Source organism: Arthrobacter sp. Y3221159 (genome assembly GCF_059089885.1).
The window spans coordinates 1-115343 of the sequence record NZ_JBNHFC010000008.1 but is presented as its reverse complement, the minus strand read 5'-3'; the positions used below and the strand labels follow the sequence as shown (position 1 = coordinate 115343).

Sequence of the window (115343 nt, the reverse complement as noted above, 5' to 3'; positions counted from 1 at the left end):
GGTGCCCGGCGCCTCCTGCTCACCCACATCCCGGTGTGGACCTCCCAGACCACCGTGATGGCGGAGGCGCGTCCGGTGTTCGCCGGGGACGTGGCCGTGGCCGTCGCCGGAGTGCACTACACCATCTAGCGCCCGCCTGCCTTGCCGGAACTGCCGGTACCGGCAGCAGTGGATAAGCTAAAGGCATGACTTCTGAAGCAACTGCAGTGCCCATCGTGCGCGCCGACGGCCGCGCCCCGGACCAGCTCCGGCCCATCAGCATCACCCGCGGATGGTCCAACCAGGCTGAGGGTTCGGCGCTGATCGAATTCGGCAACACCAGGGTCCTGTGCACCGCCTCCCTGACCGCCGGTGTTCCCCGCTGGCTGAAGGGTGAGGGCCGGGGCTGGGTCACGGCCGAGTACGCCATGCTGCCGCGGGCAACGAACACCCGCTCCGACCGGGAGTCCGTCAAGGGCAAGATCGGCGGCCGCACGCACGAAATCTCGCGGCTCATCGGCCGGTCCCTGCGGTCCATCATCGACACCAAGGCCCTGGGCGAGAACACCATCGTGCTGGACTGCGACGTCCTGCAGGCCGACGGCGGAACCCGCACGGCCGCCATCACCGGCGCCTACGTGGCACTTGCCGATTCCATCCGTTTCGCCCGTGACAACAAGCTCATTGCCAAGACCGCGCAGCCGCTGATCGACACCATCGCCGCCGTCTCGGTCGGCATCATCGACGGCGTGCCCATGCTGGACCTGCCGTACGTCGAGGACGTCCGTGCGGAAACCGACATGAACGTGGTGGTGACTGGCGCCGGCAAGTTTGTTGAGGTGCAGGGCACTGCCGAGGGTGCGCCGTTCGACCGCGAGGAGCTGGACAAGCTCCTGGACCTGGCCCTGCTGGGCACCACCCAGCTCGCGGCCATCCAGCGTGAGACCCTGGCAGACACCCTGTGAGCGCGGCCGGCGCCGCCCCCCGATTGGTCCTCGCCACGCACAATAAGGGCAAACTCCGGGAGGTGCGTGAGCTGCTGCGCGGCCAGGTCCCGGGGCTCGACGTCGACACGCAGGTGGTGGACGCGGCGGCGGCAGGTGCGCCCGACGTCGTCGAAACCGGCGTGACGTTCGCCGAGAATTCGCTGCTGAAGGCGCGGGCCGTTGCCGATGCCACCGGCCTGGTGGCCATCGCCGACGATTCCGGGCTCGCGGTCGACGTCATGGGCGGGGCCCCCGGCATTTTTTCCGCGCGCTGGTCCGGCAGCCACGGCGACGACGCCGCCAACCTCGCACTCCTGCTGAACCAGCTTTCGGACGTCCCGGACCGGCACCGCGGTGCGGCGTTCGTGTGTGCGGCCGCCCTGGCCGTGCCCGCAACGGACGGCGGCCCGGGGCGGGAGGTGGTGGAGTACGGGCAGCTGGAGGGCGTCCTGCTCCGCCAGCCGCGCGGCGAGGGCGGGTTCGGCTACGATCCCGTGCTCCAGCCGGTGGGGGAGCAGCGCAGTTGCGCGGAGCTCTCCGCAGAGGAGAAGAACGCCATCAGCCACCGCGGCAAGGCCTTCCGTGCCCTGCTGCCGTCCATCGTGGAGGCGCTGCGGGCCGCGGATTCCTGACCCGGGCCTGCTTCAGCCGCAGGCCTTAAACGCAGAGGGTGCGCTGCCCCGGCCGGGAAAGCGCACCCTCTGCGTTTGACTGGTTGCCTAGGGAAGGCGCCGCGTCTTCTGCTCGTCCTCGGGAGCGTGCTCCTCGATGAATTCGTCCACCGGGTCGGTGCCGTAGGCTGCTGCCTGGCGCCTGGCGGACAGGCCGCGGAGAACCTCGATGCCGATCGGCAGGACCGAAACCAGCACGATGGCGATGAAGATGATGTCCAGGTTGTCCCGGATCCACGGGATGCGGTCACCCAGGAGGTAGCCCAGCAGGGTGACGCCGCCGCCCCAGAGCACGGCCCCGATGACGTTGTACAGGAAGAACTTCTTACGGCTCATCTGGGCCACACCCACGATGACCGGGACGAACGTGCGGATGATGGGAACGAACCGGGCGAGGATCAGCGCCTTCCCGCCGTGCTTTTCGAAGAACGCGTGAGCGTTTTCAACGTTCTCGCGCTTGAAGAGCCTGGAGTTGGGCTTGTTGAAGATGGCCGGCCCCGCTTTGGAACCGATGAGGTACCCCGTCTGGTTGCCGATGATGGCGGAAATCACAATCAGCAGCGCGAACAGCCAGACGTTGAACTTGATGGTGTCCGTGGCCACCAGCAGGCCGGCGGTGAACAGCATGGAGTCACCGGGCAGGAAGAACCCCACCAGCAAGCCGGTTTCCGCGAAGACGATGCCGCAGACCAGCAGGACCACCCAAGGGGCAAGGGCTGGATCGGCCAGGAAGACTTGGGGGTTCAGCCAGTCGGGCAGGAAGGAGGCCAGCTGCGGCTGGACCGGTCCTGCCCCGCCCAGCATGGACACGGCGAGGTCGTTCATCACAGGAAAGTTCACCCTCCAAGGGTACTTGACGGGTCTGTGCCTGCAGGGCCCGGCGGGCCCGCGGCGGTAAGGTGGGGGCCGTGGGTTTGGACTTTACTGCGATCGACTTCGAGACGGCGAACGGCTTCAGGGGCTCTCCCTGCGCAGTGGGGCTCACCAAAGTGCGGGGCGGCCGGATAGTGGACGAGGCCGCGTGGCTGATGCGGCCGCCGCGGAACCATGACCATTTCGATTTCCACAACGTCCGGATCCATGGCATCAGTGCCGCAGACGTCGCGGAACGGCCGCGGTTCGGGGACCTGTTCGCCGAAATCGGGGCATTCATCGGCGACGACGTGCTGGCAGCCCACAATGCGGCATTCGACCTCGGCGTTATCCGCTCCGCCCTGGAGGTGTCCGGCCTTCCGGGGCCAGCCTACGATTACGTCTGCACAGTGATGCTGTCACGGCGGTGCTATTCGCTGGTGTCCAACTCTCTGCCGTTCGCCGCCGAGGAAGCCGGCGTGCCGTTGGTCAAGCACCACGACGCCGCGGAGGATGCCCGGGCCTGCGCGGGAATCCTCATCGACATCGCCCGCCGCAACAGTGCCAACAGCATCGCCGAACTTTACCTTTCCCTGGGGCTCGCGGTGCCGCGGCAGCAGGCCTTCGACCCGGCGGTGGATCCGCTGTCCAAACCCAGCCTTGCCGCCGTCGCCGGCATGTCGCTGCCGGGACCATCCGGCAACGGTGCGGCGCTGGCCCGGCCCTTCCGCTCCGGCTGGCCGGAGGAAGGCATCAACCCCGAACCCAACCCCGACGCCGGGCCCGGGCATCCGTTGTTCGGCCAGACCGTCGTCTTCACGGGCCAGCTGTCCATCGGGCGCCCCGAGGCGAAAGTGAGGAGCGCCGAGGTGGGGGCACGGACCGAAAGCCGGGTGACCGGGCGTACCACTGTCCTGGTGGTGGGTGACGGCTTCGTGGCCTCGGACCTTCGTTCGGGCAGGCTGACAGGCAAGGCGCGCCGCGTCCTGGAGCTCCATGAGCGGGGCCAGGCGATTGAGGTGCTGTCCGAGGGCGAGTTCCTTCAGATGGTGCCCGCGGCGGAACCGGCCACCGTCTAGGCGGGCCCGGGTGCTCCGGCGCCTGCTGGCATCAGCCTTCGCCGGTAGTGACGCGGACCAGGAGGTCCGCCATGCCGCGGATAACGTCGGGCGCCTCCAGGGCTTCAAGCCAGTCGCCGGGCAGGCAGTCCTCGCCGTAGTGGGCGCCGAGGATGTTCCCGGCCACGGAGGCGGTGGAGTCGCTGTCGCCGCCATGGTTGACGGCCAGGGTGATGGCGTCCCGGAAGTGCCGGACGGCCGGTGAGTCCTGCCCGGCAGCGTCACCCGGGACGGTGGCCAACACAGCGTAGAGTGCGACGGCGAGCGCCTCCTCAGCCACCCAGCCTCCGCCCAGTGCCTGCGTCAGTTCCTCCGGCTCAACGATGCCCTTGTGTGCCAGGTGGAGGGCAGCCTGCAGCCGTTCCGGCAGCTCGGGGGCCACGCCGGTGATGGTTGCGGCATGGGCCGTTACGCCGGCTGCCGCCTCCGCCAGCCCCTCGCCCGAGACCAGCCTGTGGATCAGGAGGCTGAAGATCCCGGCACTTTGCCGGGCGGACGGATGGCCGTGCGTGAGGGAGGCGGCATCGAAACTCAGTTTGTACACTGCGTCGGGCGTGATGTGCGGGACCAGCCCGAACGGTGCCGACCGCATCACCGTGCCGCAGCCCTTCGACTCCGGATTGACCGGGCGCGCCGCGGTGCCCATCTCGCCGGTCGCCAGCCCTGAGATGCAGGCCTTGCCGGGGTTCCTGCGCTGGTGCAGCACGGTGTGTCCATCGATCCAGCGCGGCTGTGGAACGGGGGCAGAAGCCGGGGCGGTCTCGCCTTGGGTGGCGAGCCACCGCAGGTAGGCGAGCCAGAGGCAGGCGTTGACGTCCGCCCCCACACCCGAGTTGGCCCACTCCAGCGCCTCCACCAGCCCGTCCACGGTGTAGAGCGTCAGCTGAGTATCGTCCGAGAAGTGGCTGCCGCCGGACAATGCTTCAAAGCTGGTGAGCCCGTCCGCGCCGAAGCGGCGCCGGATCTCGTTCATGCCGTCGGACTCCACCGCGTAACCCAGCGAATCGCCCAGCGCGCCGCCCAGCAGGGAACCGTGGATGCGTGACTTCAAAGTGGGTGCGGGTGCGCCGGCGTGGATGCTCATGCAGTAAATTTACCGTGGCACCCGGACCCGTTCCCGCCGGCGTCTTGCTCGCTCCGGGCCGCTCAGCAAACCTCCAGCCTGGGCTGGAATAATGTTCAGGCTGCCTGGCGGCAGCACCCGCATGAACACCGACTTGAAGGTTCCACGATGAGCACCCCCATTCCAGCCCGACCCGACGCCCTGAACGCCAGCCCGGACGCCGTCCGGCCCGGCCTGATGCCCAGGCTGGCTGCCGAGGGGTTCGGCAGCCTGTTCCTGGCCGTCGCCGGCCTGGGGGTGCCGCTGTTCAGCATCCCGCAGTCCAGCCCGATGCCTGCAGCGCTCGCCACCGGCCTGGCCGTGACCGCTGCGATGCTCGCGTTCGGCCACGTTTCGGGCGGCCACTTCAACCCGGCCATCACCCTGGGCCACCTCCTGGCGGGACGCATCCGTGCCGGGGCTGCCACTGCCTACGTGGCGGCCCAGCTTGCCGGGGCGTCACTGGGTGCACTGGCGCTTTACGCGGTCCTGCGGACCCTTCCCGGGATTGCGGACAGCCGCACGGCGTTCGACACAGTCACCGCCGGCTTTGGCGAGCACTCCATCGTCCAGGCGCCACTGGCCGCCGTGCTGCTCCTGGAGGTCCTCGGCGCCGCCATCATCGTCTCCGTGTTCCTCGGCGCAGCAGCCCGCGGCCGGGCAAGCAGCGCCGCTGCGCCGGTTGCCGTTGGCTTGACGTTCGCGGCCCTGCTGCAGCTGGGACAGGCGGTGGGCAACCTGCCGTTCAACCCGGCGCGTGCCACCGCATCCGCATTCTTCAGCTCAGGCTGGGCGATGGAACAGCTGTGGGTTTTCCTTGCCGCGCCGCTGGCCGGCGCAGCCATCGCCGGCCTGGTGTTCCGCACCTTCCGGGGTGTTGATCCGGCAGGTGAAGGCGCCGTTGCAGAACCGCAGGCAGGCGCCGAACCTGGCGAGCCCGGCGGTTTGGACGTGTCCGACGACGAAGGCCGCGCAGCGTCCCTGGCCGCCCCGGCGGGGGAAACGTCACTCCCCGGAAGGGACAGGGACGGCGGCCCCAGCGAGGCACAGGAATTCTTCGAGGGCAAGAAGGGCTGAAAGCAGGCAGCTGCGGCGGTGGCGCAAACTGTCAGTGGCTCCCGCTAGCTTGGGAATATGCGGTTACTACACACATCGGACTGGCACCTGGGCCGCTCCTTCCACGGCGTGGGCATGCTGGAGTCCCAGCGCGCCTTCATCAACCAGCTCGTCGAGGCGGTCGCCGGGCACCAGGTGGATGTTGTCCTGATCGCCGGTGATGTCTACGACCGCGCCCTGCCGGGCGTGGACGTGGTCCACCTGCTGGACGAGGCGCTGGTCCGGCTCACGTCGGCTGGCGCCAAGGTGGTGCTGACCAGCGGAAACCACGACTCCGCCATCCGCCTCGGCTTTGCCGCGCGGCTGTTGGAACGCGGGGGCGTGCACCTCCGGACCCGTGTGGAGAACCTGGACGAGCCATTGCTGTTGCCACTCGGCGCGGACCGGGCCGGGAAGGAAGCCGTACTGGCCATCTACGGCATCCCCTGGCTTGAGCCCCGGCTTGTCGCGGGGCAGCTGGGCGTGCAGACGGCCAGCCACTTCGAGGTCACCCAGGCTGCCACAAAGCTCATCCGGGAAGACATTGAGCGCCGTGCGGCCACCTCCACTGTCCACCCGGTGGTCTTGGCCCACACCTTCGCCAGCGGCGGCATCAGCTCGGACAGCGAACGCGATCTCAGCATCGGGGGAGTGGGTGCCGTCCCCCTGGACCTCTTCGAGGGTTTCAGCTACACCGCCCTCGGCCACCTGCACGGCCGCCAGGCATTGTCCCCGGAGGTGCGGTATTCCGGATCCCCGCTGGCCTATTCCTTTTCAGAGGCGCGGCACCGGAAAGGGGCCTGGCTGGTGGACATTGGAGCGGATGGGGTCAAGGGCGTGGACGAAGTGCTGTTCGAAGCACCCCGCACCCTGGCTGTCCTGCGGGGTCCATTGCAGGACCTCCTGGAGTCGCCGGAGCACGGATGGGCGGAAACCGCCTACTGCCAGATCACCCTCACGGACGCGCAACGGCCCGCCCGGGCAATGGACCGGCTCCGGGCGCGGTTTCCTGACACCCTGGTCCTGGGCTTCGACCCCCAGGGCGGGACAGCCGCCAGTACCGCCACCTACAGCAGCAGGCTCGCCGAGGCACCGGACGACCTCGCTGTGTGCTGCGGGTTCCTGGAGCACGTGCGCGGCCGCGTCCCGGACGCGGCTGAGCAAGCAGCCCTTGCCGCCGCCCTTGAGAACGTCCGTTACCTGGAGGGTTCCCGATGAGGATCCACCACCTGCGCATCTCCGGCTTCGGCCCCTTTGCCGGCACCGAAGACATCGATTTTGACCGGTTGAGCGGCCACGGACTGTTCCTCCTCAACGGACCCACCGGCGCCGGAAAGACCAGCGTCCTGGATGCCATTTGCTTTGCCCTGTACGGGTCCGTTCCCGGGGCCCGCCAGGACGGCAAGCGGCTGCGCAGCGACCATGCTGAACCCGGACAGGAGCCAGCGGTCAGCTGTGAATTCTCGGCACAGGGGCGGCGGTTTGAAGTGACGCGCTCGCCGGCCTGGGACAAGCCCAGTACGCGGGGCAAGAACGGGTTCACCACGCAGCAGGCCAAGACGCTCCTTCGGGAGCTCGTGGACGGCGCGTGGGTGGAGAAATCGGCACGGAATGACGAGGCCGGAGTTGAGATCCTGGCCCTGCTAGGCATGGATCGGGAACAGTTCACCCGCGTGGTGATGCTTCCGCAGGGCGACTTTGCCGCATTCCTGCGGTCAAAGGCTGCCGACCGGCTGGAGCTGCTGCAAAAACTCTTCGGCACCCAGCGTTTTGAGGCCCTGGAACAGGAACTCTCGCGCCAGGCAGGTGAGGCAAGGGAGAAAGTCTCTGCCCTGGCCGGCCAACTCGAAGTCCTCGCGGCACGGGCAGAGTCCGAAGCAGCTGCCGTGGAGCTGGATGCGGCAGACGCCCCGCCCGCCGAGAATATGGCCGCACGGCTGGAATGGCTGCGCGATGCAGTCGGGCAACGCTTGGACCACCTGACGGACCTGGCAAAGGCGGCCGACATGGAGAGCGGCACGCAAGCGCGCGCCGTTGATGAAGAAGGCGCCAGGATAGAACGGTGCCGCAGGCTTGAGACCGCAGGATCCCGCCGGGCAGCTGTCCAGGAGGCCGCGCCGCGGCTGGAAAGCCTGGCCCTTCGCCTGGCGCGCCACCGGCAGGCAGCGGTCCTCGACGGGCACCTGAAGGGCGTGGACGCGGCCGAGGCCAGGGTAAGGAATGCCGCCGGCGCCGCCGAGTCCGCAATCACCCTGCTTCGCCTCGCCGCGGAAGACAGCAGTGAGCTTGCGCGGCTGGATCCAGGCTGGGCCGAAGAGCCTGACCAGGATAATGCTGGTTTGCAGGGTGCAGGGCTGGCCGGTGCCGGCGCTGCGGCTGCCGCTGGGGAGCTGGGGCGCCTGCGCTCGCTCCTGGCGGTCGTCGAGGCAAGGTTGCCCGACGAGGACAGGCTGCAGGCCCTCCGCAAGCAGCAGAACCGGCTGGCCGGGAAGCAACAGGAACTGGAAGGAGGGATCTCCGGACTGGACCACCGCCTGGCATCGCTCCAGGAAGAACGCGACCGGCTAGCTGGCGGCCTGGAACGGTTGGTCCAGCACGCCGGGACCGCCGCGCTGCGGACCAAGGAAGCTGCAGCGGCCACTGAATTGCTGGACGTTGTCCGCCGGCACGCTGCGGCTGCCGCAGCCCGTGACTCCGTGAAGCTGCGGTACGACGCCTCCCGCGACAACCAGTTGGAAGCCAAACGCCGGTGGCTGGATCTTCGGGAAGAGCGGCTGGCAAACGCAGCTGCCGAGCTGGCCGCGCAGCTGGTCGAGGGTGAGCCGTGCGCGGTTTGCGGCAGCAGCGACCATCCCGCCCCCGCCGCTGCCGGGTCCGGAGGCCCGGGCCTGGCCCAGGAGGAGGACGCCGCCCACGCCGCCTATGAAGCTGCAGAAGCCGCCTTCGCCCTGGTTAGTGCAGAACTGACTGAAGCGAACCAGCAGGTGGCCGTCCTCGCAGGCCAGGGCGGGGACACACCCGAAACTGAAGCCCTGGGCGGCGCGGAAGCGGCCCGTGCCGCGGCCGCCGAAGCCGACGCTGCAGTCAAGGAACTTGCGGCAGTCAGGACCCGCCTGGATGCCCTGGATGCAGACCTCGCCGCCGGCCAGGCGTCAAAGGCCGGAATGGAAGCGGAACTGCATCAGGCAAACGGCTCCTTGGCAGATTTGTCCGGGCAGTCTGCCTCGCTGGACCAGGCGCTGTCGGAGCTGCGCGGCGGCCACCGCACCTTGTCCCATCGACTGCGGTCCTTGGAGGACGCGGTTGCTGTGCTGGACAAGGCCGTGGAGGCCGCGGCACAACTGGAGCGTGCGCGGACGCAGGCCGCGGACGCCCGGATACAGCTGGAGCTGGCACTGCCCGAGGCGGGCTTCGCCACTGCCGAAGAAGCCAGGCAGCAGCTGCTTCCCTCCGCCCAGGCAGCCATCCTGGAGGATGAGGTCCGTGCCGCCCGGGATGAGGCAGCCAGAGTGGACGAACTCTTTGCGTCGGAGGACATCGTGCTGGCGCTTGAAGAACAGGCCGCCGGATTCACCGTTGACGAGCAACGGTTTGCCGCCTTGCGTGACGCCGCCGCTGCTGCCCGTCAGGAAGCGCGCGATGCCCAGCTCGCGGCCGGCATGGCGGGCCGCTGCCTGGAATCTCTGGCCGCCATCAGCGCAGAGTATGAGACATTGAGCGAGTCTGTCCGGGGGCCAGCCGACCATGCACAGATGCTCGCCGGCTTGGCCGATGCCGCGGCCGGCCGGGGGGAGAACACGTACAGGATGAGCCTGAACAGCTACGTCCTGGCGGCGCGGCTTGAGCAGGTGGCCCTCGCTGCGTCCGAGCGCCTGGTGGCGATGAGTGATGGCCGCTACCTGCTGCAGCACACCGATGCCAAGGCCGCCAGGGGTGCCAAGTCCGGGCTGGGTTTGGAGGTGGTGGACCAATGGACCGGGTATCGCCGCGATACTTCCACCCTGTCCGGCGGTGAATCGTTCATGGCATCCCTGTCCCTGGCGCTTGGCCTTGCGGACGTCGTGCAGCAGGAAGCAGGCGGCGTCGAGATCGAGACACTATTTGTCGACGAGGGATTCGGGAGCCTTGACGAGCAGTCGCTAGAGCAGGTCATGGACGCGCTGGAAGGACTGCGCGACGGGGGGCGCGTGGTGGGGCTCGTTAGCCACGTCGGCGAAATGAAGCAGCGCATCGGCACCCAGTTGCAGGTGCTGAAGGGCCGGAACGGGTCCACGCTGCGGATATCCGAGGCTGCGGATCTTGGGGCCTGACTGGCCAGTCCCGCCCCGGATACCCCGCGAGGCATCCGGGGGCGCGCTATGACTTCCGCGCTATAATTGTCCGGTTACCGGGTTGCGCGCATCGGGAGGAGGGACGATGCGCATGAACTGAACGAGCCCGGAATGACATCACCAGCCTCCCCGTCCACACACACCGCCAGCCCCAGCAGCCAGGTTTCCCCCTCAGGCACTCCACCGCGGGGGCGGTTCGCACGGCTTTCCCACCTTGCCGGCCGCGGCTTCATCGCCATTGGGCTCTTCGCCCGCCTGCCATTGGCCATGCTCACCGTCGGCACGCTAACCATGATCACCTCCGTCAGCGGATCCTACGCCGCGGGCGGGACGGCGGCCGGGGCGGTCGGCATCGGCTCGGCCCTGGGTGCCCCCGTGCTTGGTGCCCTTGCCGACAGGCGGGGGCAGCGTCCAGTCCTGATGGCTTCCGCGCTCATCAACACCGCAGCAGTGGTGGCATTGATCCTCACAGGCACGGGCCTGGGCAGCTCCGGCGGCTTCCACCCGGCAATCCTGGCTGCCGCCTTCGCCGCCGGCGCCAGCTGCCCGCAGGTAGGCCCGCTGGCACGGGTCCGCTGGATGGCCCTGACACTGCATGGGCCTGCGAAGGCCGGCAAGCGGGACCTGGATACCGCCTTGTCCTACGAAAGCACTGCGGATGAGGTGACCTTTGTCCTGGGTCCGGCACTGGTAGGCATCCTCGCCAGCCTCCTGGCTCCCTGGCTTCCGCTGGCGCTTGCTGCAGCGATGACCATCATCCTGGTGCCCGCCTTCGCCGCCCATCCCACCCACCGGGCGGTGCGGCCGGGCCCGAAACGCGCCAAGGGCGACAATGGCACCAAGGACGGCCAGGGCACCATGGTCGCCGGCAGGATCCCCGCGGCGGTGGCCCTGCCCGTGGCGGCCATGGTCTGCATGGGAACTTTCTTCGGCTCCACACAGGCTGCCTTGAGTTCCTTCTCGGCCGGCCAGGCAGGATCTGAACTCGCCGGACTGCTGTACGCCGTCATGGGCCTGAGCTCCGCCGCTGCCGCCCTCTCGGTCGCCTACTGGCCCCAGCGGTTCGGGCTCTCCCGGCGGTGGATCCTGTCTGCAGCGCTGATGGCATTGCTGGCGCTGCTGCTGCTCGTTCCGTCCTCGCTCGCCGCCATGGTGGCAGTCCTGCTCATCCTCGGGCTCCCCGTGGGCCCGGTCATGGTCACCGTTTTCGCGGCCGGCGGCCTGCTGGCACCTGCCGGCCGGCTGGGCACGGTCATGACTGCCTTGGCCAGCGGGATCGTGGCGGGAACAGCGCTCGGCTCTTCCATCGGCGGCTACCTGGCAGAGGCCGGCGGCCACCACGCGGCATTCGCGGTTCCCGTCGGCGCCGCCGTCGTACTGGCTCTGCTCGGAGCCGCGGCCGCCAGGGTCCTGAGCACCCGGCAGGCGGGCAACTGACCGTGGCCTCCCGGGTCCTGAGCACCCGGCAGGCGGGCAACTGACCGTGCCGCTAGGCCAGCTGGCGCTCGATCCGGGCGGCGCTTTCGGCAAGGGCAGCCCCCACTGTCTCCGGATCATGGGCGGAACGGATATAGACGACGGCGAGCGCGGCCGGGCGTCCGCCAGGCACCCGAACCGGGGCTGCCAGCGAGGATACGCCCGCAATGACTTCGTCGTGGCTGGCCGAGTATCCCTTCCGGCGTGCCTCGCCCGCCTCCGGGCGGTAGGGGATTCCTGTGTTCAGCCGGTCCCATTCGGCTTCCGTGAGTGCCGACTGGATGGCAATGCCGGGCGCACCGGCATTGATCGGGTGCCGGGTGCCGGGATGCTGCGCCACCGTTGCCCCTGAATGCCTCGGCTCAACCGTGACCAGGGTGATGCAGTCGTGGTGGTCCCACACCGCCACGAACGCCGTCATGTCGAGGGTATTGGCGAGGTGCGTCAGCTCGGGAAGCGCCGCGGCCTGGAGGTTCCGCGAAACCCCGCGCGCCAGGACAGCCAGCCCGGGCCCCGGCTGGACCTTGCCGGCGTCGTCCCGCACCAGGAGCGAATGGTCTTCAAGGGTCCGCAGGATCCGGTAGGCCACCGACCGGTGCACCCCCATGGCGTCAGCAAGTTCCGCGATGGTCATCGGGCCGGAGGCGGCGGCGAGGATTTCCAGGGCACGGATGCCCCTGGACAGCGTCTGGGACGCGGAAGCCTGCGCCGGCGCGGCGCCTGAAGGGGCTGCGGCGGTGGGGGTCATGGTTTCCATCCTAGGTGGCCGGCCGATTGCGTTCCGTACTTCCTATTGTGGCCCAGTTCGCAAACTTTTTCGGAATGTGAACCGCGGATTCCCATATGGAACTCAGCATCCAAGGCGTCAGCGGGAGTGAAAATTCTTGCAGGGCGTGTTTTGGCTCACAAATTCGTAGTACCCTTCTAACTAACTGACCGTTCTGTCGGTAATCCTGAAGGCGTCCCGGCGGCAAAGCTGCCACTGAACAATGGAGTTTCAATGACCACACCGTCCAAGGTGGACACCCTTGCCGGCCCCAGCACCCGCCGGGAGGAACGTAAGGTCCTCGCCGGCACCCTGGTGGGCACCACCATCGAGTGGTACGACTTCTTCATCTTTGCCCAGTTGACCGCAACGCTGCTGTCACCGCTGTTCCTGGCACCGCTGAACGAATCGAACCCCGGCCTGGCCCAGATCCTCTCCTTCGCCCTGATCGGCATCAGCTTCCTGTTCCGGCCGCTCGGCGCCGTCGTCGCAGGCCACTTGGGCGACCGGCTGGGTCGCAAGGCGGTGCTTGTGATGACGCTCGTGATGATGGGCGCTGCCACCGCCTTGATCGGCATGCTGCCCACCTATGCCCAGATCGGCGCGTGGGCGCCTATCCTCCTGATCCTGCTCCGCATCCTCCAGGGATTCTCTGCTGGAGGTGAATGGGGAGGGGCGGCGCTGATGGCGGTTGAACATGCGCCACTGAACAAACGCGGCCTGTTCGGTGCCTACCCGCAGATCGGTGTGCCGATCGGCATGATCCTGGCCACAGGCCTGCTGTTCCTGCTCAACACCAGCATGCCACGGGAAGATTTCACCACATGGGGCTGGCGCGTGCCGTTCCTGCTCTCGATCGTCCTCATCGTTGTTGGCTACCTGATCCGCCGCGCCGTGGCCGAAAGCCCGGTGTTCCAGGAAATGGCCGCACGGAAGCAGGAAAGCAAAGCCCCGCTGGGTGAGCTGGTCCGGAACCACAAAAAGCCGGTCCTGTACTCCACCATGATTTTCATCGCGAACAATGCTGCCGGCTATCTGCTGATCGCCTTCTTCATCGCCTACGCCACCCGGACCCTGCAGATGCCTACACCCCAGGTTCTCCTGGCCACCACCCTTGCGTCGTTCGGCTGGCTGATCTTTACCTTGGCGGGAGGCTGGCTCTCGGACCGGATCGGCCGGGTCAAGACGTTCCTCTCGGGTTACGCCATCATCTTCGTCTGGATGATTCCCATGTTCGCCCTGATAGACACGAAGAACATCTGGCTCTACGGTGTGGCTCTGTTCGTCCTAACCATCGGACTGGGCCTCTCGTATGGCCCCATGTCCGCGATGTACGCCGAAATGTTCCCTGCCAATGTCCGCTACTCGGGCATTTCCATCGGCTACGCCTTCGGCGCGATCCTGGGCGGCGCGTTTGCGGCCACCATCGCCGAGACCCTGCTGCAGACCACCAGGTGGACGGGCTCCATCGGCATCTACATCATGGTGCTCTGCGTCATCTCCGCCATCGGCGTGGTGCTGGCCAAGGAAACCAAGGGCCGGCCGCTGGGAGTCAGCCACCACTAGTCCCCACCGTCGCCCTAACCTCGCTTCGCTCGGCCAGGGGACCCTGATGGCGTGGGCCCAGCCCTGTCTATCCGGCAGATGGTCCGACCGGGAAGCCCCTGAAGACAGGCCGACGGCGGGCCCGGACCATGTGGTCCGGGCCCGCCGCCGTGTGGCTGGAAGTGCTACTGCCCCAGGAAGCTGATGGCGGCGTCGTCGGTCAGTTGTTCGAAATGCCGGTAGAAGCTGCCCACCGCACGGAACTTGCCCGGCACGTGCAGGCAGAGCACGGCGTCGCAGACGCGCTCCACGGAGGCCTCGGCATCGATGGACGCCACCGGGGCGGCGGCCACCACGGTGGCGGCCCCACCTTCGCGGACTGCCTCGACGGCGGCCCGCATGGTGGCGCCGGTAGCCAGGCCGTCGTCCACCAGCACCACAGTCTTCCCGCGCAGGTCATGGCCGGTGCCGGGGTAGAGGTCCACGCGGCGAAGAAGTTCGGCGCGCTCGCGCTGCTCCACCTCATCAAGCCACTCGCGGCGCACCCCGTGCTCCAGGACGCGGTCAAGCAGGGGTTTGTTGAGGAGCCGGACGGTGCGGCCGCGTGCCCACGCCAGTGCTCCATAGGCGGTCTCCTCATGGCCGGGGATGCCCAGTTTCCGCACCAGCACCGTTCCCAGGGGAAGGTAGAGGGCCTTGGCCGCCGCAGCGGCCACGGGGATCCCGCCACGTGCCAGGCCCAGGACCAGGGTGTCCGGCCGCTCCCGGAACTGCGGAAGCACCGCGGCCAGGCGCTCGCCGGCCTCCATGCGGTCTTCGAAACGCGTAACCATCTGCTCCTCCAGGCTTGCCTGCACCTGGTTTCAGCCTACCGCCAGCCCCGGTGGCCGGCGCCCTTGCCATGCGGCAGGGACGCGGGACCTAGATGGCCAGGAACGCGATGGCGGCCTGCTTGAAGGCCCGGCTGGTAACGGCGTTGGTGTGGTTGCGTCCCGGCAGGACAAGCTGTTCGGCCATGGAACCGGCGCTTGCCGCCAGCTCAGCGAGTTTCGGAAGGCTGCCCACCCGTTCGTCCTGGTCGCCGGAGACCAGGAGCATCGGAACGTGCGGGACGGCCTCGGCGGGGTCGTAGGGTTCGGCCTTGATGGCCTCCACCAGGGACAGGAGGGCAAAGATGTTGTTGCTGGGCAGCAGCAGGGCCATCTTCAGGAGGCGTGCGGTGGACTCGTCAGCTATCGGGGTGCCGTCGGCCAGGTAGTCCTGCGCGGCCACCAGGTCGAACTCGGCCAGCGGATCGGCGGTGTTCGCTCCGCCAAGAACCAGGCGGTGGACGATTTCCGGCTGGGTGGCGCCGAACTCCCAGGCGAGCCGGGAACCCAGCGAATAGCCCACAACGTCGAGTCCGCTGGAAGGGTCATCCTCCTGCAGCGGCCGGACACCGGCGTCGAACGCGGCCTGGAGCAGGTCCGCCCGGATCCTGCTGGGGGAGTAGGAGTCGCGGTCCTCCGGCGCGCCGCTGCGGCCGTGCCCCGGCAGGTCCACGGTGATCACCCGGCGTCCGGCCTGCAGCAGGGCCTGCACCCAGCCGGTGTCCTCCCAGTTCAGCTTGGAGGAGGAGGAAAAGCCGTGCAGCAGCAGCACCGGCCGGAGCCCGGCGTCCTCCGCCGGTTCGTGAACCCCCACGTACAGCTGGGGGTCCGTACCCTCGACGGTATGCGTTTGCTGTTGGCCGGTGTGCCTGCCGCTCATGCTGTCAGTCCTCATCAACTCATGCGTCCGGGCAGACCCGGCGCGACGGTGCCTGGCATCACTCTACCTGCCGTGCTGGTGCCCCGCGGTGCCGGAGGTCCGGCTTGCGAAGCGGGCTCCCAGTGCGCAGGCGAGGGCGATGCCGGCGATCAGGGCAAAGGTGCTGAAAAGCTGCACGCGGCTGGTGGCGGCGCTGAAGCCGACCGCAAAGATCAGTCCCAGCAGGACCAGGCCAACGATGGTGAGGCCCGGGAAGCCCTTCATCCGCAGGGGGAGTGGAATGCCCTCCCGGTCCGCGCGCCGGCGCAGCACCAGCTGGGATACCAGTGCGCTGCCCCACACCACCAGGCAAGTGGATCCCACCAGCTGGAAGAGGGCCGGAAGGATGCGCTCCGGAAACAGCAGTTCCAGGACGGTGGCAATGAAGCCGAATGCAACGGAGACCGCAACCGCCAGCATGGGGACGCTCTGCCCGGCCAGCCGGGACAGGAAAGCCGGCGCCTCCCCCCGCTCAGCCAGCGAATAGACCATCCGCGACGCGCCGTACAGGTTGGCATTCAGCGCAGAGAGGAGTGCTACGACGGCCACCAGGGTTATGGCGGTGGCGGCACCCGGGATGCCGGCGACACCGAGGACGCCGGCGAAAGGCGACGCCAGCCCGCCGGACGTGGCGGGAAGGACGGCCGCGATGACGAATACCGAGCCGATGTAGAACACCAGGATCCGCCACACCACGGTGCGGATGGCTTTTCCCACGCTGTGCTCGGGATCCTCCGTCTCCGCTGCCGCCACGGAAACGATCTCCGTTCCGCCGAAGGCGAAGATCACCACGAAGAGTGCCGAGGCGATGCCTCCCAGTCCTTGGGGGGCGAAGTCCGTGGTGAGGTTTGCCAGGCCCGGGGAGGCAACGTCCGGCAGGAGTCCCAGCAGAAGGGCTGCGCCCACTATCAGGAACAGGACGATCGCGGCCACCTTGAGGATGGCGAACCAGAATTCGAACTCCCCGAAGTTCCGGACCCCGGCCAGGTTGATGCCGGTGAACACCACCATGAACACGAGCGCGAGAGCCCAAACCGGGATGACGGGCCATACCGAAAACAGCAGCCCCGCGGCACCGAGTGCTTCGGCGGCGATGACCACCACCAGCTGCAGCCACCACAGCCACCCGATGGTGGCCCCCGCGGTCTTGCCCAGGGCCCTTTCGGCGTAGACGGAGAAGGCCCCGCTGTTCGGGTTTGCCGCCGCCATCTCACCCAGTGCCCACATCACCAGGATGATGAGTGTCCCCGCCACAAGGTAGGAGACCAGCACCGCGGGGCCCGCCGCCTGGATGCCGGCGCCGGAACCGAGGAACAAGCCGGCGCCGATGGCGGATCCAAGCCCCATCATGGTGAGCTGTCGGGGCTTCATGCTGTGGCCGAGGTGGTGCTGTGGGCGGGCGGGGGCGGACTTCGTCGTCATGGAAGTGAACCTTCTTGGGGTCTTGGGTTTTCATCCTCTTGGGACCACTCGAATTTACCGCCTGGCGGGCGCCCTGCCGAACCGCCCCGGCTGCGCCCCCGGGCGCATCCGGCCCGGGCCGCGTTTCCGCTGTGAGACACATTTCTGGTTTATAGCCTGCTGCCCTTAGAATCAGTTATGGTCATGTTGACTATAACTACTGTGGCCACGCAGCCGGACCGTTATGAGTGAGGAGGTGGATGCATGTACTACAGCTCAGCGAACGTTTCCGAGCGCCGTGCCGCGCCCCCTTCGCTTGCCATCTCCACGGTGATCTTCGCGTTGCGTCCCAGTGAAACGTCGGGCCGGCCCACCCTGTGGCTGCCGCTGGTGCGCCGCATCCGCGAACCCTTCAAGGGGCTGTGGGCCCTGCCGGGCGGACCGCTCAGCCATGAGGAGTCCCTCCAGGACGCCGCATCACGGAACCTTCGGGAAACGACCGGCCTGGCCCCCAACTACCTCGAGCAGCTGTACGCCTTTGGCGGCCTGCACCGGTCACCCACCCAGCGGGTGGTCTCCATCGTCTACTGGGCCCTGGTCCAGCCGACGGAGGCAGCGCTGGCTGACGTTTCAGAGAACGTGCGGTGGTTCCGGGCGGACCGGTTGGGCGACCTGGCGTTCGACCACAACGCGATCGTGGACTACGCACTCTGGCGCCTGCGGAACAAGCTGGCCTACGGCTCGGTGGCGTACCACCTCCTGGGCGAGTACTTCACCCTGGCCCAGGTCCGCGAGGTCTACGAAGCGGTCCTGGACCGCCAGCTGGATCCCGCCAACTTCCGGCGCCAGCTCAGGTCCACCCCGGAAATCGAAGAAACAGACCACTTCCTCCAGGGCGGCAAACACCGCCCGCCCCGCCTCTACCGCTTCACCGGCCGGCCCGGCCTTGATCCAGACAACAGGAGCACACTATGAGCAGCGTCAACACCGCAATCCAGCTGATCACGCGTGAACAGGCCGAAAAGGGCGCAGCCGCCAAAGGCAGCACCTGCAGCCCCGCCCTCGCCAAGGGCCCATGGGACTACGATCTGGCAGAGGCGCTCGCCGGCATCCCGGCCTACGGTCCCGGAGCCTCCAGCGCCGACGTGGCCCCGGCGGCCACACCACGGCAGGGACAGCTGCCCGAGGAATACAAGCTGGCCAGCGACGCCGAGCTTGCCGAACGCATCACCGCCGCCAAAGCGGCACTGGGGGACCGGGCCGTCATCCTGGGGCACTTCTACCAGCGGGACGAGGTTGTCCAGTACGCGGACTTCGTGGGCGATTCCTTCCAGCTTGCCAACGCCGCCCTGACCCGGCCCGACGCAGAGGCGATCATCTTCTGCGGAGTCCACTTCATGGCCGAAACTGCGGACATCCTCTCCAAGCCCGACCAGGCCGTCATCCTGCCCAACCTCGCCGCCGGCTGCTCCATGGCGGACATGGCCGACGCCGATTCGGTGGCCGAGTGCTGGGAACAGCTGGAGGAAATCTTCGGCACCGAGCCCGACGCCGACGGCCGGGTTCCGGTCATTCCCGTCACGTACATGAATTCCTCGGCAGCCCTCAAGGCGTTTTGCGGCGAGCACGGGGGCATCGTGTGCACCTCGTCCAACGCAAAGACAGTCCTTGAATGGGCCTTCCAGCGGGCACAGCGCGTGCTGTTCTTCCCGGACCAGCACCTGGGCCGCAACACGGCCAAGGCGCTGGGCGTGCCGCTGGAGCAGATGCCCATGTGGAACCCGCGCAAGGAGCTCGGCGGCAACGTGGAGCAGGCGCTCCTGGATTCCCGGGTGATCCTGTGGCACGGGTTCTGCTCGGTACACAAGCGCTTCACTACCGCCCAGATCGACAAGGCACGGGCCGATTTCCCCGGCGTCCAGGTGATCGTCCACCCGGAATGCCCCATGGAAGTGGTGGACGCCGCGGATTCCGCCGGTTCGACGGACTTCATCAAGAAAGCCATCGCCGGCGCCACGGAGCCCACAACCTTCGCGATCGGCACCGAGATCAACATGGTGAACCGGCTGGCTGCAGAATATCCGCAGCACACCATCTTCTGCCTGGACCCCGTCATCTGTCCCTGCTCCACCATGTACCGGATCCACCCCGGCTACCTCGCCTGGGTGCTGGAGGAACTTGTTGCCGGCCGCGTGGTCAACAGGATCACCGTGGACGACGCCGTGCAGGCCAATGCCCGGACCGCCCTCGAGCGCATGCTCGCGGCCAGGCCATAGCGAAAGCCTCCCACCATGTTCGAACGAGGGACGGTCCCGCCCGGGGCCAGCTCAGGAGCTCCCGCCCGGCGGCGGCTCCTCGTCGTCGGAAGCGGCATCGCCGGCCTGTACGCCGCCCTGCTGGCGGCCGACGCCGGTGCCGATACCGTCCTGCTGACCAAGGGCCGGCTGGACGAGAGCAACACCTGGTACGCGCAGGGCGGGATTTCGGCCGTGCTCCAGGACCCCGCGGCCGGCGATACCGTGGCCGCGCACATCGCGGACACGCTGCGGGCCGGGGCGGGGCATTGTGATGAAGGGGCCGTCCGGCTCATGTGCACCGAAGCGCGGCTGGACATCGAGGGCCTCCGGCGCTTCGGCGTGCGCTTTGACATGGGGAACGACGGCGGCCCGGCCCTTGGCCTCGAAGCCGCCCACAGCGCGCCACGCATCCTCCATGCCGGCGGCGATGCCACCGGTGCCAGGGTCGCCGAAGCCCTGATCCGTTCCGTGCTTACAGCACAGGCGGAAGGAAGACTCAAGGTTCTGAGCCGGGCCTACGCAACCGCCCTCCTGCAGGACGGCGGCCGGGTCACCGGACTGGAGTACCTGCAGGACGGCGGTACCGCCAGCATCGAAGCGGATGCCGTTCTGCTGGCCACCGGAGGTGCCGGACAGCTGTTCGCCCAGACCACCAACCCCGGCGTTGCCACCGCCGACGGCCTGGCGCTCGCCGTCCGTGCCGGCGCAGCCACCGCAGACCTCGAATTCTTCCAGTTCCACCCGACCTGCATGGTGGACACGGCTGGCGAACCTGCCGCCGCAGCCGGGCCACTGCTGATCTCCGAAGCGGTCCGCGGGGAAGGTGCCATCCTGGTGGACTCCGGCGGGCGCCGCTTCATGCGTGCCTACCACCCCGACGCCGAACTCGCCCCGCGAGACGTCGTGTCGCGGAGCATCGCCCTCCACCTGGCCAAACTCGGCGACCCCAACGGCCACGTCTACCTCGACGCACGGGTCATAGAGCAGGCACGCGGCGCAGGGTTCCTCGAGCGCCGGTTCCCCACCCTCACCCGGAAGACCCGCGAGGCCGGCATCGACTGGACCCGTGAACTTGTCCCCGTGGCACCGGCGGCCCACTACTGGATGGGCGGCGTCGCCACCGATTACTCCGCACGCACCAGCATCCCCGGGCTCTACGCCGCCGGTGAAGTCGCCCGCACCGGTGTCCACGGGGGAAACCGTTTGGCCAGCAACTCGCTCCTCGAAGGACTCGTCTTCGGCCGCCGCGCTGTTGAGTCTTTCCTCTCCTCGCCCGACGGCGTTGGCTGGGTGGCGCCTGACGGCGCCCCTCCGCATGCTAGCTCGGCCGCGGGCGGCCTCCCTTTGACGCATGCTTCCGGGGCGCCGTCAGGCACCGGGTCGGAGCGTGCCTTGGGTGCCGCTCGAGTACAACAGGCTGGCGGGGCCGGTTACTCGCGGATTGGGGGCCTGGATGCTCCGTTTTCGCGGGAGGCTCTTCGGCGGGTGATGACTTCACATGCTGGGGTTTTGCGGTCAGGGGAGCTGCTCGGGGAGGTTGCAGGCACCCTGGAGCGGTGGGCCGGCGTCGTTCCATCCCCAGCTCCTGTTCCTGCGCATGCTCCTGCTCCTGGCGAGCTTGATGTTGTGGCTGCGTATGAGGACCGGAATCTGCTGTTGGCTGCCCGGTTGCTCGTTGCTGCCGCGCTGGAACGCTCCGAATCCCTTGGTGCCCATTACCGCAGCGACGAACCCGTCGAAACCATTTCACTTCGTCCGAAAGCGAGCCTTGTCCATGACTGAGCACTCCGTAATCGACCAGGCTGTCCGTCCCCGGCCGGTCCCCGGCCTGACCCTTCCGGCAGGACCCGTCCGGGAAATCCTGGAACGTGCCCTCGCCGAGGACGCGCCCGCAGGGGACATCACTTCCCAGCTGCTGATCCCGGCTGCCGCCCGCGCCACGGCCGTGCTGAACGCCCGCGTGCCCGGCGTCCTGAGCGGGGCCACGGTGTTCCGTGATGCCATGCAGCTGGTGGATCCGGACATCAGCGTTGAATTGCTGGTGGCGGACGGGGAGGCGTTCGACGCCGGCACCCACCTCGCCCGCGTCAGCGGCCCCGCCAGGTCCGTGCTGCTCGCCGAGCGGGTTGCACTCAACCTGGTCCAGCGGATGTCCGCCATCGCCACCTGGACCGCCGAGTTCGTGCAGCTGACAGAAGGCACGCGGGCACGGATCACCGACACCCGCAAAACCACCCCCGGCCTGCGCATCCTGGAGCGCTTCGCCGTCCGCTGCGGGGGCGGGGCCAACCACCGGTACAGCCTTTCCGACGCCGTGCTGGCCAAGGACAACCACCTGGCAGTAATGACCGGCGGGGATCCCGCCAGGCTCACGGAACTGCTGCTCGAGGCCAGGGCGCACCTGGGGCACACCACCCACTTCGAAGTGGAAGTGGACCGGATGGACCAGATCGAACCGGTCCTGGCGGCAGGCGTGGACACCATCATGCTGGATAACTTCAGCATCGAAGAGCTGGCCGCAGGAGTTGCCCTGGTGGCAGGACGGGCCCGGGTGGAAGCGAGCGGGAACGTCAACATCCACACGGTCGCAGCGATCGCCGCCACCGGCGTGGACGTGATCTCCGTCGGTGCCCTGACCCACACAGTGGCAGCCCTTGACCTCGGCCTGGACGTGGAACTGACCGTCGGGTGAGCGCACTGTGATTTTCCTGGACGCCGCCGCCACGACCCCGGTCCGCCGTGAGGTTCTCGAGGCCATGTGGCCCTACCTCACCGGAGAATTCGGGAACCCGTCCAGCCACCACACGCTGGGGGAGTCCGCCGCGCGGGCACTCGCCGATGCCCGCGCCTCCGTGGCCGCCGCACTGGGCTGCCGGCCGGGCGAAGTGACGTTTACATCGGGAGGAACCGAAGCGGACAACCTGGCCGTAAAGGGCATCGCCCTGGCCCGGCAGGCCGCTGACCCTGCCTTGAACCGGGTGGTGATCAGCGCCGTCGAACACCCGGCCGTGGAGGAGTCCGCCCGCTACCTGGAACGCTTCCACGGCTTCAGCGTGGACGTGGTCCCGGTGGACAGCTCCGGGCAGGTGACTCCCGCGGCGCTCAAGGATGTCCTCCGGCCGGAAACGGCGCTGGTCAGCGTGATGTACGCCAACAATGAGGTGGGCACCGTCCAGCCGGTCGCGGAGCTGGCCGCCCTGGCCCGGGAGCGCGGAGTCCCCTTCCACACCGACGCAGTGCAGGCGGCGGGCTGGCTGCCCCTGGACAGCAAGGCCCTCGGCGTGGACGCAATGAGCATTTCCGGCCACAAACTGGGGGCGCCCAAAGGCTGTGGCGTGCTGTACGTCCGGGGCCGGACAAGGGTAGAGCCCCTTATCCACGGGGGCGGGCAGGAACGGGGCCGGCGGTCCGGCACGGAGAACGTTGCCGGGGCCGTCGGCCTGGCCACGGCCCTGGCGCTCTCCCAGGCACGCCAGCAGGACCAGCAGGCAAGGGTCGCTGCGCTTCGGGACAACTTCATCAGTGCAGTGTTGTCCGCCGTCCCCGGTGCGGTCCTCACCGGCCATCCCGCGGCCCGTCTCCCGTCCGTGGCGTCATTCTGCTTCCCGGGCACCAGCGGCGAGTCCGTGCTGCTGGAACTGGAACGCCAAGGGGTGGTGTGCTCCAGCGGCTCGGCATGTGCCGCCGGCTCGGATGCACCGTCGCCGGTGCTGACGGCATTGGGGATTCCCGCCGAGGTTGCCCAGACGGCGGTCCGGTTCAGCTTCGATGCGTCCGTCACCGCGGAGGACCTGGACGCCGCGGCCGCCGCTGTTGGTTCCGCCGTCACGAGCGTCAGGGCCCTGGGCGCGGGCTGACGCCGCTGCCCAACGGTTACCCAGCGGTGCTGCGCAACGGCGCTACCCAGCGGTGCGACGACGGCTCGGGTGGGCGTCAGTACAGCTCGCCCACGGGGATATCCACCGCCAGCCGGTTGGCCGGGCCCGGCAGGGGGCACGCCCACGCCTCGTTGTAGGCGCAGGACGGGTTGTAGGCAAAGTTGAAGTCCAGGACGAATGTGGCATCCGGGCCGGTGCCCTGGACGCCGTGGAAGGCGCCCTTGATGGTGTCCAGGAGGTACCGTCCGCCGCCGTAGCTGCCGCCCGGCTGGCCGGCGGTCGCATCCCTGAACGGCACGAAGATGCCGCCGCCGTATCCATGCAGCTTCCATACAGCCAGCTGCCCCATTTCCGGCAGGTCAAACGTGCCCAGCCGGATGAAGTGGACCACGCCGTCAGTACCGGTGTCCACTGCCATTTCCCGGCCTGCGCCCTCCTTGGTCAGCGGCACATGGAACCGGTAGATGGGGTCGTAGTCGGCCGTTTTGAGGCCGGAGAACAGCGCCTTGCCTCCGGCAGTGAGGGCCGAGGCCGGGTGGGTGGCAAACATGAGGTCCCGCTGGTGCCGCCAGTAGGAGTGGGCTTCCGCCGGGTTTTCGGCGGAGATCTTCCGGACGTTTTCGTAAAGCGCAAAGGTCCGGAGCCGCCAGTCGGCGATGTCGACGGCGGAAATGTCCGCGGGGTTTTCTTCGGCCGTGCCGTGCTGTTCCGCCATAGTCCCCAGCCTAGTCCCCGTGACACGTATGCCGGTCCCGTCGCGACACGCCCGCCGGGTGCGCCCGGTCCTGCCGGTGGCGTCCCGGACAGTCGGGGCGTAGGGGAAACACGCCCGCCGGCCGCCGTGCCGGGCAGGAAAGCGCCGCTAGGCTGGCTTCATGAGAGGCAAGGCACCGGTTCCAGTCCTGTCCGCGGTTTTCCTGCTGGCCGCCGCCCTGACCGTGCCTGGATGCTCAGGGCAGCAGGAAAGCGGTCCTGGTTGGACCGCGCGGCCTGACGCGACGCCACAGTCAACTGCCGGCCCAAGTGCCGGTTCCGGAGCGTCAACGGCACCTGCCACGGAAGGTGCTTCCGCCACGGCCACCGCGGGACCATCACCTGCCCCCACGGCCGCTGCCTGGAAGACGTTCTCCGATCCCGCAAGGACAGTAAGTTTCGAGCTGCCCCAGGACTGGATCGCCCAGTCCGTGACGCCCGACGAGGGGACGCTCCCTGGCGCGCTGAAGATCGAGGTCAAGAAGCCCGACGGCACGTTCATGGCTGCCTTGCGGACTGGACTGCCGCCGTCGGCCGCTGACTGCCCCGAAAGCGCCCGCAAGCCGTACACCGTGATTAGCAGCCTGCCGGTGGACGTGGCGGCCGGGGGCGGCGAGGGGACCATTCCGCCACGAATGGTGTTCCGGGTGATCCAGGGGTACAGGTTCTTCGGGTCCTACGGCATCACAAACGTGGTGGGCGGCGCCGGCAACCAGGCCTGCGAACTCCGGAACGTGGTCCGCGGACCAGCCGGCAAGGGGGACTGGTCCTTCGGCGACCTGGTGTCCCTGAAGGCGTTCGCGCCGGACCAGAAGGTGGCGCCCGCGAAGGCGTTCGACACACTTGGGCAGGCGGCGGAGTATGTGGAGGGAAGCACGGACTTTGCCAACGTGCAGCGGATGCTAATGTCTCTGGAGATCAAAAACTAGTCCCGCTGCCGGCTCCCACAGGTGCCGGAAGGGCGGCGGCTTTCCTTCCGACGCCGACACCCCGGAGATTCATGGAACGCTCTGTTTCCGCACGCCTGGCCTTCCGCACCGCAGCCAACACCAAGGTGGCCATGGCCATCGCAGTGGCGCGGAACAGCGGCTATTCCTCGTTCGAGGAGTCCTTGTCCGTTAGGGCGGACGGCGAGGAGGTGGCGCTGACCGAGATCGGCGACCACCACGGCGGCAGGTTCCACTACATGGAGTTCAGCGAACCCTCCGACGTGATAGTGGAGTACGCGGCCACGGTAGCCGGCCGGGGGGAGCCGGAGGCCACCGCTCTCGCCGACCGCATCCGCTACGTCCGTCCCAGCCGGTACGCGGAGTCGGACCGGCTGCTGCCCACCGCCTATGCCGAATTCGACAGCGTCTCCGGCGCCGGCCTGCTGCAGGCGGTGCGCAACTGGGTCCACGGCGAACTCCGCTACCTGAGCGGCTCATCCCGCGGCACGGACGGGGCCGTGGAAACGCTCCTCAGCAGGCGCGGCGTGTGCCGGGACTTCGCGCACCTGGCCATCGCCCTGCTGCGGTCCAAGGACATTCCGGCCCGCCTGGCGGCGGTCTACGCCCCCGGCCTCAACCCCATGGACTTCCACGCCGTGGCCGAGGCCTACGTGGACGGCGCCTGGCACGTCATCGACCCCACGGGCCTGGCCCCGCGCGAGTCGATGCTGCGCATCACCGCCGGCCGGGACTCCTCCGATACCGCCTTCCTCTCGACGGTGGGCGGCAGCCTGGTCCTCAACCAGCTGAAGGTCACCGCCGTCGTTAACGGCGACCTGCCGGTTGAGGACGCCGGCCGGCTGGTGCAGCTGGGCTAGCGTTTTCCCAGGGAATCCCGGAGTTTGTCCGTCAGCCGCCGGAGCTCCTTCTGCTCCGCCGGAGTCAGGGCCGGGCCCACCAGCGCTGAAATGTCGCGCACGTGCTCGCGGCCAATCTCCTTCTGGAGTTCCCGGCCTTCGTCGGTGAGCTGGATCAGGATGCCGCGGCCGTCCTCCGGTGCGGGCATCCGTGCCACCAGCCCGCGCTTCTCCAGCCGCTCCACCAGCCGGCTCAGGCTGGACTGGCTTAACAGGACGTTGTCGTTGAGCTCGTTGAGCCGCAGCCAGCCGGAGGGGCAGCGGGACAGCGTGAACAGGACGTCGTACTCGTTCACCGCGAGCTTCCGGAAGGCCGGGCCGGACTGCAGCTTGCGCATCACAGCCACCTGGGCCCGGAACAGCGACTCCCAGGTCTCCGCCGCGAGACGGACGGGCGATTCCGGTCCTCCGGCAGCCATTACGCCTCCGCCGGGGTCTTTGCGGCGTCCTGGGCAGCCAGCAGCGTGGCGACCCGGCCTGCGTGGGTGGGCGGCTCCGGAACGTGGGCGGGTTTGCGCGCGGCGTACTCCTTGCGCAGCACGGGAAGGACTTCCTCGCCGAACAGGTCCAGCTGCTCCAGGACCGTCTTCAGCGGAAGGCCGGCGTGGTCAATCAGGAACAGCTGCCGCTGGTAGTCGCCGAAGTGCTCGCGGAAGGTCAGGGTCTTTTCAATGACTTCCTGTGGGCTGCCCACCGTGAGGGGCGTCTGCGCGGTGAAATCCTCCAGCGACGGCCCGTGCCCGTAAACGGGGGCGTTGTCGAAGTAGGGCCGGAATTCCTTGACCGCGTCCTGTGAGTTCTTCCGCATGAAGAACTGGCCGCCCAGGCCGACGATCGCCTGGTCCGCCTTGCCGTGCCCGTAGTGCTCGTAGCGCTCGCGGTAAAGGCCGATCAGCTGCTGGTAGTGCTCCTTGGGCCAGAAGATGTTGTTGGCGAAGAAGCCGTCACCGTAGTAAGCAGCCACTTCGGCGATCTGCGGCGTCCGGATGGACCCGTGCCAGACGAAGGGGGCGACGCCGTCGAGCGGGCGGGGCGTTGAGGTGAAGTTCTGCAGCGGGGTGCGGAACTTTCCGGACCAGTTTACGGTGTCCTCGTCCCAGAGCCGGCGCAGCAGGCTGTAGTTCTCGATGGCCAGCTCCACGCCGTCCTGGATGTTCTTGCCGAACCAGGGGTACACCGGGGCAGTGTTGCCGCGGCCCAGGACCAGGTCCACGCGCCCGTCGGCAAGATGCTGGAGCATCGCGAAGTCCTCGGCGATCTTCACGGGATCGTTCGTGGTGATCAGCGTGGTGGCCGTTGACAGGATGATCCGCTCGGTCTGCGCCGCGATGTAGGCGAGCGTTGTGGTGGGGGAGGAAGAGAAGAACGGACGGTTGTGGTGCTCGCCCAGGGCGTACACGTCCATTCCGATCTCTTCGACCTTTTTGGCGATGGCAACCGAGGCCTTGATCCGCTCGTTCTCGGTGGGAGTGCGGCCCGTGGTGGGGTCCGTGGTGATATCGCTGACGCTGAAGACGCCGATCTGCATGATGTGCCCTTTCCTGGAGTTGCGAGCTTGGTTCAAGTGTAAACCAATTTAGATGCATTTGCATCTATCGCCGGATACAACGCGGCCGGGCGGCGAATATTCCCTGTTCTACTCCGGGCTTCCCTGTGCGGCTCGGCGGCCGCTGACCTTCGGCACCATTCCCGTGGTCCAGTCGTCGAATTCATCATCCACGTCGGCCGCCTGGGCAAACTCGGGGCGCTCCTGGAGCTCCCGGAGCAGCGCCTTCTTCTCGCGCCGGCCCTCCACCAGCCGGTACAGCACAGGGACCAGGACCAGCGTCAGGGCAGTGGACGAGACAAGTCCGCCGATCACCACCACGGCCAGCGGCTGCGAAATGAAGCCCCCGCCGCCCGTCAGGCCCATCGCCATGGGGGTGAGGGCGAAGACCGTTGCCAGCGCCGTCATGAGGATGGGCCGAAGCCGCTGGCGGGCACCGTGCGTGATGGCGTCCGCAACGTTCATGCCCGGCCGTCCGTCACGCGGCCGCCTGTACTGGTTGATGAGGTCGATCAGCACGATGGCGTTGGTGACCACAATGCCCACCAGCATGAGCATGCCGATCAGGGACGGCAGGCCAAGCGGGACGCCTGTCACCAGCAGCAGGGCCACGGCCCCGGTGGCCGCGAACGGCACGGAGACCAGCAGGATCAGCGGCTGGACCAGGGACTTGAAGGTGGCCACCATGATCACGTACACGATGGCGATGGCCGCCAGCAGGGCCAGGCCGAGCTGCCGGAACGATTCCGCCTGCTGCGTGGTTGCGCCGCCGATTTCGGCGGTCACCCCGGGCGGGAGCTGCACATCGGCCAGGCGCTTCTGGACTTCGGCGCTGACCGCGCCAAGGTTGGAGCCCGACGGCGTGACGGACACCCGTGCGGTCCGCTGTCCGTTGCTGGCCGTGATGGAGACCGGGACGTCCACCTGATCCACTGACGCGATGCTGCCCAGGGTCGCCGGGCCGGCGGCTGCGGGCAGCGGGATGTTCCGGACGGCGTCGATGCTGGTGAACCGGGTTCCCTTGCCGATCTGCACGGGGAAGTCGTCGGTCTCGATCCGGACTTCGCCTGCCGGGATGGGGCTGATAGTGGACGCAAGGACCCCGGCAACCTGTTCTTCGTTGAGGCCCGCTGCCACCGCCTTGGCCCTGTCCACCTTCACCTGCACCACGGGCTGGGTGGCTGCAAGGTTGGTTTCCACCTCGCTGCTGCCGGGGACACCGGCCATGGCCGCAACCATCGTGTCGCTGGCTTCCTGCAGGTCGGCCGTGCTGGCTGCCTTGAGGGTGATGTCCACCGTGGAGGACGTGCCGAAGCCGCCCTGCTGCGTCCCCACGGATACCTTGCCCGAATCCGGCACCTTGGCCAGTTCGGAGCGCACGGTGTCCTGCAGCTCCACCTGGTCCGCCTTTTCGTCGGTGACCACAGTGAATGTCGAATTCGAGGAGCCGGTGGAGACGAGGGCGGCGAACCCGGCCTTCGCGTTGCCGGACGTCACCTGGACGTCTTTGATGCCGTCGATGCCGCGCAGTACCGCCTCCAGCCGGACGGCCGCCGCACTGGTGTCCGCCAGGCTGGTTCCGGCGGGGAGCACCTGGCGCACGGTCATGCTGTTCTGGCCGGAGTTGCCGAGGAGGTTGGTGGCCAGCAGGGGAGCCATGGCAGCGGTTGCGCCCAGCACCAGCGCCGCGGCCACCAGGGTGATGACGGGGTGCTTCTGGGTGGAGGTGAGGATGGGCAGGTAGCCCCGCTGCAGCCGGCTGCGCTGCTCGGCTTCCTGCGCCTTCGCCCGCGCTTCGGCGGCGAAAGCACGGGCCGCGGCAGAATCGGCTTGCAGGCCGGGCGCTGCGCCCTTGTTCCGGAGGAACCAGTAGGCCAGGACCGGAACGATGGTCAGTGAGACCAGCAGGGAGGCCAGCAGTGCCATGGTGACAGTCAGGGCGAAGGGCCGGAACAGCTCGCCGGCCAGTTCGCCCACGAAGGCAATGGGGAGGAACACGGCCACCGTGGTCAGGGTGGAGGCTGTGATGGCACCGGCAACCTCCCGGATGGCGGTGAGGATGGCGGTGACCTTCTCCTCCCCGTACGTGAGATGCCGCTTGATGTTTTCGATGACAACGATCGAGTCGTCCACCACCCGGCCGATGGCGATGGTGAGCGCGCCGAGTGTCAGGATGTTCAGCGAGTATTTGGTGGCGGACAACCCGATAAAGGTGATCAGCAGGGACAGGGGGATGGAAACCGCGGTCACCAGGGTGGAACGGGCGGACATCAGGAAGACCAGGATGACGGCCACGGCGAAGCCCAGTCCCAGCAGGCCTTCGGTGGTCAGGTCCTTGATGGACTTTTCGATGAAGGGTGCCTGGTCGAAGACCGGCGTGAACTTCGCGCCGGATCCCAGCTCGGTCTCCAGGTCGCCCAGTATGTCCCGCACGGCGTGGGAGATGGCCACGGTGTCACCCTCGGGCTTCTTGGTGACGGACACCGCAAGGGTTTCCTCCCCGTTGGTACGGGTGATGGACGTGCGTTCGTCGTCCTGCAGCGACACATCTGCCACGCTGCCAACGGTTGCGGAGTTCCTGGTCCCGGAAAGCGGCAGGGCCTTGATGGCATCGAGCGAGTCCACGGGGCTGCCGATCTGCAGCGACAGCGTCTTGCCTTGTTCCTCCAGGGTTCCGGCCGGCACCAGTGCGCCATTGTTTGCCAGCGCGTCCCGGATGGAGGTGATGCTGGCCCCCGCGGCGGCCATGGCCTCCGGGCGGGGAAGGATCTCGATGTGCTGGGTGGCGCCGCCCGTGACGTCGGCTCCCCGGACGCCGTCGATCTTCTGCAGCCTCGGCACGCTCAGCCGCTGAAGGTCGGCGTTGAGCTCGCTGAGCGGTTTGTCCGAGGACACGGCCAGGAAAACGATGGGGAAGTCACTGATGCTGCCGGCGATGGCCTGCGGCTGGACATCCTCCGGCAGCGTCCTCTTGGCGTTGGAGATTGCGCGGTCGATCTGGGCGCGGGCGCGGTCCAGGTTGGAGCCGTAGGTGAACACCAGGGTGATCTGCGAAACCCCGTTCCGGGAAGTGGAGGAGGTGGACTCCAGCCCCTCCACCCCGTTGAGCGCCGTCTCCAGCGGCCCGCTCACCTGTTTGTCCACAACCTCCGGAGAGGCTCCGGGCATGGCCGTGAGTACCGTGATCTGCGGGAACTCAATGGAAGGAATGAGCTCCTGCTTCAGCGACGTCATGGTGATCACGCCGAAGACGGACGCGAAGACGGTGATCAGTGCGATCAGCGCCCGGTTCGCCAGGGAGAGGTGGGCCAGACGGAACATCGCATGAACTCCTGGAGGGTAGGGGAACTGGGACGTCCCCGCTGGTGCCGGCCGGTGGCCGAAGCCGGGTCAGCGGCCGGCAGTAACGCTCTCCAGCTGCAGTGACTTGGCGGTCGCCTGCTCCAGCTCCACGGCTAGGTCCGGATTCTCATCCAGCTTCACCCCGTAGCCGGGCATCATGTCCTTGAGCTTCGACTGCCAGCCCTTGAAGTTCTTCGGGAACGTCTTCTGCAGCAGTTCGATCATGATGGGAACAGCGGTCGAAGCTCCGGGGGACGCGCCCAGGAGCGCGCCGATGGAGCCGTCACGGCCGGCGATCACTTCAGTACCGAATTGCAGGACACCGCCCTTGTTCGGGTCTTTCTTGATGATCTGTACACGCTGGCCGGCGGTAATCAGTTCCCAGTCGCCATCCTTGGCCTCGGGGTAGTACTCGCGCAGCGCCTCGACCTTGTCCCCGTGCCGCTTGGCCACTTCCTTGATCAGGTAGGCGGTGAGGTCCATGTTGTCCTTGGCCACGGCAAGCATGGGAATGATGTTGGACGGGCGGATGGACAGCGGCAGGTCCAGGTAGGAGCCGTTCTTGAGGAAGTTGGTGGAGAATCCGGCGTAGGGGCCGAACAGCAGCGAACGCTTGCCGTCCACGTACCGGGTGTCAAGGTGCGGGACGGACATGGGCGGGGCACCCACCGACGCCTGGCCGTACACCTTGGCGCTGTGCTGGGCCGCGATGGTTTCGTCCGTGCAGCGGAAGAACTGGCCGGACACGGGGAAGCCGCCGTAGCCCTTGCTCTCCGGGATGCCGGAAGCCTGGAGCAGGTGGAGGGCGCCGCCGCCGGCGCCGACAAAGACGAACTTGGCATGGATCTTGCCGTGCTCTCCGGACTTCGGGTACTTCAGCGAGAGGTCCCAGCCGCCGCCGGACGCGCGGGAAATGCCCGTGACGTCATGGCCGTAGTTGATTTCGACGCCGTTGTTCCCCAGGTACGTGGTCAGTTCGCGGGTCAGTGCCCCGAAGTCCACGTCGGTACCTTCGGCGGCACGCGTGGCGGCAACGCGCTGCTTCGGGTCGCGTCCCTTGACGATCAGCGGAGCCCACTTGGCGATCTGGGCCTGGTCCTCCGAGTACTCCATGCTCCGGAACAGGGCGTGCGGCTTCAATGCCTCATACCGGGTCTTCAGGAAGCGGGTGTGGTCCTCGCCGATCACGAAGCTCATGTGCGGCACGGTGTTGATGAAGCCCTTGGGCGAACCGATGAGGTTCCTATCCACCAGGTGGGACCAGAACTGCCGGGAGAGCTGGAACTGTTCGTTGATGAGCAGTGCCTTGGCGGGGTTTACTGAGCCGTCCTTGGCCGCAGGGGAGTAGTTGAGCTCGCAGAGGGCGGCGTGGCCGGTTCCTGCGTTGTTCCACGGGCCTGAGCTTTCCAGCCCGGGCTGGTCCAGCCGCTCGAACAGGGAGATGGTCCAGGTCGGCTCCAGCTGCTTGAGAAATGCCCCCAGCGTGGCGCTCATGATGCCGCCGCCAATCAGGACGACGTCGGCATGCGGGGTCTTGGAAATGAAGGTCACGATCAGTCTCCGATTGCAGCGGCTCTGGCTGTCACAGAATATCCCCGGGCAGCCGACATACTGAAATTGGATGCGCTCGTCAAGGCTTTAGTTGCACCTTCGTGAAAACTTCATTTAAGACCGGCGAAGCCGGGTAGCCCACCACCCGGTCGGAGAGGGCAAGTGCCGAGATCGGGAAGGCAATTGGAACTGCCGGTACGGTGGCAGCAATCTGGGCGTTGATGGTGTGATATTGCTCATCCCGCTCCTGGCCTTCCGGCAGGCCCCGGGCGCGGTTGATCTTGGAGAAGACCTGCGGATCCTGGTAACCGAACTCACCGTTCTTTTCCCCGAACAAGGGACCCACGAAGTTGTCGGCATCGGAATAGGAGCCGTTCCAGCCGAGGAGGTGGAGGGCGTGGTCGCCGGGGGACTGGACCTTCTGGAGGTAGCCTTCGGACCATTCCACCGGGACGGGGCGGATGTTGAAGCCCGCCGCGGTGAGCTGCCGGCTGAGCTCTGCATACACTTTTTCGGGCGTGGCCAGGTACGGCCGTGTCACGTTCAGCGGGTAGTAGAACTTCAGTTCCTCGCCCGCGTAGCCGGCTTCCTTGAGGTACTCCTTGGCTTTTGCAAGGTTGTGGCCCAGTTCCGGGGCATCGTTGTTGAAGCCGCTGATCTTCGGCGGGACAAACTGTGTTGCCCTTGCGGTGTTGTCGATGAAGAACTTCCGGATCAGGGTTTCCTTGTCGATGGCCATCTCGATGGCCTGGCGGACCAACAGACTCTGCAGGACCGGAACCTCCTGGTTGATGCCCACATACATCACCGAGAACGGGTCCCGCTGGACGATCTGCTTTCCACGCTTGACCAGTTGGTCGAAATTGCCGACGGTCACGGCATCGTAGCCGTCGATCTTGCCGTCAAGCAGGGCCTGGAGCCGGAGCTGCGGATGGTTGTAGGCCAGGAAGTTGATGGTGGCAATCTGGCCCCTCTCGCCCCAGTAGGCCTTGTTGGTGACCAGGGTGACGCTTTGTGCTTCCCAGGCGGCGAACCTGAAGGGGCCTGTGCCCACGGGATTTGTGGCGAACGCGGACAGCGGGGGACCACCGCGGTCCTGGTCCAGGACGTCTGCCCTGCCGGCGGCGAGGGCGGCAGGCGATGCCATGGCAAACGCGGGGAGGGTGAGGGCCTGGAGGAAGGCAGTGAACCGCTGGGTGAGGTCAATGCGTACCCTGTGCTCGGACAAGGCGGTGCAGCTCTTGAAAATAGACAGGTCGGGCTCATCCGAATGCGCCTTGAAGACCCCCTTGAACGAGCTGCCCGGGGCCTGCCGGCGGAGGTCCGGGGAGAAGGCGAACCATCGGTTGAAGTTAATGCAGACGGCTTCCGCATTAAAGGGTGTGCCGTCATGGAAGACCACTCCCTTGCGCAGCGTGAACGTGTAGGAGCGGCCTTGGTTGGACTCGCTCCATTCCGTAGCCAGCAAGGGCGTGGGCTTGCCCGTGGTCTGGTCCACGCCCACCAGGCCCTCGAGGATCTGCCGGGTGATCCGCTGCGACTCGACGTCGCTGGACAGTGCCGGGTCCAGTCCCAGGGGCTGGGCTGCGGTGCCGAAGCTAAAGGTGGCAGTGGGTTCGGCCGGGGTGGTGGCGCTGGGTGAACCGGAGGACGGCGACGGGGCCGGAGCGGCGGTGCACGAGGCCGCGCCCAGTGCCAGGAGGGCGGCGCCGGCCGTCAGGACGGTCCGCCGCGATGGACTGCTGGGCACTCGTGGATCACCTCTGGATATCGCCGGTCCGCTACCTGCGGGCCGGAAAGCCCAGTCTAATTGACGGTTCTGCCGGTCCCGGTAAGGCTGTTGCTCCTGTGATGCCGCTGCCGCTTAAGCACCGGCGCCGGGCTCCGCGGGTGGCGGGGCCCGGCGTCCGGATGGCATACCGTGCGGTTGGCTTGCTGCCTACTTGGGCATCAGCACCGAGTCGATCAGGTAGACGGTGGCGTTCTTGGTCTGGACGCCGCCGCAGATCACGCTGGCGTCGTCAACCTTGAGCGCGTCGCCGCTGCCGCTCACGGTGACCGAGCCGCCCTGGACAGTTGCGTGGGTGCCGGCAATCATGTCGGGACTGATCTGCCCGGGGACAACGTGGTAGGTGAGGATCTTGCTCAGGAGTGCGTCGTCGGTCTTCAGGGTTTCGATGGTGGCCGGGTCGATCTTGGCAAAGGCCTCATCTACCGGAGCGAAAACCGTGAATTCGCCACCGTTGAGCGTGTCCACCAGGTCAACCTTGGGGTTCAGCTTTCCGGAAACGGCAGAGGTCAGGGTGGTCAGGATGGGGTTGTTCGAGGCGGCAACGGCAACGGGATCAAGGGCCATGCCCTCAACCGAGCCGGCGCCGGTGGGTACCTGCTCCGCGTAGGCAGCGCAACCCGGGCCCACCAGGTTTGCTGCGGGATCCATGGCAGCGGCGGACGGGCTCGCCGAGGGGGAGGCGGCCATGCTGGAGGGGGCCGCGGACGGGCTCTCAGCCGCGGCGGAGGACCCCGAGGCGCTGCCGGTGCCGCCACAGGCCGTCAGGCCCAGCAATGCTGCAGCTGCAACGCCTGCGACGCTGAAGGTTGTGCGCGTGATTGTCTGCATTTCAGTTCTCCTTGGATCATGGCTTCTGCCCGCCACAAACGGGGTGTCCGCGGCGTCTATCAGTTCTGGCTTTGTAAGCACCTGCCCGGGCTGGTGTCTCATTGGCTATTCGGCCGGAGGGCAGGACCGGATGGGTGGATCCAGGAAGTTTTTCGGCGGCGGACGAAATCCGGCGGCAGCGACAAGAGCAGGTGAAGGAGCAGATCGGCGGGTTAACGCAGAAAATCCCCCGGTGCCGGATGGCTCACGGACCGGGGGATCTTCTGATGTGATGTGCGCAAGGGGGGACTTGAACCCCCACGCCCGAAGGCACAGGAACCTAAATCCTGCGTGTCTGCCAATTTCACCACTCGCGCGCGGCCTCATGCCGAAGGACGGAAAACCAGTACCTCAAACAGTACGGAAACCATGTACGACGGCGGATGCCAGTCTTTATTGTAGCCTCGCCCGCGCCGCGGCCGGGCCAGGCAGCGGTACGGTCAGGCGTCCAGCTTCAGGTCGCGGCGCAGCTTGGCCACGTGGCCGGTTGCGCGGACGTTGTACTGGGCCAGCAGAACCTTGCCGTCGGGGTCCACCACGATGGTGGACCGGATCAGGCCCTCGTAGGTCTTTCCGTAGTTCTTCTTTTCACCCCAGGCACCGTAGGCCTCTGCCACCGCGTGGTCCTCATCAGCGAGCAGGGGAAAAGTCAGTTCCTCCTTGGCGGCGAACTTGGCCAGCTTTTCCACCGGGTCCGGCGAGATCCCCAGTACGTCGTACCCGGCGGCCTGCAGGGACGACAGGCTGTCCCGGAAGTCGCAGGCCTCCTTGGTGCAGCCCGGGGTGGACGCGGCCGGGTAGAAGTAGACGATGGTGTGCCGGCAGCTGCCCGGGGACAGGCTGACGTCCTTGCCGCCCGAGTCTTTCAGGGTAAATGCGGGGGCTTTGTCACCGGTCACGAGTCTGTCAGCCATTGTTTTTCTCCTAGTTGCAGGCGGGACACAACAGCCTAGTAAGGGGGAGGGGCCGGTGCTAATCGGCACTTGGCTATACTTGCTGCTATGCCTGATATGGAGCACTGGCCCACGGGACGCCTCTTGTCCACTGCTGCGCGCCTCGTAGAACACTCATGGAACGAAAAACTTGGTGCCATCGGTCTCACGCACGCCGGAGTCATAGCCATTGAGGTTTTGGCTGCCCAGGGACCCATGACCCAGGCACAGCTTGCCCAATTTGTGCGTGTGCAGGCACAGACCATGGGCAAAACCCTCAGCCGGCTTGAGTCGCACGGGCACATCATCCGGGTGCGCAGCACGTCGGACCGCAGGAGCCACGTGGTGTCACTCACCGAACGGGGTAAGGAGGCTGTTGCGGCCGCCGTTGAGATGGAGCGTTCCGTCCTTGCCTCGGCGTCCATCGACCCTGAAGTACTCCGGCAGGAACTCAAGGCCGTGGTCCGGGAACTCGCCAGCCAGTTCGGCACAGTGCCCAGCAACGCCGCGGCGCTTGTGGAGAATTCACCCTAGGCAGGTCCTGGCGCCGTCTGTTCCGGACCAGCGGGGCGTGGCTGCAGTTTCACTACGAAACTGCAGCCACGCCTTTTTTGTTGGCGTCGACCGTTCCGGTGACGATGGATGCGGCGTTGGTACTGCGCATCGTAGCGGAAAAACAAAACAGCCCCCGGCCCGCGTTTCCGCAAGCCAGAGGCTGTTTTCCCAGTGGTGCACCCCCCGGGACTTGAACCCGGAACCCATTGATTAAGAGTCAATTGCTCTGCCAATTGAGCTAGAGGTGCATCTTGTTTGTTTCAGTCATCCGGGCTTTTTCTTTCCCGTTGACCTCCGCAACGACATGAAACTCTACACGAACTTTTGATGCATGTGAAATCGGGCCCCGCTTCGAGGGGCGGGTCACACCTGGGGCAGGCAAACCCCCGGAAAATCAAGGTTTTCCGGGGGTTTGCCTGCCCCAATGCCTGTCCGGAAAGACGTCCTGATCCGCCTTGCCCGGCTGACGCCCTGCTGTGAGTTGGAGCACAGGCTGCATCGGCGGCTGCTAAAGGCGCTTCCGCCGGGGTGCCCGGAAGCCCGCAGCCTCCGCATGTGCCGCCGACTCGAACCAGACGTCAGCCCTGGTTTCCCCGAAGTCCGGGTGCCCTTCCTCGTAGTAGACCATCGCGCCGGCGTCGCCCTTGACCTCGAACCCGGCAGGTCCGCTGCCGTCCGGGCCCGCTGCGGCCGAGCCTGCACCATAGGGTTCGGCTGCGGCGAGGTGCCCTGCGGCTTCCGGCTGGTATCCCGTCCCGGTTTCTTCCCCGGGACGGCGGTCCTGCACGTCGTGGTCCGCCCCGGTTTCAACCAGGGCCGAGGACTGTGTCCTGTCCAGCGTCTCGGCTTCGGCGGCACCAGGCGGAACGGCCGGGCCGGTGGCCCTGGCGGTTGCACCTGGCCCCGCCGCCATCCCCTGGGTGGCAGGGGAGGTGGTTCCGGTGGCGCCTGTCCGGGCCGTTGCCGGCGTGCCGGCGTCGTCCGCTTCTTCCACCGCAGCGGTTTCGGCGCCCGGGAGGGTGGGCGCATGCGGTTCCGTGTACTCGGGGTGGTGGACGGGGCGGGCTGCATCCGTGGCGGACTGTTCCGCGGCGCCTTCAGGTACTGGCGGGGTTGCTGTTTCGGGGGAGGCGTGCGATGCCCGAGCGGAGCTGGCAGTGGCGGAGGAGGACCCGCCCGCTTCAGACCACTGGGTTTCCCATTCGGCCTGGTCCTGGTGACGCCGCTCAGCGCCGGACGTCTTACTCGCGGTGTCATGGGCCGCATCCGCTGTGGCGGCCGGCGTTGCCGCGCTGGAACCTGCTGCTGACCGTTCCTGCCGCGGCGCTTCACCTGCCGGTTCCGCAGCCGGTTCATCGGCGGTGGTGGGTGCTGCGGGCTCGGCAGGACGGCCGAACCCGGCGGCAGTGGCGATCCCTGTGGTGCCTGCCGCCTCCGCGGAAGGAGCGGCCCCGCCTGAGGACAGTGCGCCGTCGCTGCGCGGAGCATTCGTCACTGTCGGCTCCTGCCGCGACTTCGTCGTGTTGCTGCGGTTCAGCAACCACCACACAACGCCGACGGCCACCACAATCAGAATGACCCAGAAAAATGTATCCATGGCTAACCCTTCAGTCAGGAGGCAAGGTGTCCTGCCCCCGACGCTACGTCGGGCGCCTAACGCTGTCTAGGTTTTCGCAGGTGGGAAGCGGGGCGCGGCACAGGCGGGCGTGAGGCGGACCACACCGCATGAGCACGGGCTGGACTCCCCGTCTCAGAATGCGAGATGCAAGTCCAGTATCTGGCAGAAATAATTGCTCTTTTGGGCTTTGACCGCCCCGTAGGGTCCTTTCGGCCTCCATCAGAGCCATAGACTTTCCCCTATGAGTGACACCACCATCGCATCCGATAACAAGCCCGACATCAAACCCCGGAGCCGGGTCGTAACCGACGGAATCCACGCTGCACCGGCACGTGGCATGTTCCGGGCGGTCGGCATGGGGGACGACGACTTCGCGAAGCCCCAGGTTGGTGTCGCGAGCTCGTGGAACGAAATCACTCCTTGCAACCTCTCCCTTAACCGCCTTGCCCAGGGCGCCAAGGAAGGCGTTCACGCCGGCGGCGGCTTCCCCATGCAGTTCGGCACCATCTCCGTCTCGGACGGCATCTCGATGGGCCATGAGGGCATGCACTTCTCCCTGGTGTCCCGCGAAGTCATCGCAGATTCCGTGGAAACCGTCATGCAGGCCGAGCGCATCGACGGATCCGTGCTGCTCGCAGGCTGCGACAAGTCGCTTCCCGGCATGCTCATGGCAGCTGCCCGCCTGGACCTGTCCAGCGTGTTCCTCTACGCCGGCTCCATCATGCCCGGCTGGGTCAAGCTCGAGGACGGCTCCGAAAAGGAAGTCACCCTCATCGATGCCTTCGAGGCTGTCGGCGCCTGCGCCGCCGGCAAGATGAGCATGGAGGACCTGACCCGGATCGAAAAGGCCATCTGCCCCGGCGAAGGTGCCTGCGGCGGCATGTACACCGCCAACACCATGGCCTGCATCGGCGAAGCCCTGGGCATGTCCCTGCCCGGCTCCGCAGCCCCGCCCTCGGCAGACCGCCGTCGCGACGAATTCGCCCGCAAGTCCGGCGAAGCCGTGGTCAACCTGCTGCGCCAGGGCATCACGGCCCGCGACATCATGACCAAGAAGGCGTTCGAGAACGCCATCGCCGTGACCATGGCGTTCGGCGGCTCCACCAACGCCGTCCTGCACCTGCTGGCGATCGCCCGCGAGGCGGAGGTCGAGCTGACCCTGGACGACTTCAACCGCATCGGCGACAAGATCCCGCACCTTGGCGACCTCAAGCCCTTCGGCCGCTACGTGATGACGGACGTCGACAAGATCGGCGGCGTGCCGGTCATCATGAAGGCACTGCTGGACGCCGGCCTGCTGCACGGGGACTGCCTCACCGTGACCGGCAAGACCGTCGCGGAGAACCTCGAAGCCATCAACCCGCCGGATGTTGACGGCAAGATCCTGCGGGCGCTGGACAACCCCATCCACAAGACCGGCGGCATCACCATCCTGCACGGCTCGCTGGCCCCGGAAGGAGCCGTCGTCAAAAGCGCCGGCTTCGACGCCGATGTCTTCGAAGGCACCGCCCGTGTGTTCGAGCGTGAGCAGGGTGCCCTGGATGCGCTGGACAACGGCCAGATCCAGAAGGGCGACGTGGTGGTCATCCGCTACGAAGGCCCCAAGGGCGGCCCGGGAATGCGCGAGATGCTCGCCATCACCGGTGCCATCAAGGGTGCGGGCCTGGGCAAGGACGTCCTGCTCCTGACCGACGGCCGGTTCTCCGGCGGCACCACCGGCCTGTGCATCGGCCACGTTGCCCCCGAAGCGGTCGACGGCGGCCCCATCGCCTTCGTCAAGGACGGTGACCGGATCCGCGTGGACATCGCCGCCCGCAGCTTCGACCTGCTGGTTGACGAAGCCGAGCTCGAAGCCCGCAAGGCGGGCTGGGAGCCACTGCCGGCCCGTTACACCAAGGGTGTCCTGGCCAAGTACGCAAAGCTGGTGCACAGCGCATCAACGGGTGCATACTGCGGGTGACGCCTTCCCCGTGCATGCGGCGCTGAGCGCCGTACGCACGGGGCCCCTCGGCGCCACCCTTATTAAGCCGTTCCCGGCTTGGGTGGGCCGCTGAAAGTTTCGGTCCTTTCACTGATCGGATCGTTTCGTGGACAATGCTGTCCACATGGTGAGATAGGGTGGCGCCTCGTTGACACCCATCCCACCAGAGGGAAAACTGAACGCATGACTTTCGTTACCGCCGGCACCGTCGTCGTCCTTACCAAGCGCGTGGCACTATAGCCTCCTCTGGTAACGAACCGTCACGCGCAAACCCCTCGAAGAGCCGCCAGGCTGAGGGGTTTTTTTATTTCCTGCAGTTTCCATGAACCACAGATGATCCACAAGGAAGAGTCCGATGAGCAAAGGATCGCCGATCAGCCCCTCGCTGTTGGCTACCAAGTCCACTGGAGCCACCAAGGCTCCGGAACGCGCCGACCGGACGGCTGACAATGCCGCCGTCGCCGCCGACCTTGCTGCCGCCTCTCCTGTCCTTGGGCCGAACAACGTTGTACCCCCAACGGTGATGACCGGCTCGCAAGCTATTGTCCGCTCGCTCGAAGAACTCGGCGTCGACGATATTTTCGGTTTGCCTGGTGGCGCGATCCTGCCCACCTACGACCCCTTGATGGCCTCCACCATGAATCACGTGCTGGTCCGTCACGAACAGGGAGCCGGCCACGCCGCGCAAGGCTACGCCATGGTTACCGGGCGGGTTGGCGTCTGCATCGCCACCTCGGGCCCGGGTGCCACCAACCTCGTTACCGCCATCATGGATGCCCACATGGACTCCGTGCCGCTGGTGGCCATCACCGGCCAGGTGTCCAGTGGTGTGATCGGCACCGATGCTTTCCAGGAAGCGGACATCGTGGGCATCACCATGCCCATCACCAAGCACTCCTTCCTGGTCACCGACCCCAATGACATCCCGCACGTCATGGCGGAGGCGTTCCACCTCGCCTCCACCGGCCGTCCCGGCCCCGTGCTGGTGGACGTTGCCAAGGACGCCCAGGTGGGCCAGATGACCTTCTCCTGGCCGCCCAAGATCGACCTGCCCGGGTACCGCCCCGTCACCCGGGGCCACAACAAGCAGGTGCGCGAAGCGGCAAAACTCATCGCGGCTTCCACCAAGCCCGTCCTGTACGTGGGTGGCGGTGTGGTCAAGGCACACGCCAGCGCCGAACTGCTGGCCCTCGCCGAGGCCACGGGAGCCCCGGTGGTGACCACGCTGATGGCCAAGGGCGTGTTCCCCGACTCGCACCCCCAGCATGTTGGCATGCCCGGCATGCACGGCAGTGTTTCCGCGGTCACGGCGCTGCAGCAGGCCGACCTCCTGATCACCCTGGGCGCCCGCTTTGACGACCGCGTCACCGGCGTCCTCAAGACGTTCGCGCCGATGGCCAAGGTCATCCATGCCGACATCGACCCCGCGGAAATCTCCAAGAACCGCACCGCCGATGTCCCCATCGTTGGTTCGGTCAAGGAAATCATTCCTGAACTGACGGACGCCGTGCGTGCGCATTTCGGCACCACCGGAACTCCGGACCTCACCACCTGGTGGGCTTTCCTGAACAACCTCAAGGAAACCTACCCGCTGGGCTGGACCGAACCGGAAGACGGCCTCACCGCTCCGCAGAAGGTCATCGAACGCATCGGCGCCCTCACCGGCCCCGAGGGCGTGTACGTGGCAGGCGTGGGCCAGCACCAGATGTGGGCGGCGCAGTTCATCAAGTACGAGCGCCCGCACGCCTGGCTGAACTCGGGTGGTGCCGGAACCATGGGCTACGCCGTACCGGCTGCCATGGGCGCCAAGGTGGGGGAGCCGGACCGGGTGGTCTGGGCCATCGACGGCGACGGTTGCTTCCAGATGACCAACCAGGAATTGGCCACCTGCGCCATCAACAACATTCCCATCAAGGTTGCCGTCATCAACAACTCTTCGCTGGGCATGGTGCGCCAGTGGCAGACCCTCTTCTACGAAGGCCGCTACTCCAACACCGACCTCAACACCGGCCACGACACCGTCCGCATCCCGGACTTCGTCAAGCTGGGCGAGGCCTACGGCTGCGCGTCCTTCCGCTGCGAACGCGACGAGGACATCGACGCCACCATCCAGAAGGCCCTCGAGATCAATGACCGGCCAGTGGTCGTCGACTTCGTGGTCAGCCCCAACTCGATGGTGTGGCCGATGGTGCCAGCCGGCGTGAGTAACGACCAGATCCAGGTTGCCCGCAACATGACCCCGGAATGGGAAGAAGAGGACTGAGCATGAGCCGCCACACCCTGTCCGTCCTTGTCGAAGACAAGCCGGGCGTCCTGACCCGCGTCGCGAGCCTCTTCGCCCGCCGCGCCTTCAACATCAACTCCCTGGCCGTCGGCCCCACCGAAGTACCGGGCATCTCCCGCATGACGGTGGTTGTCGACGCCGACGGCGACCTGATCGAACAGGTCACCAAGCAGCTCAACAAGCTGATCAACGTCATCAAGATCGTTGAGCTGACCTCCGAATCTTCCGTACAGCGCGACCACATCCTGGTCAAGGTACGTGCGGATGCCGCAACACGCCTGCAGGTAACCCAGGCTGCAGACCTGTTCCGTGCCTCCGTCGTCGACGTGTCCACAGACTCGTTGGTGATCGAGGCAACCGGTACCCCGGAGAAGCTTGCAGCGCTGCTTTCAGTGCTGGAGCCCTTCGGCATCCGCGAAATCGTGCAGTCCGGCACCCTGGCCGTTGGACGGGGATCCCGCTCCATGAGTGACCGGGCGCTGCGTTCCGCCTAGGCCTGCCCAGGCGGAACTCCGCCCGGAACCGCAAGCACCACACCACCTATCTACCAAAACACTCAAGAGGAGTTACGCAAGTGACTGAAATGTTCTACGACGACGACGCCGACCTGTCGATCATCCAGGGCCGCAAGGTTGCCATCGTTGGTTACGGCTCACAGGGCCACGCCCACGCGCTCAACCTGCGCGATTCCGGCGTCGACGTCGCCATCGCCCTTCAGGAAGGCTCCAGGTCCAAGGCCAAGGCCGAGGACGCAGGCTTCACGGTCAAGAACGTCGCCGACGCCGCCGAATGGGCCGACGTCATCATGATCCTGGCGCCGGACCAGCACCAGCGCTCGATCTACAACGAGTCCATCAAGGACAAGCTGGCCCCCGGCAAGGCCCTGGCCTTCGCCCACGGCTTTAACATCCGCTTCGGCTACATCCAGGCTCCGGAAGGCGTTGACGTCATCCTGGTCGCCCCGAAGGCACCCGGCCACACCGTGCGCCGCGAATTCGAAGCCGGCCGCGGCATCCCGGACATCATCGCCGTCGAGCAGGACGCCTCCGGTTCCGCCTGGGACCTGGCCAAGTCCTACGCCAAGGCCATCGGCGGCACCCGCGCAGGCGTCATCAAGACCACCTTCACCGAAGAGACCGAAACGGACCTCTTCGGCGAGCAGGCCGTCCTGTGCGGCGGCGTCTCCCAGCTGATCCAGTACGGCTTCGAGACCCTGACCGAAGCCGGCTACCAGCCGCAGATCGCCTACTTCGAGGTGCTCCACGAGCTCAAGCTCATCGTTGACCTCATGTGGGAAGGCGGCATCGCCAAGCAGCGCTGGAGCGTCTCCGACACCGCCGAGTACGGCGACTACGTCTCCGGCCCGCGCGTCATCACCCCCGAGGTGAAGGAAAACATGAAGGCCGTCCTGGCCGACATCCAGTCCGGTGCCTTCGCCAAGCGCTTCATCGAGGACCAGGACAACGGCGGCATCGAGTTCAAGGAACTGCGCGCCAAGGCAGAGCAGCACCCCATCGAGGCCGTTGGCCGCGAGCTGCGCTCCCTGTTCTCCTGGCAGCAGCAGGACGTGGACTACGTGGAAGGCTCCGCAGCCCGCTAAGGCTGTCGGAAACTTACCCTTCACCAGGGGCCACGGTGAGGCCGGGTTCACACTTAACAATGTGAGCCCGGCCTTTCCGTCGGCCTAGACTTGTTCCATCCCCAGGACTGCAACGCAGAGGATCAGCCGTGTCAAAACCCGTAGTACTGCTCGCCGAAGAACTTTCCCCCGCCACCGTCGAGGCCCTCGGCCCGGACTTCGAAATCCGCCAGACCGACGGCGCCGACCGTTCCCAGCTGCTCTCGGCCATCAGCGACGTTGACGCCATCCTGGTCCGCTCCGCGACCCAGGTGGATGCGGAAGCCATTGCCGCGGCAACGAACCTGAAGGTCATCGCCCGCGCCGGCGTGGGACTGGACAACGTTGACATCAAGGCCGCCACCCAGGCCGGCGTCATGGTGGTCAACGCCCCCACGTCCAACATCGTCTCCGCGGCGGAACTCACTGTGGGCCACATCCTCAGCCTGGCCCGGCACATCCCGCAGGCCAGCGCAGCCCTCAAGGACGGCGAGTGGAAGCGTTCCAAGTACACGGGCATCGAACTGTTCGAGAAGAAGATTGGCATCATCGGCCTGGGTCGGATTGGCGCGCTCGTGGCCGCCCGGCTCAAAGGCTTCGATACCAAGATCCTTGCGTACGACCCCTACATCACTTCCGCCCGTGCAGCGCAGCTCGGCGTCCAGCTGGTCACCCTTGACGAGCTCCTTGCCCAGTCCGACTTCATCACCATCCACATGCCCAAGACCCCTGAAACCGTGGGCATGCTGGGCGCGGCCGCCTTCAAGAAGATGAAGAACACGGCCTACGTGGTCAACGTGGCCCGCGGCGGCCTGGTGGACGAGGAAGCACTCTTCACCGCACTGCAGGACGGCGAAATCGCCGGCGCCGGCGTCGACGTGTTCGCCAAGGAGCCCAGCACGGACCTGCCGTTCTTCAAGCTGGACAATGTGGTGGTCACCCCGCACCTGGGCGCGTCCACTGACGAAGCCCAGGAAAAGGCCGGCGTCTCCGTGGCAAAGTCCGTCCGTCTCGCCCTCGCCGGTGAGCTGGTCCCGGATGCCGTCAACGTCGCCGGCGGCGTCATCGCCCCCGATGTCCGCCCCGGCATCCCGCTGATCGAAAAGCTCGGCCGGATCTTCACCGCCCTGACCCACGATTCCCTGACCCAGTTCGACGTCGAGGTTGCCGGCGAAATCTCCTCGCTCGACGTCAAGGTCCTGGAACTGGCGGCCCTGAAGGGCATTTTCGCGGACGTCGTGACCGAGCAGGTCTCCTACGTTAACGCCCCGGTCATCGCGGAACAGCGCGGCATCAACGTCCGCCTGATCACCACTCCGGAAACGGAGTCCTACCGCAACGTCCTGACCCTGCGCGGCGCGCTGAGCGACGGCAGCCAGATCTCCGTGGCTGGAACCTTGACCGGACCCAAGCAGATCCAGAAGCTCGTGGGCATCAACGGCTTCGAGGTGGAAATCCCCATCAGCGAGCACGTGGTGGTGGTGGGCTACACCGACCGCCCCGGCGTCATCGGCACCATCGGCCACATCCTGGGCATGAACAACATCAACATCGCCGGCATGCAGGTGGCCCGCCACGACCAGGGCGGCCAGGTCCTTGCGCTGCTCACCGTGGACAGCTCCGTGCCGCAGCAGGTGCTGGACGCCATCAAGGCCGGCATCGGCGCGGACATGGTCCGGGAAGTGGACCTGGAAGACTAAATACCCCGGGAGTGACCGGGAAACGCCGTACCAACGGCCGCCGCCGGGCGTGTCCCGGCGGGGCCACATATGATTGGCCGGTCTGCTTACAATGGCTTGGTCCTGGTTCAGGACCAAGCCGGCAGGCCGGCCATCACCTTTTGCACATCCGTCCGTAGTCGTCCATGTCCGCCGGGGGGCACGGTGTGCGCACGCAATCCAGGTTTCAGGGAGTTCCATGAACGCCGTCCAGAGGTTCATCAGAAGCAAAGTGCTGCTGTTGACCGCTGCCATCTTGATCGCAGCCATGTGCTTGTCGGTCCTCGTCCAAAGCCAGTCCCAGGCCGCACTCAACCGGACCGTGGATGAAAATTCCCGCGGCCTCTACGACGTCCTCGTCCACGCCAAAGCGCCCGCCGGTGCCCTGCTGCAGCCGGAAATCGCCAACGGTACCGGCGGCATCAGCTTCGAACAGCTGGAGTCCATCAAGAAGCTGTCCGGCACGTCCGTGGCCGCACCCATCAGCCTGGTCTCCCGCGTGACCCAGAACCTCGAAGCGCCGCGCCTGGATGCCATGGATTACCTCGGCTACAACGCCGGGCTCGCCGGCACCGCGACGGCGGACCAGGCCGCCGGTGCCACGGCGCCGGACAAGTGGCCCGCCGCGGAGTCCGTCCTGAGTGACGAGACCAAAAAGTACCGGCTCACCGCCAGCGCGGTAAGTTCCGACGGCGTCTCCGAGCAGACCCTTTTCAAGTCCACGGCCGAGGGCACGCTGGGCAAGGCCAAACTCGTCGAGGAAAAGGCCGCCGGCGGCAGCAGCATCCGCATCGCGGCCCCCGAGGGCGAAACCGGCATCAAGTTCCCCGCCCCCGCCGGTGGATCCGAGCACAACCTGTTCAACCTGTCCGTGTCCCTGCCACTGGCGCCCGAAGTCACGGAATCCGTGGTGGCAGTCGACCCCGCGGCCGAGCGCGCCCTGCTGGGCCCGGCCGGGGACTTCCTGGCCCCGCTCGAAAAAGCCCCGCCCGCCGACGCCCGCAACGCCGGAGCCATCGGCCGCTATTTCGAAGGCCTGTTCACCAACGGAATCGGCCTGGACCAGCTGGAAGAAGGCCCCGACTTCCTGGGCGTCAAGCTCAAGTACTGGGCGCCGCTGATGACCCAGTACCAGCAGGCAAAGCGCAACGGCCAGCTCACCGCCGATTCCCAGGCGATCCCGCTGATCGTGCGCTCCGGCACTTCGCTGGACCTTAAGTACAACGTCAAGATCGAAGAGATCGACGACGCCGGCAAGGTGGTCAAGGACGTCGGAACCGTCTCCCGGTCGCTGGACAAGGACTACCTGCCGTTCGTCTCCAAGGACCCGTTCGTCCTGTCCTGGCCGGGCTCCACCGACCACTCGTCCCTGCTGGGCGCCACCGGCAACTTCAATCAGGGCCTCTACACACCAGCCACCTGGAGCACGGACTTTGCCGCCGCGCCGAAGTACACCGACGGCGAAGAGGCCGCCAACGGCGCCGTGGACAAGACCGCCGTCCCCGGCGAATGGGTGACCATCAACCGCCTGCCGGAAAAGAGCGCCAACGGCACGCCAGTGGACCAGACCCAGCGTGAACCGGTGGACGAGCGGTCCTACCGCGAGAACCTGGCAACGGGTGAGAAGACGGCAGCCCCGCTGGCCATGGTCTACGGCACCTTCGACCCCGCCGCCGTGGCCGAGGCCGCCGGCGACGTCAATAAGCTTCCCCTGGGCGGCTACGACCCCACCCCCTTCACCCTGGTCAAGGATGCCGAGGGCAAGGACGTTCCTGCCACGGAGCTTGGGCCCTCGCTGAGCGCCACTGGACTCGCCAGCCAGTCGGCAGGCGCGATCACCGACTACTACGGGCTCGCCGCTGCCCGCGGCTACACGGACAACGCCGACGTGATCGACGCTGTCCGCGTCCGTGCCAAGGCACCGGGGAGCTGGAAGGAAGCTCAGCCGGAGGTGGAGAAGCTCGCCGCCGAAATCCGGGACATGGGCCTGGAAGCCACTATCGTGGCCGGCTCCGCCCGTGAGGACGCCAGCATCTTCGTGCCCGGCTATTCCAAGGACGACGCCGGCAAGGAGTCAGCGCTGGGCACTGTCCAGCAGTCCTGGGTGCGGCAGAACGCGGCCGAAGCCGTGACGGGATCGCTCTCCGGAACCAACGTGACCCTGCTCTTCCTGACCTTGTGCGGCGCGGCCCTGCTGACCGGGGCGTCAACCGTCAGCTATATCCGCAAGCGGCGCAGCGAAGCCGGAACCCTCCGGGCCATGGGCTGGACCCAGCGGCGGATCCGCAGCTGGGTGCTGGAAGAGTTCGGCGTGGGTGCAGTGCTGCTGGCCGTGGCCGGCCTTGTCCTGAGCCTGGCCAGCTGGAGCCTTGCCACTGCGCTGGTGTGCGTTGCCGTCCTGCTGCTGTACATCGGTGCCGCGTTCTTTGCCGCGCAGCAGCTGCGCCACCGCGACGTCATCGACCAGGAGCCGCAGCACGACGAGCGGCTTATTCCGGTGGATTCGCCGCTGACGTTCGCCAACCGCCAACTGGGCACCAACAAGTTCAACACACTGGCCCTGGCCGTGGCCGTCGGTGTTTTCGGTGCTGCCGTAGGCGGCCTGATCGCCCTGCTGATCGACATCCCCCGGGCGGCCGGAGCGAGCGCCCTGAGCGGGTTGGCTGCCGCCAGCGTGGCCCTGCCAAGCATCCTCCTGGCGCTGGCCGGCGTGGTGGTCGGCCTGGTGCTGACCCTGGTGACCGGAAGGTTCGAGCTGAACGCCAAGCGGCAGTACCTGGGCATCCTTGAGGCCATGGGCTGGAACCCGGACATGCTCCGCCAGGTCCGCCTGTTCGAAAACGCGCTGGTGGGAACCGTGGCCCTGCCCCTGGGCGTGCTGGGCGCCCTGGGCATCGGCCTCCTGCTGGCACCCTATGCCGCACTGTGGGCAGGCGTCGCCGGCCTCGTGGCTGTACTTTGCTGGATACCGATTGCAACGAAAGTGGTCCAATGACAAACCCGACCAATGTCCAGCGGAGCCGCAGGAGCGGCTCCGGCGAGGTTCCCCTGCAGACCCGCGCCAACACCATCGTCAAGGCGCCGGACCACGCCACCCCGCTGGAACTGAGCGACATCACCATCCGCTACGGCGGCGGCAAGGGCGGTGCCGAGCCCGTCAGCGTGGTGGAGGGCTTCGACCTGACCCTGCACGCCGGTGAAATGCACTGCGTCGCCGGCCGAAGCGGCTCCGGCAAGACAAGCATTCTGACCGTCGGCGCGGGACTCACGCTGCCGACGTCGGGCCGCGTCTTTTGGGAAGGCGATTCCCTGGAGAGCATGGGCGACGACGAAATCGCCGACCGCCGTCGTGCCCTCATCGGCTACGTCGACCAGGGCGGCGCCCTGATCGACGGCATGAGCGCCCTGGAGAATGTCCTCCTGCCCGCCGTTCCCGACGGTGAAGTGGACCAGCGGCGGGACATGGCCAAGGACCTCCTGGACCTGGTGGGCCTTGGCCGGCGCATGCGCCACCGTCCGGCGCAGCTGTCCGGCGGTGAGCGCCAGCGCGTCGCGATCGCCCGTGCACTGATCCTGGGTACCCGGGTCCTGGTGGTGGACGAACCCACCGCCAGCCTGGACCGCGCCTCCGCCAACCGCATCATCAGCATCCTGAAGGACACCACTAACGACGGCATTGCCGTGCTGGTTGCGTCACACGACCACGAACTGGTCCGGCTCAGCGATACCCTGACTGAACTGATCTAGCCTGTCCCTCCGCACCGAAGGTAACCGTCCGCACGTGACTGCTTCAGAGAAGACGCCGTTCTACATCACCACGGCCATCACCTACCCCAACGGCGTGCCGCACATCGGCCATGCCTACGAGTACATCGCCACCGACGCCATGGCCCGGTTCAAGCGGCTGGACGGCTATGACGTGATGTTCCTGACCGGCACGGACGAGCACGGCATGAAGATCGCCCAGACCGCCGAAAAGGAAGGCATCACGCCCAAGGAACTGGTGGACCGGAACGCCGAGGTGTACAAGGCGGCACACGCCGCCCTCGGCATCACCTACGACCGCTTCATCCGGACCACGGATGCCGACCACTACGCAGCCTCGCAGGCCATCTGGAAAAAGATGGAAGCCAAGGGCGACATCTACCTGTCCAAGTACGAGGGCTGGTACTCGGTGCGGGACGAGGCCTTCTACGGCGAAGATGACACCGTGGTCAAGGACGACGGCGTGCGCTACTCGAAGGAAACGGACACCGAGGTGACCTGGACGGCGGAGGAGAGCTACTTCTTCCGGCTGTCCGCTTACCAGGACAAACTGCTGGCACTTTACGAGTCCCACCCGGAGTTCGGTGCGCCGCAGTACCGGTTCAACGAGGTCATCAGCTTCGTCAGGCGCGGGCTGGAGGACCTGTCGATCAGCCGCACCACCTTCGACTGGGGCGTGCCGGTCCCGGGCAACGACAAGCACGTCATGTACGTCTGGGTGGATGCGCTGACGAACTACCTGACGGGCGTGGGCTACCCCGACGTCGAATCGGAGAAGTTCCGCAAGTTCTGGCCTGCGGACGTCCATATCATCGGCAAGGACATCTCCCGTTTCCACGCCATCTACTGGCCTGCATTCCTGATGAGCGCCGGCCTGGAGCTGCCCAAGCGGGTGATGATCCACGGCTTCCTGCACAACAACGGCGTGAAGATGTCCAAATCGCTGGGCAACGTAGTGGCCCCGGCCGACTTCGTGGCACAGTACGGCCTGGACCAGGTGCGGTTCTTCTTCCTCCGCGAGGTCCCCTTCGGCGCGGACGGAAGCTACAACCACGAAGCCATCGTGGGCAGGATGAACTCGGACCTCGCCAACAACTTCGGCAACCTGGCGCAGCGGTCGCTGTCCATGGTGGCCAAGAACTGCGGCGGCGCCGTTCCCGTGCCTGGGGAGTTCACTGCGGCGGACACCGCCATCCTCGAGCAGGCCGGGGGGCTTCTGGAGACTGCCCGGTCCGCGTTCGAAAAGCAGGAATTCAGCCGGGCCCTGGAAGCCATCTGGGCAGTCCTGGGTGACACCAACGCGTACTTCGCCGACCAGGCGCCGTGGGTCCTGCGGAAGACCGACGTCGAACGCATGAACACCGTGCTCTATGTGACCCTCGAGGTGCTCCGGATCGTGGCCGTCCTGGCCCAGCCGGTGATGCCCGCCGCCACGGGGAAGCTGCTGGAAAGCCTGGGCCAGCCTGACGGCGAAGCCCGGCAGTTCTCCGCCATCGCCACTCCGATCGCCGCCGGGACTGCCCTCCCGGCACCGTCCCCGGTATTTCCGAAATACGAGGAACCTGCCGGGGCCTGACAACTGCCCGGGCCGGCCTGGCCGGCCCGGGGCAGCCCGCCACCAAGCAAGTAACCTACGAAAAATCCAGCCGGACGATCTGTGGGGGACGAACGTGGTGGTCGTTGCTTCGCCCGCATAATGAGACGGCTTGACCACCATATGGATGGCTTGGCTACCCTGAAACTATGAGCGCATCCTCCATTGACCTGGCAGTTATCCCCGGCGACGGCATTGGCCCCGAGGTCATTGCCGAGGCAGTCAAAGTCCTGGAAAAAGCTGTTGCTGTAGAAGGGGTGGAGCTCAAGCAGACGCACTACAAGCTCGGCGCTGAACACTGGCTGGCAACGGGGGAGACCCTCCCGGACGAGGTCCTCGCCGACCTGCGGACCAGGGACGCCATCCTCTTCGGCGCAGTGGGTGCGGCCCCCGGCGATACCCGCATCCCTTCAGGCATCATCGAGCGCGAGATGCTGCTGAAGCTCCGCTTCAGCCTGGACCACTACGTCAACCTGAGGCCGTCGCGGCTGTACGGAACCGTGGGCAGCCCGCTGGCCAACCCGGGCCCCATCGACTTCATTGTTGTCCGTGAAGGAACCGAGGGCCCCTATGTGGGCAACGGCGGCAGCCTCCGGGCCGGCACCCCGCACGAGGTTGCCACCGAAGTGTCCCTGAACACCGCCCACGGCGTGGAGCGCGTGGTGCGGGACGCCTTCCGCCGCGCCAGTACACGGGAGCGCAAGCACGTCACCCTGGTCCACAAGCACAATGTCCTGGTCTACGCAGGCCACCTCTGGAAGCGGACCGTGGAGACAGTCGCGGCGGAGTTCCCGGAGGTCACGCACGACTACCTGCACGTGGATGCAGCCACCATTTTCATGGTCACGGACCCGTCCCGCTTTGACGTGATCGTCACGGACAACCTCTTCGGCGACATCCTGACCGACCTTGCTGCCGCCGTCACCGGGGGCATCGGGCTGGCGGCATCCGGCAACATCAACATGGACCGTACCGCCCCGTCCATGTTCGAACCGGTCCACGGCTCCGCTCCGGACATCGCCGGCCAGGGCAAAGCAGACCCCACCGCCGCCATCCTGTCCGCCGCCCTTCTCCTGGACCACCTCGGCTACACCACGGCGGCCCGCAGGATCGAAGCGGCAGTGGTTGCCGACGTCGAAAAGCGCGACGGCGGCGCCCGCAGCACCAGTGCGATCGGTGACGCGATCGCGGCCGGGCTCTGACCCCGCGCCGAGGCCTCCGGCATCGGGCGTAAGCTTGTCTCGAATCACCAAATGCCGCCCTTCCGTTCAGCGCTGAACCCGGGCGGCCGATCGTGGAGGAACCATGACCCAGACTGCCCACGGCGTCGAATTCAGCCAGCAGCTTTCGGCCAACCCGAAGTCTGCTGAAGAGCGTGCAGCCATCCTGGCGAACCCGGGATTCGGCAACCACTTCACCGACCACACCGCCATCGTTGACTACAGCGTCGATGAGAACGGTAAAGGCGGCTGGCACAACCCCCGGGTGGAGGCCTACGGGCCGATTTCCCTGGACCCGTCCGCCGCCGTGCTGCATTACGGGCAGGAGATTTTCGAGGGGCTCAAGGCCTACCGCCACGCGGACGGCTCAGTGTGGACTTTCCGTCCGGAAGCCAACGCCGCCCGCCTCAACAAGTCGGCCCGGCGGCTGGCACTGCCCGAACTGCCTGCCGAATACTTCCTCGGCGCCATCCGCGAACTGGTGGCCGTGGACAAGGAATGGGTTCCTGACGGCGACGGGGAGTCCCTGTACCTGCGGCCGTTCATGATCGCAACCGAGGCATTCCTTGGCGTCCGGGCCGCGCGCGAAGTCTCCTTCCGCGTCATCGCCTCACCGGCAGGCAACTACTTCGGCGGCGAGCTCAAGCCGGTGTCCATCTGGATTTCCCGGGAGTACGCGCGGGCCGGCCGCGGCGGCACCGGCGCGGCCAAGTGCGGCGGCAACTACGCTGCCTCGCTCATCGCACAGCAGGAAGCCGAAGCCAATGGCTGCAAGCAGGTCCTGTTCCTCGACCAGTTCAATGACAACGCGGTGGAAGAGCTGGGCGGCATGAACGTGTTCTTCGTCATGAAGGACGGCTCGCTGGCCACCCCGGCACTCACCGGCACCATCCTGGAAGGCGTCACCCGGATGTCCGTCATCCAGGTGGCCAAGGACATGGGCCGGGAAGTCGCCGAGCGCAAGATCACCCTGGATGAGTGGCGCGACGGCGTTGCCTCCGGTGACATCACAGAGGTCTTTGCCTGCGGTACTGCCGCGGTCATCACCCCCATCGGAGTCCTCAAGGACGCCACGGAATTCATCGGATCCGAGGACGCCAAGGCGGGGGAGACCACCATGGCCATCCGTGAGCGGCTGCTAGGCATCCAGACCGGGACGTCCCCGGACACCCACGGCTGGCTGACCCGCCTGGCCTGAGCCGGGCCAAGTCCCGCCATTTCAAGGATCCCGAGAACCACGACGGCGCCGTGGGCTTCTGCCCGGCAGGCGCCGTTCGTCGCAGGACCCCTCAGCGGCGGGCGGCTTTCCTGGCAGCGTTCTTCAAGGCCTTGCGGGAGATCTGTCCTTCTCTGTTGCGGCATGGTCGTGGTCAACCCGGACACCCCGCTGTTCTATTCCGGGTGCAAGGCGGCGATGGTCCGGCGGCGATGCAAAGATGGGACGGTGACGTCCGCTTCCCGGCCCATCCTGCAGCGCAGCTCCGCCCTGACCCAATACATCCTGGCCCCCAATCCCGGGCCCATGAGCCTCGAGGGGACCAACTCCTACGTGGTGCGCGCCACCGGCCATTCCCGTGCAGTCGTGGTGGACCCGGGCCCGCTCGACGAGGGCCACCTGCGCGCGCTGGCTGCGGGCCCGGTGGAACTCATCCTCGTTACCCACCGCCATGCGGACCATACGGCAGGATCTGCCCGCCTGCATGACCTGACGGGTGCCCCCATCCGTGCCGCTGATCCGGTGCATTGCCACGGCGGCGGAGAACCCCTGCACGGAGGGGTGATCCACGCTGGCGGGCTGGAGATTCAGGTGCTGCCCACGCCCGGCCATACGTCCGATTCTCTGTGTTTCCATCTTCCGGAGGACGGCCCCCATGGTTCCGTGCTGACCGGCGACACCATCCTGGGCAGGGGTACCACCATGCTGGACTTCCCGGACGGCACGCTGGGGGACTACCTCAGCACTTTGGACAGGCTTGAGGCGTTGGGCCCGGCCACGGTTCTCCCGGCACACGGGCCCATACTGCCTTCCGTGGAGTCGATTGCCCGGGATTACCGCCTGCACCGGCAGGAGCGGCTCGGCCAGATCCGTGCGGCGCTGGAACAACTCGGCCGGGATGCTACGGCAGGAGAAGTGGCTGACGTGGTTTATGCCGACGTCGTCCCCTCCGTCCGGAAGGCTGCCGAAATGTCAGTCGCCGCCCAGTTGCACTACCTGCGCGGTGAAGGAAGCGGCCAGGCCCGAACGGTAGGGTAGGACCCATGCGTATTGCCAGGTTTGTTGTCGATTCTGATCCCCTTTACGGTGTTGTTGAAGGTGAACCGGGCAGTGAGGAAATCACTGTCATCCATGGTGACCCCTTCTTCAACGGTGTTGAGCGCACCTCCGTCCGCCACAAGCTGGAGGACGTCCGGCTGCTGGCCCCAATCATCCCCCGCAGCAAGGTCATCGGCGTGGGGCGCAACTACGTGGAGCACGCGCGCGAACTTGGCAATGAAGTGCCTGCGCAGCCGCTCCTTTTCCTCAAGCCCAACACCGCCGTTGTCGGCCCCAACGATCCCGTCGTGCTGCCGGAATTCTCGGAGGAAGTGTCCTTCGAGGCGGAACTCTGCGTGGTGGTCGGCCGGATCTGCAAGGACGTCCCGGAGGACCGCGTGGACGACGTCATCTTCGGCTACACCTGCGGGAACGACCTCACCGCCCGCGACGTCCAGAAGACCGACCTGCAATGGACCCGGGCCAAGGGTTTTGACACCTCGGCGCCGCTGGGCCCGTGGATCGAGACTGACCTCGACACCGAGGACCTGCAGATCCAGGGGCGGCTGAACGGCGAGGTGCGCCAGGACGGCAGCACCAGCCAGATGATCCGGGGCGTGCGGGAACTGGTCTCCGTGGTCTCACAGGCCTTCACCCTCCTGCCAGGAGACGTCATCATGACCGGAACACCTGCCGGTGTGGGCCTGGTGAATCCTGGCGACCGCTTTGAGGTGGAGATTGAGGGAATCGGACGCCTGTCCAATCCGATCGTCCGCCGCTGACACCAGCGGACAGCCGCCGCCGGCATCTGCCGCCGCCCGCGCCGGGCGGCGGCAGCAGACGGTAAAGTTGGAGCCACTATGACTACTCCTTCTGCGTCCCCTGCTGCCTCCCTGCCATCCGTTTCAGCCGATACACCCGTGCGCGTCCGGTTTTGCCCCTCGCCCACCGGTACCCCCCACGTCGGCCTGATCCGGACTGCGCTCTTCAACTGGGCCCATGCCAAGCACACCAAGGGAACGTTCGTCTTCCGCATCGAGGACACCGATGCCGCACGCGACTCGGAGGAAAGCTACCAGCAACTGCTGGAAGCGCTGAAGTGGCTGGGCATCACCTGGGAAGAAGGGGTGGAAGTCGGCGGCCCGCACGAACCGTACCGGCAGTCGCAGCGCCTTGACCTCTACAAGGACGTCGTAGCCAAGCTGATCGCGGGCGGCTACGCCTACGAGTGCTACTCGTCCCCCGAGGAAGTGGAGGCACGCCACCGCGCCGCGGGACGCGATCCCAAGCTCGGCTACGACAACTTTGACCGCGAGCTCACCGAGGAGCAGGTGGCAGCGTTCAAGGCGGAAGGCCGCCAGCCCGTGCTGCGGGTGCGGATGCCCGACGAGGACGTCACCTTCACCGACCTGGTGCGCGGCGAAATCACGTTCAAAGCCGGCAGCATCCCGGACTACGTCATCGTCCGCGCCGACGGTTCGCCCCTGTACACCCTGGTGAATCCGGTCGACGATGCACTCATGGGCATCACCCACGTGCTGCGCGGGGAGGACCTGCTCTCGTCCACGCCCCGGCAGGTAGTCCTCATCCGGGCCCTGATGGACATCGGCGTGGCCAGCTATATGCCGGAGTTCGGCCACCTGCCATACGTCATGGGTGAAGGCAACAAGAAGCTGTCCAAGCGGGACCCGCAGTCAAACCTTTTCCTCCTGCGCGACCGGGGCTTCATTCCCGAAGGCCTCCTCAACTACCTCTCGCTGCTGGGCTGGAGCCTGTCCGCAGACGAGGACATTTTCACGGTGGACCAGCTCATCGAGCACTTCGACGTGCACGACGTCCTTGCCAACCCGGCACGCTTCGACATCAAGAAGGCCGAAGCCATCAACGGCACCCACATCCGGATGCTGGCCCCTGAAGACTTCCGGGACCGGCTGGTGCCCTACCTGCGGAACGCAGGATACCTGGGGGAGCAGCTCACGGAGCGGCAGGAGGAGATCCTCACCGAAGCGGCGCCCCTGATCCAGGAACGCATTGCCCTGCTGGGCGAGGCGCCGGACATGCTCGGGTTCCTGTTCAAGGATGATGAGGCCATCGACATTGCCGATGACGCCCGCAAGGGACTGCCGCAGAACCTCGGGGAAGTCCTGGACGCAGCCATTGCCGCGCTCGAGCCGGTGGAAGACTGGACGCCGGACAATATCCAGGCCGCGCTCAAGCAGGCGCTCGTGGAGGACCTCGGCATCAAGCCGCGCCTGGCCTTCGGCCCGGTCCGCACGGCCGTGTCCGGCCGCAGGATCTCGCCCCCATTGTTCGAATCCATGGTGATCCTGGGCAAGGAATCATCCCTGCGCCGGCTCCGGAACTTCCGCGGCTGATGACTGCTCCCGGCAAGGCGCGCAGCGGCGTCCTGAAGACACCCTTCGGGGCGGTCCGCGGTGTTCTCTTCGACATCGACGACACCCTGGTGGACCTTGAATACTCGATGACCACTGCCTTGCGGGAGGTCAGCGAACATCTCCTGCCCGGCCTGGACCAGGCCGGGTGGGAGCGGTTCGGGCGCATCTTCACGCACGAGACCACGCACTACTACGACCAGTACCTCGCCGGGGAAGTGACGTTCAACGAACAGCGCCTGCTCCGTGGCCGCGCGGCCCTGGGGCACTTCGGGGTTGAACTGGCTGACGGCGAGGAATCGCACCGGTGGCTCAACGCCTACATGGAGCGCCAGCCTGCCTACGTCAAGCCTTTCCCGGACGTCCTGCCGCTGCTGGATGTCCTGGACGGCGCAGGCATCCCTTACGGCGCCGTCAGCAACAACGTCCACGACTACCAGCGGGCCAAGCTGGACAGCGCGGGACTGGAACGTGTTTCACACCTGGTGGGCACGGACACGCTCGGCGTCGCCAAACCCAATCCGGCGATCTACCTCGAGGGCGTACGGCTGCTGGGCACTGCCGCCTCCGAAACGCTTTACGTGGGTGACAACCGGCTGCTGGATGCGGAAGGCTCGACGGCCGCCGGGCTGCTGGGCGTATGGCTGAACCGGACAGGCGAGCCGGTGACAGGGTTCGACGGCCACATGGTTGCCTCCCTGGACGGACTGGTAAGGCACGTCACACCCGGCCGATTTGTGCGAGCTGAAAGTCTCGGGTAGAGTATTTTCTCGTGCTGAGGCGCACGGAGCGGGGCAAAAGCCCTGAAGACCGGCCCGAAAGTGCCATTGGGATATGGTGTAATTGGCAACACTACGGTTTCTGGTACCGTCATTCTAGGTTCGAGTCCTGGTATCCCAGCTCTGGTTTGAGCGCCGGTTTTACGGCCTCGGGACAGAAGAGTTTCAAACGGTCCGCCGATTTGGAACGCGAGCGAAGTGTGTGAAACAATCACTGAGCTTGACCAGCGGAAACGCTGGCAGGAAGTACACGGCCCCATCGTATAGCGGCCTAGTACGCCGCCCTCTCACGGCGGTAACGCGGGTTCGAATCCCGCTGGGGTCACCATCGAAATGGTCCCGGGCAGAAGCCCGGGACCATTTTTCTTTGTCCGGCTTAATCCCCGCCGGCCGGACAATTCCCCGGGCGATGCCAGGTGGACCTGACCATCCATAGGGGAGTCCCGCCGTCGGGTCGCCGCCTATTGAACCGCGTGAGTGGCATGATGTTGCTGTGACCTCCCGGAACGAGCACGATGATGCAGGCCAGGCGGCGCAGACCGCCGAGGCGGTGGCGCTGCTGGAAAATGTGCGGAGCGCGCTTGCGGAGGTCAGCCTGCCGCTGGCGCTTCCGGGTGCTGATCTGGCCCGGCGCGAGGCGGCCGGTGCCGCCAGCCAGCTGGATGACTACATCCTTCCCCGGTACCGCAGCCTGGATGCTCCGCTGCTGGCCGTCGTCGGCGGCTCCACGGGCGCCGGGAAGTCGACGCTGGTGAATGCGCTCGTGGGCCATCCGGTAACCCGTGCAGGCGCCATCCGGCCCACTACCCGCCAGCCCATCCTGCTGCACAACCCGGCGGAGGCGGACTGGTTCGAAGGTCAGCGTGTCCTTCCTGGCCTCAGCCGGATCCGCGGCGCCCTCGTCGGGCAGGTTCCCGCCGGCCAGGCAACGCAAAGCCCTGGGACCGCGCCGTCGTCGTCGCTCGTCCTGCTGGCGGATCCCGCCGTTCCTGCCGGGATCGCACTGCTGGACGCCCCGGACGTCGATTCCATCGCGGATGAGAACAGGAGGCTGGCAGGGCAGCTGCTGGCGGCGGCAGACCTCTGGATCTTCGTCACCACCGCCAACCGCTACGCCGACGCCGTTCCCTGGAAGCTGCTGCTGGACGCGGCCGCCAGGGACATCATGGTGGCCGTGGTGCTGGACAGGGTTCCGCCAGGGGCGGAGGCTGAAGTCAGCGGGGACCTCCGGTTGCTCCTGGACAGGGAGGGCCTGGGTGGTGCGCAGCTGTTCATCATTCCGGAGACCACACTGGATTCAAGCGGCATGCTGCCGGCAGCAGCTGTCCGTCCGTTAGCCACATGGCTGCAGAACCTCGCAGCGGACGCCGCCGGCCGCTCGGACGTCGCCCGGAGGACCCTCAACGGGGCCGTCCGGGCACTGGCCGGCAAGGTTTCCGCAATTGCCCTGGCGGCGGCAGAGCAGCGGCGCGCAGCCGGCAGCCTGGAGTCGGACGCCGTGTCGGCCTACCGGGACGCAGCGGAGCGAATTATGGACGCCACCCGGGACGGCGCGCTCCTGCGCGGTGAAGTCCTCGCCCGGTGGCAGGACTTCGTTGGTACGGGCGAGTTCTTCCGGGCCCTGGAGCAGAACGTCGGACGCTTCCGGGACCGGCTCGGTGCCTTCTTCCGGGGCGAACCGCCCCCCGCCGTCCGGGTGGAGGCCGCCATCGAGACAGGCCTGCAGGCCGTCATCCTGGACGAGGCAGCCAACGCCGCCGAGGAGACCGACCAGCGCTGGCGGTCCGATCCGGCCGGGCGTCAACTGCTGGGGACGGACGATCTGTCCGGTACTGCTCCGGTCTTCGCCGACCGGGCCGCTGCCGAAATCCGTGCGTGGCAGGAGGCGCTCATGGAGCTCATCCGGACAGAGGGCCAGGGCAAGCGGACCCAGGCCCGCTGGTTGTCCTTCGGCATCAACGGCCTCGGCGCCGCGCTGATGATCGTGGTTTTCTCGATGACCGCTGGACTTACAGGCCTGGAAGTCGGTGTTGCCGGCGGTACTGCCGTGGTGGGCCAGCGGCTGCTGGAAGCGGTGTTCGGCGAGGATGCAGTCCGCCGGATGGCCGAAAAGGCGCGGGAGGACCTCGCCGTCCGGTGCCGGCAGCTGCTCGATGAAGAGCAGCAGAAATTCCTTGACCGGCTGCCGGAAGGCGTTGAAGGCACTGAAGGCGTCCTTGCGGCACAGTCCAATGCCCTGGTCCGGCTGGCAGGCAGCGCGTGAGCCGCCACAGTGCGGCCAGGGAGGCTTCCCGGCTGGACGGCCGGCTCCAGGCGCTCGACGACGCCCGCGGCCTCGGCGAAGGCGTCCTTCCCGATCAGGCGCTGGAGGAAGTCGTGGCTGTCCTGGACAGGGCCAGTTCCCGCCGGTCACTGTCCGCAGACCACACCGTGGTGGGCTTCTTTGGTGCCACGGGCAGCGGCAAATCCTCCTTGTTCAACGCGGTCAGCGGCGCAGAAATTGCGACGGCGGCGGCCCGCCGACCCACGACATCGGAACCTTTGGCCGGGGTCTGGGGAGCGGACGGCAGCGGGCCGCTCCTTGACTGGCTCGAAGTCCGCAACCGGCACCACGCGGCCGCCGTGGACGGCTTCGCGGATGAGGAGACAGGGCTGATCCTTCTGGATCTGCCCGATTTCGACTCCACCCGCGAAGCCAACCGTGAGGTGGTACAGCGGATGGTAGGCCTGGTTGACGTCCTGGTGTGGGTCCTGGACCCGCAAAAGTATGCCGACGCGGCAGTCCATCACGGCTTCCTCGCGCCGCTCGCCTCCCACGGGGCGGTGACCCTCGTGGTGCTTAACCAGGTTGACCGGCTGCCAGTGCCGGACGTGGAACCGGTGCTCCAATCCCTCCGCGCCATCCTGGCGGGCGACGGCCTCGGCCAGGTGAAGGTGCTGTCCACGTCCGCGGTGACGGGTGCCGGCATCGATACCTTGCGGGCGGCCATCCGGTCCGTTGCCGTCCAGCGCAGGGCCCAGTCGCAGCGGTTGGCTGCAGATGTGTCCAAGGCAGGCCGGGAACTGAGGGCAACCTCAGGGGACGGGGAAGCCGCCGGGGTTGCCCCTGGGGCAAAAGCCAGGCTTGCCGATGAACTGGCAATCGCGGCGAATGTGCCTGTTGTAGTAAGCGCCGTTTCCCGGTCCTACCGGCTGGAAGCGGCGCGGCGGACCGGCTGGCCCGTCACCCGGTGGCTTTCCAGGTTCCGTCCGGACCCCCTGCGCCGGCTCAATCTCCGCAGCAGCACGCCGGCCGAGCTGAACCGGACGTCACTGCCGTCCGCCGGTTCCCCGGAGCGTGCCCGGACGGACGCCGCCGTGCGGGCGTTCGCCGACGCCGCCAGTGCCGGCGCGCCCGGACCGTGGCGCGCCGCCATCAGGAGCGCAGCCCGGGAAGGCCGTGAAAGGCTGCCGGATGCCCTGGACCAGGCGATCGCCGGGACTGACATCGGCGCCAACCGCAAAGCATGGTGGTGGGGCCTCTTCAATGTGATGCAGTGGCTGGCGCTTCTGACGGTGCTGGGCGGACTTGGCTGGCTCGGCGTGCTCGCCGGCCTGGGCTACTTCCAGATGCCCGTGCCGGAAGTGCCGCGCGTGGAAGGCTGGCCCATACCCACCCTGATGGCCACGTCCGGCGTGGTGCTGGGGGTCTTCCTTGCCGTCACCGGCCGGATCGTTGCCGCCGGTGCCGCAAGCTCCCGGGCCAAAAGGGCGCGGAAGCGGCTGAACAAAGCCGTAGCAGCCGTGGCCCAAAAGCTGATCGTGGAGCCGGTGGAGGTGGAGGTGACCAGGCTCGCCGCCTTCAACGCCGCCTTGAGGCGTGCCGGGGAAAGCTAGGAACGAGCCCGCGGACCGGCTCCTACCGCTGCCCGCCGGCCCCCTCCAGCGCGGCCGCGGCGTCACGGACCTTGATGAGCGTCCGCAGGTTGCGCGTTGTGGTGGCTGACTTGAACTTTGCCTTTGCCGAGAGCTTGCTGAAGGGGCTGTCCAGCGTTTCGCCGGCCGGTGCCAGCCAGGCCAGGGCTTCCGGGCCGAGCCGCTGTTGATGGTTGCCCTCGAGGGCGGCACCGGCGGCGTCAAGGTCGTCCAGCACCCTGGGGTCCGACGACAGCGTGATGTAGGTATGGGTGGACTTGTCGTCCGCCGGCCAGGGGCAGGCTTCCACCAGCGCAGCCACCCGGGCTGCGTCCAGGACCACCACCCAGGCCTCGTAGCCGAAGGCGGGGCGGAGGCACTCTTCGCATTCGCGCTTGACGGCACCGGCATCACGGCTGCTGGTGAGCACCACGTTTCCGCTGGCCAGCAGGGTCTTTGCGTCGGCAAAGCCGCAGCCGTTCAGGGCCTCGCGCAGATCCGCCATCCTGATGATCCCGCCCACATTGATGCCGCGAAGGAACACCGCATAGCTGCCCATGGGCACAGCCTAGCGCCCGGGGCCTGGCGCCGCGCGGGACCCGTCAGTCGTTGTTCTTGCGCAGGGCCTCGGTGAGGATGCGCCCGGCGTTGCACACCACTTCCGCGTGCAGCCGGCCGGGCTGGCGGGTGAGCCGCTCGATGGGACCGGAGATGGACACGGCGGCGATCACGCGGCCGGACGGGCCGCGTACCGGTGCAGAGACGGAGGCGACCCCCGGCTCACGTTCGCCGAGGCTCTGGCCCCAGCCCCGGCGTCGTACGCCCGCCAGCACGGTGGGCGTGAAACGGGCGGACTGCAGGCCCTCCAGCAGGCGGTCGTGGTCCTCCCACGCAAGAAGCACCTGCGCAGCTGATCCTGCCTTCATGGACAGCTGGGTGCCGACCGGAATGGTGTCGCGCAGGCCGATGGGGCGTTCCGCCGAGGCCACGCATACGCGCCAGTCGCCCTGGCGGCGGAAGATCTGCGCGCTCTCGCCGGTGGCGTCCCGGAGCTGCATCAGGACAGGTCCAGCGGAGGCGATCAGGCGGTCCTCGCCCGCGGCGGACGCCAGCTCAACGAGCCTGCTGCCCAGGACGAAGCGTCCCTGGATGTCCCGGCTGACCAGCCGGTGGTGGACCAGCGCGAGGGCAAGGCGGTGGACAGTGGGCCGCGCCAGGCCCGTGGCAGCCACCAGCTGTGCGAGCGTGGTGGGGCCGGCCTCGAGTGCATCAAGCACCTGGGCAGCTTTATCAATGACACCGACTCCACTAGAATTGTCCATGTAATGATATTGCCGTCTCAATATCTGAGATGCAAATCTTTCGGCTGGCGCACGGTGAAGCCGTCCTGATTCAGTTGGAACAATCAATCACAACAGCAGTGAAGGGAGCTGGCCATGGCAAAGACATTGGCCGAGAAAGTCTGGGACGCGCACGTGGTGCGCAAAGGTGACGGCGACGGAGCCAACGCCCAGCCCGACCTTCTCTTCATCGACCTTCACCTGGTCCACGAGGTCACGTCGCCGCAGGCCTTCGAAGGCCTGCGCCTGGCCGGACGCAAGCTGCGACGTCCGGACCTGACCATTGCCACGGAGGACCACAACACTCCGACGCTGGACATCGACAAGCCTATCGCCGACCTCACCAGCCGCACCCAGATCCAGACCCTGCGTAACAACTGTGCCGAGTTCGGCGTCCGGCTGCACAGCCTGGGCGACGCCGAACAGGGCATCGTGCATGTGGTGGGCCCGCAGCTGGGGCTGACCCAGCCCGGCATGACCGTGGTTTGCGGCGACTCCCACACCTCCACCCATGGTGCCTTCGGTGCGCTGGCGATGGGCATCGGGACGTCCGAGGTGGAGCATGTGATGGCCACCCAGACGCTCTCCCTGAAGCCGTTCAAGACCATGGCCATCAACGTTGAGGGCACCCTCCGTCCCGGGGTTACCGCCAAGGACATCATCCTCGCCGTTATCGCCAAGATCGGCACCGGCGGTGGCCAGGGCTACGTTCTGGAATACCGCGGATCAGCCATCCGCGCCCTGTCCATGGAAGCCCGGATGACCATCTGCAACATGTCCATCGAGGCGGGCGCCCGCGCCGGCATGGTGGCGCCGGATGAAACCACCTACGAATACATGAAGGGCCGCCCGCACGCGCCGGAGGGCGCCGACTGGGACGCCGCCGTCGAATACTGGAACACGCTGAAGACCGACGACGACGCCGTTTTCGACGCGCAGGTGGACCTGGACGCCAACGCCCTGGAGCCCTTCGTTACCTGGGGCACCAACCCGGGCCAGGGCGTATCGCTGTCCGAATCCGTGCCGTCGCCGGAGGACTTCGGCGACGAGAACGCCAAGGCGGCAGCGGAGCGCGCCCTGCAGTACATGGGGCTTGAGGCCGGCACGCGCATGAAGGACATCCGCGTCGACACCGTCTTCCTGGGTTCCTGCACCAACTCCCGGATCGAGGACCTCCGTGCAGCGGCTGACATCATCCGGGGCCGGGAAAAGGACCCGCAGGTCCGCATGCTGGTGGTTCCCGGGTCCGCGCGGGTCCGCCTGGAGGCCGAGGCCGAGGGCCTGGACCGCGTGTTCAAGGACTTCGGTGCCGAATGGCGCTTCGCCGGCTGTTCCATGTGCCTGGGCATGAACCCGGACCAGCTGGAGCCGGGGGAGCGCTGTGCCTCCACCTCCAACCGCAACTTCGAAGGACGCCAGGGCAAGGGCGGCCGCACCCACCTGGTGTCCCCGGTGGTTGCCGCGGCAACAGCCATCCGCGGCACGCTCAGCTCGCCGTCGGACCTCGGCCCGGCCCCTGAACCGGCGGCGAAGCCTGCCGGAACCGCCATCCGCACCGACGCAGCCTAGGGGCCAGCCATGGAAAAGTTCACCAAGCACACCGGCGTCGGCGTCCCGCTGCGCCAGAGCAACGTCGACACCGACCAGATCATCCCCGCGGTCTACCTCAAGAGGATCACCCGCACCGGCTTCGAGGACGCCCTGTTCTCCGCCTGGCGCAAGGATCCTTCGTTCATCCTGAACCAGGAGCCGTTCAAGGCCGGTTCTGTCCTGGTGGCCGGCCCGGACTTCGGCACCGGGTCCTCGCGTGAGCATGCGGTGTGGGCCCTGAAGGACTACGGCTTCAAAGCGGTCCTTTCATCCCGGTTCGCGGACATCTTCCGCGGCAATTCGGGCAAGCAGGGACTGCTCGCCGCGCAGGTGGCCCAGGATGATATCGAGCTGATCTGGAAAGAGCTGGAGAATGCTCCGGGCACCGAAGTTACAGTGGACCTGGAATCCAAGACAGTGGTGTGCGGCAACATCGTGGCGCCGTTCGAGATCGACGACTACACCCGCTGGCGCCTGCTGGAAGGCCTGGACGATATTGGGCTGACCCTGCAGCACGAGGCGGACATCACTGCGTACGAGGCCACCCGCCCCGCCTTCAAGCCGAAAACCCTGCCGGCCAGGCTTTCCTGACCGCTCCAGAGCTTCCGTCCGCAGTACCCGGGCCCCGCCACACCACGTCGGCGGGGCCCGCGTATTTCGGTTCGGTAACACGACCTCCTATGCTTGGTTGGAGCCTTTGCAAGGATTTGGGGGCGAGTAATCGTGAGGAAACCGGTATATGAGTAGTGTTCTGACAATCCGCGGCGGAGTCCCGCTTACAGGCCGCGTCAGCGTCCGGGGGGCAAAGAATCTGGTTCCCAAAGCCATGGTGGCCGCGCTGCTGGGCAATGAACCGTCGGTGTTGCGGAACGTCCCGGAAATCAAGGACGTGGAGGTCGTCACCTCCCTGCTGCAACTGCACGGCGTCACGGTGGTCAAAGACCCTGTCAACGGAGATCTCACCCTTGATCCCAAGGACGCGAAGACGGCGCCGAGCACTGCGATCGACGCGCACGCCGGCGATTCCAGGATTCCCATCCTGCTCTGCGGACCCTTGATCCATGCGATCGGCGAAGCTTTCATCCCGGACCTGGGTGGCTGCAAAATCGGCGACCGCCCCATCGACTACCACCTGGATGTCCTCCGCCAGTTCGGAGCCGTGGTGGAGAAGCGTCCCGGCGGTATCCACATCTCCGCCCCCAAGGGACTTCACGGCGCCAAGATTTCCCTGCCGTACCCGTCGGTGGGCGCCACGGAGCAGGTGCTCTTGAGCGCCACCCGCGCCGAAGGCATCACGGAGTTGTCCGGTGCAGCAACCGAGCCCGAGATCATTGACCTCATCGCCGTGCTGCAAAAGATGGGCGCCATCATCAGCGTCCAGACCGACCGGACCATCCGCATCGAGGGTGTCCGCGACCTGGGCGGCTACAACCACCGTGCCCTGTCCGACCGCAACGAGTCCGCATCCTGGGCCTCCGCCGCCCTGGTCACCCGCGGCGACATCTTCGTTGAGGGTGCATCGCAGCGCGACATGATGACTTTCCTGAACACCTACCGCAAGGTGGGCGGCGGAATGGACATCGGCGAGGACGGGATCCGTTTCTACCACCCGGGTGGAAAGCTGAACCCGCTGGTCCTGGAAACCGACGTCCACCCCGGCTTCATGACCGACTGGCAGCAGCCGCTGGTGGTGGCCCTCACGCAGGCTGAGGGCGTGTCCATCGTCCACGAGACGGTCTACGAGAACCGGTTCGGCTTTACAGACGCCCTCATCAGGATGGGAGCCAGCATCCAAGTCCACCGCGAATGCCTGGGGAGCGTCCCCTGCCGGTTCGGGCAGCGGAACTTCCTGCACTCGGCAGTGATTTCCGGCCCCACCCAGCTCAAGGGAACAGACATTGACGTGCCGGACCTCCGCGGCGGCTTCAGCCACCTGATCGCCGCGCTGGCAGCTACCGGAACCTCACGGGTCACCGGCATCGACATCATCAACCGTGGCTACGAGCGCTTCACCGAAAAGCTCGCCGGACTCGGTGCCGATTTCGACATCACCACCAAGAAGTAGCGGGGGACGGTGAAGGAATCGGCCAAGAGCCGCGCGACCTTCGTGGCGGTCGCGGCGATAGTACGTCCCCTGTTCAACCTCATGATGGACAAGAAGTGGGAGGGCACCGAAAAGCTGCCCGCGGGAGGCTTCATTGCCGCGCCAAACCACTGCACCGAGATCGACCCCCTGATCATCGGCCACCTCCTCTACAACCACAAGCGCGCGCCGCACTTCCTTGCGAAGTCCGCACTCTTCAAGGTTCCGGTCCTGGGCTGGGTACTGCGGGCCACCAAGCAGATCCCGGTGGAACGTTCGACGGCGGGGGCGAACCGATCCCTGCAGGTCGCCCAGGAAGTGGTCGCCGAGGGCGGGGCCATCATCATCTACCCCGAGGGAACCCTCACCCGCGATCCCGACCTGTGGCCGATGAAGGGCCACACCGGCGCGGCACGTCTGGCCCTTGAGGGCGGCATCCCCGTGGTGCCGATTGCCCACTGGGGCGCGCACGAGGTCTTTCCGCGCTATGGCAAACGGTTCCATCTCTTCCCGCGGAAAAAGTCGCGGGTTGTTGTTGGCGAGCCGGTGGACCTCAGCGCGTTCTCCGGAAAGCCCCTGGACAAAGCCACCCTCACGGCGGCCACCGACGTCATCATGGACGCCATCACCGGCCTCCTGGCTGACCTGCGGGGTGAGCAGCCGCCGGCCGAGCGCTGGGATCCGGCGCGGAAGCAGCAGGCAAAGCACGGGAGGTTCGTTGAACGCGGACAGCAGCAGTCCGCCAACGGGACGGATGCCCAGTGACGCTTAACGCGGACCTGACCGGTTCTGCGCAGTCCGTGGCCGTGCTCGGCGCCGGATCATGGGGGACCACATTTGCGAAGATCCTGGCCGATGCCGCCATTGCCGCGGACTCGCCGCGGGCCATCAGGGTCTGGGGCCGGCGCGCCGAAGTGGTTGAACAGATCAACGGCAGCCATCGCAATGAGCAGTACTTGAAGGACATCGCCCTTCCCGCCAGCATCACAGCCTCCACCGACGTCCGTAAGGTGCTCCACGGGGCCGACCTCGTGGTCCTGGCGGTCCCGGCCCAGTCACTGCGGCCGCAACTGCGCGAATGGAAGGCCCTGATCTCGCCGGGGGCCATCGTTGTTTCCCTCATGAAAGGCCTTGAGCTCGGCACCGACGCACGCATGAGCCAGGTCATCCAGGAGGAGCTGGACCTGCCCAACGACCGGATCGCCGTCGTCTCCGGCCCCAACCTGGCCATGGAGATTGCCCGCGAGGAACCCACCGCCTCCGTGGTGGCCTGCGCGGAACCGGCAGTCGCCGGCTGGCTGGCAAGAAGCTGCACCGCGCCGTACTTCCGGCCCTACACCACCTCGGACGTGGTGGGTGTCGAGATCGGCGGCATCGTCAAGAACGTCATCGCTCTGGCCGTGGGCATCTGCGAGGGCAAGCAGATGGGGGACAACACCAAGGCTTCGGTCATCACCCGCGGACTTGCGGAAACCTCACGGCTGGCCCTGGCTTTGGGCGGTGATGCGAAAACCATGGCCGGGCTCGCCGGCCTGGGCGACCTGGTGGCCACCTGTTCGTCGCCGCTGTCCCGGAACCATACCGCCGGGCGGCTTCTCGGCCAGGGCCTCACCCTCGAGGAAGTGGGCCAGAAGATGACCCAAACAGCCGAGGGCATAAAGTCGGGCCAGGCCGTGCACGAACTGGCGGGCAAGCTTGGCGTGGACATGCCCATCACGGCCGCCGTCGTGGCAGTGCTTGCCGGCAAGCTGTCCGTTAACCAACTGGGGACTGTCCTGCTGTCCCGGGAACTGAAACCTGAAGGCGATTACTGACCATGTCCCATGACAACCTGACCGCAGGCAAACCGGCCAAACCCCGGGTCGCGGTACTTTTCGGCGGCCGCTCCAGCGAGCATGCCGTCAGCTGCGTCACCGCTGCCGGAGTTCTCGGCGCCATTAACAAGGACAAGTACGAGGTGATTCCGATCGGAATCGCCAAGTCCGGGCAGTGGGTGCTGGCCTCCGCCGACACCGCCCAATGGTCCCTTTCCTCATCGGCGCTGCCGGAGGTTGCGCCGTCGGCGGAAACTGTCACGCTCGCCGAGATCGGCGGCGAGCACCAGCTGATCGTGGCGGCACCCAACGAAGTCCCGAAGGAGCTGGGGACCGTTGACGTGGTCTTCCCGTTGCTGCACGGCCCGTTCGGCGAGGACGGCACCATCCAGGGACTGCTGGAGCTTTCAGACACCCGCTACGTCGGCGCCGGGGTCCTGGCCTCCGCGGTGGGCATGGACAAGCACTTCATGAAGGTGGTCTTCGAGGCTGCCGGGCTGCAGGTGGGCCCATACATTGCTGTCACGGACCGGCAGTGGCGCAAGGATCCGGAAGCCGTCCGCAAGCAGGTGGATCGGCTCGGTTTCCCCGTTTTCGTCAAGCCGGCCCGCGCCGGTTCGTCCATGGGGATCTCCAAGGTGGACTCCCTGGAGCACCTGGACGCCGCCATCGAGGCGGCACGCCGGCATGATCTCAAGCTTGTCATTGAGGCAGGAATTACGGGCCGCGAGATTGAGTGCGCCGTGCTGGAAGGCAGGGGCACCGACGCCCCGCGGACCTCGATGCCCGGCGAGATTTCCGTGGCCGGCGGCGGCCACCAGTTCTATGACTTCGAGGCAAAGTATGTGGAGGACAATGCAGCGGCACTGAGCTGTCCCGCCGACATCCCCGAGGAAGCCATCGCCCGGGTCCGTGAACTTGCCGCGGCAGCGTTCGACGCCGTCGGCGCCGAGGGGCTGAGCCGGGTGGATTTCTTCTACACGCCCGAAGGCGAACTGGTGATCAACGAGATCAACACTATGCCGGGCTTCACGCCCAAGAGCATGTACCCGCAGATGTGGGCCGCGTCGGGGCTGAGCTATCCCGACCTGATCGACGAGCTCATCCACCTGGCGCTGAACCGGAAGACGGGCCTGCGCTGACGTGCCCCCGGAGGGCCCTTCCGGAGTATTCCGGAGGGGCCTTCCTATTGGCTCTGCGGCAGGTCCTGCAGCTCTTCCTGGCCAACGCAGTTCCGGGTGGCAGGGATTTTTCCGGCCGATGTGGCAAGGTCAGCGAGGACCGTGGCCGAACTGATCTTGTCAGGATCCATGAGGATCTCGGTGGCCGGTTCACGGCCATAGGTTGTCAGTGTCCACACCGGGTCGCCCTCCTTGATGACCCAGTCAATGCCGTTCACGGTCACGCACCGGTCTGTCGTCGGCCCTGGCACATTGACACCGCAGCGCAGGATGACCAGGGACGGGTCGCCCCATGCCGCGGTTCCCTGGCTGTTGGTCTTCCGCAACTGCGCTTCTCCAATCGCATCCGGCAGTGACACCATCATGGGGGCGCAGGCCGGATTGGCAGCATCCTTGGCGGCTGTGACGTCCACGGCAGGGGAACACCCGGCCAGGGAGAAAGCGGCAAGTGCTCCAACCAGTGCAATCCTGGCGGCACGGACGGGCAGGGAAGGCGTGGGGCGGTGCATTTTTCCATCATCCCGGCTTGCGCGTGGCAAGACCAATCGCCCGGCTGTTCCCTCTTGACAGCGCCCGGCTGCCGAAGTGCCCTGTTGCTTACGCGCCCTTATAAGCTGGCTTCATCATGAAAAATACCGCTGTTGCTGTGCCATCCCACAGGCTGGATCCAGAAGCAAAGACATCCCGGCCCATCCGCGCACGCAGCATCAGGGCAGCGGGTGTGCTTGCCGCCGTCGCGGGCCTGGGCTTCCTCGCATGGTTCCGGCTTCCGGAAGTGACCCGTGGCACGCTCTGGGCCGAGGACGCGGCAGTCTTCCTGGCCGACACGATGTCCATCGGTGCCTGGCAAAGCATCACCGACCCCTACGCGGGCTACCTGCACACCATCCCGCGGATTGTTTCCGGCATTGCCTATACGGCCGCTCCAATCGACGCCTATGCCACCCTTGTCTCCTTCCTGAGCTGCGTGGTGGTGGCCGCAGTTTCCGTGGCCACCTACTTCTTGTCCGCGCAGATTTTCCCCCACCGGAGCTACCGCCTGATGCTGGCCCTGATCCCGGTCCTGGTCCCCCTGGGCCCCCTTGAAGTCCTGGGGAACGTTGCCAACCTGCACTGGTACCTGCTCTGGCTCTGCCCATGGCTGCTGGTTTACGAGCCGCGTGGATGGGTGGGGCGTGCCGGGCTTTTTGTTGCCACCCTGGCCGCCGCCACCACCGAGATCATCGTGGGTATCTTCCTGCCCCTGGCCCTGTGGTCACTGGTGAAAAGGCGGAACTATGCGGCCCCGCTGGCCTTGGTTGCCGGCATCGGGCTCCAGTTGCTGGCGACGGTCGCGGATCCCCGCTACGCGGAAACGCCCCGCCTGGACTCCATGCAGCCATTGTCCGTCATCTACGGATTTATCCTGCAGGCGGTCGGCTCGATCTGGGAACAGGACGCCGGCAGGATGGCGCTGAACGTCGTGACTTTCGGTGGCTTTGCCGTCGTTGTCCCCTCCATCATCATTCTCGGGCTGCTCACCTACATCGCCGTCTACGGGCGCGCCCGCTGGAAAGTTGCAGCCCTGTATGCGGCGGGCGCTGCCGCGGCCTGCTGGGCGGCCGCCACGGTGCTCAATCCCTCACCGGAATTCGATTTCGCGAACTTCTCGAAGGACGACTGGCTGTCCGGCTTCACGTTCTTCCGCTATGCGGTTACGCCTTCCATGTTCCTGCTTGCCCTGGTGCCCATGGCCTGCGCCGTGGCTGAGGACAGGGGGGTCATCGGGCGCAACCGGGCCAGGTACCTGGCTCCTGTCCTGATGGCGGTTTTCCTGTCCACCAGCTATTTCGAGGCAACGCCTGCCAGGCAGACCGGGCCCGAGTGGACAACCGGGGTCCAGGCTGCCGCCGCACAGTGTACGGCTGACCCCTCGCTGGCCGAGGCTGTCATCGCGGTGACGCCCGCCACCTGGCAGGTGGCCGTTCCGTGCCGGGTGCTGTCCGGCCGGTAGGTGGGCGGCCCGAAGGCACCCATTGTCAGGGCCGCGCTGTAGCGTAGTGCCGTGCCTGAAAAGCCCCTGAGCAACAGTGAATCCATTCCCGCCGGCGGGAGCAGCGCCGGTCCTGTACCTCCGGACTCCTTTATCCTGGAGCCCGGCAGCCCGGAACGGCAGCCGGTCGTGGCCGGACTGTCCGAGGCCGAACTGCTGGCCAGGATCTTTCCCAGGCTTGCCATGGACAACCGGCACACCGAGGCCACACTCCTTGGCCCGGGGGATGACGCGGCGGTGCTTGCCGTACCCGACGGACGAACCGTCATCAGCATCGATACCCAGGTCGAGGACCAGGATTTCCGCCTTGCCTGGGCCAACGGCTACCGCACCACCGGCTACGACGTGGGGTGGAAGGCAGCAGCGCAGAACCTCAGCGACATCAACGCCATGGGGGCAACCGCAACATCCATGGTGGTAAGCCTTACGCTGCCGCCGGACACCCCGGTCAGCTGGGTTGAGGACCTGGCGGACGGGCTCACCGCGGGGATCCGGGAACTCGGTGCAGGCCGCTGCTCGGTTGCCGGAGGCGACCTGGGCCGGGGGCGGGAAATCTCCGTTACGGTGGCCGTCCTGGGAACGCTCGACGGCGGCGCCGCGGTCCTGCGTTCCGGTGCGCGGCCCGGCGATGTCCTGGCGCTGGCAGGCACGGCAGGCCACGCTGCTGCGGGCCTCGCGCTGCTCGAATCGGAGGTACCCGTGGACCGTATCAGCCCGGAACAGCGGGTGTTCCTCGATTTGCAATGCCGGCCGCGGCCTCCACTGTCGGCCGGTCCTGCTGCCAGGACTGCCGGGGCCAGCGCCATGCTGGACGTTTCGGACGGACTGGTCCGCGATGGCAGCCGGCTGGCGGTTGCCAGCCAGGTGGCTGTTGACCTCGACCCAAAGCAACTGGTGCGGCTGGCATCCGTCCTGCAGCCGGCCGCAGAGCTGCTCGGAGTCGATGCCAAGGAATGGATCCTCAGCGGCGGGGAGGACCACGGGCTGCTTGCCACATTCCCGTCCGGCATTCAGCTGCCTCCCGGATTCACTGCGATAGGCTCGGTACAAGCACTGGGAATCAACGAGGTTCCGGGCGTCAGGATTGCGGGCCGGTCCGCGGACACCGGGGGATGGGATCACTTTGCACACTAAGGTTGCCGCCAACGCGCAAGCGATGAAGAGGTGGCTGGGTAAGGCTGAAACTGCCCTGGGCAACCACAGCGACCGCCTGAACGCCATCAATATTTTCCCCGTGGCAGACGGGGACACCGGCACCAACCTGTACCTGACCGTCCGGGCAGCAGCGCACTCCCTCGCCGCCGGCGCGGACCAGCCGGCGCAGATGGACGTTGGTGCCGTCCTGTCCACCGCAGGGCAGGCTGCCCTTGAAGAGGCAAGGGGCAATTCCGGGACGCTGTTCTCCGTATTCCTTTGCGCCGCGGCAGAGCCGCTGGAGGGCCACACCCGGCTGACCTCCACCCTTCTGGCTGCGGCCCTGAACCGGGCCCAGATCCGCGCCTGGTCCGCCTTGAGCGACCCCGTGCCGGGCACCATGCTCTCCGTCATGGAAGCCGCGGCGCGCGCAGCGGCTGCAGTCGACGCCGGGCAGAACGGAGATGACAGCAACCATGCCCTGGGCCTGGCCCTGGATGCCGCCGTTGAGGGGGCGCTCGCAGCGGTTATCCAGACGGAGGACCAGCTCGATGCCCTGACCACCGCGCACGTTGTGGATGCCGGCGGCGTCGGCATGCTCCTGATCCTTGACTGCCTCCGCTCCGCGGTCATGGGAGTGGAGCTGCAGAGCGAACTTCTGGACGGCCTTCACGGCTACGACGTCGCGGACCCCCACATCCATGCCGACATGCCGGACGACGACGGCGTGGAGGTCATGTGCACCATCAGCCTGTCCCCGCTGAACGCCGCCACCCTCCGGCAGCGACTGGACGAAATCGGGGAATCCGTCATCATGAGCCAGGTGGGCAGCGGCGCCGACGCGGGCGGGAACTACCGCTGGCGGGTCCACGTCCACGTGCCGAATCCGGATCCTGCCGTCGCCATCATCCGGTCCCTCGGCGAACCCTCGCAGATCAGCATCAGTGAACTCGCGCTGCCGAGGGACCCCGACGCCGACGCAGTCAACACCGCCGGGCATGAACGCTGAGCTGGACCTGGCCCTGGAACGGCGCATCGGCAAACGTTCCGCCGCCGTCATCGAAAAGCACCTGGGCATCACCACGGTCGAGGAGCTGCTGAACTACTTTCCACGCCGCTACCTGACCCGCGGCGAACTGACGCCCATCAGCGACATTCCGCTCGATGAGGACGTCACCCTGATCGCACGGGTGCTCTCCAGCAGTACCCGGACCATGCGCGCCCGGAAGGGAACCATCACCGACGTCGTCATTTCCGACGACGACGGCCAGTCCGGGCTGCGCGTTGTGGGCGGCACCGACTACCGGGGGAAAGTCCCGGGTACGCTCAAGATCAGCTTTTTCAACGGTTACCGGGCCAAGGCTGAACTGCTGCCGGGCAGGAGGGCCCTGTTCTCGGGCAAGGTCACCAGCTTCAAGGGATCCCTGGGCCTGACTAACCCCGACTACCACGTCCTGGACGAGGAGCCGTTTTCCACCGGCGGGCAGGACGCCGGCAAGCTGGCCGCCATGCCCATCCCCGTCTATCCCGCAACGGCAAAGCTTCCGAGCTGGAAGATCCAGAAGGTGGTCGCCGCCTTGCTGGAGACAGCGGACCTCGCCTCACTGCCGGACCCCGTTCCACCGGCCGTGGCTGAAAGGGAGGGCTTCCTGCCCCTCCACCAGGCGTACCGGCTGATCCATGCACCCGAATCGGCCGCGGACTGGAAGCAGGCGCGGGAGCGGCTCCGGTACCAGGAAGCGCTGGTCCTGCAGGCGGCGCTGGCCCGGCGCAGGGCCCAGCTGGCGTCGGAGGAGGCCACCGCGCGGCGGCCCCGTCCTGACGGGGTACGCGCAGCGTTCGACCGCAGCCTCCCCTTCACCCTGACCGACGGCCAGGCCGCTGTGGGCAAGACGCTGGCTGGCGAGCTGGCCAGCGATGTCCCCATGAACCGGTTGCTTCAGGGTGAGGTGGGATCCGGCAAGACGGTGGTGGCGCTGCGTGCCATGCTGCAGGTGGTCGACGCCGGGGGACAGGCGGCCCTCCTGGCCCCCACCGAAGTGCTTGCCGCGCAGCATTATGATTCCATCCGCCGCACCCTTGGCCCGCTGTCCAGGGATGGCCTGCTGGGCGGCCTGGGCGGCGGGGACGACGCATCCGTACAGGTCACCCTGCTCACGGGGTCCATGCCGACGGCCGCCCGCAGGCAGGCAATGCTGGACGCCGCGTCCGGAACGGCCGGGATCGTCATCGGCACCCACGCCCTGCTCAGCGATAATGTGTCCTTCTACGACCTCGGCCTGATCGTGGTGGACGAGCAGCACCGGTTCGGCGTCGAGCAGCGCGACGCACTCCGCGCCAAAGCCCGGAAACCGCCGCACCTGCTGGTCATGACTGCCACTCCGATTCCCCGAACGGTGGCCATGACCGTCTTCGGGGACCTGGAAACGTCCACCCTTGACGAACTGCCCAAGGGCCGGGCGCCCATCACCACGCACCTGGTGGGCCTCGCGGAAAACCCTGCGTGGGCCGGCCGGATCTGGGCCCGCGCGCGCGAGGAGGTCGACGCCGGCCACCAGGTCTACGTCGTCTGTCCCAAGATCGGCACCGACGACGACGGCGACTTCAGCCCCGGAGAGGCGGAACCACCTGGCCTCGACACGGAGGAAAGCCAGCGGGAACTCGCCTCGGTGACAGGCGTCGTCGAACACCTGCAGGGTGAACCCTCCCTGTCAGGGGTGCCGTTGGCTCCGCTGCACGGCCGCCAGGACCCCGAGCTGAAATCGGCAACGATGGCCGGGTTCGTGGACAACACCGTCAAACTGCTGGTCTCAACCACCGTGATCGAGGTGGGCGTGGACGTCCACAATGCAACGCTGATGGTCATCCTCGATGCCGACCGGTTCGGCATCTCCCAGCTGCACCAGCTCCGCGGCCGGGTGGGCCGCGGAGGCCTGCCCGGCACCTGCCTGCTGGTCACGGCACTCGAGCCCGGCCATCCCAGCCGGCGGAGGCTGGAAGCGGTGGCCGCGACAACCGACGGCTTCGTCCTGTCACAGGAGGACCTGAAGCTCCGCCGTGAAGGTGACATCCTGGGAGCTTCCCAGTCCGGCGGGCGTTCCACCCTGAAGCTGCTGCGTGTCCTGGAGCACGAGGACGTCATCGCACGCGCCCGGGAGGACGCGCAGGACATTGTGGCCGCGGACCCCTTCCTGTCCCGCCACCCTGAACTGGCGGATGCCATCGAGAAGTACCTCAACCCGGAGAAGGAGGCGTTCCTTGAACGCGGATAACAGGGGAGCCGGATACGCCGGTGGAGCAAGGAGGCCAGAATGAGCCGGATCATAGCCGGTGCCGCCGGCGGCACCCCGCTGTCAGCGGTTCCCGGCTCCTTGACCCGCCCCACCACGGACCGCGTCAAGGAAGCACTGTTTTCCCGCCTTGACGCTTTCGACGTCATATCCGGCTCCCGGGTGCTGGACCTTTACGCAGGCTCCGGTTCGCTGGGAATCGAAAGCGGCAGCCGGGGCGCCCAGGCCGTGGACCTGGTGGAATCCGAGGCCAAGGCAAGCGCCGTCTGCCAGCGGAACGCGGACCTCCTCAACGGGGTCCTGGGGCGCAAAGCGGTAACGGTGCACCGGTCCAAGGTTGAGCCGTTCCTGGACCGTGCCGCGCCGTCCGCAAGCTGGGACCTGGTTTTCCTGGACCCGCCGTATCCCCTTGAGGAGGTGGCGTTGTCCGCTGTGCTGGAGAAACTGGCCCCGCATCTCGCGCCGGCGGCGGTGGTGGTGGTGGAACGCTCATCCCGTTCCCCGGAGCCTGGATGGCCCGGCAGTTTGGCGCGGTTCGCGGAAAAGAAATACGGCGAAACCAGGCTGTGGTTTGCCGAGCCGTATGTGCCGGACGCGATTGCCGGCGAGGACATTCCCGAGGCGGCAGAGTCGGAGGGGCAAACCCAATAGGCGTTAGCCCGCCAGGGGGTCGAGGTCCACTCCGGCCAACACCCTGGCGGGGTGGGGGCCACGGGCCACAAGTTCCAAGGACCATTCCCTTGGCCATGGCATCTGCGTGCCTGCCAGGATGATGTTGCCCGGGTACCGGCCCTCGAACATGCCCGCTTCGGCGACGGCAGCGACGTCGGCCATCGCCTGCCGCATTGCGGTTACCTGGCTGCGCACCAGCGTCAGTCCCGGCTCGTCACCGACGTTGACCACCAGCACACCCTCCGGGCCCAGCTTCTCCCGCGCTTCACGGTAAAAGCCCGCGCAGGCAAGATGGGTGGGGGCTTCGGGCCCGGAAAAAATGTCGAGGATGATGACGTCGAAGGTAAGCCCAGGGTCCAGTTCCCCCAGGGCGTCCCTGGCATCCCCGGTGATGGTGTGAAGGTCCGTTCCGTCCGGAAGCGGAAGCTGACGCAGGACAAAATCGAGCAGTTCCCGCTCCAGTTCCACCGCATATTGCACTGACCCGGGCCGGGTGGCCTGGATGTAGCGGGCCAGCGTCAGCGCTCCGGCGCCCAGGTGCAACGCCCGGATCGGCTCTCCCGGAGGGGCTGAAAGGTCCACCAGGTGCCCGATCCTGCGGAGGTACTCGTAGAAAATCTCTTCCGGGTGGCCAAGGTTGACGTGGGACTGCTCGGCGCCGCCAATGCTCAACACATAGCTGCCCGTTGTGAAACTGTCCGGATGAATGGCGGCGTGCTGGCCCGTGCTGCGCAGGAACCTGGTGGCATGGCCGGTGTTCTCGGCGGACATCAGAGCTTTTCGCCCAGGGTGGCCAGCCTTCCGGCTGCTTCCTCAAGCACGGCGGTCTTCTTGCAGAAGGCAAACCGGAGCAGGCCGCGCGTCCGTTCCGCTCCTTCCGGGTGGCAGAACACCGGGACCGGTATGGCCGCCACGCCCACCAGGGCAGGCAGCCGCCTGGCAAGGTCCACCGAGTCCGTGATGCCCAGGGGGGCTGTGTCCACGTTGACGAAGTAGGTGCCCTGCGGGGAGAAGACCTCAAAGCCGGCGGCGCGCAGCCCGGCACTAAGAATGTCCCGCTTGTGCTCCAGCTCAGCGGCGATGCCCGTGTAAAAGGCATCCGGCAGGGCCAGGCCGGCGGCAATGGCCGCCTGGAAGGGCGTCCCGGAACTGTACGTAAGGAATTGCTTCACGGTCCGCGCTGCCGCCACCAGGTCTGCCGGCCCGGAAAGCCAGCCCACTTTCCAGCCGGTGAGCGAAAAGGTCTTTCCGGCCGAGGAGATGGTGATGGTCCGCTCTGCTGCCCCCGGAAGGCCGGCGACCGGGATGTGGCTGACGCCGAACGTCAGGTGCTCATAAACCTCGTCCGTGATGATGATGCTGTCGTACTTCCGGGCCAGCTCCACAATCCGCTGCAGGACGCTCCGTGGGAAGACGGCCCCGGTGGGATTGTGGGGATTGTTGAGCAGCACAACCCGGGTCCGTTCACTGAACGCTGCTTCGAGGGCGGCCATGTCCGGGAGGAAGTCCGGCGCCACGAGCGGTGCGGTCACATGGGTGGCACCCGCGAGGCCAATCACCGCACCGTAAGAATCGTAAAAGGGTTCGAGGGTGAGCACTTCGTCACCGGGGCCGGCAAAGGCCAGGAGGGACGCCGCGATGCCTTCGGTGGCTCCGGTGGTGACAAGCACCTCTGTTTCGGGGTCCGGCGCCAGGCCGTAGAAGCGCTCCTGGTGGGCTGCCACAGCTTCCCGCAACAGCGGGATTCCCTTGCCCGGGGCGTACTGGTTTGCTCCTGAACTGATGGCAGCGCGTGCCGCCTCGCGGATTTCCAGCGGCCCGTCCTCGTCCGGAAAGCCCTGGCCCAGGTTGATTGCGCCCGTCCGGACCGCCAAGCCGGTCATTTCCTCGAAGATCGTTACGCCCAGGCCGCCGTCGGGCGCCAGGAGATTGGCGCCGAGGGCCGTGCGCTGCCATGGGGCAGGAGCTGGGGAATGTTCCCGTCGAGGATGCATCCAGTCATGTTATCCCGGGCTTTTAATGGGGTAGGTTCGGAGCATGAGACGAGCTGTCTGCCCAGGATCCTTCGACCCCATCCACAACGGCCATCTTGAGGTTATTGCGCGGGCGGCCGGGCTCTTTGACGAAGTCATCGTGGCCATCTCCACGAATTACGCCAAGAAGTACAGGTTCACCCTGGACGAGAGGCTGGAGATGGCCCGGGAAACCCTGGCCTCGCTCAAAGGGATCGTTGTTGAGCCGGTGGGGGAGGGTTTGCTGGCCGAGTACTGCCGCCAGCGTGGTGTTTCCGCGATCGTGAAGGGGCTAAGGTCGTCCTCCGATTTCGACTATGAGCTGCCCATGGCCACCATGAACCGCCAGCTCAGCGGTGTGGAGACCGTGTTCCTGCCCGCCGAGGCCCACTATGTCCACCTGTCATCCACCCTTATCAAGGAAGTGGCCGGCCTGGGCGGCAACGTGTCCGACTATGTGCCCAGATCGGTGCAGCGGCGGATGCTTGCTGGCGAGCCTGCGCAGGATCAACAGCCCAGGCGGTAGGCTAGTCCGGTACTTCCAGCCCGCCGGCACCCCGGTTTGAGTCCCCGGGATTCTTCAGGCTAAAATAGTACGTCGGTCATATGTTCAACAGGAGTTCTCATTAAAAGAGATGCTGGTTCGCCCTTGGTGTTCGATGTCAAGGATCTCGGTCGCAGCCCGGGAAGCATGCGGACGCTGAAGGAACATGTACCCGCACCAAGTGATCTTGGTGTGCCGCTCATTGGTGTTCAGGAAGGCTCGGATGTCGAGCTGGATCTGAGGCTTGAGGCCGTACACGAAGGAATTCTGGTATCAGGAACCGCCCTCACCGAAGTATCTGGTGAATGCGGCCGATGCCTGGATCCCCTTGCGTATGACCTGGAGGTCAATGTGCAAGAACTTTTCTTCTACGAAGGCGCTCAGCTTTCGGACGAAGAAGATGATGAAGAGCAACGTCGAGTCGAGCACGATCTAATCGATCTTGAACCGGTGTTGCGGGACGCGGTTGTTACCATGCTGCCGTTCCAGCCGGTGTGCCGGGAAGACTGCCAGGGCCTTTGCTCCGAATGCGGAGTTCGCCTGGAAGACGAGCCGGGGCACCACCACGAGGTCATTGATCCTCGCTGGGCTGCCCTAGCTGATATGGCTAAGCCTGACCGGCAAAATTGATTTGTACGTGTTTGTCTAGAGAGAAATGAGTTAGCCGTGGCTGTTCCCAAGCGGAAAATGTCTCGCTCGAATACCCGCGCCCGCCGCTCGCAGTGGAAGGCGACCGCCCCCCACCTGGTGAAGACCGTTGAGAACGGCCAGGTTACTTACAGCCTGCCGCACCAGGCGAAGGTCGTTACCGACTCTGCTGGCACTGCGCTGTTCCTTGAGTACAAGGGCCGCAAGGTCGCTGACGTCTAATCGGCCACTCAGGCTGACCAGATGTCTTCAATTGAAGAGCTTCTGAAGCGTCTCGGTGTCACTATTGACGCCGGGACGCTTCGTCTTGCGCTGACACACCGTTCCTACGCCTACGAGAACGGCGGCATTCCCACAAATGAACGGCTCGAATTCCTGGGTGACTCCATCCTGGGATTCTCCGTGACGGATGCCCTCTACCGGGACAACCCGGACCTTCCTGAAGGGGACCTGGCAAAGCGGCGGTCCGCAGTGGTGAGTACCCGCGCCCTGGCAAATATCGGGCGCAGCCTCGGCATCGGCGACTACATCTACCTTGGACAGGGCGAAAAGCTCACCGAAGGCAAAAACAAGGCGTCAATCCTGGCCGACACCATGGAAGCGCTGATCGGTGCCACGTACGTGTCCAATGACATCGAGACCGCCCGCCAGCTGGTCATGCGGCTGATCGGTCCGCTGCTGAAGGACGCTGCCGTACTGGGCGCCGGTACCGACTGGAAGACCAGCATCCAGGAGCTTGCGGCAAGCCGGCAGCTGGGAACCATCCACTACGCTGTGGACGGTGCCGGCCCGGACCATGCCCGCACCTTCACGGCTGTCCTGAACATTGGCGGGACGGCCTATGGCAAGGGCGCCGGCCACTCGAAGAAGGAAGCGGAGCAGGAAGCCGCCGCCGATGCCTGGCGTCTCCTCTCCGGAGCCAAATCCACCGACGCGTCCGGCACGTCAGCTGGTTCCGTAGCAGCGAAGTAGCGCATGCCCGAACTGCCCGAGGTGGAAGTGGTGCGCCGCGGCCTGGTGAGCTGGGTCCGCGGCCGTACCATCGAAGCCGTCGACGTCCTGGACCCGCGTTCCATCCGCCGCCATGCCCTGGGAACCGAAGATTTCATCGGCAATCTTGAGGGTGCCCTGGTGGCGGACGTCGTGCGCCGGGGCAAGTTCCTGTGGATGCCGCTGCTGGACAGCTCGCGTCTCAAAGGCGGGCAAACGCCTGGAAGCGGTGACATCCCGGCGGTGGCGCTGATGGCGCATCTTGGCATGAGCGGCCAGCTCCTGATGCAGGACCGGGACGTGCCGGACGAAAAGCACCTCAAGGTCCGCTTCCGGCTCAGCAGCTGTGACGGCATGCCGTCACAGCTGCGTTTCGTAGACCAGCGGATTTTCGGCGGACTGTTCGTCACGGCGATGGTCCCCACGGACGACGGCGGTCCAGGCGGTCTTGCCGAGTCCCCCCTTGCACTGATTGCGGAAGAGGCAGCGCACATTGCCAGGGATCCGCTGGACCCGGCCTTCTCCTTCGATCTTTTCTACCGCCGCCTGCGCAAGCGTAGAACCGGGCTCAAGCGGGCGCTGCTGGACCAGGGCTTGGTCTCCGGTATCGGCAATATCTACGCTGACGAAGCCCTGTGGGCTGCGCGGCTGCACTATGCCCGGCCCACGGACACCCTGCGGAGGGCCGAGGCCGAAAGAGTCGTGGAAAGTGCCCGCACGGTCATGCTCGAAGCCCTTGCTGCCGGCGGAACCAGCTTCGACTCCCTCTACGTCAACGTCAACGGTGCGTCCGGCTACTTCGACCGGTCATTGAACGCCTACGGCCGCGAAGGGGAGCCGTGCAAGCGGTGCGCCGCGGCAGGAATCCATGCCACCATCCGCCGGGAGCAGTTCATGAACCGCTCATCCCACACCTGCCCGGTCTGCCAGCCCCGCCCGCGCAACGGACGCTGGTAACTGACTGCACCCGGGACTGACTGCGGTATCCACAAGACAACCGCGGGAATCCGGGACTTTGGCCCCGAACCCAGTAAATTTGGGTGTGCCAAGCAGCAGCTGCAGCCACCGAGGAGATCCGAAACGCCTTGCACCTCAAAAGCCTCACCGTCCGGGGGTTCAAGTCCTTTGCGTCCGCAACCACCTTCGACTTTGAGCCGGGGGTCACTGCGGTAGTCGGCCCCAACGGTTCCGGCAAGTCCAACGTGGTGGACGCCCTGGCCTGGGTCATGGGGGAGCAGGGCGCCAAGACCCTTCGCGGCGGCAAGATGGAGGACGTCATCTTTGCCGGCACGGCGGGCCGGCCTCCCCTGGGCCGGGCACACGTGTCCCTCACTATCGACAATTCCGACGGCGCCCTGCCCATCGAATACAGCGAAGTCACCATTTCCCGCACGCTCTTTAGGACCGGCGGGTCTGAGTACGCCATCAACGGGGCATCGTGCCGCCTGCTGGATATCCAGGAGTTGCTCTCCGATTCTGGGCTCGGCCGGGAAATGCATGTGATTGTGGGCCAGGGGCAGCTGGACCGGGTCCTGCACGCCACACCGGAGGACCGGCGTGGTTTCATCGAGGAGGCCGCCGGCATCCTCAAGCACCGGCGCCGCAAGGAGCGGACCGTCCGCAAGCTGGAAGCGATGCAGGCGAACCTCCAGCGCCTCACGGACCTGACCGCCGAACTCCGGCGCCAGCTCACACCGCTCGGCAAGCAGGCCGAGGTGGCCCGGCGCGCCCAGCGCGTCCAGTTCGACGTCCGCGACGCACGGGCCCGCCTTCTGGCCGACGACCTGGTCCAGCTGCAGCTCGCCCTGGAACAGGACGTCGCGGACGAAGCCGCCCTCAAGGCACGGCGGGGCGTCGTTGAACAGGAGCTGGAGGCCGGCCGGCGACAGCAGGCAGCACTGGAGCAGCTGGCAGCAGAAGCCACGCCGAGGCTCAACGCAGCCAGGGACACCTGGTACCAGTTGTCCGCGGCCCGGGAGCGGCTCCGCTCGCTCGGGTCACTGGCCCGCGAACGCAGCCGCCTGCTCGGCTCAGCTGATGCCGCGCCCGCCTCCGGCCGGGACCCGGAACAGCTGGAACGGCAGGCTGCCCGGGTGCGGGAGGAACTGGCCGAACTCGAGCGGACGATTGTGGACCGGCGGAGTGCGCTGGAAGCGGCCACGTCGGCAAAAGCCGGGGCCGAGCAGGCCGCCGCCGCGGAAGACCAGCGGCTCACGGCCCAGCTGCGTGCCGCAGCTGACCGGCGGGAGGGCCTGGCCCGGCTGGCCGGGCAGGTGGCGGCAGCCAGGTCGCGGGTGGAATCCGCACAGGCCGAACTCGGCAGGTTGCGGGAATCGCTCGCGGCCGGGGTGGAACGCCGTGCCCGCGCCCAGGAAGAGTTCACCGCGCTGGAAAACCAGGTGGCGGGAGTTGAAGAGGGCGAGGAATCGCTCGACGCCGACTATGAGGACGCCAGTGCCGCGCTGGAGGCTGTCCTTGAAAACATTGCCCGCCTCAAGTCCGAGGTCAATGAGGGCATCCGCAAGCGTGATGCCCTTACGGCGCGCAGGGATGCGCTCAAGCTGGGCCTGGACCGCAAGGATGGTGCACGGCACATCCTGCAGTCCGGCGTCGCCGGCGTCGAAGGCAGTGTCGCCGGGGAACTGGCGGTGGAGCCGGGATACGAGACCGCCATCGCGGCGGCTCTCGGGGAGGCCTCCGATGCTGTGCTGGTGCGGGACGCCGAAACCGCGGCCACCGTCCTGCAGCTGCTCAAGGACGACGACGCCGGCCGCGCCTCCCTGCTGCTCCAGTCCGCTGCCGAAGCCGGGGAGGGCAGGAGCGCGGACAGCCTGCCTGCCGGAGCCCAGTGGGCCGGCGACTTGATTGACGGCAGTGGCCCCAGCCTAAGCGTGGCCAGGCATATGCTGTCCGCGACTGCGATTGTCGAAGATGTCTCAGCGGCAATTGCACTGGCATCCCGCTGGCCGCAGATCACTGCCGTGACCCGGGCCGGTGACATCCTCACCTCCGTCTCTGCCACGGGAGGCTCAGCCAAGGCGCCGTCGCTGCTGGAGGTCCAGGCCGCCGTCGACGACGCCGCAAGGCAGCTTTCGGCCGTGACGGCGGCCATCGAGCAGAACAGGTTCGCCCTGGCCCGCGCCGAAGCGCGGCGCGCCGAAGCACAGGAACGGGCCGACGCCGCCCTCGACCGGCTGCACGAGTCGGATGCCCGGCTTGCCGCCGTCGCGGAACGGCTGGGCCACCTAAACTCCGTCCTCCGCAGCGCCGCCGGCGAAAGCGACCGGCTTGCCGCGTCGCTCGCCAGGGCCGAGGCCAACGTTGCGGCGGAACAGGAAGCACTCACGGCCGTCGCCGCCCGCCTTGCCGCGGCCCAGGAGGCACCGGTGGAGCAGGAACCGTCCACCGAACACCGTGACGTCCTCGCCCGGGAGGCATCCGCCGCCCGGGCCGCCGAGGTGGAGGCGAGGCTGGCGCTGCGCAGCGCCGAAGAGCAGCTGTCCGCCACCCGGAACCGCGTCGCATCGCTGGAACGCGCGGCTGCCACCGAGCGCCGAGCCCGGGAGGAGGCAGCCGAACGCGCCAGGCGCAGGCGCGTCCAGGCCCGGCGGGCAGCGGCAGTCGTGGCCGCAGTCGAGGCCGCGCTCCGCCACGTGGATGTTTCCGTCGCAATTGCCGCAACTGAACGGGACCGCGCCGAAGAGAACCGTGAGCTGCGCGAGCAGGGCCTGAAGGACGTCAGGAGTACCAATGATGCGCTGGCCCGGGAACTCGCCGAGCTTACTGACAACGTGCACCGCGACGAGCTGGCCCGCGCCCGGCAGCGTGCACAGATCGAGGCGCTGGAAACCCGCTCGGTGGATGAACTCGGCATCACTCCGGACGCCCTGGTCAGCGACTACGGACCGCACGTGCCTGTGCCGGTTCCTGCAGAGGAGAGCGGGGACAAATGGGCTGCCCTGCGCGCCCCGGTGGACGCCGCCGGGGAAGAGATCCGGGAAGGAAAACCTTTCGACCGGTTAGAGCAGGAAAAGCGGCTCAGGAAAGCCGAACGCGACCTCGCCAGCCTGGGCAAGGTAAACCCGCTGGCACTCGAGGAATTCGCTGCCCTGGAGGAACGCCACCAGTTCCTCAGCACCCAGCTTGAGGACCTGAAGGCAAGCCGCAAGGACCTGCTGGACATCATCAAGGAAGTGGACCTTCGCGTCCAGCGCGTCTTCACCGAGGCGTTCGAGGACACCTCGGCGCAGTTCGTCAGGGTCTTCGAACGGCTCTTTCCCGGCGGCGAGGGACGGCTGGTCCTCACCGACCCTTCGGACATGCTCACCACCGGCATCGACGTCGAGGCGCGACCGGCAGGCAAGAAGATCAAGCGGCTGTCACTGCTCTCCGGCGGAGAACGGTCCCTCACCGCCGTTGCCCTGCTGGTGGCGATCTTCAAGGCCCGCCCCTCACCCTTCTACGTGATGGACGAAGTGGAGGCCGCCCTTGACGACACCAACCTGGGCAGGCTCATCACCATCTTCGAGGAACTCCGGGAGTCCAGCCAGCTCATTGTCATCACCCACCAGAAGCGCACCATGGAGGTCGCTGATGCCCTGTACGGCGTCACCATGCGGGGCGACGGCGTCTCCACCGTCATCAGCCAGCGGCTGGGGGCCGACGCGTAGCGCGGTCCGGGCCTCGTCGCGGCAGGCCAGTCGCCGCGGAGCCGCCAAGGGCGCCCGCTTCCTTGTGAGAAGCTAGGGGAGTGAATGACATCCTTCCCATTATTCTGTCCATTGTTGCTGCCCTGGCGGTTATCGGCGGGCTGATTCCTGTCCTGCTGAAGACTCGGAAGAACATCACCCAGTACCCGGGCACCCGTGATGCAAACGACCCCGAAGTGCAGTCCGGCGGCAGCACCCTCGTCGATGAACGCCCGGCGCCGGCGGTGGACCGGAAGGCGCCGGCCGGGGTCGACGTCGAGGACCTGGACACCACCACGGTTCCCGATGATGCGGCCGGGCTGGAAGTCATCCCGGTGGAAACCCCGCTGCCCGTCGCCGGCCGCCTGGTCCGCCTGCGGGAGCGGCTTGTCCGCTCCAACAACATCATGGGCAAAGGCCTGCTGGCCCTGCTTTCCAGCGACAAGATCGACGAGAACGTCTGGGACGAGGTCGAGGAAACGCTGCTGCTGGCAGACCTTGGCACCGAACCCACCATGCAGCTCGTGGACGCCCTGCGCGAGCGGGTCAAGGTGCTGGGCACCCGGACACCTGAGCAGGTCAAGGCGCTGCTGCGGGAAGAACTCATCAAACTCGTGGACCCCACGATGGACCGGAGCCTCAACGTCCAGCGGCACGCCGACAAGCCAGCCGTCATGATGGTGGTGGGCGTCAACGGCGTGGGCAAGACCACCACGGTAGGCAAGCTCGCCCGCGTGCTGGTCGCCGAAGACAAGGATGTCCTGCTGGGAGCCGCGGACACCTTCCGCGCCGCTGCCGCCGAGCAGCTGGCAACCTGGGGCCAGCGGGTGGGGGTTCCCACGGTGAAGTCGGACATCGACGGCGCCGACCCGGCCTCCGTTGCCTATGAGGCTGTCAAGGCCGGCATCGACCAGGAAGTCGACGTGGTCATGATCGATACCGCGGGGCGGCTCCAGAACAAGGTGGGCCTCATGGACGAGCTCGGCAAGGTCAAGCGCGTGGTGGAAAAGCTTGCCGAGGTGGACGAGGTCCTGCTGGTCCTGGATGCAACCACCGGCCAGAACGGCCTGAACCAGGCGCGGGTCTTCTCGGAGGTGGTCAACATCACCGGCATCGTCCTGACCAAGCTGGACGGAACGGCCAAGGGCGGGATCGTCGTCGCCATCCAGAAGAGCCTTGGCGTTCCCGTGAAGCTGATCGGCCTGGGTGAAGGGGCGGACGACCTCGCCCCGTTTGAAGCCGAGAGCTTCGTTGACGCGCTTCTGAACTAGGGCGTCCGGAGCCGGAACCCGGTCCTTTACCAGGCCGGGTGCCGGCTCCCGGCTTTTAACGCTTCGCCTGCCGCAGCGTTTCGCGGGTTGCCAGCCAAGTGCAGGCCGCCACCAGCATGATGCCGCCGGTGGCGCCGAAGGCCCAGCCGAAGCCCAGCCGGTCAGCCAGCACTCCGGCCAGGACCGGGCCCGCGATCGCACCGACGTCGGATGCCATCTGGTAGACCGCCAGCACCTTGCCGCCGGAGCGCCCGTTGCCGATCACGTCCGCAACGGCAGCCTGCTGTGCGGGGCCGAACAGACCCGACCCGATCCCGGCCAGCGCCGAGGCGGCCAGGAACCACCACAGGTCCTGGGTGAAGCCGATGCCCGCGGTGGCCAGGCCCGCCACGAGCAGGCCCCAGATCATCATCGGCTTGCGCCCCAGTGTGTCGGCCAGGCGCCCCGAGAAGGTCAGGGCCAGCGCATTTCCACCGGCGAAGACAGCCAGGGCCAGGCCCGCAGCTTCCGGTCCGGAACCAAAGGCAGCAGCCGCAAACAGCGGAACCGTGGCCATCCGCACCCCAAACGTCGCCCACCCGTTGGCAAAGCTGGAAAACAGCGCCGACCGGTAGGCCCCAGTAGCCAGGGCTTCGCCGAACTGCATGTCCGGGGCCTTCGTCCGCCCATCCGTTGATCCGCGGCGCTGGTGGCTCAGCTGGGTTTGGACCACGACGGCGGCCACCACCAGGGCGGCGGCATAGGCCAGGAACGGGATGCGGAGGCCGAACCCGGCCAGCAGGCCGCCCACGATGGGCCCGCAGACGTTGCCGACCAGGAACGCGGATGCGTAAGCCCCTGATACCCGGCCGCGGCTCTCCGGCGGGGCCAGGCGCACCACCAGCGCCATGGAGGCGACGGTGAACATGACCGATCCGGCACCGCCCAGGCCGCGGAAGAGCAGCAACTGCCAATAGTTCCCGGCGAAGGCGCATGCTGCCGTGGAGGCCGCCACGATCAGCAGCCCCGCCACGTAGACCGGCCGTTCACCCAGCCGGCCGATCAGCGTGCCCCCCGCCGGCGCAAAGACCAGCCGCATGAAGGCGAAGATGGCCACGATCACCGCAGCCTCGGTGTTTCCCACCCCGAAGGTTGTGGCGAACTGCGGCAATACGGGCGCAACAAGCCCGAATCCAAGCGCGATCAGGAACGCCGCAACCAGCATCACCTTGATATCGCGCGGGAGCTTGTCCCTTCCTGGCCGAAGCCGGGCCAGGATCCGTGATGTGGCACCGCTGACGCGGGGTGCTGCAGTCATGAAGCGAAGTTCCTTGCACAGTGGGTGGCCGGGATGCGGCTGGGGTGGTGAAACACAACCGTAACAACCCGGATATGCACCATTTACTTCCTAGAGGTTCTTGTAACAGACCGGCAATCTAAATCCTCTCGGGGCGAAACACGCCGCCGACACACTTTTTACAGGACGCAAACGGCGTTGGCAGGCGGAGAACTCCGCAACATTCGGATGAGAGAGGACGTGCACCATGGAACTTACCGCAGGTCACGTATGGCTCATGGTGGCGGCAGCGCTCGTGCTGCTCATGACACCGGGTCTGGCATTTTTCTACGGCGGCATGACCCGCGCCAAGGCAGCACTGAACATGATGATGATGAGCTTCATCTCCATCGGCATCGTGAGCGTTGTGTGGGTCCTGTGGGGCTACTCCATGACGGGCGGTGACGGTTTCCTCCAGATCGTCGGGAACCCGTTCGCGAACTTCGGCCTCGAGGGAGTCAACACGGCGGATTCGCCCGACGGCCTCATCCTTGTCGGCTACGGGGCAACCTTCGCCATCATCACCGTGGCCCTGATCAGCGGCGCGATCGCCGACCGCGCTAAGTTCGGCGCCTGGAGCGTCTTCGTGCCGGTCTGGGTCACGCTGGTGTACTGCCCCCTTGCCTACATGGTGTGGGGTGGCGGCCTCTTCGGTGAGGAAGGCGCCATCGGCCAGGCGCTCGGCCCGGCCATCGACTTCGCAGGCGGAACCGTGGTCCACATCAACGCCGGCGTGGCGGCCCTGATCCTGGTCCTCATCATCGGCAACCGCAAGGGCTTCGGCAAGGACCCCAACCACCGCCCGCACAACATCCCGTTCGTCATGCTCGGCGCTGCGATCCTGTGGTTCGGCTGGTTCGGGTTCAACGGCGGCCTCGCCTCTTCCGCAGAACAGGGCGGCCTGATCTGGGTCAACACTCTCGCCGCTCCCGCCGCCGCAATGCTGGGCTGGCTCGTCACCGAGCGCATCCGTGACGGACACCCCACTTCACTCGGTGCCGCCTCCGGCGTGGTTGCCGGCCTGGTTGCCATTACCCCGGCCTGCGCCAACGTCAGCCCCGTGGGTGCCCTCGGCCTCGGCGTCGTGGCCGGTGTGGCGTCAGCCCTCGCGGTCGGCCTGAAGTTCCGCTGGGGCTTCGATGACTCGCTCGATGTCGTCGGCGTGCACCTCGTGTCCGGCATCATCGGCACTGTGGCCCTGGGCTTCATCGCACTTCCCACCGACGGTGTGGGCGGCGGCCTCTTCTACGGCGGCGGCATGACCCAGATGTGGGCCCAGCTCGCAGCCGCCGGCATCGCCATCGCCTACTCGGCAATCCTGACGCTCATCATCGCCCTTGCCATCCACAAGACCATGGGCTTCCGGGTCTCGCAGGAACAGGAAACCGTGGGCGTGGACCTCAGCCTGCACGCCGAAACGGCGTACGAGTTCGGTGTGGGCGGCCACGGCGGATCCTTCCAGCCGCTGCATGACATGATCACGGGCAAGGGCCAGCAGGATTCCGCGGCCCAGCCGGCAAAGGCTGCACAGCAGAACGAATCAGCAACAGGTAAGGAAAGCGTGGGGGCATGAAACTGATCACTGCAATCGTCAGGCCGGAAAAGCTCGAAGCAATCCGGGAAGGACTGGAAGCCTACGGCGTACAGGGCCTGACGGTCAGCGCGGCCAGCGGTTACGGCCGGCAGCGCGGCTACACGGAGGTCTACCGCGGAGCGGAGTACAACGTGGACCTCCTGCCCAAGATCCGGGTGGAGGTGCTGGCCACGGACGAGCAGGCGGACGACATCCTGGACGTGATCATCGCCAGCTCCAACACCGGCCGCGCCGGGGACGGCAAGGTCTGGACAGTGGACGTCTTCGAAGCAGTCCGGGTCCGGACGGGCGAACGCGGAGTAGCCGCAATCTAGGGCAGGGCGGTCAGTAAGCAGCAGGCGGGCGGCATACCGGAAGGTATCCCGCCCGCCTTTGCTGTGCCGGGAAGCTGCTGTGCCGGGAAGCTGCTGTGCCGGGAGGCACGCAGGGGCAGGTCCCGGACGGCCTGCGGCCTACCCGCGGCGTCCGGTGGTGGGCCAGGCGGTTGGGCCGGCCGAACCGGCGTCGTACTCCTCCAGCAGCAACGCGTCCTGCTGCCACGCCGTGAGCACCGGTTCAACAATCCGCCAGCATTCCTCTGCCGTGTCGCCCCGGACCGAGAGCAGCGGATCACCGGCCAGGACCCCTTCGAGGACTTCCCCGTAGGGGAGCAGGTCCGAGGCGCTGAGTTCGGTTTCGAGGGTCGCCCGGCTGAGGCTGAAAATATCGCCCGGGCCGTTCACGTCCACGTCGAACTGCAGGGTGTCGGGGCCGAACCCAATCCGCAGCTGGTTGGGGGAGTCGACACCCGTGAAGCCCGCGGGAAGGTGCGGTACCGGCCGGAACGTGACAATTGCCTCCTTCCGTTTGGCACCCAGGGCCTTGCCCGAACGGAGGATGAAGGGAACATCCTTCCACCGCCAGTTGTCGATCCCGACCTCGATCTCGGCGAGCGTTTCGGTCCCGCGCTTCGGGTCCACGCCCTCTTCCCTGGCATAGTCGGGGACGTTCTTCCCCGCCACAGTTCCGGCCGTGTAGCGTGCCCGCCGGGTGCAGGCGGCCAAAGGGGTGTTGACGCTGCTGGCACGCAGGACCGCGGAGATGGCGTCCCGCAGGTCGCGCTCGCGGATGGTGGCGGGAGGTTCGATGGCCATCAGTGCCATGATCTGCAGGAGGTGGCTCTGGATCATGTCCCGGAGGGCGCCGGCGCCGTCGTAGTAGCGGGCGCGCCCCTCCAGGGCGAGGTCCTCATCGAAGATGATTTCCACCTTTTCGACGTGGTGCCGGTTCCAGACCGGCTCCAGGAAGTTGTTCGCGAAGCGCAGCCCCAGGATGTTCAGCACGGTGGCCTTGCCGAGGAAATGGTCCACGCGGTGGATATGGTCCTCGGGGACGAGCCGCACCAGGGTTTGGTTGAGGGAGCGTGCGGACTCCTCGCTTGAACCGAACGGCTTCTCCATCACCAGCCGGGTCCCGGTCGGAACGTCCTCCGGCCGCAGGGATTCGCAGGCAAGCTGGCTGATCTTCGGAGGGAGTGCGAAGTACACTGCCACCGGTCCCTCGAGGCTGTTCAGTAACGCCGCAAGGGCACCACCGGCGGTGACATCCAGCTGGTGGTAGACGGTCTCCTTTTCCAGCGACTTCAGAGCATCCCGGCCGTCGGCCCCGGCAGCCTCGGCCGCCGCAGTGGAGGATGACTGCACGCGTTCCCGCCACTGCTCCGGCGTCCAGGGGTCCGACCCTGCCCCGACAAGCCGGAGCCCGGCCCCGCGTCCCCTTGCCACCAGGCGCGCCAGGCCGGGAAGGAGCAGCCGGCCGGTCAGATCCCCCGAGGCGCCGAGGATGAGCAGGGTTTTTACAGTTGTTTGGCTCGTCATTTTGCCAGCATGCCATCTGCCGGGCCCGACTTGGTACCCTAGATAGTCGAGTCCCGATCATCTCCTGAAAGAAGTACGCGGCGCGTGTTCAATTCTCTGTCTGACCGGTTGACAGCAACCTTCAAGAATCTCCGCGGCAAGGGCCGCCTCACTGAGGCGGACGTCGATGCCACAGTCCGTGAGATCCGCCGTGCCCTCCTGGACGCGGACGTTGCCGTTCCCGTGGTGCGTGAATTCACCGGCCGGGTCCGCGAACGCGCCCTCGGCGCCGAGGTGTCGGCAGCGCTGAACCCGAGCCAGCAGATCGTCAAGATCGTCAACGAGGAACTGCAGGAGATCCTGGGCGGCGAGACCCGGCGCATCCGCCTCGCCAAGAGCGGCCCCACCATCATCATGCTGGCCGGCCTCCAGGGCGCCGGTAAGACCACCCTCGCCGGCAAGCTCTCCAAGTGGCTCAAGGCCCAGGGCCACAGCCCCATCCTGGTGGCCTGCGACCTCCAGCGCCCCAACGCCGTCACCCAGTTGCAGGTGGTGGGCGAGCGGGCCAAGGTACCCGTCTTCGCTCCGCACCCGGGTGCCACCTCCACCGAACTCGACCGGCCCGCGGGCGATCCCGTGGAAGTGGCCCGCGCCGGCGTCGAGGAAGCCCGCCAGAAGCTGCACGACGTCGTCATCGTCGACACCGCCGGTCGGCTCGGCGTCGACGCCGACATGATGGAGCAGGCGCGCCAGATCCGCCGCGCCATCGTGCCGAACGAAGTGCTGTTCGTCATCGACTCCATGATCGGCCAGGACGCGGTGAACACGGCGCTCGCCTTCGACGAGGGCGTGAACTTCACCGGCATCGTCCTGTCCAAGCTCGACGGCGACGCCCGCGGCGGTGCCGCGCTTTCCGTCGCGTCGGTCACCGGCAAGCCGGTCATGTTCGCCTCCACGGGTGAAGGACTGGACGACTTCGAGCTGTTCCATCCGGACCGGATGGCCTCGCGCATCCTGGACATGGGCGATGTCCTCACGCTCATCGAGCAGGCCGAGAAGTCCTGGGACAAGGAAGAAGCTGCCCGGATGGCGAAGAAATTCGCCGACCAGGAAGACTTCACCCTGGAGGACTTCCTCGCCCAGATGCAGCAGATCCGCAACATGGGATCGATGAAGAAAATGCTCATGATGATGCCGGGTGCCCAGAACATCCGCCAGCAGCTGGAGCAGTTCGACGAGCGCGAGATCGACCGCGTGGAAGCGATCGTCCGCTCCATGACACCGCACGAGCGCCTGGCCCCCAAGATCATCAACGGCTCGCGCCGCGCCCGTATCGCCCGCGGTTCCGGTGTCCACGTTTCCGAGGTCAACGGCCTGCTGGAGCGCTTTGCCCAGGCCCAGAAGATGATGAAGAAGATGGCCCAGGGTGGCATGCCGGGGATGCCGGGCATGCCTGGTCTTCCCGGCGCCGGCGGCGGGGCGCGGAAGAACGCCAAGAGCGCGCCGAAGAAGAAGGCAAAGTCCGGCAATCCGGCCAAGGCCGCCCAGGAGCGGAAGGAAGCCGAGGCACGCCGGGCTAACGCCGCCAAGGCGCTCCCGACCGGCGCTGCCTTCGGCCAGCAGTCCGGCGACTTCGACCCGTCCCAGTTGAACCTGCCCAAGGGCTTCGACAAGTTCCTCGGCAAGTAGGGGCTTCCGCCGGGCTGACCAGCAGGGGATACTCCCGCAACGCCCTGCCGGGCGCCGAATGCTGGTCGCTGGGGCGGTTCCCGGGGAAGTCTGTGCCGTGGAATAGGGTTGGGACATGTTCAAGCAGAGGGTAGTGTTCGTGCACGGCGCCGGAAGTTACGGTGCCGCAGCATGGCCGCGCCAGCATGGCATGGCACTGTCCTACGACGCTCTGTTCCTGCGCCGCCACGGTTTCGATCCGGTCGCCGAACCGGTGGAGTCCTCGTTCGCCGCGGATACCGCCATCGTGTTGCGGTCGCTCGCTGATGATGGGCGCGGCGCCGCCGGCGGCCACGTCGTGGCCCACGCCCAGGGTGCCATCGCGGCCATGATGGCTGCCGTGGAACGGCCCGATCTCGTCTATTCGCTGACCCTCGTGGAACCGGCATGCCTGTCGCTGACGGCGGAACTGCCGGCCACGGCCGCCCACATCGGCCTCATGCAGCCCTTGTTCGAGGTCCGGCACCAGCTCAGCGACGAAGACTTCCAGCGCGAGTTCGTGCGGCGGGTCTATGCCACCGACCTGCAGGAACCGGCCACCGCGGAGGAGAAGCGGTCCGCCCGGCGACTGCGGCTGCAGGCGCCCTCCTGGGAGGCGCCGCTGCACATTGTTCCCGGGGTCCCCACCCTGGTCCTGACCGGCGGATGGGAACCCCTGTATGAGGAAATTGCCGGCTACCTCCGCGAAACCGGAGCCGTGCACCGCACCGCTGCCGGCGGGCACCGGCCGCATGATTCCCCCGACGGCGACCGGGCCGTCCGGTCCTTTATCAGCGACATCAGCAGGGCCCGGTCCGCCCGCGCGTCCTGACGGACCGCCCGGGCTTCCCCTCCGTCCGGCCGGCCCCCAATTGCCAGCCGGACGAAGGGGAAGGCTTCTACGTGGAAACCGTCTCGGGCAGCTGCGGTTCCGGCAGGTAGACCTTGCCGCCCGATGCCAGGAATTCCTGGCTCTTCTCCCGCATCCCCGTGGCCCGGTCGGCAAGGGCCGCCTGTGCTTCCGCGGTTCCGTATTCGTCCCGGATATCCTGGCTGATCCGCATCGAGCAGAACTTGGGCCCGCACATGGAGCAGAAATGGGCCGTCTTGGCCGGCTCCGCTGGCAGCGTCTCGTCATGGAAGGCCTCGGCGGTCACCGGATCCAGTGACAGGGCGAACTGGTCGCGCCAGCGGAATTCAAAGCGTGCCTTGGACAGGGCGTCATCGCGTTCGTGCGCGCCGGGGTGGCCCTTGGCCAGGTCCGCAGCGTGCGCTGCGATTTTGTAGGTGATGACCCCCGTCTTGACGTCGTCCTTGTTGGGCAGGCCGAGGTGTTCCTTCGGTGTCACGTAGCAGAGCATCGCCGTGCCGTAGCGGGCGATTTCCGTAGCGCCGATGGCTGAGGTGATGTGGTCGTAGCCGGGTGCCACGTCGGTAACCAGGGGACCCAGGGTGTAGAAGGGCGCACCCTTGCACAGCTCCTGCTGGCGCTCCACGTTTTCACGGACCAGGTGGAAGGGGATGTGCCCGGGACCTTCCACCATCACCTGGACGTCGTATTCCCAGGCCCGCAGGGTGAGTTCCGCGAGCGTGTCCAGCTCCGCGAACTGGGCGGCGTCGTTCGCGTCCGCCGTGGCGCCCGGCCTCAGCCCGTCCCCAAGGGAAAACGCGACGTCGTATTTGGCGAAGATTTCACACAGCTCGTCGAAGTGCGTGTAGAGGAAATTCTCCTGGTGGTGGGCCAGGCACCAGCCGGCCATGATGGAGCCGCCGCGCGACACGATGCCCGTGACCCGGTTTGCTGTCAGCGGCACGTAGCGCAGGAGGACGCCGGCGTGCACCGTCATGTAGTCCACGCCCTGCTCGCACTGCTCAATGACGGTGTCGCGGAAGATCTCCCAGGTCAGCTTGTTGGCTTCGCCATTGACCTTCTCCAGCGCCTGGTAGATGGGCACGGTACCGATCGGCACGGGGGAGTTCCGGATGATCCATTCCCGCGTGGTGTGGATGTCATCGCCGGTGGAGAGGTCCATCACGGTGTCCGCGCCCCACTGCGTGGCCCACTGCAGCTTGTCCACCTCTTCCGCGATGGAACTGGTGACAGCGGAGTTGCCGATGTTGGCGTTAATCTTCACCAGGAATGCCTTGCCGATGATCATCGGCTCCGACTCGGGGTGGTTGATGTTGCTGGGGATGATGGCGCGGCCCGCCGCCAGCTCGCTGCGGACCAGCTCCACGTCGCAGTTTTCGCGCAGGGCCACGAAGCGCATCTCAGGGGTGATGATGCCCTGCCTGGCATAGTGCATCTGGGTCACGGTCCGTCCCACGACGGCGCGGCGGGGCACCGGCTGCGCGCCCTTCCACTCGGCTGACGCGGCGCCGCGGCGGACAGCCGAGCGGCCGTCGTCGAGCAGGTTCCTGCCCCTGCCGCTGTACGCCTCGGTGTCTCCCCTCTCCGCGATCCATGCTGCCCGGAAAGGCGGCAGCCCCATTACCGGATCACTGCCCGGTCCGGCGGTCCGGTAGGTGCGGAAGGGCGGGTTCGCCTCTCCATTGGGGGACGGTTCCAGGGAGATTTCCGTCACCGGGACCCGGATGCCGGATTCGCCATCTTCGATGAAGGCCAGCGCATGCGATGCCAGTGACCGGGTGGCAGGTGCCCCTGGCTTTCCGTCCGGCAGTGCGCTCCCGGACTGGTTTTGGGCAGGGCTCCGCTGTTCATTTGGTGTACTCAAGGAATACTCACTTCCTTCGCCGGCATTACCCGGACAGGTTCGACGGTCGCAGGCTGCCTCAGCCCGATCTCAGCCCCTGCAGGGGCCCCCGTGTGGTCAGGAACGAAGCTACCACAGCCGCTTCGCAGATCCTTGCCACGACTGCCGGTGCTAGCATGACTGGCGGCGAAAAGGGAGTCCGATGCCGGAAATCATAGAATTCAGCGGCCCTGTGCTGACCGGGCCGGCCAGCGAACACCGGAGCCTGTGGTCCGTGGACGGGGTGCTGACGTTTATCCGCCCGCAGCAGGCTCCGGACCGGGTGCTGGACGGGTGGGTGCTGCCCGGCCTGGTGGATGCCCACTGCCATATCGGGCTGGGGCCGGAGGGTCCGGTGGATTCCGACACCGCGGCGGGCCAGGCCCGGGCGGACCTGGCTGCCGGAACGCTGCTGGTGCGTGATGCCGGCTCACCGGCCGACACCCGGTGGATGCAGGGCGGCCGGGACTTCCCGGTGCTGATCCGGGCCGGACGCCATGTGGCCCGCACACGCCGGTACCTCCGCGGCTTCGCGGACGAGGTGGAACCGGAGGACCTGGTGGAGGCCGTGCGCAAACAGGCCCGCGACGGCGACGGCTGGGTCAAGCTCGTCGGGGACTGGATCGACCGCGGAGCCGGCGACCTGGCACCCTCGTTTCCGGCCGGTGTCGTCCGTGACGCCGTCCGGGCCGTCCATGACGAGGGCGCCCGCGTTACTGCGCACTGCTTCGCCGAAGACACCCTTGACCAGATGCTGGATGCGGGCATTGACTGCATCGAGCACGCCACCGGGCTCCTGCCGCGGCACCTTCCCCGTTTTGCGGAACAGGGCGTGCCCATCGTCCCTACCCTGGTCAACATCGCCACGTTCCCCGACATTGCTGCGCAGGCACAGCACAAATTCCCGCGCTACGCGGCGCACATGATGGCCCTGTGGGAGCGGCGCCTGGAGCGGGTGGGTGAGGCTTACGACGCCGGCGTGAGGATTTACGCAGGTACCGACGCCGGCAGCGTCATCAGGCACGGCAGGATCGCCGACGAGATCCTTGCCCTGCACCAGGCAGGCCTGCCCATGGCGGCTGCGCTGGACGCTGCCTGCTGGGCGGCGCGGGAGTGGCTCGGAGCCGACGGCGTGGCTGAGGGGGCGCGTGCCGACGTCGTTCTCTGCCGCGAGGATCCGCGCACCCGGCCGGAAGCTGTCCGGGATCTTTCCCACGTGGTGCTGGGAGGCCGCATCATCACCCGCGGACCATAGAAAAGTACTTGGAATAAATTGAAGCTTCAAGTAATTTTAACTGTGACAGGCCGTTCCCTCAGTTCGGCCCCAGCACAGGGAGCACTCAATGACCGCAGAAGCCACCAGCCAGGATCTTCTTCCCGCCGACCTCACCATGGGCACCGTGATGCTCAAGGTCGGTGACATGAAGGTCATGACCGACTACTACCAGCGCGCCCTCGGCCTCGACGTCGTCGCCGAGCAGGACGGCGGCCTCTACCTCGGCCGCCGCCAGAAGCCGCTTGTCCACCTGGCACCCGCTCCCGGACTGAACCTTCCGGGCAGGGGGGAGGCCGGCCTCTTCCATACCGCGCTGTTGTTCGAGGACCAGGCCTCCCTTGCTGCAACCATCGCCACCGCCGCCCGCTTCGACCCGCATTCGTTCACCGGCAGCGCCGACCACCTCGTCAGCGAGGCCTTCTATTTCAATGACCCGGAAGGCAACGGCATTGAGCTGTACTGGGACCGGCCGCGCAGCAACTGGTCCTGGAATGGGACGGACGTGGTGATGGACAGCCTGGCACTGCCGCCGCAGCGTTACCTCGAGCAGCACCTCACGGAGGAATCCCTGGAAGCGCAGCACTCCACCGCGGCCGGCGTCGGCCACGTCCACCTCCAGGTGGGCGACGTGCAGTCCGCCCGCAACTTCTACGTTGGCATCCTCGGCTTCGAGAAGACCGCGGGGTGGCACGGGCAGGCCCTCTTTGTCTCTGCAGGCCGGTACCACCACCACATGGCCATGAACGTCTGGAACAGCCGGGGCGCCGGGCCCCGGAAGGACACGCTGGGCCTGGGTGAGGTGCTCATCGAAGTGCCCAACGGTGACGACGTCGGCGCGCTGGCTGACCGCCTAAAAGTCGCCGGGGTTCCGTCCCGCCACACCGGGGCCGAGCTGCGGTTCGAGGACCCGTGGCGCAACAACATCCGGGTGGCAGTACGCTGACGCCGGTGCCCCCGTACTAGGCTGAAACCGAAAGGCCGGTGCGGGTGACCGCCCCGTCCGCCGCATTTTCGACGGAAGGTTACCCCAATGGGCTTCACCGAGATCTTTGTCGCCACCCATGATGCAGCGCTCAAGCGCGCCGGTCTTTTGGACGAAGGCGGGGGAGCCCCCGCCGGCCAGGGGGTCCGAATCCCGGACATCACCGACTACGAGGTGGAACAGCTCGGGGACCTGGCCGGTACGGCCGTACACGCCGGGGGAGCAGACTACGAGCTGACCATGGTCGATGTCACCAGCGATTCCCTTCTTGCCGTGCCCCCGGCCATGGTCCGGGCGCTGGCCGACCTGCTGACCTACGAAACCGAAGGCGAAGGCAACGTCCTGGACGACGTCGCCGAGCAGTGGGCGGCACAGGAGGACATGCCGTTCGGCGCTGACCAGGCCCGTGCGTATGTCCAGCAGCTGGCCGAACTTGCCGGCGGCGTCGACGATTCAGAACGGACGGGACTGTACGTCTGGTCCGCATAACCGTTGGCGCGGCCCGTCCTGGGGCGTCCTTCCTGCAACCCCCTTCCGCGGCCCGCGCCGCGCCAAGTCGAAATCGCGGCGCTCATCTGGCACAATAAACAGGTACTCGATCTGCGTGGCCCCTCTCTCCGCGTCCGGATCCTGTCCTTCGAACCCGCAAGTACGGCCCGCCCCACGGGTGCAGAAAACCGGGCTCACCCCCTTTTTCTGAAACAGGAGTGACCACAAAAGTGGCCGTAAAGATTCGCCTTAAGCGCCTCGGCAAGATGCGCGCCCCGTACTACCGCATCGTCGTTGCGGACTCACGCACCAAGCGTGACGGCCGCGCCATCGAGGAAATCGGCAAGTACCACCCCACCGAAGAGCCCTCGTACATCGAGGTCAACTCCGAGCGTGCCCAGTACTGGCTGTCCGTCGGCGCCCAGCCGTCCGAGCAGGTTGCCGCGATCCTGAAGATCACCGGTGACTGGCAGAAGTTCAAGGGCCTGCCGGGCCAGGAAGGCACCCTCAAGACCAAGTCTGAGAAGGAAGCCTTCGTTGCCCCGGAAAAGGGTTCCGTGATCATCCCGGAAGCCATCACCAAGAAGGCATCCAAGTCGGACGCCGCCGAGGCCCCGGCCGAAGCCGAAGCAGAGACCACCGAGGCTGAGTAAATTGCTGGCAGACGCGCTGGAGCACCTGGTCCGCGGGATCGTTGATTCCCCGGACGACGTCAAGGTCAGCTCGAAGAGCAACCGCCGCGGGGACACCCTCGAGGTGCGTGTTCATCAGGATGACCTCGGACGGGTGATCGGCCGCCAGGGCCGCACGGCACGCGCACTGCGCACCGTCGTCGCAGCACTGGCCGGCGGCGAACAGGTAAGGGTCGACGTCGTCGACACCGACCGCCGCCGCTGAGCGCACGGCAACACCAGTTTTTGCTCCGGCCCCTCCACCTGCAGGTGGAGGGGCCGGAGTCTTTTCCAGAACACCCGCTTTACCGACCCGAACAGAGGAAGACATGCAGCTTCAGGTGGCCCGCATCGGCAAACCCCACGGCATCCGCGGGGAAGTCACGGTCCAGGTCCTGACAGACGCTCCTGAGGACCGCTTTGTCCCCGGCACCGAATTCGTGGTTGAGCCGGCTTCCTCCGGCCCGCTGACGGTGACCAGCGCACGCTGGAACAAGGACATTCTCCTCCTGGCATTCGAAGAGGTGGCCGACCGTAACCACGCAGAGACGCTGCGCGGTGCCAAGCTCTTCATCGAAACCGCGGACCTGGACGAGGACGACGACGAAGGCTGGTACGAGCATGAACTCGTGGGCCTCGAAGCCCGCGTAGGAGACCAGGTGGTGGGCAAAGTCGCCGCCCTGAACACCGCTCCCGCCCAGGACCTGCTGATGGTCACCACCCCGGAAGGCGGGGAAATCCTGGTTCCGTTCGTGGAACAGATCGTCCCGGAAGTGAACATTGCGGAGGGATACATCCTCCTCACCCCGCCGGACGGCCTCTTCGAACTGAATTCCGAAGATGCCGCCGCCTCACCCGGTGAGGAAGGCAAGGCGTAGATGCGGATCGACGTCGTCACCATTTTCCCGGAGTACCTGGCACCGCTGGAACTCTCGCTGATCGGAAAGGCCCGGCAGGACGGCCTGCTGGATCTTCGGGTCCATGACCTGCGAACTTTCACCACCGACAGGCACCGGACGGTGGATGACACTCCCTACGGCGGCGGCGCCGGCATGGTGATGAAGCCCGAGCCTTGGGCGCAGGCCCTTGCGTCCATCGCCGGAGACCGTCCGGAAGGGGCCGGCAAGCCGGTCCTGATCGTCCCGTCGCCGGCGGGGGAGCGTTTCACACAGGCGCTTGCCTACGAACTGGCCGAAGAAGATCACCTGGCCTTCGCGTGCGGGCGGTACGAGGGCATCGACGAACGCGTCATTGACTGGTCCCGTGAGCACTTCGATGTCCGGCCCGTCAGCCTTGGAGACTATGTCCTGAACGGCGGGGAGGTGGCTGTCCTGGCGATGGTCGAGGCCATCGGCCGGCTGCTTCCCGGCGTCGTGGGCAACCCCGAATCGCTGGTGGAGGAGTCCCATTCGGACGGTCTGCTGGAGTACCCCGTCTACACAAAGCCCTCCGTCTGGCGGGAGCGTGAAGTGCCTCCGGTGCTGCTGAGCGGCAACCACGGCAGGATTGCCCAGTGGCGGCGGCACGAACAGTTTCGCCGGACGGCCCAGCGCCGCCCGGACCTCCTCGAAGGGTTCGACGCCGGCAAGCTGCCGCGTGCCGACCGCACCGAACTGCAGGACCTGGGGTACGACGTCGTCGACGGGAAGCTTGTCCGCCGCGCAGGGGCGGCGGACGAAGCACGCGACTGACGGTGCCGTACCGTCTGTCGGGCGAGGATGCGGATTGGCTGTAACGGCGCTGCTGTGGCAAAATTAGTCCTTGTGTCTGCTGGGCCAGCGCCTGCCACAGGGGGAGCGAAGCCAACAGCCTGACAACCGGCCCCGTCAACAATTGGGGTGGCCGGACTACTTAGCTTTCGACAGCATTTCCGGCGCTATCTGCGCCAGGCTCTGCTGCCGTGACCCAAAGTGAATGACCTGTGGCGTTCACCAGGAGTGCAATCATGCATATTCTCGATTCCGTAGATGCAGCTTCGCTGCGCACCGATGTTCCCGAATTCCGCGCGGGTGACACCCTCAAGGTTCACGTGAACATCATCGAAGGCAAGAACTCCCGCGTCCAGGTATTCCAGGGCTTCGTCCTGGGCCGCCAGGGTGACGGCGTCCGCGAGACCTTCACGGTCCGCAAGGTCTCCTTCGGTGTCGGCGTTGAGCGTACCTTCCCGGTACACTCCCCGATCATCGAAAAGATCGAGGTTGTCACCAAGGGCGACGTCCGCCGCGCCAAGCTTTACTACATGCGTGCACTGCGCGGTAAGGCTGCAAAGATCAAGGAAAAGCGCGACTTCAGCGCCGCCAAGTAAGTCCTTTTCGGACATACGCAGGCTGGGCCGCAGCCGTATCCGGCCAGCGCCGGAGCCAATCAGCACCAGCGCCAGGATACGGACCATGGACCAGACAAAACGCCAGCCCACAAAAATGGGCTGGCGTTTTGTGTTTGTGGCACTGCTCCTTGCCGTCGCCGTCAGCGGCGTGGTGCGGTCACTCTGGATCGACGTCTACTTCATCCCGTCCGAATCCATGGAGCCCCTGCTGGAAGGCGGCGACCGGATCCTGGTGTCCCGGACTGACTTCGAGGCAGAACCCATCCGCCGGGGCGACGTCGTGGTGTTCGACGGCAGGGGTACGTTCGCGCCGCTCAGCAGCGGCAGGGGCCCAATCATGGATGCCGCAGCCGGCGTCACCCAGTGGCTTGGCCTCGCCGGCAGCGACACCACCTACGTCAAACGCGTCATCGGGCTCCCCGGCGACACCGTGGTCTGCTGCGACGCGGCAGGAAAAATCACGGTGAACGGCGAGGCGCTGGAAGAACCCTACGTTTTCAGCGGCGACGCCCCCAGCACGCAGAAGTTCACCGCGGTGATCCCCGAGGGGCGGCTGTGGCTGATGGGAGACCACCGCTCGCTGTCCGCCGATTCCCGGAGCCTGCTGGGTGCTCCCGGTGGCGGCATGGTGCCGATGGAACGCGTTATCGGGCGCCCGGTCCAGATCATCTGGCCCCTTGATAGATTTGCTCCAGTACCCCGCCCGTACGCGGCGGAACCAATAACAGAGAACGGACAGTAGATGCCCGAGAACCACGCGCGGACACCGGAACCGCGCCCCGACGGCGCCTCTGATACTTCGGCCGGCCAGGCCGCCGCCGGGGCCGTCCCCGGTGGGGAGACGCCGGCTCCGGCAACGGCGGAAAGCCGGTCCGCTGCAAAGGCAGCCGCAAAACCTGTGGGCAGCCCGGTCTTCGCATGGCTGAAGGAGGTCGCCACGGTGGTGGTGATCGCCGTCGTGCTGTCCTTCCTCATCAAGACCTTCCTTTTCCGGGCTTTTTTCATCCCGTCCGAGTCCATGGTGAACACCCTGGATATCGACGACCGCATCTTCGTCAACCTCCTGGTGCCGGAGCCTTTCTCGCTCAGCCGCGGAGACATTGTGGTCTTCCGCGACACCAAGGGCTGGCTCCCTCCGGTTGAGGAGAAGGAACAAGGGCCGTTCACCTGGGTGCAGGACGGGCTGACGTTCGTAGGGCTGCTGCCGGACGGTTCCGAGCAGCACCTCGTCAAAAGGGTCATCGGCCTGCCCGGCGACCACGTGGCCTGCTGCGACGCCGGCGGTAAACTGACCATTAACGGCACTGCCGTGGACGAGCCCTACGTCAACCCTGCCGAGGTCCCGCAGGTCCAGAACTTCGACGTGGTGGTTCCCGAAGGAAAGGTGTGGGTGATGGGTGACAACCGGAACCATTCCGCCGATTCGAGGGCGCATATGGATTCCGACGGCGGATTCATCGACCTTGACGATCTCGAGGGCAAGGCGGCCGTCATCGCGTGGCCGCTGAACCGGATAACCAGCCTTCACAACTATCCGGACGTGTTCCGGAACGTACCGGCCGCTCCCTGATATGTCCCCGGCAGTCAAAGCTGACCCGGCAAAGGCCGCTCCAGCCCGCAGCCGTTCCGGCTCCACGAAAGTGTCCGCCGGCCGTGCCAAGGCACCCACGCTACGGCACGAGCGGACCTTCAAGGCCCAGGGGGTTCGTTTCCTTGCGGGAATGGACGAGGTGGGCCGCGGGGCGCTGGCCGGGCCGGTCAGCGTTGGCATCGCCGTCGTCGACCTGGAACGCCAACGCAGCCTTGCAGGGGTGCGGGACAGCAAGCTCCTGCCGCCGGCGGAACGGGAACGCCTCGATCCCCTGGTCCGCCGCTGGAGCGTCGCCTCGGCGGTGGGCCATGCCAGCGCCCGGGAAATTGATGAGTTCGGCATCATGGCCGCGCTGCGCCTGGCGGGAACCCGGGCCTGGAACGCCGTCCTCGCGGCGGGGATCACACCCGACCTCGTGCTTTTGGACGGCAACCACAACTGGCTTTCCCCGGCGGAGCAGCCGTCCTTCTTTGAGCCTGTTGCCCTTGAAGCTGGCTGCCAGGCCCCGGTGCACACCAAAATCAAGGCCGACATGCAATGCCTGAGTGTCGCGGCGGCGAGTGTTATCGCCAAGGTGGAACGGGACAGGGCCATGCGGGAACTGCACGCCGAGTACCCGGACTTTGGCTGGGACATCAACAAGGGTTACGCCACGGCGCTGCACCGTGACAAGCTGCGCGCTGCCGGCCCAAGCCCCTACCACCGTGTGAGCTGGAACCTGCTCGGCGGGGAGCTCCGGGACGGGGAAGCCGCGGACGGTGATGTGACTGACGAGGAATGTGCCGTCGATGAACTCTCCGTCGATGAACTGTCCGGCCCGCAGGGATCCGCCGCGGGCTGATCCCTGCTCCGCCCGGGCGCCGCAACGGCGGACATGGTGCAAGATGGAAGCATGAGTGCTGAGGATCTTGAAAACTACGAAACCGACATGGAGCTCCAGCTCTACCGTGAATACCGCGACGTCGTCGGACTGTTCAGCTATGTAGTCGAGACCGAACGGCGCTTCTACCTGGCCAACCACGTGGATCTGCAGGCCCGCAGCGCAGATGGTGAGGTCTACTTCGACCTGACACTGCAGGACGCCTGGGTGTGGGACGTGTACCGCTCCGCCCGGTTCGTCAAGAGCGTCCGGGTCCTCACCTTCAAGGACGTCAACGTGGAAGAACTTCCGCGCAATGAAGAGTTGGCCATGCCGAAGGACGTGGACCTGGGCAACTAGCTCCGGGGCCGCCGCGCCACTTTCCCTTCACAGCCCGCCGTATGCACATACGGCGGGCTGTGCTGTCCGCCACTGCTTCCGCAGCCCCAGGCTGGTTAACGGAGGTAGAAACATGAGATCGAAAGACCTGCTGGGCCGGCGCGGCGAGGAACTCGCGGCCGGTTACCTGGAGTCGCTGGGCATGCTGGTGGTGGAACGCAACTGGCGCTGCCCCGAGGGCGAAATCGACATCGTTGCCCTGGACGGCGACGCCCTGGTGATCGCCGAAGTCAAAACACGGCGTTCCCTTGACTACGGCCATCCGTTTGAAGCGGTGGGGCCGGAAAAGCTTGCCCGGCTGCACCGTCTCGGCTCGGCATGGTGCCGCGACCGGGAATTGCGGATGCCGCTGCGGCGGGTCGACGTGATTGCCGTCGTTGATGACGGCGGAGGGCAGCCCACGGTGGAACACCTCAAGGGGGTGGGGTGATGGCACTGGGCCGTACATATTCCATCGCACTGCTGGGCCTGAACGGGTACATGGTTGAGGTCGAGGCCGACATTGGACAGACCCTGCCGGCCTTCATCATCCTTGGGCTGCCCGATGCTTCACTTAACGAAGCACGGGAGCGGATCAGGTCCGCGGCCAGGAACTCCGGAATCCCGCTCAGCCGCAGGAAGATCACTGCCAACCTGATTCCGGCGTCGCTGCCCAAGCGCGGTTCCGGCTTCGACCTGGCCGTAACCATGGCCGTGCTCCGCGCCGCCAACGACATCCGGCCCACTGGCCGGACGGTCTTCATTGCAGAGCTGGGACTCGACGGCCGGCTCCGGCCGGTCCGCGGAATTCTTCCTGCGGTCATGGCCTCGGTAAAGGCAGGATTTCCTGACATCGTGGTGGCGCAGGCGAACCTCGCCGAGGCCACCCTTGTTCCGGGGGCACATGTGCGGGGCTACCGCACACTTGCCCGGCTGGCACTGGACTTCGGGGCAGATCCCCAGGAACTCGCCCTCGACTTCGAACCCGAGGACCAGGACAGTGGCAATGACCCCTCCGCCACGGCCGGGTCCTCCCCTGACATGGCTGATGTGTCCGGACAGGGCGACGCCCGCCGTGCCCTGGAGGTAGCAGCAGCCGGTGCCCACCACCTGCTGCTGACCGGCCCGCCCGGCGCCGGCAAAACGATGCTGGCCGAACGGCTGCCCGGCCTGCTGCCGGACCTTGGCGACCATGAGTCCATGGAGGTCACCGCCATCCACTCCCTCTGCGGACTTCCCTCCTCCACGGTCCAGCTGCTTCGGCGGCCGCCCTTCGAAAGCCCCCACCATTCAGCAACGGCCGCCGCCATCATCGGCGGAGGTTCCGGGCTGCCGCGGCCCGGGGCAGCCTCCCGGGCCCACCGCGGAGTGCTCTTTCTGGACGAGGCACCCGAATACGAGCGGCGGGTCCTGGACGCGCTGAGGCAGCCGCTGGAAAGCGGTGAACTGGTCATCCACAGATCGGCTGGGACCGCGGCTTATCCTGCGCGCTTCCAGCTGGTACTCGCAGCCAATCCCTGCCCCTGCGGCAAGGCCTCCGGGAAGGGGCTCGAGTGCACCTGCACACCCATGATGCGCCGCCGGTACCTGGCCAGGATGTCCGGGCCGCTGCTCGACCGGGTGGACATCCAGCTGCAGGTCGAACGCGTATCGCTTGCCGAGTTCGGGCAGTCCGGGGCCGAGGAGGACTCGGCAGCCGTAGCCGGACGCGTGCGGGATGCCCGCTTCCGCCAGTCGGAGCGGCTGCAGCCCTTCGGGCTGGAGACCAACTCCCAGGTGCCGGGCCGCATCCTGCGCGGTGAACTGCGGCTGGCCCCGGCGGCAACCCGGATCCTGGACCATTCCCTGGAGCGGGGCATCCTGACCGCACGTGGTTATGACCGCGTGTTGCGCCTGGCCTGGACGCTCGCGGATCTGGGCCACCGGGACAAGCCGGACACCGACGACGTCGGACAGGCGCTCGGTCTGCGGCAGGCCGCGGCGGTGGCGGCATGATGGAAGCAGCGCTGGATAGGGACCGCCTGGCCCGCGCCGCACTGTCACGTCTGATGGAGCCACAGGACGCCGCCGGGCTTGCGCTCGTCCAGGTGGCGGGATCCGTGGATGCCCTTGGCATCGCTACCGGCGAGTTAAAGGCAGGGCCGGAACTGGAACGCGAAATTACGGCACTCCTTGCGGACAGCGGAGCCGCCAGCAGCTGGGCCGGCATGGCGGCTGCGCTCAAGCGGTGGCAGCCAAGGATCCCTGACCTGGCTCCGGAGCGGGACCTCGCAACCATGGCCCGCCTGGGCGGACGGCTCATCATCCCGTCCGACGAGCTATGGCCGGGCCAGTTGGCAGACCTCGGGATCCAGGAGCCGCTCTGCCTCTGGTGGCGCGGCCAGGAGCAGCCCCTGCCAGCGGTGGACACCAGCGTCGCGCTGGTAGGGTCCCGGGACAGCACCAGCTACGGGGCCTCGGTGACGGGGGACTTCGCCTACTCGCTGGCCCAGCGCGGATTTACCGTGGTGTCCGGCGGTGCCTACGGGATCGACGCCCATGCACACCGGGCAGCGCTCGCCGGTGGAGCCGGTGCTGTTCCCACCATCGCAGTCATGGCAGGAGGCGTGGACAGGTTCTATCCGTCTGGCAATGAGGACCTTCTGAGGGCTGTCTGCAACCAGGGTGCTGTCCTCGCGGAGGTGCCCCCGGGGTCAGCCCCCACGCGCTACCGGTTCCTGCAGCGCAACCGGCTGATTGCGGCACTGTCCGCCGTCACCGTCGTCGTTGAGGCGCGCTGGCGCTCTGGAGCGCTGAACACCGCCCATCACGCCGAAACCCTCGGCCGTGCGGTCGGTGCTGTACCCGGATCGGTGCACAGCGCGAATTCCGCAGGATGCCACCGCCTGCTGCGGGACGGGGGAGCAGTTTGCGTTACCGACGCCGCAGAAGTTGCCGAACTGGCATCCCCGAGCGGCAGTGCGCTGCCCGAACAGCGGCAGGGCAGTGCCCAGGTCCAGGACGGGCTGACCCTTGAGGACCTGATCCTGCTCGATGCGCTGCCGCTGCGCTCCAGCACCTCGGTCGAAAAGCTCTCGGCCGTGGCGGGGCTGGGGCAGGAGTCGGTGCGCGCGGGCCTGGGTCGGCTCGGACTGCTCGGCCTGGCCGTCTCCGAACGGGGCGGCTGGAAGCGAGGCAAGGCTTCCGTCTGATGCGCAGCGGCCACTGGAGACAAAGTGGTGACGGTTACCGTGTCAGCCTGCAGTACGGCACCAGGAACTGAGACAGTAAGGGAGTGGAAAATGAAGAACTGCCACGGGGACTCAGCGACGCCCTGGACGCGTTCGCCGGCTACCTGTCCGGAGAGCGTGCGGTGTCGGCCCACACGCGGCGCGCCTACCTGGGCGACGTCCGCAGCCTCCTGGCGCATGCCGCATCCGAAGGTGCCTCCGTGCTTGCGGATCTCGAACTGGGCATGCTCCGCCGCTGGCTGGGTGTCCAGAGCCAGTCCGGCGCCGCCCGCGCAACCCTGGTCCGGCGGTCGGCCACGGTAAGGTCTTTCACCGCGTGGGCTTTGCGAGAAGAACGGATCGCCGCGGATCCTGCCCTGCGGCTGAAGGCGCCCAAGCGGGAACGGTCCCTGCCCGGTGTCCTGCAGAGTTCGCAGCTGACCCGGCTATTGGGCCAGCTGGAGCAAAGTGCGGCCGACGGCGCGCCCCTGGCCGTCCGCAACCGCGCCATCGTGGAACTCCTCTACGCCACCGGCGTGCGGGTGGGGGAACTTGCCGGGCTGGACATCGATGACCTGGACCCGGACCGGCGCACACTGCGGGTGCTGGGCAAAGGCAACAAGGAGCGGACCGTTCCCTACGGCGTTCCCGCCGCGATGGCGGTGGATGACTGGCTCCGCCGTGGACGGCCCCTGCTTGCCCGGGAGAACAGCGGCCCCGCCCTGTTCCTGGGCGCCCGCGGCGGCAGGGTGGACCAGCGGCAGGTGCGGGAGCTTGTCAACCGGCTCCTGGAGGCGCTGGGGGATACCTCGGCTTCGGGGCCCCACGCCCTGCGCCACTCCGCCGCTACCCACCTGCTGGACGGCGGCGCCGACCTGCGGGCGGTGCAGGAGATCCTGGGCCACAGCAGCCTGGCCACGACGCAAATCTACACACATGTTTCGGTGGACCGGCTGCGCAAAAGCTACCAGCAGGCCCACCCGCGGGCCTGAGTTCCGGAAGGCTAATCGCACTGGCGTAATTCTGCAGGGTACGGCACAATAAGAGTCACGTCCGGCAACTTTCAAGTACCGCTTGAAGCCCCTTGGGCTGAAGGCGGTGCGGCAAGTCCGGACACAGCATTCATATCTGAATAACCAGGCAGGGAGTTCCGCAGGCAGGGCACAGTGGTTCCATCCAGGCAGAGGTCGTTGGGGAAGACGTACCTAGAGCTATGGAGGATGGAATGTCTGTTGCAATGACCCGCGGTGTGCTTTTCGTTCACTCGGCCCCTACGGCCCTGTGCCCTCATGTTGAGTGGGCTATCGGTTCCGTCGTTGACAAGCGCACGGACCTTGAGTGGACCCCTCAGCCTGCCGCGCCCGGAATGTTCCGTGCCGAGCTGTCCTGGACCGGGACGCCCGGCACCGGGGCTAAATTGGCGTCCTCACTGCGCGGCTGGGCGCACCTCCGTTTCGAAGTGACGGAGGAGCCGAGCCAGGGAGTGGACGGCGGGCGGTGGTCGCATACGCCTGAGCTGGGGATTTTCCACGCCGTGACGGACGTGCACGGCAACATCATGGTGTCCGAGGACCGCATCCGCTACGCCTACGAGTCCGGAGCCGGGGACCCCGCTGCCGTCTACCACGAACTCTCCCTTGCCCTCGGTGAAGCCTGGGACGAGGAGCTCGAACCCTTCCGGCACGCCGCGGAAGGCGCTCCCGTGCGCTGGCTCCACCAGGTGGGCTGACCGACGTCGTACCCCATTCCGGTTTCCCGGACCCGAATACCACTCCATAGCAAAAGAGGAGGCCCCGCCAACCGGCGGGGCCTCCTCGTGTTCCGGGCAAGACCCGGGGTGGTGTCAGACGCTGCGGACGGCAACGACGGCGTTGTGGCCGCCGAAACCGAACGAGTTGCTGAGCGCCACGATGTTCCCGGCAGGCAGCTCACGCGCGGAGGTCACAACGTCGAGCGGGATCTCCGGGTCCTGGTTTTCGAGGTTGATGGTCACCGGCGCCTTGCGGTCGTAAACCGCAAGGACGGTGAGGACGGCTTCAACGGCACCGGAAGCGCCCAGCAGGTGGCCCATCTGCGACTTCGTGGCGGAGACCGCCACGTTGTCCACGTGGTTGCCCAGGGCGGCGCGCAGGGCGGTGTACTCGGGCTTGTCGCCAACTGGGGTGGAGGTGGCGTGGGCGTTGACGTGGACCACGTCCTCCGGCTGGATCCGGCCGTCGAACATCGCGGCCTTGAGTGCGCGGGTGGCGCCCAGGCCCTCGGGGTCCGGGGCGGTGATGTGGTAGGCATCGGCGGTGACGGACGTGCCGGCGAGTTCGCCGTAGATCCGTGCGCCGCGGGCCAGGGCGTGCTCCTCGGCTTCAAGGACCAGGGCGCCTGCGCCCTCGCCCATGACGAAGCCGTCACGGGCGGTGTCGTAGGGCCGTGACGCGCGCTCGGGCTCGTCGTTGCGCCGGGACAGCGCCTGCATGGAGGCGAACGCGGCCAGGGGCATCGGGTGGATGGCTGCCTCGGCGCCGCCGCACATCACCACGTCCGCCTTGCCGGAGCGGATCAGGTCCAGGCCGAGCTGCATGGCTTCGGTGCCGGAGGCGCAGGCGGACACCGGCGTGTGGGCGCCGGCCCGGGCGCCGAGGTCCAGGCTGACGGCTGCGGCAACACCGTTGGGCATCAGCATGGGAACGGTCATGGGAAGGACCCGGCGGGGGCCCTTTTCCTTCAGGGTGTCCCATGCGTCCAGCAGCGTCCATACGCCGCCGATGCCGGTGGCGAAGGCGACAGCCAGGCGGTCCTTGTCGAATTCGGTGATGCCGGAGTCTGCCCACGCCTCGCGGGCGGCGATGACGCCGAACTGGGTGGAGGGGTCCATCCGCTTGGCTTCGACGCGGCTGAGCACGTCAACGGCGGGGGTGCTGCAGCGTGCAGCAAAATGGACGGGAAGCTCGTACTTGGCAACCCAGTCATCCTCCAGGGTGCGGGCACCGGAGACCCCCTTGAGCGCGTTGCTCCACATGGTGGGAACGTCGCCGCCGATGGGCGTGGTGGCGCCCAGACCGGTAATGACTACTTTGCGTGTCATGGGATCACTCTTTCCTCGGTGGGAATCCGTCTCCGTCTCCCGGAGGGTCCCGCGTGTTGATGGCCGGCACAGGCCGGGTGGAGAAAATGCAGCAGGGCTGCCGGTCCGGTCATCCGGACCGGCAGCCCTGCCAAGCCAGACGGCGAAGCCCTGGACTAGGCCTGGGCTCCGGCGATGAAGCTGACGGCGTCGCCAACGGTCTTGAGGTTCTTGACCTCTTCGTCCGGGATGCGCACGCCGAACTTCTCTTCGGCGTTCACCACGATGGTCATCATGGAGATGGAGTCGATGTCCAGGTCCTCGGTGAAGGACTTGTCCAGCTCCACAGCCTCAGTGGCCAGGCCGGTTTCCTCGTTGACGATTTCAGCCAGGCCGGCCAGGATCTCTTCGTTGCTAGCCATTGATGGCTCCTTTTCTTGTATTGCCGGCAGGGGCTGCCGGAAATGGTTCAGGCCGCGGGTGCGGCCCCTTGGGACGTTCCTAGGGAAGGACAACTACCTGTGCGCCGAAGACCAGCCCGGCGCCGAAGCCGATCTGCAGGGCCAGCCCGCCGCTGAGCTCCGGGTTTTCCTGCAGCAGCCGGTGCGTTGCCAGCGGGATGGATGCAGCGGACGTGTTGCCGGCATCGGCAATGTCCCGTGCCACTGTAACCGTCTCCGGCAGCTTCAGCTTCTTCACCATCTCATCGATGATGCGCATGTTGGCCTGGTGCGGGATGAAGGCCACCAGGTCTTCGGCCACGACGCCTGCGGCTTCAAGGGCCTGCTGTGCCACCTTGGCCATTTCCCAGACGGCCCAGCGGAAGACGGTCTGGCCGTCCTGGCGCAGCGTGGGGTACAGTTCCTGGGCTTCCTCCAGGAGGGCCAGGTCACCGGTGGAATCTGACTGGCGGGCTGCCATGCCCAGGTCCCGGACATCCAGCATGGAGCGTGTCATGCCGATCGCGTCCCACTTGCTGCCGTCCGAGCCCCAGACCGAGGGCGCGATGCCCGGGGTCTCGGAGGGGCCGATGACGACGGCGCCTGCACCGTCGCCGAGCAGGAAGGAGATGGTGCGTTCACGGTTGTCGATGACGTCGGAGAGCTTCTCCGCGCCGACCACCAGGACGTACTTGGCCGTTCCGGACCGCACCAGGGCGTCACCCTGGGCAATGCCGTAGCAGTAGCCGGCGCATGCCGCGGAAATATCGAAGGCGGGTGCCGGCGTGGCTCCCAGGCGGTCAGCCAGGCTGGCCGCGGCGGAAGGAGTGGCGTAGGGGTGGGTCACCGTCGAAACGATGACGGCGCCGAGGTCCGAAGCCTGGATCCCGGCCTTTTCCATCGCCTCACGGGCAGCGCCCTCGGCCATGTCAATGACGCTCACATCCGCCTTGGCACGGTGGCGCGTGACGATTCCCGTCCGCTGGCGGATCCACTCGTCAGAGGAGTCGATCCACTGGCACACGTCCTCATTGGTCACGATGACGTCCGGCCGGTAGGCGCCTAGGCCGAGGATGCGCGTGTGCTCCTGGAGGGGAGCCTGTTTCAGCGTGGGAACGCTCATGCGTTGCCCTCCAGTTCTGCAAAGAGCGCCAGGGCGGCAGAGAGGTCATCGGGGGTCTTCACCGCAACGGTCTTGACGCCGGGCATGCCGCGCTTAGCCAGGCCTGCAAGGGTGCCGGCGGGAGCCAGCTCGATAACTCCGGTCACGCCGCGCTGGACCAGGGTCTCCATGCACAGGTCCCAGCGCACCGGGCGTGAAACCTGTGCGATCAGGCTTTCGACGGCGGCGGGGCCGTCGGTGACTTCACCGCCGTCGTAGTTGGACAGCAGGGGAACGGCCGGCGCCTGCGGCTTCAGCTGCGGCTCAAGGGCCTTCAGGGTGCTGACCGCAGGGGACATGTGGCTGGTGTGGAAGGCGCCCGCAACCTTGAGCGGAATGACCCGGGCCTTGGCAGGCGGGTTGTCCGCGAGGGCTTTCAGCTGCTCGAAAGTTCCCGCCGCCACGGTCTGGCCCGCGCCATTGACGTTGGCGGGAGCGGCGCCGGACGACTCGATGGCGGCCAGGACCTCGGCAGGGTCACCGCCCACCACGGCGCTCATGCCGGTGGGGGTGGCGGAGGCTGCGGCCGCCATGCTGTTGGCCCGCTCGCGGACGAACGTCATGGCTTCCTGCTCGGTCAGGACGCCGGCCAGGGCGGAGGCGGTGATTTCACCCACCGAGTGGCCGGCCAGGATGACGGGCAGCGAGTTGAGTTCGACGTCGAAGAGGGAGGCCGCAGCCACGAGGCCGGCGGCAACGATCAGGGGCTGCGCCACGGCAGTGTCCTTGATGGTTTCCTCGTCGGAGGTGGTTCCGTGAGCGATCAGGTCGATACCGGCGATGTCGCTCAGGGAGGCCAGTTGGCCTGCCACCGGGGGCAGTTCCAGCCAGGGGGCCAGGAAACCCGGGGTTTGTGAGCCCTGTCCAGGGCAGACTATTGCAAGCACGTAACCAGCTTTCCAAATTACTTCGTGATCCAGCGGTGTTTGTCCGCACCAAGCTCACGGGGTCAGGTTGTAGGAAGTCTACAACGGTTCAGGACTGGGTCCGTGACGGCTGACGTTCCGTGGCGGCTTTGGGAGGGGCCGAAAGACGGCCCACCACCAGGGCTGCCTGCAGGACAAAAGCTTCCCGCGGAAGGAGCGGATCCCAGCCCGTGACGTCGCAAACGCGCTTGAGCCTGTACCTGACCGTGTTGGCATGGACAAAGAGTTCCCGGGCCGTGGCTTCCAGCGAATGGCCCAGTTCCAGGTAGGTGCCAAGGGTTTCCACCAGGCCGTTGGATGCCGCCAGCAGGGGCCGGTAAATGTTCTTGACCAGGGAGCGGCGTGCGGCGTCGTCACCGGAGATGACGCGCTCGGGAAGCAGATCGTCTGCGGCCACGGGCCGCGGGGCGGAAGGCCATGCCTTCGCGGCGGTCAGGCCGGCAAAAGCGGACTGCGCTGAGCCGCTGGCCTCAAGCAGCGATCCCGCCTCGGGACCGTACACAACCGGGCCGGGGGCGAACATGTCGCTGAGTTTGACGTAGGCGGTTTCCCGGTCCTGGACGCCCCCCAGGATCAGGATCAGCCGGTCGCCCTGGATGCCTACCAGCGCATCCTCGGCATACCGGCCGGCCATGCGCCGCAGCTCGCTGACGTAGCTGGCGCTCGGCTCCGAGGGGGAATTGCCCACCATGACCGTGAAGCGTTCCTGCGCTTTCCAGCCCAGCGCAGCGATCCTCGACCGCAGCGCGTCGGTGTTCTCGCCCCGCAGGATGGCATCCACGATCAGGGCTTCAAGCCGGGTGTCCCACGAGCCGCGGGACTCGGCGGCGCGGGCGTAGACGTCCGCGGCGGCAAACGCCACCTCCCGCGAATAGCGCAGCACGGCTTCGCGAAGGGACGGCTGGTCAGCCTCCGGCGCGATGACGGGAACCTGGTCCTCCACCACTTCCACCACGATCCTGATCAGCTGCAGCGCTTTCTGCAGGCTGATGGAGCGCGTCAGCTCCGTGGGAGCGGTGCCGAAAACGTCGGTGAGGATCCACGACGGCGAGCTCGGCCGCTCGTACCAGGTGACGAATGCCGCAATGCCGTTCTGGGCCACCATCCCCAGCGCCGACCGTTCGTCCGAGCTCAGCCGGCTGTACCAGGGCAGCGACTTTTCCAGCTCGCGCATGGTGGTGGTGGACAGCTGCCCCACATTGGCACGCAGCTTCTTGAGGGTTTCCGACTTCTCCGGAGTGACCGCCGGCTGGGCCGGTTTGCGCTTCGCGGACGGGGTGGCAGGTGCTGGCATGCTTTGAGCATACGGGCAGCCGGGGGCAACCTCCATTTGTGAGAAGGCTACAATCCGGTTTGTCATGCATCACACGTTCGGCGGCCCCCCGCGCAACGGACGACGGCGGCCCCCGGCCTTTCGGTGGGAGCCGCCGTCGCTGCTGCTGGCCGGGGGGAGAGGCTACGCCTCGCCTCCGGCGTTGCCGGTGGTTCCGGCATTCACGTTGTGCAGGCGGTACTTCTCGATGGCCTTGACCGGAGCCTGAGCATCCACTTCGCCACGGCGCGCCAGCATCTCAAGGGCGCGCACCACGATGGAGTGGGTGTCGTTCTTGAAGTAGCGGCGGGCTGCGGCGCGGGTGTCCGAGAAGCCGAAGCCGTCGGCGCCCAGGGTGGCGTATTCATTCGGAACGAACTGCCGGATCTGGTCCGGGACGGCCTTCATGTAGTCCGAGACTGCGACGACAGGGCCGGTGGCACCCTCAAGCTGCCGGGTGACGAACGGGACCCGGGCGGGCTGTTCGGGGTTGAGGAAGGCTTCCTCTTCGGCGGCGAGGCCGTCGCGGCGGAGTTCGTTCCAGGAGGTGACGGACCAGACGTCGGCGGAGACGGACCAGTCCT

At 66.8% G+C, this 115343-nt stretch carries 101 protein-coding genes, 4 tRNA genes and 1 riboswitch (1 of these 106 running past the window's edge); of the genes, 74 read left to right on the top strand and 31 right to left on the bottom strand.

Translation table 11 applies throughout. The features are described 5' to 3' along the window. The 3 genes in view from AC5RT3_RS10205 to rdgB are tightly spaced (at most 56 nt apart) and all read left to right on the top strand, a layout consistent with a single transcriptional unit that may run on beyond the window. Positions 1-129: the 3' portion of an MBL fold metallo-hydrolase gene (locus AC5RT3_RS10205; protein ID WP_494008617.1), read on the top strand. Its footprint begins 669 nt before the window's first position; the window shows 129 of its 798 coding nt (coding positions 670-798); its start codon lies beyond the left edge, outside the window; its stop codon occupies positions 127-129. A gap of 56 nt (positions 130-185) precedes the next feature. After that, positions 186-944 (top strand): ribonuclease PH, encoded by a 759-nt coding sequence (rph, locus tag AC5RT3_RS10200; RefSeq protein WP_494008616.1) that lies wholly within the window; start codon positions 186-188, stop codon positions 942-944. Next, positions 941-1597, top strand: coding sequence for an RdgB/HAM1 family non-canonical purine NTP pyrophosphatase (gene rdgB / locus AC5RT3_RS10195; RefSeq protein ID WP_494124074.1), 657 nt, complete (start codon positions 941-943; stop codon positions 1595-1597). The genes rph and rdgB overlap by 4 nt, the downstream gene beginning before the upstream one ends. 87 nt (positions 1598-1684) lie before the next feature. Here the strand turns inward: rdgB and AC5RT3_RS10190 are convergent, their stop codons facing one another. Continuing rightward, a complete protein-coding gene (locus AC5RT3_RS10190) occupies positions 1685-2461 on the bottom strand; it encodes a VTT domain-containing protein (protein WP_494008987.1) in 777 nt (258 codons plus the stop codon). Positions 2462-2544: 83 nt separating this feature from the next. Between AC5RT3_RS10190 and AC5RT3_RS10185 the strand changes: the two genes are divergently transcribed. Next, on the top strand, positions 2545-3567 hold the full coding sequence (locus tag AC5RT3_RS10185; RefSeq protein ID WP_494008614.1) for a 3'-5' exonuclease: 1023 nt from the start codon (positions 2545-2547) through the stop codon (positions 3565-3567). Positions 3568-3598: 31 nt separating this feature from the next. Here the strand turns inward: AC5RT3_RS10185 and AC5RT3_RS10180 are convergent, their stop codons facing one another. Beyond that, entirely contained in the window at positions 3599-4690 is a 1092-nt protein-coding gene (locus tag AC5RT3_RS10180; RefSeq protein WP_494008613.1) for an ADP-ribosylglycohydrolase family protein, read from the bottom strand. Positions 4691-4837: 147 nt separating this feature from the next. On the opposite strand from AC5RT3_RS10180, the gene AC5RT3_RS10175 reads away from it, so the two are divergent. From AC5RT3_RS10175 to AC5RT3_RS10160, 4 genes are all read left to right on the top strand, one after another. Next, positions 4838-5785, top strand: a complete 948-nt coding sequence (locus tag AC5RT3_RS10175; RefSeq protein ID WP_494124073.1) for an aquaporin — start codon at positions 4838-4840, stop codon at positions 5783-5785. Positions 5786-5842: 57 nt separating this feature from the next. Then, complete coding sequence (locus AC5RT3_RS10170; RefSeq protein ID WP_494008611.1) at positions 5843-7021, top strand: exonuclease SbcCD subunit D; 1179 nt, start codon at positions 5843-5845, stop codon at positions 7019-7021. Then, a complete protein-coding gene (locus AC5RT3_RS10165; RefSeq protein ID WP_494103127.1) occupies positions 7018-10113 on the top strand; it encodes an AAA family ATPase in 3096 nt (1031 codons plus the stop codon). Before AC5RT3_RS10170 ends, AC5RT3_RS10165 begins: the two co-directional genes overlap by 4 nt. A gap of 132 nt (positions 10114-10245) precedes the next feature. Beyond that, the gene (locus tag AC5RT3_RS10160; RefSeq protein WP_494050725.1) at positions 10246-11571 is read left to right on the top strand and encodes an MFS transporter; all 1326 of its coding nucleotides are present in this window, start codon (positions 10246-10248) and stop codon (positions 11569-11571) included. Between the two features lie 52 nt (positions 11572-11623). Here AC5RT3_RS10160 and AC5RT3_RS10155 read toward each other — a convergent pair whose 3' ends face one another. Next, the gene (locus AC5RT3_RS10155) at positions 11624-12358 is read right to left on the bottom strand and encodes an IclR family transcriptional regulator (RefSeq protein WP_494008608.1); all 735 of its coding nucleotides are present in this window, start codon (positions 12356-12358) and stop codon (positions 11624-11626) included. Positions 12359-12610: 252 nt separating this feature from the next. On the opposite strand from AC5RT3_RS10155, the gene AC5RT3_RS10150 reads away from it, so the two are divergent. Next, entirely contained in the window at positions 12611-13942 is a 1332-nt protein-coding gene (locus AC5RT3_RS10150; RefSeq protein ID WP_494124072.1) for an MFS transporter, read from the top strand. A gap of 164 nt (positions 13943-14106) precedes the next feature. On the opposite strand, the gene AC5RT3_RS10145 is transcribed toward AC5RT3_RS10150, so the two are convergent. From AC5RT3_RS10145 to AC5RT3_RS10135, 3 genes are all read right to left on the bottom strand, one after another. Next, positions 14107-14754 (bottom strand): phosphoribosyltransferase, encoded by a 648-nt coding sequence (locus AC5RT3_RS10145; RefSeq protein ID WP_494051335.1) that lies wholly within the window; start codon positions 14752-14754, stop codon positions 14107-14109. A gap of 88 nt (positions 14755-14842) precedes the next feature. Next, entirely contained in the window at positions 14843-15670 is an 828-nt protein-coding gene (locus tag AC5RT3_RS10140) for an alpha/beta fold hydrolase (RefSeq protein ID WP_494008606.1), read from the bottom strand. Positions 15671-15733: 63 nt separating this feature from the next. Next, positions 15734-17131, bottom strand: a complete 1398-nt coding sequence (locus AC5RT3_RS10135) for an amino acid permease (RefSeq protein ID WP_494008605.1) — start codon at positions 17129-17131, stop codon at positions 15734-15736. A gap of 243 nt (positions 17132-17374) precedes the next feature. Between AC5RT3_RS10135 and AC5RT3_RS10130 the strand changes: the two genes are divergently transcribed. The 5 genes from AC5RT3_RS10130 to AC5RT3_RS10110 are packed head-to-tail and all read left to right on the top strand — an operon-like array spanning position 17375 to position 23264. Further along, positions 17375-18085 (top strand): NUDIX hydrolase, encoded by a 711-nt coding sequence (locus AC5RT3_RS10130; RefSeq protein ID WP_494008604.1) that lies wholly within the window; start codon positions 17375-17377, stop codon positions 18083-18085. After that, a complete protein-coding gene (nadA, locus tag AC5RT3_RS10125; RefSeq protein WP_494050723.1) occupies positions 18082-19386 on the top strand; it encodes a quinolinate synthase NadA in 1305 nt (434 codons plus the stop codon). The genes AC5RT3_RS10130 and nadA overlap by 4 nt, the downstream gene beginning before the upstream one ends. Positions 19387-19401: 15 nt before the next feature. After that, the gene (locus AC5RT3_RS10120) at positions 19402-21189 is read left to right on the top strand and encodes an L-aspartate oxidase (RefSeq protein WP_494124071.1); all 1788 of its coding nucleotides are present in this window, start codon (positions 19402-19404) and stop codon (positions 21187-21189) included. Then, positions 21182-22099 carry a carboxylating nicotinate-nucleotide diphosphorylase gene (gene nadC / locus AC5RT3_RS10115; protein WP_494103129.1) on the top strand — a complete coding sequence of 306 codons (918 nt, stop codon included), beginning with the start codon at positions 21182-21184 and terminating at the stop codon, positions 22097-22099. The genes AC5RT3_RS10120 and nadC overlap by 8 nt, the downstream gene beginning before the upstream one ends. Positions 22100-22106: 7 nt before the next feature. Beyond that, the gene (locus AC5RT3_RS10110) at positions 22107-23264 is read left to right on the top strand and encodes a cysteine desulfurase family protein (RefSeq protein WP_494124070.1); all 1158 of its coding nucleotides are present in this window, start codon (positions 22107-22109) and stop codon (positions 23262-23264) included. A gap of 76 nt (positions 23265-23340) precedes the next feature. Here AC5RT3_RS10110 and AC5RT3_RS10105 read toward each other — a convergent pair whose 3' ends face one another. Further along, positions 23341-24000: a DUF1684 domain-containing protein gene (locus AC5RT3_RS10105; protein WP_494050719.1), complete on the bottom strand. Its 660-nt coding sequence runs from the start codon at positions 23998-24000 to the stop codon at positions 23341-23343. A 160-nt stretch (positions 24001-24160) separates the two neighbouring features. Between AC5RT3_RS10105 and AC5RT3_RS10100 the strand changes: the two genes are divergently transcribed. After that, complete coding sequence (locus tag AC5RT3_RS10100; protein ID WP_494124069.1) at positions 24161-24967, top strand: hypothetical protein; 807 nt, start codon at positions 24161-24163, stop codon at positions 24965-24967. A 71-nt stretch (positions 24968-25038) separates the two neighbouring features. Next, on the top strand, positions 25039-25845 hold the full coding sequence (locus AC5RT3_RS10095; protein ID WP_494050717.1) for a transglutaminase-like domain-containing protein: 807 nt from the start codon (positions 25039-25041) through the stop codon (positions 25843-25845). On the opposite strand, the gene AC5RT3_RS10090 is transcribed toward AC5RT3_RS10095, so the two are convergent. The 8 genes from AC5RT3_RS10090 to bcp form a co-directional block, all read right to left on the bottom strand. Continuing rightward, positions 25842-26303, bottom strand: a complete 462-nt coding sequence (locus tag AC5RT3_RS10090) for a MarR family winged helix-turn-helix transcriptional regulator (protein ID WP_009356527.1) — start codon at positions 26301-26303, stop codon at positions 25842-25844. The genes AC5RT3_RS10095 and AC5RT3_RS10090 overlap by 4 nt on opposite strands. Then, positions 26303-27412 (bottom strand): LLM class flavin-dependent oxidoreductase, encoded by a 1110-nt coding sequence (locus tag AC5RT3_RS10085; RefSeq protein ID WP_494008596.1) that lies wholly within the window; start codon positions 27410-27412, stop codon positions 26303-26305. The genes AC5RT3_RS10090 and AC5RT3_RS10085 overlap by 1 nt, the downstream gene beginning before the upstream one ends. A 108-nt stretch (positions 27413-27520) precedes the next feature. Next, the gene (locus AC5RT3_RS10080) at positions 27521-30751 is read right to left on the bottom strand and encodes an efflux RND transporter permease subunit (RefSeq protein WP_494124068.1); all 3231 of its coding nucleotides are present in this window, start codon (positions 30749-30751) and stop codon (positions 27521-27523) included. Positions 30752-30820: 69 nt separating this feature from the next. Next, positions 30821-32323 (bottom strand): malate:quinone oxidoreductase, encoded by a 1503-nt coding sequence (locus tag AC5RT3_RS10075; RefSeq protein ID WP_494050715.1) that lies wholly within the window; start codon positions 32321-32323, stop codon positions 30821-30823. 79 nt (positions 32324-32402) lie between these two features. Then, positions 32403-34073: an ABC transporter substrate-binding protein gene (locus tag AC5RT3_RS10070; RefSeq protein WP_494124067.1), complete on the bottom strand. Its 1671-nt coding sequence runs from the start codon at positions 34071-34073 to the stop codon at positions 32403-32405. Positions 34074-34262: 189 nt separating this feature from the next. Then, a complete protein-coding gene (locus tag AC5RT3_RS10065; protein ID WP_494008592.1) occupies positions 34263-34943 on the bottom strand; it encodes a fasciclin domain-containing protein in 681 nt (226 codons plus the stop codon). Positions 34944-35217: 274 nt separating this feature from the next. Next, a tRNA-Leu gene (locus AC5RT3_RS10060) sits at positions 35218-35299 on the bottom strand. 123 nt (positions 35300-35422) lie between these two features. After that, the gene (gene bcp, locus AC5RT3_RS10055) at positions 35423-35896 is read right to left on the bottom strand and encodes a thioredoxin-dependent thiol peroxidase (RefSeq protein WP_494124066.1); all 474 of its coding nucleotides are present in this window, start codon (positions 35894-35896) and stop codon (positions 35423-35425) included. A 96-nt stretch (positions 35897-35992) separates the two neighbouring features. Between bcp and AC5RT3_RS10050 the strand changes: the two genes are divergently transcribed. After that, positions 35993-36448 (top strand): MarR family winged helix-turn-helix transcriptional regulator, encoded by a 456-nt coding sequence (locus AC5RT3_RS10050; RefSeq protein WP_494008985.1) that lies wholly within the window; start codon positions 35993-35995, stop codon positions 36446-36448. A 193-nt stretch (positions 36449-36641) separates the two neighbouring features. Here AC5RT3_RS10050 and AC5RT3_RS10045 read toward each other — a convergent pair. After that, positions 36642-36717: transfer RNA gene (locus tag AC5RT3_RS10045), tRNA-Lys, on the bottom strand. A gap of 260 nt (positions 36718-36977) precedes the next feature. Next, on the bottom strand, positions 36978-38066 hold the full coding sequence (locus AC5RT3_RS10040) for a sunset domain-containing protein (protein WP_494124065.1): 1089 nt from the start codon (positions 38064-38066) through the stop codon (positions 36978-36980). 262 nt (positions 38067-38328) lie between these two features. On the opposite strand from AC5RT3_RS10040, the gene ilvD reads away from it, so the two are divergent. From ilvD to AC5RT3_RS09950, 18 genes are all read left to right on the top strand, one after another. Beyond that, complete coding sequence (ilvD, locus tag AC5RT3_RS10035) at positions 38329-40047, top strand: dihydroxy-acid dehydratase (RefSeq protein WP_494050711.1); 1719 nt, start codon at positions 38329-38331, stop codon at positions 40045-40047. A 376-nt stretch (positions 40048-40423) separates the two neighbouring features. Continuing rightward, positions 40424-42331 carry an acetolactate synthase large subunit gene (locus AC5RT3_RS10030; protein ID WP_494124064.1) on the top strand — a complete coding sequence of 636 codons (1908 nt, stop codon included), beginning with the start codon at positions 40424-40426 and terminating at the stop codon, positions 42329-42331. Positions 42332-42333: 2 nt separating this feature from the next. Further along, positions 42334-42846 (top strand): acetolactate synthase small subunit, encoded by a 513-nt coding sequence (gene ilvN / locus AC5RT3_RS10025; RefSeq protein WP_494008587.1) that lies wholly within the window; start codon positions 42334-42336, stop codon positions 42844-42846. A gap of 80 nt (positions 42847-42926) precedes the next feature. Continuing rightward, entirely contained in the window at positions 42927-43952 is a 1026-nt protein-coding gene (gene ilvC, locus AC5RT3_RS10020) for a ketol-acid reductoisomerase (RefSeq protein WP_494050709.1), read from the top strand. Positions 43953-44080: 128 nt separating this feature from the next. Continuing rightward, a complete protein-coding gene (gene serA, locus AC5RT3_RS10015; RefSeq protein ID WP_494050708.1) occupies positions 44081-45670 on the top strand; it encodes a phosphoglycerate dehydrogenase in 1590 nt (529 codons plus the stop codon). Positions 45671-45887: 217 nt separating this feature from the next. Beyond that, positions 45888-48683, top strand: coding sequence for an ABC transporter permease (locus AC5RT3_RS10010; protein WP_494124063.1), 2796 nt, complete (start codon positions 45888-45890; stop codon positions 48681-48683). Next, complete coding sequence (locus AC5RT3_RS10005; RefSeq protein WP_494008583.1) at positions 48680-49435, top strand: ABC transporter ATP-binding protein; 756 nt, start codon at positions 48680-48682, stop codon at positions 49433-49435. Before AC5RT3_RS10010 ends, AC5RT3_RS10005 begins: the two co-directional genes overlap by 4 nt. A gap of 34 nt (positions 49436-49469) precedes the next feature. Continuing rightward, positions 49470-51029, top strand: coding sequence for a methionine--tRNA ligase (metG, locus tag AC5RT3_RS10000; RefSeq protein WP_494050706.1), 1560 nt, complete (start codon positions 49470-49472; stop codon positions 51027-51029). Between the two features lie 167 nt (positions 51030-51196). Continuing rightward, a complete protein-coding gene (locus AC5RT3_RS09995; RefSeq protein ID WP_494124062.1) occupies positions 51197-52249 on the top strand; it encodes a 3-isopropylmalate dehydrogenase in 1053 nt (350 codons plus the stop codon). A 103-nt stretch (positions 52250-52352) separates the two neighbouring features. Next, complete coding sequence (locus AC5RT3_RS09990; RefSeq protein WP_494050705.1) at positions 52353-53465, top strand: branched-chain amino acid aminotransferase; 1113 nt, start codon at positions 52353-52355, stop codon at positions 53463-53465. Positions 53466-53711: 246 nt separating this feature from the next. Further along, positions 53712-54521 carry an MBL fold metallo-hydrolase gene (locus AC5RT3_RS09985; RefSeq protein WP_494124061.1) on the top strand — a complete coding sequence of 270 codons (810 nt, stop codon included), beginning with the start codon at positions 53712-53714 and terminating at the stop codon, positions 54519-54521. A 5-nt stretch (positions 54522-54526) separates the two neighbouring features. Then, positions 54527-55303 (top strand): fumarylacetoacetate hydrolase family protein, encoded by a 777-nt coding sequence (locus AC5RT3_RS09980; RefSeq protein WP_494008578.1) that lies wholly within the window; start codon positions 54527-54529, stop codon positions 55301-55303. 78 nt (positions 55304-55381) lie between these two features. Further along, positions 55382-56896 carry a glutamate--tRNA ligase gene (gltX, locus tag AC5RT3_RS09975; protein WP_494124060.1) on the top strand — a complete coding sequence of 505 codons (1515 nt, stop codon included), beginning with the start codon at positions 55382-55384 and terminating at the stop codon, positions 56894-56896. Then, a complete protein-coding gene (locus tag AC5RT3_RS09970; protein ID WP_494124059.1) occupies positions 56896-57675 on the top strand; it encodes an HAD family hydrolase in 780 nt (259 codons plus the stop codon). The genes gltX and AC5RT3_RS09970 overlap by 1 nt, the downstream gene beginning before the upstream one ends. 67 nt (positions 57676-57742) lie before the next feature. Further along, a tRNA-Gln gene (locus AC5RT3_RS09965) sits at positions 57743-57814 on the top strand. 131 nt (positions 57815-57945) lie between these two features. Continuing rightward, positions 57946-58021, top strand: a tRNA-Glu gene (locus AC5RT3_RS09960). Positions 58022-58186: 165 nt separating this feature from the next. Further along, entirely contained in the window at positions 58187-59956 is a 1770-nt protein-coding gene (locus tag AC5RT3_RS09955) for a dynamin family protein (protein ID WP_494124058.1), read from the top strand. Then, positions 59953-61569: a GTPase gene (locus tag AC5RT3_RS09950; protein ID WP_494124057.1), complete on the top strand. Its 1617-nt coding sequence runs from the start codon at positions 59953-59955 to the stop codon at positions 61567-61569. The genes AC5RT3_RS09955 and AC5RT3_RS09950 overlap by 4 nt, the downstream gene beginning before the upstream one ends. A 22-nt stretch (positions 61570-61591) precedes the next feature. Here AC5RT3_RS09950 and AC5RT3_RS09945 read toward each other — a convergent pair whose 3' ends face one another. After that, positions 61592-62146, bottom strand: coding sequence for a DUF1697 domain-containing protein (locus AC5RT3_RS09945; RefSeq protein ID WP_494124056.1), 555 nt, complete (start codon positions 62144-62146; stop codon positions 61592-61594). 43 nt (positions 62147-62189) lie between these two features. Then, positions 62190-62909 carry an IclR family transcriptional regulator gene (locus tag AC5RT3_RS09940; RefSeq protein WP_009356552.1) on the bottom strand — a complete coding sequence of 240 codons (720 nt, stop codon included), beginning with the start codon at positions 62907-62909 and terminating at the stop codon, positions 62190-62192. A gap of 114 nt (positions 62910-63023) precedes the next feature. On the opposite strand from AC5RT3_RS09940, the gene leuC reads away from it, so the two are divergent. The 6 genes from leuC (at position 63024) to AC5RT3_RS09910 (ending at position 69556) form a co-directional block, all read left to right on the top strand. Then, positions 63024-64496 carry a 3-isopropylmalate dehydratase large subunit gene (gene leuC, locus AC5RT3_RS09935; RefSeq protein WP_494050698.1) on the top strand — a complete coding sequence of 491 codons (1473 nt, stop codon included), beginning with the start codon at positions 63024-63026 and terminating at the stop codon, positions 64494-64496. A gap of 9 nt (positions 64497-64505) precedes the next feature. Next, a complete protein-coding gene (leuD, locus tag AC5RT3_RS09930; RefSeq protein ID WP_494050697.1) occupies positions 64506-65108 on the top strand; it encodes a 3-isopropylmalate dehydratase small subunit in 603 nt (200 codons plus the stop codon). A 148-nt stretch (positions 65109-65256) separates the two neighbouring features. Then, a complete protein-coding gene (gene murA, locus AC5RT3_RS09925) occupies positions 65257-66582 on the top strand; it encodes a UDP-N-acetylglucosamine 1-carboxyvinyltransferase (protein WP_133346377.1) in 1326 nt (441 codons plus the stop codon). Between the two features lie 9 nt (positions 66583-66591). Then, entirely contained in the window at positions 66592-67365 is a 774-nt protein-coding gene (locus tag AC5RT3_RS09920; protein WP_494050696.1) for a lysophospholipid acyltransferase family protein, read from the top strand. Then, positions 67362-68414: an NAD(P)H-dependent glycerol-3-phosphate dehydrogenase gene (locus tag AC5RT3_RS09915; protein ID WP_494050695.1), complete on the top strand. Its 1053-nt coding sequence runs from the start codon at positions 67362-67364 to the stop codon at positions 68412-68414. The genes AC5RT3_RS09920 and AC5RT3_RS09915 overlap by 4 nt, the downstream gene beginning before the upstream one ends. A gap of 2 nt (positions 68415-68416) precedes the next feature. Then, positions 68417-69556, top strand: coding sequence for a D-alanine--D-alanine ligase family protein (locus tag AC5RT3_RS09910; protein ID WP_494050694.1), 1140 nt, complete (start codon positions 68417-68419; stop codon positions 69554-69556). Between the two features lie 44 nt (positions 69557-69600). On the opposite strand, the gene AC5RT3_RS09905 is transcribed toward AC5RT3_RS09910, so the two are convergent. Then, a complete protein-coding gene (locus tag AC5RT3_RS09905) occupies positions 69601-70104 on the bottom strand; it encodes a DUF3515 domain-containing protein (RefSeq protein WP_494050693.1) in 504 nt (167 codons plus the stop codon). A 137-nt stretch (positions 70105-70241) separates the two neighbouring features. Here AC5RT3_RS09905 and AC5RT3_RS09900 point away from each other — a divergent pair, with 137 nt between their 5' ends. From AC5RT3_RS09900 to rsmD, 5 genes are all read left to right on the top strand, one after another. After that, positions 70242-71588, top strand: a complete 1347-nt coding sequence (locus AC5RT3_RS09900; RefSeq protein WP_494124055.1) for a hypothetical protein — start codon at positions 70242-70244, stop codon at positions 71586-71588. A gap of 135 nt (positions 71589-71723) precedes the next feature. Continuing rightward, entirely contained in the window at positions 71724-72761 is a 1038-nt protein-coding gene (gene thiL / locus AC5RT3_RS09895) for a thiamine-phosphate kinase (RefSeq protein WP_494051334.1), read from the top strand. Positions 72762-72783: 22 nt separating this feature from the next. Next, positions 72784-73770, top strand: a complete 987-nt coding sequence (locus tag AC5RT3_RS09890; RefSeq protein ID WP_494051333.1) for a DAK2 domain-containing protein — start codon at positions 72784-72786, stop codon at positions 73768-73770. Next, the gene (locus AC5RT3_RS09885; protein WP_494124054.1) at positions 73760-76033 is read left to right on the top strand and encodes an ATP-dependent DNA helicase RecG; all 2274 of its coding nucleotides are present in this window, start codon (positions 73760-73762) and stop codon (positions 76031-76033) included. The genes AC5RT3_RS09890 and AC5RT3_RS09885 overlap by 11 nt, the downstream gene beginning before the upstream one ends. Before the next feature lie 12 nt (positions 76034-76045). Next, on the top strand, positions 76046-76702 hold the full coding sequence (gene rsmD, locus AC5RT3_RS09880) for a 16S rRNA (guanine(966)-N(2))-methyltransferase RsmD (RefSeq protein ID WP_494008983.1): 657 nt from the start codon (positions 76046-76048) through the stop codon (positions 76700-76702). 3 nt (positions 76703-76705) lie between these two features. Here rsmD and AC5RT3_RS09875 read toward each other — a convergent pair whose 3' ends face one another. Further along, the gene (locus AC5RT3_RS09875; RefSeq protein WP_494050690.1) at positions 76706-77494 is read right to left on the bottom strand and encodes a spermidine synthase; all 789 of its coding nucleotides are present in this window, start codon (positions 77492-77494) and stop codon (positions 76706-76708) included. Next, complete coding sequence (locus AC5RT3_RS09870; RefSeq protein ID WP_494124053.1) at positions 77494-78717, bottom strand: aminotransferase class I/II-fold pyridoxal phosphate-dependent enzyme; 1224 nt, start codon at positions 78715-78717, stop codon at positions 77494-77496. The genes AC5RT3_RS09875 and AC5RT3_RS09870 overlap by 1 nt, the downstream gene beginning before the upstream one ends. A gap of 43 nt (positions 78718-78760) precedes the next feature. Here AC5RT3_RS09870 and coaD point away from each other — a divergent pair, with 43 nt between their 5' ends. From coaD to ftsY, 7 genes are all read left to right on the top strand, one after another. Next, positions 78761-79261 carry a pantetheine-phosphate adenylyltransferase gene (gene coaD / locus AC5RT3_RS09865; protein WP_494008560.1) on the top strand — a complete coding sequence of 167 codons (501 nt, stop codon included), beginning with the start codon at positions 78761-78763 and terminating at the stop codon, positions 79259-79261. Between the two features lie 123 nt (positions 79262-79384). Next, positions 79385-79909, top strand: a complete 525-nt coding sequence (locus AC5RT3_RS09860; protein WP_494124052.1) for a YceD family protein — start codon at positions 79385-79387, stop codon at positions 79907-79909. Positions 79910-79945: 36 nt separating this feature from the next. Then, the gene (gene rpmF, locus AC5RT3_RS09855) at positions 79946-80149 is read left to right on the top strand and encodes a 50S ribosomal protein L32 (protein WP_009356569.1); all 204 of its coding nucleotides are present in this window, start codon (positions 79946-79948) and stop codon (positions 80147-80149) included. Positions 80150-80170: 21 nt separating this feature from the next. Continuing rightward, complete coding sequence (gene rnc / locus AC5RT3_RS09850) at positions 80171-80899, top strand: ribonuclease III (protein WP_494050687.1); 729 nt, start codon at positions 80171-80173, stop codon at positions 80897-80899. 3 nt (positions 80900-80902) lie between these two features. Beyond that, entirely contained in the window at positions 80903-81874 is a 972-nt protein-coding gene (gene mutM, locus AC5RT3_RS09845) for a bifunctional DNA-formamidopyrimidine glycosylase/DNA-(apurinic or apyrimidinic site) lyase (RefSeq protein ID WP_494124051.1), read from the top strand. Between the two features lie 128 nt (positions 81875-82002). After that, positions 82003-85587, top strand: coding sequence for a chromosome segregation protein SMC (smc, locus tag AC5RT3_RS09840; RefSeq protein WP_494051331.1), 3585 nt, complete (start codon positions 82003-82005; stop codon positions 85585-85587). An 80-nt stretch (positions 85588-85667) separates the two neighbouring features. Then, complete coding sequence (gene ftsY, locus AC5RT3_RS09835; RefSeq protein WP_494050685.1) at positions 85668-86876, top strand: signal recognition particle-docking protein FtsY; 1209 nt, start codon at positions 85668-85670, stop codon at positions 86874-86876. Between the two features lie 55 nt (positions 86877-86931). Here ftsY and AC5RT3_RS09830 read toward each other — a convergent pair whose 3' ends face one another. Further along, on the bottom strand, positions 86932-88173 hold the full coding sequence (locus AC5RT3_RS09830) for an MFS transporter (protein ID WP_494124050.1): 1242 nt from the start codon (positions 88171-88173) through the stop codon (positions 86932-86934). Between the two features lie 226 nt (positions 88174-88399). Here AC5RT3_RS09830 and AC5RT3_RS09825 point away from each other — a divergent pair, with 226 nt between their 5' ends. Together AC5RT3_RS09825 and AC5RT3_RS09820 are read left to right on the top strand one after the other, a co-directional pair. Beyond that, a complete protein-coding gene (locus AC5RT3_RS09825; RefSeq protein ID WP_494050683.1) occupies positions 88400-89764 on the top strand; it encodes an ammonium transporter in 1365 nt (454 codons plus the stop codon). Beyond that, on the top strand, positions 89761-90099 hold the full coding sequence (locus AC5RT3_RS09820; RefSeq protein ID WP_255768384.1) for a P-II family nitrogen regulator: 339 nt from the start codon (positions 89761-89763) through the stop codon (positions 90097-90099). Before AC5RT3_RS09825 ends, AC5RT3_RS09820 begins: the two co-directional genes overlap by 4 nt. 138 nt (positions 90100-90237) lie before the next feature. On the opposite strand, the gene AC5RT3_RS09815 is transcribed toward AC5RT3_RS09820, so the two are convergent. Further along, the gene (locus tag AC5RT3_RS09815) at positions 90238-91641 is read right to left on the bottom strand and encodes a glucose-6-phosphate dehydrogenase (RefSeq protein WP_494008553.1); all 1404 of its coding nucleotides are present in this window, start codon (positions 91639-91641) and stop codon (positions 90238-90240) included. Positions 91642-91725: 84 nt separating this feature from the next. Between AC5RT3_RS09815 and ffh the strand changes: the two genes are divergently transcribed. Beyond that, entirely contained in the window at positions 91726-93309 is a 1584-nt protein-coding gene (ffh, locus tag AC5RT3_RS09810; RefSeq protein ID WP_494008552.1) for a signal recognition particle protein, read from the top strand. A 115-nt stretch (positions 93310-93424) separates the two neighbouring features. After that, positions 93425-94159, top strand: a complete 735-nt coding sequence (locus AC5RT3_RS09805; RefSeq protein WP_494008551.1) for an alpha/beta hydrolase — start codon at positions 93425-93427, stop codon at positions 94157-94159. Positions 94160-94226: 67 nt separating this feature from the next. On the opposite strand, the gene thiC is transcribed toward AC5RT3_RS09805, so the two are convergent. Beyond that, on the bottom strand, positions 94227-96062 hold the full coding sequence (thiC, locus tag AC5RT3_RS09800) for a phosphomethylpyrimidine synthase ThiC (RefSeq protein WP_494124049.1): 1836 nt from the start codon (positions 96060-96062) through the stop codon (positions 94227-94229). Beyond that, positions 96057-96164: riboswitch (TPP riboswitch) on the bottom strand. Its footprint overlaps the gene before it by 6 nt. 79 nt (positions 96165-96243) lie before the next feature. On the opposite strand from thiC, the gene AC5RT3_RS09795 reads away from it, so the two are divergent. The 17 genes from AC5RT3_RS09795 (at position 96244) to AC5RT3_RS09715 (ending at position 109590) form a co-directional block, all read left to right on the top strand. Continuing rightward, a complete protein-coding gene (locus tag AC5RT3_RS09795; RefSeq protein WP_494124048.1) occupies positions 96244-97335 on the top strand; it encodes an amidohydrolase family protein in 1092 nt (363 codons plus the stop codon). 88 nt (positions 97336-97423) lie between these two features. After that, complete coding sequence (locus AC5RT3_RS09790; RefSeq protein WP_494008548.1) at positions 97424-98299, top strand: VOC family protein; 876 nt, start codon at positions 97424-97426, stop codon at positions 98297-98299. An 87-nt stretch (positions 98300-98386) separates the two neighbouring features. Next, positions 98387-98827, top strand: a complete 441-nt coding sequence (locus tag AC5RT3_RS09785) for a hypothetical protein (protein WP_494008547.1) — start codon at positions 98387-98389, stop codon at positions 98825-98827. Positions 98828-99057: 230 nt separating this feature from the next. Beyond that, on the top strand, positions 99058-99480 hold the full coding sequence (gene rpsP / locus AC5RT3_RS09780; protein ID WP_009359301.1) for a 30S ribosomal protein S16: 423 nt from the start codon (positions 99058-99060) through the stop codon (positions 99478-99480). A gap of 1 nt (position 99481) precedes the next feature. Further along, the gene (locus tag AC5RT3_RS09775; protein ID WP_494008546.1) at positions 99482-99724 is read left to right on the top strand and encodes an RNA-binding protein; all 243 of its coding nucleotides are present in this window, start codon (positions 99482-99484) and stop codon (positions 99722-99724) included. 103 nt (positions 99725-99827) lie between these two features. Beyond that, the gene (rimM, locus tag AC5RT3_RS09770) at positions 99828-100376 is read left to right on the top strand and encodes a ribosome maturation factor RimM (RefSeq protein ID WP_494103156.1); all 549 of its coding nucleotides are present in this window, start codon (positions 99828-99830) and stop codon (positions 100374-100376) included. Beyond that, positions 100377-101189 carry a tRNA (guanosine(37)-N1)-methyltransferase TrmD gene (gene trmD / locus AC5RT3_RS09765; protein ID WP_494008544.1) on the top strand — a complete coding sequence of 271 codons (813 nt, stop codon included), beginning with the start codon at positions 100377-100379 and terminating at the stop codon, positions 101187-101189. Between the two features lie 254 nt (positions 101190-101443). After that, positions 101444-101803 carry a 50S ribosomal protein L19 gene (rplS, locus tag AC5RT3_RS09760; RefSeq protein WP_133346430.1) on the top strand — a complete coding sequence of 120 codons (360 nt, stop codon included), beginning with the start codon at positions 101444-101446 and terminating at the stop codon, positions 101801-101803. Between the two features lie 85 nt (positions 101804-101888). Then, positions 101889-102566: a signal peptidase I gene (gene lepB, locus AC5RT3_RS09755; RefSeq protein ID WP_494050675.1), complete on the top strand. Its 678-nt coding sequence runs from the start codon at positions 101889-101891 to the stop codon at positions 102564-102566. Next, positions 102567-103394, top strand: coding sequence for a signal peptidase I (lepB, locus tag AC5RT3_RS09750; protein ID WP_494008542.1), 828 nt, complete (start codon positions 102567-102569; stop codon positions 103392-103394). Between the two features lies 1 nt (position 103395). Continuing rightward, positions 103396-104256, top strand: coding sequence for a ribonuclease HII (gene rnhB, locus AC5RT3_RS09745; RefSeq protein WP_494008541.1), 861 nt, complete (start codon positions 103396-103398; stop codon positions 104254-104256). A gap of 51 nt (positions 104257-104307) precedes the next feature. After that, the gene (locus tag AC5RT3_RS09740) at positions 104308-104634 is read left to right on the top strand and encodes a DUF2469 domain-containing protein (protein ID WP_009359307.1); all 327 of its coding nucleotides are present in this window, start codon (positions 104308-104310) and stop codon (positions 104632-104634) included. A gap of 112 nt (positions 104635-104746) precedes the next feature. After that, positions 104747-105103: a YraN family protein gene (locus AC5RT3_RS09735; protein ID WP_494008540.1), complete on the top strand. Its 357-nt coding sequence runs from the start codon at positions 104747-104749 to the stop codon at positions 105101-105103. Beyond that, positions 105103-106647, top strand: coding sequence for a YifB family Mg chelatase-like AAA ATPase (locus AC5RT3_RS09730; RefSeq protein ID WP_494050674.1), 1545 nt, complete (start codon positions 105103-105105; stop codon positions 106645-106647). The genes AC5RT3_RS09735 and AC5RT3_RS09730 overlap by 1 nt, the downstream gene beginning before the upstream one ends. Further along, on the top strand, positions 106644-107843 hold the full coding sequence (gene dprA, locus AC5RT3_RS09725) for a DNA-processing protein DprA (RefSeq protein ID WP_494050673.1): 1200 nt from the start codon (positions 106644-106646) through the stop codon (positions 107841-107843). Before AC5RT3_RS09730 ends, dprA begins: the two co-directional genes overlap by 4 nt. 83 nt (positions 107844-107926) lie before the next feature. Further along, a complete protein-coding gene (locus AC5RT3_RS09720; RefSeq protein ID WP_494050672.1) occupies positions 107927-108853 on the top strand; it encodes a tyrosine recombinase XerC in 927 nt (308 codons plus the stop codon). Between the two features lie 233 nt (positions 108854-109086). Then, positions 109087-109590, top strand: coding sequence for a DUF3145 domain-containing protein (locus AC5RT3_RS09715; RefSeq protein WP_009359312.1), 504 nt, complete (start codon positions 109087-109089; stop codon positions 109588-109590). A 114-nt stretch (positions 109591-109704) separates the two neighbouring features. Here AC5RT3_RS09715 and fabF read toward each other — a convergent pair whose 3' ends face one another. The 6 genes from fabF to AC5RT3_RS09685 form a co-directional block, all read right to left on the bottom strand. Beyond that, positions 109705-110940 carry a beta-ketoacyl-ACP synthase II gene (fabF, locus tag AC5RT3_RS09710; RefSeq protein WP_494124047.1) on the bottom strand — a complete coding sequence of 412 codons (1236 nt, stop codon included), beginning with the start codon at positions 110938-110940 and terminating at the stop codon, positions 109705-109707. Positions 110941-111095: 155 nt separating this feature from the next. Continuing rightward, positions 111096-111341, bottom strand: coding sequence for an acyl carrier protein (locus AC5RT3_RS09705; protein ID WP_426996092.1), 246 nt, complete (start codon positions 111339-111341; stop codon positions 111096-111098). Positions 111342-111420: 79 nt separating this feature from the next. Further along, the gene (locus AC5RT3_RS09700) at positions 111421-112482 is read right to left on the bottom strand and encodes a beta-ketoacyl-ACP synthase III (RefSeq protein WP_494050670.1); all 1062 of its coding nucleotides are present in this window, start codon (positions 112480-112482) and stop codon (positions 111421-111423) included. Then, positions 112479-113408 (bottom strand): ACP S-malonyltransferase, encoded by a 930-nt coding sequence (locus tag AC5RT3_RS09695; protein WP_494050669.1) that lies wholly within the window; start codon positions 113406-113408, stop codon positions 112479-112481. The genes AC5RT3_RS09700 and AC5RT3_RS09695 overlap by 4 nt, the downstream gene beginning before the upstream one ends. Before the next feature lie 88 nt (positions 113409-113496). After that, a complete protein-coding gene (locus tag AC5RT3_RS09690; RefSeq protein ID WP_494050668.1) occupies positions 113497-114741 on the bottom strand; it encodes a PucR family transcriptional regulator in 1245 nt (414 codons plus the stop codon). Positions 114742-114903: 162 nt separating this feature from the next. Further along, on the bottom strand, positions 114904-115343 hold a 440-nt coding region (locus AC5RT3_RS09685; protein ID WP_494124046.1), incomplete at its 5' end, for a transketolase-like TK C-terminal-containing protein.

Bases quoted from the DNA above. Each gene is read 5' to 3' on its own strand.
- AC5RT3_RS10130 (WP_494008604.1), top strand. From the start codon at position 17,375: ATGTACTACAGCTCAGCGAACGTTTCCGAGCGCCGTGCCGCGCCCCCT.
- AC5RT3_RS10105 (WP_494050719.1), bottom strand. From the start codon at position 24,000: ATGGCGGAACAGCACGGCACGGCCGAAGAAAACCCCGCGGACATTTCC.
- AC5RT3_RS10190 (WP_494008987.1), bottom strand. From the start codon at position 2,461: ATGAACGACCTCGCCGTGTCCATGCTGGGCGGGGCAGGACCGGTCCAG.
- AC5RT3_RS09825 (WP_494050683.1), top strand. From the start codon at position 88,400: ATGGAACTTACCGCAGGTCACGTATGGCTCATGGTGGCGGCAGCGCTC.
- AC5RT3_RS10010 (WP_494124063.1), top strand. From the start codon at position 45,888: ATGAACGCCGTCCAGAGGTTCATCAGAAGCAAAGTGCTGCTGTTGACC.
- AC5RT3_RS10175 (WP_494124073.1), top strand. From the start codon at position 4,838: ATGAGCACCCCCATTCCAGCCCGACCCGACGCCCTGAACGCCAGCCCG.
- AC5RT3_RS10140 (WP_494008606.1), bottom strand. From the start codon at position 15,670: ATGAGCGGCAGGCACACCGGCCAACAGCAAACGCATACCGTCGAGGGT.
- lepB (WP_494008542.1), top strand. From the start codon at position 102,567: ATGCCCGAGAACCACGCGCGGACACCGGAACCGCGCCCCGACGGCGCC.
- AC5RT3_RS10145 (WP_494051335.1), bottom strand. From the start codon at position 14,754: ATGGTTACGCGTTTCGAAGACCGCATGGAGGCCGGCGAGCGCCTGGCC.
- AC5RT3_RS10085 (WP_494008596.1), bottom strand. From the start codon at position 27,412: ATGCAGATCGGCGTCTTCAGCGTCAGCGATATCACCACGGACCCCACC.
- ilvD (WP_494050711.1), top strand. From the start codon at position 38,329: ATGAGTGACACCACCATCGCATCCGATAACAAGCCCGACATCAAACCC.
- AC5RT3_RS09980 (WP_494008578.1), top strand. From the start codon at position 54,527: ATGCGTATTGCCAGGTTTGTTGTCGATTCTGATCCCCTTTACGGTGTT.
- AC5RT3_RS09805 (WP_494008551.1), top strand. From the start codon at position 93,425: ATGTTCAAGCAGAGGGTAGTGTTCGTGCACGGCGCCGGAAGTTACGGT.
- AC5RT3_RS09820 (WP_255768384.1), top strand. From the start codon at position 89,761: ATGAAACTGATCACTGCAATCGTCAGGCCGGAAAAGCTCGAAGCAATC.
- AC5RT3_RS09870 (WP_494124053.1), bottom strand. From the start codon at position 78,717: ATGCATCCTCGACGGGAACATTCCCCAGCTCCTGCCCCATGGCAGCGC.
- AC5RT3_RS10100 (WP_494124069.1), top strand. From the start codon at position 24,161: ATGAGAGGCAAGGCACCGGTTCCAGTCCTGTCCGCGGTTTTCCTGCTG.
- AC5RT3_RS09690 (WP_494050668.1), bottom strand. From the start codon at position 114,741: ATGCCAGCACCTGCCACCCCGTCCGCGAAGCGCAAACCGGCCCAGCCG.
- nadC (WP_494103129.1), top strand. From the start codon at position 21,182: ATGACTGAGCACTCCGTAATCGACCAGGCTGTCCGTCCCCGGCCGGTC.
- AC5RT3_RS10165 (WP_494103127.1), top strand. From the start codon at position 7,018: ATGAGGATCCACCACCTGCGCATCTCCGGCTTCGGCCCCTTTGCCGGC.
- AC5RT3_RS09740 (WP_009359307.1), top strand. From the start codon at position 104,308: ATGAGTGCTGAGGATCTTGAAAACTACGAAACCGACATGGAGCTCCAG.
- lepB (WP_494050675.1), top strand. From the start codon at position 101,889: ATGGACCAGACAAAACGCCAGCCCACAAAAATGGGCTGGCGTTTTGTG.
- AC5RT3_RS10080 (WP_494124068.1), bottom strand. From the start codon at position 30,751: ATGTTCCGTCTGGCCCACCTCTCCCTGGCGAACCGGGCGCTGATCGCA.
- AC5RT3_RS10030 (WP_494124064.1), top strand. From the start codon at position 40,424: ATGAGCAAAGGATCGCCGATCAGCCCCTCGCTGTTGGCTACCAAGTCC.
- AC5RT3_RS09945 (WP_494124056.1), bottom strand. From the start codon at position 62,146: ATGGGCAGCTATGCGGTGTTCCTTCGCGGCATCAATGTGGGCGGGATC.
- trmD (WP_494008544.1), top strand. From the start codon at position 100,377: ATGCGGATCGACGTCGTCACCATTTTCCCGGAGTACCTGGCACCGCTG.
- rph (WP_494008616.1), top strand. From the start codon at position 186: ATGACTTCTGAAGCAACTGCAGTGCCCATCGTGCGCGCCGACGGCCGC.
- rimM (WP_494103156.1), top strand. From the start codon at position 99,828: ATGCAGCTTCAGGTGGCCCGCATCGGCAAACCCCACGGCATCCGCGGG.
- AC5RT3_RS09990 (WP_494050705.1), top strand. From the start codon at position 52,353: ATGACCCAGACTGCCCACGGCGTCGAATTCAGCCAGCAGCTTTCGGCC.
- rplS (WP_133346430.1), top strand. From the start codon at position 101,444: ATGCATATTCTCGATTCCGTAGATGCAGCTTCGCTGCGCACCGATGTT.
- mutM (WP_494124051.1), top strand. From the start codon at position 80,903: ATGCCCGAACTGCCCGAGGTGGAAGTGGTGCGCCGCGGCCTGGTGAGC.
- AC5RT3_RS10180 (WP_494008613.1), bottom strand. From the start codon at position 4,690: ATGAGCATCCACGCCGGCGCACCCGCACCCACTTTGAAGTCACGCATC.
- AC5RT3_RS09730 (WP_494050674.1), top strand. From the start codon at position 105,103: ATGGCACTGGGCCGTACATATTCCATCGCACTGCTGGGCCTGAACGGG.
- rnc (WP_494050687.1), top strand. From the start codon at position 80,171: ATGTCTTCAATTGAAGAGCTTCTGAAGCGTCTCGGTGTCACTATTGAC.
- AC5RT3_RS10120 (WP_494124071.1), top strand. From the start codon at position 19,402: ATGTTCGAACGAGGGACGGTCCCGCCCGGGGCCAGCTCAGGAGCTCCC.
- gltX (WP_494124060.1), top strand. From the start codon at position 55,382: ATGACTACTCCTTCTGCGTCCCCTGCTGCCTCCCTGCCATCCGTTTCA.
- AC5RT3_RS10095 (WP_494050717.1), top strand. From the start codon at position 25,039: ATGGAACGCTCTGTTTCCGCACGCCTGGCCTTCCGCACCGCAGCCAAC.
- rnhB (WP_494008541.1), top strand. From the start codon at position 103,396: ATGTCCCCGGCAGTCAAAGCTGACCCGGCAAAGGCCGCTCCAGCCCGC.
- AC5RT3_RS09830 (WP_494124050.1), bottom strand. From the start codon at position 88,173: ATGACTGCAGCACCCCGCGTCAGCGGTGCCACATCACGGATCCTGGCC.
- AC5RT3_RS10040 (WP_494124065.1), bottom strand. From the start codon at position 38,066: ATGGATACATTTTTCTGGGTCATTCTGATTGTGGTGGCCGTCGGCGTT.
- murA (WP_133346377.1), top strand. From the start codon at position 65,257: ATGAGTAGTGTTCTGACAATCCGCGGCGGAGTCCCGCTTACAGGCCGC.
- AC5RT3_RS10090 (WP_009356527.1), bottom strand. From the start codon at position 26,303: ATGGCTGCCGGAGGACCGGAATCGCCCGTCCGTCTCGCGGCGGAGACC.
- AC5RT3_RS09715 (WP_009359312.1), top strand. From the start codon at position 109,087: ATGTCTGTTGCAATGACCCGCGGTGTGCTTTTCGTTCACTCGGCCCCT.
- AC5RT3_RS10150 (WP_494124072.1), top strand. From the start codon at position 12,611: ATGACCACACCGTCCAAGGTGGACACCCTTGCCGGCCCCAGCACCCGC.
- AC5RT3_RS10065 (WP_494008592.1), bottom strand. From the start codon at position 34,943: ATGCAGACAATCACGCGCACAACCTTCAGCGTCGCAGGCGTTGCAGCT.
- AC5RT3_RS09995 (WP_494124062.1), top strand. From the start codon at position 51,197: ATGAGCGCATCCTCCATTGACCTGGCAGTTATCCCCGGCGACGGCATT.
- bcp (WP_494124066.1), bottom strand. From the start codon at position 35,896: ATGGCTGACAGACTCGTGACCGGTGACAAAGCCCCCGCATTTACCCTG.
- fabF (WP_494124047.1), bottom strand. From the start codon at position 110,940: ATGACACGCAAAGTAGTCATTACCGGTCTGGGCGCCACCACGCCCATC.
- AC5RT3_RS09885 (WP_494124054.1), top strand. From the start codon at position 73,760: ATGAACGCTGAGCTGGACCTGGCCCTGGAACGGCGCATCGGCAAACGT.
- dprA (WP_494050673.1), top strand. From the start codon at position 106,644: ATGATGGAAGCAGCGCTGGATAGGGACCGCCTGGCCCGCGCCGCACTG.
- AC5RT3_RS10170 (WP_494008611.1), top strand. From the start codon at position 5,843: ATGCGGTTACTACACACATCGGACTGGCACCTGGGCCGCTCCTTCCAC.
- AC5RT3_RS09795 (WP_494124048.1), top strand. From the start codon at position 96,244: ATGCCGGAAATCATAGAATTCAGCGGCCCTGTGCTGACCGGGCCGGCC.
- AC5RT3_RS10005 (WP_494008583.1), top strand. From the start codon at position 48,680: ATGACAAACCCGACCAATGTCCAGCGGAGCCGCAGGAGCGGCTCCGGC.
- AC5RT3_RS09735 (WP_494008540.1), top strand. From the start codon at position 104,747: ATGAGATCGAAAGACCTGCTGGGCCGGCGCGGCGAGGAACTCGCGGCC.
- AC5RT3_RS09700 (WP_494050670.1), bottom strand. From the start codon at position 112,482: ATGAGCGTTCCCACGCTGAAACAGGCTCCCCTCCAGGAGCACACGCGC.
- AC5RT3_RS09790 (WP_494008548.1), top strand. From the start codon at position 97,424: ATGACCGCAGAAGCCACCAGCCAGGATCTTCTTCCCGCCGACCTCACC.
- coaD (WP_494008560.1), top strand. From the start codon at position 78,761: ATGAGACGAGCTGTCTGCCCAGGATCCTTCGACCCCATCCACAACGGC.
- leuC (WP_494050698.1), top strand. From the start codon at position 63,024: ATGGCAAAGACATTGGCCGAGAAAGTCTGGGACGCGCACGTGGTGCGC.
- AC5RT3_RS10160 (WP_494050725.1), top strand. From the start codon at position 10,246: ATGACATCACCAGCCTCCCCGTCCACACACACCGCCAGCCCCAGCAGC.
- AC5RT3_RS10050 (WP_494008985.1), top strand. From the start codon at position 35,993: ATGGAGCACTGGCCCACGGGACGCCTCTTGTCCACTGCTGCGCGCCTC.
- AC5RT3_RS09875 (WP_494050690.1), bottom strand. From the start codon at position 77,494: ATGTCCGCCGAGAACACCGGCCATGCCACCAGGTTCCTGCGCAGCACG.
- AC5RT3_RS09705 (WP_426996092.1), bottom strand. From the start codon at position 111,341: ATGGCTAGCAACGAAGAGATCCTGGCCGGCCTGGCTGAAATCGTCAAC.
- AC5RT3_RS09970 (WP_494124059.1), top strand. From the start codon at position 56,896: ATGACTGCTCCCGGCAAGGCGCGCAGCGGCGTCCTGAAGACACCCTTC.
- AC5RT3_RS09910 (WP_494050694.1), top strand. From the start codon at position 68,417: ATGTCCCATGACAACCTGACCGCAGGCAAACCGGCCAAACCCCGGGTC.
- AC5RT3_RS09940 (WP_009356552.1), bottom strand. From the start codon at position 62,909: ATGGACAATTCTAGTGGAGTCGGTGTCATTGATAAAGCTGCCCAGGTG.
- AC5RT3_RS10155 (WP_494008608.1), bottom strand. From the start codon at position 12,358: ATGACCCCCACCGCCGCAGCCCCTTCAGGCGCCGCGCCGGCGCAGGCT.
- leuD (WP_494050697.1), top strand. From the start codon at position 64,506: ATGGAAAAGTTCACCAAGCACACCGGCGTCGGCGTCCCGCTGCGCCAG.
- AC5RT3_RS09905 (WP_494050693.1), bottom strand. From the start codon at position 70,104: ATGCACCGCCCCACGCCTTCCCTGCCCGTCCGTGCCGCCAGGATTGCA.
- AC5RT3_RS09890 (WP_494051333.1), top strand. From the start codon at position 72,784: ATGAAGAGGTGGCTGGGTAAGGCTGAAACTGCCCTGGGCAACCACAGC.
- nadA (WP_494050723.1), top strand. From the start codon at position 18,082: ATGAGCAGCGTCAACACCGCAATCCAGCTGATCACGCGTGAACAGGCC.
- AC5RT3_RS09815 (WP_494008553.1), bottom strand. From the start codon at position 91,641: ATGACGAGCCAAACAACTGTAAAAACCCTGCTCATCCTCGGCGCCTCG.
- AC5RT3_RS09785 (WP_494008547.1), top strand. From the start codon at position 98,387: ATGGGCTTCACCGAGATCTTTGTCGCCACCCATGATGCAGCGCTCAAG.
- ilvN (WP_494008587.1), top strand. From the start codon at position 42,334: ATGAGCCGCCACACCCTGTCCGTCCTTGTCGAAGACAAGCCGGGCGTC.
- AC5RT3_RS10135 (WP_494008605.1), bottom strand. From the start codon at position 17,131: ATGACGACGAAGTCCGCCCCCGCCCGCCCACAGCACCACCTCGGCCAC.